The organism is Streptomyces sp. NPDC042102 (assembly GCF_055582305.1).
Window position 1 is genome coordinate 579,830 of record NZ_JBVJDL010000004.1, and the last position, 110,887, is coordinate 690,716.

Consider the following 110,887-nt stretch of genomic DNA (forward strand, 5'->3'; position numbering starts at 1 on the left):
CGCTTGGCCACGACCCGCCGGACCACCACGATCCGCTCGCGCCCCGCGTGGAAGAGGCGGACCTCGTCGCCCGCGCGCACCGGCTGGGCCGGCTTGGCGCGCTCGCCGTTGACCTTCACGTGTCCCGCCCGGCAGGCCGTCGCCGCGACCGAGCGGGTCTTGGTCAGGCGTACCGACCAGATCCAGCTGTCCACGCGCGCGCTCGCACCCGCCGTTCCCTCATCAGCCATGCCCCGACTCTAGCGAGCACGTCGCGCGTCACCGGAAATCGTTTTTGGCGGATACGACAATCAGCGTGGCAACTGCCATGTAGTTCACGCCCAGAGAGTTGCAGATGCGGCCGATACCCGCCTACCTTGGCGCGCATGCAGTCCTACACCATCGGTCAGGCGGCGCGTCTGCTCGGCGTCAGCCCCGACACCGCGCGCCGCTGGGCCGACGCCGGCCGCGTCGCGACCCACCGCGACGACAGCGGCCGCCGGCTCATCGACGGCCGTGACCTGGCCGCCTTCTCCGTCGAGGTGGGCCAGGGCGCCCACACCGAGGACGACGAGCCGTACACCTCGGCGCGCAACGCCTTCCCCGGGATCGTCACCGCCGTCAAGCTCGGCGACGTGGCCGCGCAGGTCGAGATCCAGGCCGGTCCGCACCGGCTGGTCTCGCTGCTGACCCGCGAGGCCGTGGAGGAGCTCGGCCTGGAGGTCGGCATGCAGGCCACCGCCCGCGTGAAGTCCACCAGCGTGCACATCGACCGTACGTAGCCCGCCCCGCGGGCGGGTCACCCGGCCACCCGGCCACCCGGCCACCCGGCCGAAGAGTCATCCGGCCGCCCGGGCCGCTCCCGTGCGGCCGTACGCCGCCCCCGCCACGACTCGCTCGCCGTGCACCGCGGCACCCGCTGCCCGTGTGGCCACCGCCGCCCACACGTCGTCCCCACCCGCTCCGCCCGTCACCGGCGCGGGTCTCCACCCTGACCCGAGGAGCACCACCGTGTCCGTCACCGTCTCCCGCCGCCGCGTCGCGGCCGCCGTCGCCACCGCCGCCCTGCTCGTCCCGCTGTCCGCCTGCGGCAGCGACGACAGCGAGCAGGACGCCGCCGCACCGTCCACCGGCAGCTCCGCCTCCGCCTCCGGCGAGGTCAAGGCGGCCAACCTCACCGTCCTGGCCGCCTCCTCCGTCACCGACGTCTTCAAGGCCGCCGGCGCCGCGTACGAGAAGGCGCACCCGGGCACCAAGGTCACCTTCTCCTTCGCCGGCTCCCAGGAGCTCGCCGCGCAGGTCAAGCAGGGCGCCCCGGCCGACGCGCTGGTCACCGCCGACACCAAGACGATGGACGGCCTCAAGGCCGAGACCAACGACCCGAAGATCATCGCCAAGAACCGCCTGGTCATCGCCGCCGGCAAGGGCAACCCGCACAAGATCGGCGCGCTCAAGGACCTGGCCGACACCAAGCTGAAGGTCGTCCTGGCCGCCCCCGAGGTGCCGGTGGGCCGCTACAGCAAGGAGATCCTGGACAAGCAGGGCGTCACGGTGAAGCCCGTGTCCCAGGAGCCGAACGTGCGCGCCGTCCTGTCCAAGGTCGAGCTCGGCGAGGCCGACGCCGGTCTCGTCTACAAGACGGACTCCGCCAAGTCCAAGGACAAGGTCGAGACCGTGGAGATCCCCGACGACCAGAACGCCGTGGCCTCCTACCCGGCCGCCTCGCTGAAGGGCTCCAAGAACGCCGACGCCGCCGCCGCGTTCGTGGCCTGGCTGAGCACGCCGGAGGCGCAGAAGATCCTCCAGGAGGCCGGGTTCCAGCAGCCGTAACCGCTGAGCTCCCGGTCGCCGGGAAGGAGGGACTGCCTGCACCGGGGGGACAGGCAGTCCCTCCGTGTCGTCGCCGCGCCCTCCGCCCCGGGCCACCGGCGGCCGCCACCGCCCTCCCCCTCGTCCCCTGGAACCTCCATGAGCAGACTCCGTACCCGCACCCCCGTCGCGCTCGCGCTGCCCGCGCTGCTCGCGATCGCGTTCCTGCTGCTGCCGCTGATCGGGATCCTCGTCCGCACCGAGTGGGGTGAGCTGGGCGCACATCTCACCACGCCCGGTGTGGTCGAGGCGCTCAAGCTCTCCCTGCTGGTGTCCTGCTGGGCGCTGGCGCTGTCGCTGCTGCTGGGTGTGCCGCTCGCGTGGCTGCTGGCGCGGGTGGACTTCAAGGGCAAGGCGCTCGTGCGCTCACTGGTGCTGCTGCCCATGGTGCTGCCGCCCACCGTCGGCGGTGTCGCGCTGCTGCTCGCCTTCGGGCGGCGCGGGCTGCTCGGGCCGTGGCTGGAGGGGACGTTCGGCATCACGCTGCCGTTCCACACCTCCGGCGCCGTCGTCGCGGCGACGTTCGTCGCGATGCCGTTCCTGGTCATCAGCCTGGAGGGGGCGCTCGGCGGCCTGAGGCCGAGCTACGAGGAGACCGCCGCGTCGCTGGGCGCCTCGCCGCTACGGGTGTTCCTCACCGTCACCCTGCCCATGGTCGCGCCCGGTCTGATCGCGGGCGCGGCGCTCACCTGGGCGCGCGCGCTCGGGGAGTTCGGCGCGACCATCACCTTCGCGGGGAACCTGCCCGGCACCACCCAGACCCTGCCGCTCCAGGTGTACCTGCTGCTCCAGGACCAGCCGGAGGCGGCCACCTCGCTGTCGCTGCTGCTGCTGGCCATCGCCATGGGCGTGCTCATCGCGCTGCGCGGCCGCTGGACCGGTACGCCCGCCGCCGCCCGTCCGCGCACGCCCGCGCCGGTGGCGGAGGAACCGGCGGCCGAGCCGGAGGCGGAATCGGCGCCGGAGGCGGTGCCGGCGACGAGGACCACGGCCGGAACCTGGTCGTTGCACGCCGAGGTGACCGGTTTCAACCGGCTCACCCTGGACGCCGAACCGCGGACGACCATCGCGGTGGTCGGCGAGAACGGGGCCGGCAAGACCACGCTGCTGCGGGCGCTGCTGGGCCTGACCCCCCGCGCGCACGCCGAACTGCGGCTCGGTGACACGGAGGTGACGGCGCTGCCGCCGCACCGGCGCGGCGTGGCGTGGGTCCCGCAGGACGGTGCGCTCTTCCCGCACCTCACCGCGCTCGCCAACACGGCGTACGGGCTGCGCGCCCGTGGTGTGGCCCGTGCCGAGGCCCGCCGGGAGGCGCAGGAGTGGCTGGACCGGCTGGGCGTCGGCCATCTCGCGCTGCGCAGGCCCGCGCAGTTGTCGGGCGGTCAGGCCCAGCGGGTCGCCCTGGCCCGCGCGCTGGCCGCCCGGCCCCGGCTGCTGCTCCTGGACGAGCCGCTGGCCTCGCTCGACCAGACCACGCGGGCGCACGTGCGGCACATGCTGCGACGGCACCTGTCCGGCTTCGGCGGGGTCTGCCTGATCGTCACGCACGACCCGGTCGAAGCGGTGTCGCTGGCCGACCGGGTGCTCGTGCTCGCCGACGGCCGCGCGCTGCAGGACGCCGCGCCCGCCGAGGTGGCGCGCCATCCGCGCTCGCCGTGGGTGGCGCGGATGTTGGGCCGCAACGCCTGGACCGGGACGGTGGGACCGGACGGTCTCGCGCTCGACGGCGGCGGCCGCCTCGTCGTGGCCGACCCCTTGCCGGCCGGCACCGCCGAGGGCGGCCGGGCGCTGGCGATCATCGCTCCCGAGGCGGTCTCCCTGCACCGCCGGCGCCCGGAGGGCAGCCCGCGCAACGTCTGGCCGGGCACCGTCCGTGAGATCACGGTCGTGGGCAGCCGGCTGCGGGTGCTGACGGCCTCGTCCGAGGCCCCCGACCTGGTCGCGGAGATCACGCCAGGCGCGGCGGCGGACCTCGGCCTCGCCGACGGCGTCACCGTGTGGACGAGCGTGAAGGCGACCGAGGTCACCCTGGTCACCCTCTGACCACGGGCCTCGTACGCGAAACGCGGGGGCGTGCGAGCCGGCGGAGGACGGTCGTCAGGTCGGGGCCGCCGCCCCGGGCAGGGCGGCCGCGGCCGCGGCCGGCGGCTTCGTGTCCGTCACCGCGAATTCGCACCACACGCATTTGCCGCCGCCCCTCGGCTCCACTCCCCACGCGTCCGCCAGTTGGTCCACCAGCAGCAGGCCTCGGCCCGACACCGCCCAGTCGCCCGGGTCCCTGCGGCGCGGCAGCGCGCTGGAGGTGTCCTCGACCTCCACGCGGATCCGGTCCTCGGCCGTCAGCCGCAGCGTCACGTGGCCGTCGCCGTCGGTGTGGACCAGGGCGTTGGTCATCAGCTCGTCCGCCGCCAGTTCGATGGCGTCCGCCCGGTCGCCCGCGCCCCACGCCGCCGCCGCGGCCCGGATCAGGTGCCGCGCCACCGCCGGACCCTCCTGGTCGCCCGGGACCAGGTGCTGGCGCAGCGGGCCGCCGCCGCGCGGGGCCGGCGTACCGCGGCGGCGCAGGACGAGCAGCGCCATGTCGTCGCCGCCGCCGGCGTCACCGACCAGGTCGCAGAGCACGTCGGCGAGTTCCTCGACCTCCGTCGGCCCGTGCCGGGCGGCTTCCATGAACGCGCGCATGCCCTCCTCCGTGTCGCCGCCCGGGCGTTCGATCAGGCCGTCCGTGCACAGCAGCAGCGTGTCGCCGGGGTGCAGTTCCAAGGTGGTGACCGGATAGCCCGAGCCCGTGCCGGTCCGCACGCGCGCCGGCAGGCCGAGCGGCAGCCCGCCCGCGACGGCCACCCGGTGGCAGGTGCCGTCACCGCGCCGGACCACGGGGTCGAGATGGCCGGCGCGGACCAGCTGCACGGTCCCGGTGTTCAGGTCCACCTGTGCGTACGTACAGGTCGCGAAGCGTTCCGTCTCCAGGTCCCGCAGGAAGGTGGAGGCCCGGGCCATCGCGGCGCCCGGTGTGTGTCCCTCGGTGGCGTACGCCCGCATCACGATGCGCAGCTGGCCCATCACGGCGGCCGCGTCCGTGTCGTGGCCCTCCACGTCGCCGATCATCACGCCGACCCGGCCCTCGCCGAGCGGGACCACGTCGTACCAGTCGCCGCCGATGTCCCGTCCCATCCGGGCCGCCCGGTAGCGCACGGCGATCTTCACGCCCGGGATCTCGGGAATGCGGCGCGGCAGCATGGCCCGCTGCAGCCCCTCGGCGAGGTCGTGCTCCTGCTCGAACAGGATGGCCCGCTGCAGGCTCTGCGCGATACCGCTGCTCAGCGCCACCAGGACGTTGCTCTCCTCGGCGGTGAAGTCGCCCTCGCGCGTGTAGAGCAGCCCGATGGCCCCGATCACCCGCCCCTGGGCGATCAGCGGCAGGTAGACGCCGCTGCGCACGGAGAGCGGCTCGATGTACGGCCACAGCAGCGGGTAGCGGTGTTCGAACTCCTCGCGGGAGGTGAGGAAGACCGGCTGCATGTAGCGCACGGCCTGGCTCATCGGGAACTCGGCGTCGATCCGCGTGTATTCGATCTCCGGTACGTACGTACCGAGCTGTCCCTCGGCCACCAGGTGCACCCGGGCGCCGTCGACGATGCCCAGCATCACGCTGACCGCGCCCAGATGGCCCAGCGCCTCGGGGTCCTTGAGGATGTCGGTGACGTCGTTGACGGTGCGGGCGTGGGCCAGGATCGCGGTGGTCCGCTCGACGACGCCCGTCATCCGGCGCCGGCCCTCGTCGGCCTCGCTGCGGGCGCCCGGTTCGCGCGGGTCGAGGGCCGCGTCGCGGACGATCCCGATGACCCGGTACGGGCGGCCGGTGCGGTCGCGCCGGATGTGGCCCTGGATGTGGGTCCAGCGGGCGGAGCCGTCGCGACGGCGGATGCGGAAGTAGGCGCCGTACTCGCTGCGGCCGTCCTTGAGGGCCTGGGCGACGCGGGCGTCGAGCCGGGCCTCCTCGCCGGGCGGGATCCGGGTGCGCAGCCCCTCGGGCGTGCCGGCGTACTCGTCGGGGCGCAGGTCGAAGACCTCGAGAGCGGTGGGATCCAGATGCATCTGCCCGCTGTCGAGGTCCCAGTCGAAGGTGCCCATGCGGTTGAGCGCGAGGCTCAGGTCCGGCCGGGCGGGCCACTCGACCTCCTGGGAGTCCGACCTGTCGGCCATGAGCCAAGCGTCTCACCGATCCGTGCGGTGCCGCGCGCGGGAAGGGGGACGGAGGGAGACAATCCGGAGCATGGAAAATCCTGAGGTCGTGGTGGAGCGCGAGATCGCGGCGCCGGCGGAGCGGGTGTGGCGGGCGATCACGGATCTGGAGGGAATGCCGGGCGTGCTGAGCGGGGTCGACGCGGTCCAGGTGCTGACCCCGGGCCCGTTCGGGGTGGGCACGCGCTGGCGCGAGACGCGCCGGATGTTCGGCAAACAGGCCACCGAGGAGATGTACGTGACGGCGTGCGACGACCGGGTACGGTACGTGGCCGAGGCCGACAACGCCGGCATGCACTACGTCTCCGAGTTCCGGCTCTCGGAACGCGCCCCGGGCCGTACGACCGTCCGGATGACGTTCTCGGCGCGGCCGGCCACCACCGGGCGGCGGCCGGGCCTCTTCATGAGGCTGCTGAACCGGCTGGGGACGAAGGCGGTGGCCAAGGCCGTCGCGAAGGACCTGGCGGACGTGGCGGCGGCCGTGGAACGCGGCGGCCCGGTCTGAGGCGCGGGGCGGCGCTCTACGGGGCGCCGTAGAGGCCCTTCGAGGTGGGTGTCGGCGTGGTCAGCGGTTTGGACGTCGGTTTGGACGTCGGCGTGGTCGGCGGCTTGGACGTCGGTGTGGTCGGCGGCTTGGGCTTGGGCGTGATCGGCGGCTTGGACGTCGGTGTGGTCGGCGGCTTGGGCTTGGGCGTGATCGGCGGCTTGGACGTCGGTGTGGTCGGCGGCTTGGGCCTCGGCGTCTCCGGGACCGTTCTGCGCGGGGTGGGTACCTGGGGTGCGGAGTACGTCGGCACCGGCGTCCACGACGGCTCGGACTCCGACGGCGTGACCGACGGTGTGACCGGCTCCGAGGCCGTCTCGGTCACCGTCGGCGAGGGCGAGGGCGAGGGAGACGGCGACGGAGAGGGCGGCCGTTCCGGCGGGGCGCCCGGGGACCGGGTCAGGATCACGATCAGGGCGACGACGGCGACGAGCATCGCGACGCCGACGGCGATCCAGGGCCAGGACTGCCACCAGGGCACGCCCCCGTCCGGCTCGGGAGGCGGCGGGGGCGGCTCCTGCCCTCCTCCGTCACCGCCGCCGCCCCCGGGGGGTGGCGGAGGGGGCGGCGGGGGCTCGGGCGGGGGCGCTCCCAGCCGGTCGTGGGAGAGCGGGCCCGAGGGCGGTCCCGAGGCAGGTCCCGAGGGCGATCCCGAGGCAGGTCCCGAGGGCGGTCCCGTGGGGGGCTCGGACGCCGGTGGGCCGGACGGTTGCGTGGTCACGGGCGCTCCTTCTCCCGGTCGGGGGACACCAGCCGCGGACGAGCCGCCGGGCCACGTGTGCGGTCATGCCATCGGGGCACGGAGCGGGGTCTCGGGGGATCTCGGGGGATCTCGATCACTCCCGCGGACCATTCTGTGCGCCCCTGCGGTGGTGGCCGCAAGCGGAGGCTGCCTACCGTGGCTGCGTGAACCGGACGTCCGGGGATTCCGCGAGGGCATGGCGGGACGCCCTCGTAGCGGTACTGGCAGGCTTCGTCGTGATGACGGCGGTCGCCGCCGCCGGACTGGCCTGCGCCGGTGCGGCCGGGCTGCCCGGCGGGGCCTTCCCCGAAGTGGTCGCCGCCGTCGTGGTGATGGCGGCCGGCGGAGCGGTCGACGTCTCCGGCGGTGCCGGGCTGCTGGCGGGCGCCGAGGCCTCGCTCTCGGTGCTGCCGCTGTCCGTGAGCCTGGCCGGGGCGCTGGTGACGGGCCTGTGCTTCCTGCGTCCGCTGCACAACCGGGCCGTGACCACCGCCCGCGAACTCCTGGCCAGGGCCGCCCCGCTGGTGCTGTTCTGGCTCCTGGCGCTGGCCGGCTGCGCCCTGTTCGCGCACCACACCTTCGGCCTGCTGCCCGGTGGCTCCCCGATCGGCGAGATCGGAGAGCTCCTCGACTCCACTCCCACCGTGGGTTTCCGCGCGGACCTGCCCGCCACCCTCGGCTACGGGCTGCTGTGGATCGTGGGCCTGCTGCTGATCGCCCTGCTGGTCTCCCGGCGCGCCCCGTTGCCCGCACCGCTGGTCCGTTTCCACCAGGCGGTCCGCCCGGCCGCCTTCGCCACGGTCGCGCTGCTGCTCGCGTACGTCGCCCTGGGCGTCGTCGCCGGCCTGGTCGTGGCGGGCACCCAGGACCACCCCGCGCGGACCCTGGCCGTGCTGCTGCTCGGGCTGCCGAACCTGGTCTGGGTCGCCTTCACCCTCGGGTTCGGCGGGGCCTGGCAGGGCCGCGTCGAGGGCCCGTTCGGGCTGCCGGTGCCGCAGGTCCTGGACCAGGTGCTGCGCACCCCCGACCTGTCCACGGTCGACGTGGGCTCGCTCGCCGCACACGACGCCCGGGCCTGGTGGCTGGTGGCCGTCGCGGCGGTCCTGCTGCCGGCCGCGGGCTTCCTGATGGCCGTACGCTCCCCCGCGCACGTACGGCCGTGGCGGCACGCCCTCCATCTGGCCGTGGCCCTGGCCCTCGGGGTCCTGACGGTGTGTCTGCTGTGCCGAGTGCAGGCCCGGTTCGGCCTGTCCCTGCTGGGCATCGGCGACGTGGACGGCCTCGGCGGCTCGGTCGAACTGCGCCCCGTGCTGTGGCGCACGGTGGGGCTGGCCCTGCTGTGGGGCGCGCTCGCCGGGTTCCTGGGCGCCCTGGCGGCCCGGCCGGTACACCGCCGCGGAGAGGTGGAGGGCACCCCGCCGGCTCCCTCCGGTGCGCCGCCGCAGGGCCGTTGAACGGAACCGGGGTCCGAACGTCCGTATGATCACGGACGCGGACGGGTGCACCGACGGCCCGGCCGCGCAACCGTGGAAAGGCACCCGCTGTGACCCTGCACCCGGCCGTCGAACAGGCCGACGCGCTGCTCGAACTGAAGCGATACGACCAGGCCAGGGCCCTGCTGGCCCGCCGTCTGGCCGAGGACCCGGAGGACGTCCGCGCCTGGGTGAAGCTCGGCCGCTGCGAACTGGGCGCCGACAACCCGGAACAGGCCCTCGTCGCCCTCGACGAGGCGGTACGGATCGCCCCCGAGGACACCGGCGCGCTCCACATGCGGGCCCACGCGCTGCGCCGCGCCACGCACCTGGACCTCACGGAGCGCCGCCGGCAGGCCGAGGACTGCCTGCGCGAGGTCCTGCGCCTGGAGCCGGAGGCCGGTTACGCGCACGCGCTGCTCGGTGAGCTGCTGACGTTCGCCCCCGGCCGCGGCGAGGAGGCCATGGCGCACGCCCGCGAGGCGGTCCGGCTCGACCCGGAGAGCGTGGAGGCCTACACCGCGCTGTGGACCGCGTCCTCCGCCGTCTCCGACCAGGAGACCTTCTACTGGGCGCTGGAACAGGTCGCCCGCCTCGACCCGACCGACGGCCGGGCCGTGGCGCTGCTGTCCGGTCGCGAGGCCGAGCGGCCCGGCACCACGGCCGCCCGGGCCGCGGAGGTGTACGCCGACGCGCTCGCCGTCATCCCCGACAGCCCCGGGATGCGCCGTGGCCTGGACGCCGCCACCTACCGGCTGCTGCGCGGCGTCCGCTGGCTGGCGCTGGCCTGCCTGGCGGCCGCCGGCGTCATGATCAATGTGTTCCCGGAGGCCGGTCAGGCGGTGCGGGAGCTGCCGGTGCCGCTCGGCAACCGGCTGTGGGTGCTCGTCGTCATGGGCGCGATCTGGGGCTTCGGCGCCTGGCGCCGCTACCGGGGGCTGCGCGCCGGCGTCCAGTGGAACGTGTGGTCGCTGGTGCGGCGCAGCGGCTGGGCCCGGACCGTGGTCGGCCAGGCGGCCTGGGCGACGCTGTGCGCCCTGCTGATCTCGCAGGTGCCGTGGACCGAGCGGACGGGGCCGCAGGTCCTGTTCTGGGCGGGGCTGCTCCCGACGCTGGCCACGATCTGGTTCGACCGCGCCAAGCACCACTGACCGGCCGGGGCGGCCCGGTCACGCGGGCTCAGGACCGGAACACCGGCAGCGCCCAGTCGGGCGGCGGGGGCGGCGGGCCCTCGGGCGGAGGCGGGGGCGGGGACGGCGGCGGCCCGGTGGTGTCGGCCCGGTCGTCGGGGGCCTCGATCCGGCGCAGGGCCGCGATGAACTCCAGACAGCTGGACCAGCGGTCCTCCGGCGCCTTGGCCAGGGCCTTGGCCAGCACCTCGTCCACGGCGTGCGGGAGGTCGGGGCGGTGCGAGGTCAGCGGGGGCGGCGGGTCGTACTGCTGGGCCCACAGCAGGGCGATGTCGTCGTCCCGCCGGAAGGGCGGGCTGCCCGCGAGGGTCTCGTACACGACGCAGGCCAGGCTGTACACGTCGCAGCGGGCGTCGACCGGCTTGCCGGAGATCTGCTCGGGCGCCACGTAGTCCAGGGTGCCGACGAACTGGCCGACGGCGGTGAGCCCGGTCAGCGAGAGGGACTTCTTCGTGAGGCCGAAGTCGGTCAGGTAGACGTGCTCGCGCCGGTCGCTGTCGGTGCCCGCGTCGATCAGGATGTTGCCGGGCGTCACGTCGCGGTGGACCAGCCCGTGTTCGTGGGCCGCGTCGAGCGCGGAGGCGGCCTGGCCCGCGATGCCGACCGCCCTGGCCAGCGGCAGCGGGCCGGTACGGGCCAGCAGGCTGCGCAGGTCCTGCCCGGGCACGTACCGCATGGCGATGTAGAGCCGGCCCTCGGACTCGCCGGCGTCGTACACGGGCACGATGTGCGGGTGGTCGAGCGCGACCGCGACCTCGGACTCGTGGACGAAGCGGCGGCGGAAGGTGTCGTTGCGGGCCAGCTCGGGGGCGAGCAGCTTCAGTGCGACCGTACGGGGCAGGCGCAGGTCACGGGCCTTGTAGACGACGGCCATGCCGCCCCGCCCGATCTCGCTGATCACCTCGAAACCCGCGATCCGCCGGCCCGCGAGGTCCGAGGGACCGCCGCCGGGAAGTGAGGGCGCGGTCACCCGGACTCACCCGGCCGGACGATCCGTGTGGGTGCGTGCGGGGACGGCGAGGGGTCCCCGGGGGCGGGGGCCGTGTCCGGCGCCGGGGGCGGGGCGGGCCCGGCCGGTGCGGCGGACGCGGGATCACCCGGCGCCGTCGCCGCGGGCGTCGCCGTCGCGGGGGCCGCGGCGGTGCCGGCCGGGCCCGCGTCGGCGGACGACCCCGCACCGGCGGGCTCCGGGGCTCCGGGCACCGGGTCCCGTTCGTGTTCGGCGCTGCCCGGGCCGCCGGCGACCGCCGCCACCGCGTAGACGCTGAGCCGCTGCCCGTCGCCGTACATCCAGCGGCCGCCCGCCTCGTCGTAGAGCCATACGGACTCGCCGTCGACGACCACCCCGGCACGCAGGCCCCGGGTGCCCCGCCGGAAGGCCTCGCCGTCGGCGCGCCCGGCGGCGAGGTCGTCCGCGGCCCGCCGGTAGCGCGCCAGCGCCTCGGCGGACCGGGCGAGCAGCGGGCGCGGGTCCTCGGTGCGGGCCGGCGTCCCGGCGCCGCCGGGCGGCGGCTCCGGGACGGAGATCAGCAGCCGTCCGTCCACCCAGGCGGACCAGCCGTTGGCGCACAGGATCTCGGCCCATTCGCCGCGGCGCGCCAGCACCTGCACGGGCAGGAAGGCGTCCAGGGGCACGGTGGGCCGGGTGACGTCCGGGGCCTCCCAGGCGGGCAGGCCCTCGCGGGGGACGATGTGCGTGGGCCGGAATCCGGATCCGGGCGGGGATTCGAGGCCGGAGTCGGCGCCGGAGCCGATGCCGGCACCGGAGGCGGAACCGATGGCAGAGGCGGAACCGACACCGGAGCCGGAGCCGATACCGGTGGCGGAACCCACACCGGAGGCGGAGCCGATGCCGGGGCCGGAGTGGGCGCCCGAGCCGGTGCCCGCGGGGGCGCCGGAGGAGGAGTCGGTGCCGGGAGAGGTCATCGCCTCACTGCTTTCGCATGATGGCGGGCTCGTGGCGGCGCAGCAGCCGGGCCACCACCACGCCGAAGAGCACGGACAACAGGACCAGCATGCCGAGGTTGAACAGCCACACACCCGGCGCGTGCGCGAACAGCGGATCGGCGGTGATCTTGCCGGGCACGATGGCGGCGAGGTCGACGGTGCCCGCCATGGCGGCCAGCGCCCACCGGGCCGGCACCAGCCAGGCGAGCTGTTCGAGCGCCAGGACCCCGGCCAGCTTGAGGAAGGCTCCGCAGAAGACGACCTGGACGATGGCGAGGAGGACCAGCAGCGGCATGGTGACCTCCTCCTTGCGGACCAGGGCGGAGACCAGCAGGCCGAGCATCATCGCGGTGAAGGACAGCAGGGCGACGGCCAGCGTGATCTCGAGCAGTGGGGGCATCACCACGCCCTTGCCGCCCGGCGCGTTGAGGGGGATGCCGCCCAGCCCGACGAGGGTGAGGACGATCGCCTGGGCGACGGTGATCGCGCCGAGCACCACCACCTTCGACATCAGGTACGCCGACCGGGACAGCCCGACGGCGCGTTCGCGCTGGTAGATCACCCGTTCCTTGACGAGTTCGCGGACCGCGTTGGCCGCACCCGTCAGGACCCCGCCGACGCACAGGATCAGCAGGGCGCTCGTGGCCGTCTCGGCGGTGAGCTCGGGCCTGGCCAGCGCCCGGGCCATGGCTCCCATGACGAACGGCAGCGCGACCATGACGACGAGGAAGGTCCGGTCGGCACTGAGCGCGGCCGCGTACCGGCGGATCAGGGTACGCAGCTGGGCGCCCCAGCTCTGGGCCTTGGGCGGCGGCGCCACGAACGGCGCCGCGTCGGCGCCGCCCGCCGTCCCGTCCGGGCGGGCGGGCGCGCCGGCCGGGACCGGCCGCCGGGCGGCGTGGGCCGCGCTGTCGGCGTAGCGCCGCTGGAAGGGCGAGGCACGGTACTCCCCCGCCCAGTCCCGGTCCCGCTGGTTCTCGAAGGCCTCGAAGGCCTCCGGCCACTGGTCGAAGCCGAAGAAGCCGAGGGTCTTCTCCGGCGGTCCGTAGTACGCGATGCGCCCGCCCGGGGCCAGGACCAGCAGGCGGTCGCACACGTCCAGGCTCAGCACGCTGTGGGTGACGACGATGACGGTACGGCCGTCGTCGGCGAGGCCGCGCAGCATGTGCATCACCGAGCGGTCCATGCCGGGGTCCAGTCCGGACGTGGGCTCGTCGAGGAAGAGCAGCGAGGGCTTGGTGAGCAGTTCCAGCGCCACCGAGACGCGTTTGCGCTGGCCTCCGGAGAGGCTGTGGATGGGCTGGCCGGCCCGCTGCTCCAGGCCGAGTTCGCGGATCACCTCGTCGACGCGCGCCTCGCGCTCGGCCGCGGCGGTGTCCTGCGGGAAGCGCAGTTCCGCGGCGTACGACAGGGCACGGCGGACCGTGAGCTGGGAGTGCAGGATGTCGTCCTGCGGCACCAGGCCGATCCGGCTGCGCAGTTCGGCGTAGTCGCGGTAGAGGTCACGGCCGTCGTACAGGACGGTGCCGTGGTCGGCGGGGCGCAGGCCGGTGAGCGCGCCCAGCAGGGTGGACTTGCCGGCGCCGCTGGGGCCGACCACCGCGAGCAGGCACTTGGCGCCGACGGGGAAGGACACGTGGTCGAGCAGGGTCTTGCGGCCGTGGTCGACGGTGACGGCCAGGTCCTGTACGTCGAGGGAGACCTCACCGGTGTCGACGTATTCCTGCAACTGGTCGCCGACCAGGCAGAAGTCGCGGTGGCCGATGCCGACGATGTCGCCGTCTACGACCCTGGCGCGGGTCACGCGGGAGCCGTTCAGATAGGTGCCGTTGTGGCTGCCGAGGTCGGCGATCTCGTATCCGCCGTCGGCGAGGGCGAGCAGCTCGGCGTGCCGGCGGGAGACCACCAGGTCGTCGACGACGAGGTCGTTGTCGGCGGCGCGGCCGATCCGGATCGAGGTGCGGGCGGCGGTTCGGGCGGGCAGCGGGCGGACCGAGGTGGGGGCGCGGAAGGTGCCGGTGAGCGCGGGCGCGTGGACCACGGAGGGGCGTGCGCCGGCCCCGGTGTGCGCCGCGGGGGCGCTCGGCGGGGGCGGCGGGAACGACGGTGGGGGCGGGGGCGGCGGTGGTGGGGGCGCGGGGGCCGCCAGGACGGCGCGCGGGCCGTCGGTCACGCTCCCGAAGCGGAGCTCGCTGCCGGGCCCGACGTCCCACGCGTGGATGCGGTGGCCGTCGGCCCAGGTGCCGTTGGTGCTGTCCTCGTCCTCGACGGTCCAGTGGTCGCCGTCGGGACGCAGGATCGCGTGGTGCCAGGAGACGCGCGCGTCGTCGAGGCAGATCTCACAGAGGGGGTCGCGGCCGACGTGATAGGTCCGGCCCGGGGTCATCACGGTGGAGCCCCTGTCGGTTTCCATCACGAGCTCGGGCGCGGTCGGTACGCCGGGGCGCTGGACCATGAACAGATTTTCCCACGATCCGTCCGACCCGGCATAACCGCAGGTCAGAACGGTCTTATGGGGAATGACAACGGTCCCCGTTGCAGCCTTTGCCCCTCGCCGGAAGGTGCGCTTCACTTCACCCGTCGGAACGGAACCGAACACACGGGGGAACGCCATGAGCGCACACGACCACGGGCACGCCCGGGGCGACGGGCACGACCACGGCGGCGGGCACGACCACGGCCACGGCCACGCCGGGCACGCGCACGGGGTGGCCGCGAACGCCGACCGCCGCTGGCTGGCGATCGCGCTGGCGCTGATCGGCGCTTTCATGGCCGTCGAGGTCGTCATCGGCATCGTGGCCCAGTCGCTGGCGCTGATCTCCGATGCCGCGCACATGCTCACCGACGCCGTCTCGATCGTGCTGGCGCTGATCGCGATGCGGCTGGCCGCCCGGCCGGCGCGCGGCGGATTCACGTACGGCCTCAAGCGCGCGGAGATACTCTCCGCCCAGGCCAACGGGCTGACCCTGCTGCTGCTCGCGGTGTGGCTGGCGTACGAGGCGGTGCAGCGGCTGCTCGACCCGCCCCAGGTGGAGGGCGGGCTGGTGCTGGTGACGGCACTGGCGGGCATCGTCGTCAACGTGGCGGCCGCCTGGTGCATCTCCCGGGCGAACCGCAGCTCGCTCGCCGTCGAGGGCGCCTACCAGCACATCCTCAACGACCTGTTCGCGTTCATCGGCACCGCCGTGTCCGGCCTGATCGTGCTGACCACCGGCTTCGTGCAGGCCGACGCCATCGCCACGCTCGTCGTGGTGGCCCTGATGGTCAAGGCGGGGTACGGGCTGGTCCGCGAGTCCGGCCGGATCCTCCTGGAGGCCGCGCCGGCCCACGTGGATCCGGACGCGGTCGGGGACCGGCTGGTCGCCTTCGGGCCCGTGACCGAGGTGCACGACCTGCACATATGGACGATCACTTCCGGCCAGGCGGCGCTGTCGGCGCACGTGCTGGTGGAACCGGCGGGCGACTGCCACGCCGTACGCCGCGGCCTGGAGGAGCTGCTGCGCGACGCGTACGGGATCACCCACACCACCTTGCAGGTGGACCACGCGCAGGACGCCCTGCTCTCGGTCGGCCGGGCGGGTGACGCGGCGGACCCGCACTGCGCACAGGCGCACGGTCCGGTGCACCACGAGGGCCCGCACCACCACTGACCCGCCGCCCCGCCGTTGCGGGGCGGGCGTCCGGGGGCAGGGATGGAGGCATGACACAGAAGCGCAGCGCCGGCCTGCTCCTCTTCCGCCGCCGGCCCGCGACGGCCGACCGCGTCGAGGTGCTGCTCGGCCATCTGGGCGGGCCGTTCTGGGCGCACCGCGACGCCGGGGGCTGGGGCATCCCCAAGGGCGAGTACGAGGAGGACGAGGCCCCGCTCGACGCGGCGCGCCGCGAGTTCCTGGAGGAGATCGGGCTGCCGGCGCCGCAGGGCCCGTACCTGCCGCTCGGCGAGGTGCTCCAGAGCAACGGCAAACTGGTCACGATCTGGGCGGTCGAGGCCGATCTGGACCCGGCGCGGATGGTGCCGGGGACCTTCACCATGGAGTGGCCGCAGGGCTCGGGCCGGCAGCAGGAGTTCCCCGAACTGGACCGGGTGGCCTGGTTCGCTCCCCCGGTGGCGCGAACTCGCCTGATCTCCTCTCAAATCCCTTTTCTGGACCGGTTGTTGGGGTTGGTGAACGATTGACCCGACCTTGACTTGCCAGCGGGCCCGGATGCGTTCACATTACAATTCATGACGAACGTCGTGCTGGTGGGAACCCTGGACACCAAGGGATTGGAGTACGGCTGGCTGCGCGAGCGACTGCTGCGCGCCGGCGTCGAGGTCATACTGGTCGACACCGGGATCATGGGCGAACCCCGGGTGCCCGCCGACGTACCGCGCGAGGCGGTCGCACGGGCGGCGGGAACGGAACTGTCGGAACTGCGGGCGGCCGCCGACCGGGGCGCGGCCGTCACCACGATGGCGCAGGGCGCGGAGGAAACCCTCCTGCGGCTGCACGCCGAGGGCCGGGTGCACGGGGTCCTCGCGATCGGCGGCAGCGGCGGCACCTCCATCGCCACCCGGGCGATGCGGGCCCTGCCCCTGGGCGTGCCGAAGGTCATGGTCTCCTCCATGGCCTCCGGGGACGTGGCGAAGTACGTCGGGTCCTCGGACATCACGATGATGTACAGCGTGGTGGACATCGCCGGGATCAACACCATCTCGGCGCCGGTGCTGGCCAACGCCGCCGACGCGGTGGCGGGCATGGCCAAGGGCTTCTCCCGCGCCTCGCGGGAGATCCGCCCGGCCCAGCTGGGCACCGGCGCCCGTCCGCTGATCGCGGCGAGCATGGCGGGCGTGACCACGATCGGCGTGGACGCGGCCCGTGAACGGCTGACCGAACTCGGCTACGAGGTGCTGGTCTTCCACGTCAGCGGCACCGGCGGCCGCACCCTGGAGTCCCTCGCCGGCCAGCGCGTCTTCACGGGCGTCCTGGACCTGACGCTCAGCGAGATCGCCGACGAGCTGTGCGGCGGCGTCCTCAGCGCCGGCCCCGACCGGCTCACCGCCGCCGGCCGGGCCGGGATCCCGCAGGTGGTCAGCCTGGGCGCGCTCGACATGGTGAAGTTCGGGCCGCTGGAGACCCTGCCCGAGCAGGCCCGCTACCGCCGGGTGCGCGTCCACAACCCGTCGATCACGGTCATCCGTACGACGGAGACGGAGTGCGCGGAACTGGGCCGGGTCGTCGCGTCGAAACTCAAGGGGGCGACCGGCCCGACCGCCGTGTGCGTCCCGAAGCGTGGACTGTCCACGCTCGGCGCGCCCGGCGGGCCCTACCATGACCCCGCCGCGGACCGCGCGCTCTTCTCGGCCCTGCGCGAGGGCTTGCGCGGGAGCGGGGCACGGCTCTACGACTACGACACACACATCAACGACCCCGCGTTCGGGCGGGCGGCGGCCGACCGGCTGCACGCCATGATCGGCGCGGTGCGGGCCGCCGCGTAGATCGGTCCGCGGGGTCGGGAACCGGCCACGGTGCGATCCGTGTCCCTGGGTGTGGTCGACCACCGCAGGGGGCGGAGATGAAGGTGTGGACGGTCCCCGGTTACACGGAGACGCGGGAACTGGGATCGGGCGGCAGCGGCCGCGTGGTGCTCGCCGTGCACGAGGGGACCGGAACCCCGGTGGCGGTGAAGTACCTCAGCGACCGCCTCCGCCGCGATCCGGCGTTCGTCCGGGAGTTCCGGGCGGAGGCCGGGCTGCTGGGCGGGCTGCACTCGCCGTACGTGGTGGGGCTGTACGAGTACGTGGAGGCACCCGCCGGTGCCGCCATCGTCATGGAGCTGGTGGACGGCATCTCGCTGCGCGCGCTGCTGCACCGGTCCGGGCGGACGGACCCGGAGCCGGCGCTGGTCGTGCTCAAGGGCTCGCTGCTGGGCCTGGCCGCGGCGCACCGGGCGGGGGTCGTGCACCGCGACTACAAGCCGGAGAACGTGCTGGTCGCGGCCGACGGCTCGTCCAAGCTGGTCGACTTCGGCATCGCGGCGAACCGCGGCAGCACGCCGGGGGTGGCCGGCACGCCCGCCTACATGGCACCGGAGCAGTGGCAGGGCCGGCCGGCCTCCCCGGCGGCCGACGTGTACGCCGCGACCGCGACGTTCTTCGAGTGCCTGACCGGGCGCAAGCCCTTCACGGGGGAGAACTTCGCCGAGCTGGCCGTGCAGCACATCGAGGCGCCGGTCCCGGAGACCGAGGCACCGGAACCGGTACGTCCGCTGATCCGGCGGGGCCTGGCGAAGCAGCCTCAGGAGCGCCCGGAGAACGCCGAGGCGTTCGTGGCGGAGCTGGAGGGCGTGGCCGTCTCGGCGTACGGCCCTGACTGGGAGGAGCGCGGCCAGCGCAAACTGGCGGCGCTCGCCGCGCTGCTGCCGCTGCTGTTCCCGTCGGCGGGCGGGGCGGCGGCGGGGACGACGGCCGTGGCGAGCACCTCGGTCGGTGGCGGGGCGGGCTGGGCGCCCGGACGGCGCGGCTGGCTGGCGGCCGGGGTGGCGCTGATCCTGGGTGCGGCGCTGGTGCTGGCGCAGGCATCGGCGAGCGAGGCGCCGCGCGGGGCGCTGAGCGCCTTCGCGACGACCGCCCCGACCCCGCCGGGGCCGGGGTCACCGGCGCCGGGTCCCTCGCCGTCCGCGTCCGCCGGGCCGTCGCCGTCGCTCTCCCCGAGCGCGTCGCCGTCGGCGTCGGCGTCCCCGTCGGCCTCCGCCACGGCGACGGCCTCGCCGCCGTACACCGCCTCGCCGCACCCGGGTGGCACCGCCACGGCGACCGTCAGGCCGTCGCCGAAGCCGCCGACCGTCACGCCGACCACCACGACGCCCTCGCCGCCCGTGGTCGTCGGGTCGGTCACGGTGACGGTGCGCCAGACGGGTGTGACCACCGGGCAGGCGACGGTGTCGGTGGACGTCAAGGGCGGGCCGGTCCCCGTGGTCGTGGAGTGGTTCACCGGTGACACGCCGGGCTCGCTCGGGGCCGCGGAGGGCACCGAGACGTTCACCTACACCGGCGCCGGCGCGGCACCGGTCACCCGGACGCACACCTTCACCGGCAAGGGCTGCTACTGGGGCGTACGCGTCAGTGCCGGCGGCAAATCCTCCAGCGACCAGATCCTGACCAGGCGGTGCACGCTGACATGAGCGACGACGACTACAGCGCGACCGTCCTGGGCAGCCACTGGTTCAGCGGCCCGCCGCAGCCCTCGCAGACCGATGTCGCCCCCGACCGGGTCGAGGGGTCCGTGCTGCGCTTCGGGCCCGGGGTCACCGCGGCGATGGCGCCGCCGTTCCCGGTCCCGGTCCCGGCCGGGCCGGTACGCCCGCGCCGGCGGCGGGCGTACGGGCTGCGCCGCTACGCGCTCGCCGCCGTCGTGCTGATCGGCGTCCTGTGCTATCTGGGCTGGCAGCGCTACGGGCCCGCGGTCGCGGTGCGCGACGTGTCCGTCGGCACCGACGCGCAGGGGCCTGCCTGCGACTCCACGGCCGACGTGGTGGCCGTGGTGACCACGGACGGCCGTCCGGGGACGATCACCTACCGGTGGGTCCGCAGCGACGGCACCCGGTCGGAGGACCTGACGGAACGGGTGACGCGGGGCCAGCGCGAGGCCCGGCTGCACCTGCTGTGGACCTTCCAGGGCCGGGGCAGCTACGCGGCCCGGGCCCAGGTGGAGCTGCTGGAGCCGGTACGGCGCACGGCGGCCGTGCAGTTCACGTACCGCTGCTCCCCGTGACGGGGCCGGGCAGCCGGATGACGACGCGGCCGGCGTCGACCTCGACCCGGCTGCGCGGGGCGTGCGCGCGTACGGGCGTACGGGCGCGGGTCAGCAGCGGGCGTGTGCCGTGATGTCCGCCTCGAAGGCGCCGGTCATCGCCGGGGTCACGGTCGGCCGGCAGCGCGCCACCGCCGCCAGGTAGTCCTCGGTGCTCGCCCCGGGCGGGGCGCCCGCCGCCCCGGCCACCGCCTCCAGGTCCCGTTCGAAGGACACCTGCGCCGCGATCCGCGCCGCGTGCTCGATGTCGGCCGGGGTGAACAGCTCGCTGGCCGCGACCAGGGCCGCCACGTCGACGCCCGCGCGGCCGGCGGCGTAGCGGGACCAGATCGCGGCGCGCGCCCCGGCGTCCGGGGTGCCGATGGGGATCAGGTAGTCGAAACGGCCCGGCCGCAGGAACGCCGGGTCCAGGGAGCGGATGGAGTTGGTGGCGCACACCAGCAGCCGCTCGTCGCCGTCCCGGAACCCGGGGATGAGCTTGAGCAGCTCGTTCGTCACGCCGTGGATGCCGCCGGGCTGGGCGGGCTCGGTGCGGACGGGGGCGATCTCCTCGACCTCGTCGATGAAGACCAGGACCCGTTCCAGCTCGGCGATCCGGGCGAACGCGCTGCGCAGGGCCGCGGCCAGGTTGCCCTCGTCGGCCAGGCGCGAGGGCAGCAGCTCGACGAAGGGCCAGCCCAGCCGGGAGGCGATGGCGCGGGCGAAGGTGGTCTTGCCGGTGCCGGGCGGGCCGAAGAGGGTGATGGCTCGCGGCGGCCGGACCCCGTGCTGCGCGGCCCGTTCGGGCTCGGCCAGCGGCAGCACGACCCGCCGCTCGATGAGGTCCTTCTCCTTCTCCATCCCGGCCACCTCGGCCCACAGGCCGGCGGGGAGGAAGCGGCCGCCGAGGTCGTCCAGCAGCCCGGCCGCCGGCCCGTGCAGCGGCTCGGTCTTCTCGAAGTAGGCGACGGCGGGCTGTCGGGTGTAGCCGGCGTTGAGCAGGCCTTCGCCGAGCAGGTCCTCCTCCGGCAGGACGTACGCGATGCGCCCGACGCGGGCGGCGATCAGCCGGCGCTCCAGCTCCACGAGGAGGGCGCTGGCCAGGCCGCGGCCGCGCCAGCCGGAGGAGATCGCGATCCGCATCACCCAGGCCCGCTCCCCCGAGACGCAGGCGAGGGCCGCGCCGATCGGACGATCACGCTCCGTCCTGCACAACAGCCGGTCGGGAAACCGTCCGGGTCGTCCATAGACTGGTGGCTTCCGCCCGCGCCGCCCACCGAGGACCCGATCCCTTCCATGGCTTCCGACATATCCCATATATCCAACTCCCGTCGGCGGCTGGTGTGGCTCATACCGGTCCTCTGGACGCTCATATCCGGCCTCTGGGGGCTGTCCCGGCAGGACAGCGTGTGGCGGGACGAGGCCGCGACCTGGCAGGTGGCCACGCGGCCGGCGGCCGAGATCTGGCACATGCTGGGCCAGGTCGACGCCGTCCACGGGCTGTACTACCTGCTGATGCACGGGGTGTTCGAGGTGTTCGGGGCGGGTACGACGGCGCTCCGGCTGCCCTCGGTGCTCGCCATGGCGGTGGCGGCGGGCTGCGTCGGGGCGATCGGGTCGCGGCTGGCCGGCTTCTGGGCGGGCCTGGGCGGCGGGCTCGCCCTCGCCCTGCTGCCGGCCGTGCAGTTCTACCTGCAGGAGGGCCGGCCGTACGCGCTGGTGGCAGCCGGGGCGGGGGCCTCGACGCTGGTCCTGGTGACCCTGCTCGAGGGGCGCGGCGGGCGGGCGCGCTGGGCGGCGTACGCGGGCGCGGTGCTGGGGTGCGCGCTGCTGAACTGGCTGTCGCTGCTGATCCTGCCCGCGCACGCGGTGACCCTCGCGTGGGTACGGGCGGGGCGCGCGGTGTGGCTGCGCTGGGCGGTGGCGTCGGCCGCCGCCGTCGCCGGGGCGCTGCCGCTGATTCTGTTCAGCCGGACCCAGTCCGACCAGGTGTCGTGGATACCGCCGCTGACCTGGCACATGATGATCGGGCCGGCGATCCTGCTGGCGATCGGTGGCGTGGGGGCGTGGCTGGACCGGCCGCGGGCCGGCCGGCTGTCGGCGGCTGCGGTCGGCCTGCCGCTGCTGGCGGTGCCGCAGCTGGCGCTGGCCGGGCTGTCGCTGGCGCAGCCGCTGTTCCTGGACCGGTACGTACTGTTCAGCCTGCTCGGGCTCGCGCTGCTGATCGGTGCGGGGCTGGCCGCGGCGGTCCGGGCGGCGGCGCCGCGGTTCCCGCGGGCGGCGGCGCTGCTGGTGCCCGCGGTGGTGGCCGTGGCGGTGGTGGCGCTGCTGCCGCAGTCGCTGGCGAAGCGGGCTCCGGCCAGCCGGGTGGACGACGTGCTGGCGGCGGCCGGCATCGTGGAACGGCTGAAGGCGCCGGGTGACGCGGTGCTGTTCGTCCCGGCGGCGCGACGGGACACCGCGCTGGTCTCGCCGCGGGCCTTCACGGGGGTGACGGACATCGCGCTGGCCGTCGGCCCGGTGGAGTCGGGAACGCTCAAGGGCGAGGAGGCGGACCCGGCACGGATCCGCGACGCGATGCTCGCGCAGCGCCGGATCCTGCTGGTGACGGACGCGGTGAAGGTGGCCAGGCCGGTGTCGGCCGCCCGAGACCGGATGAAGACGGCCGTGCTGGCGGAGCACTTCACGGTGACCGAGGACCGCCAGGAACGGGGCCGTCGCGTGACGCTCTACACCCGCAAGGGCTGAGGAGCGCCACCGCCCGGGCGGCCCGCGCCCGGTCCCATGCCCGGCCCCGGTCCCGGTCCCGGTCCCTCGATTCACAGGGGATTCCCAGGAAAGCGGAACCCCGCGTCACAGGTTCGCGCGGCAGGGTCGGAACATGATCCACGGCGAGTTCGACCGACAGGCCCGGCGGGCCGGGCGCATCGCCCTGGCGATGGCCACCGTGTCCGCGCTGCTCACGCTGGACGTCTGCGAGGCGGCGGCCACTCCCCCGATGGGCGTCACCCGGCAGGCCGCGGCTGACGCGGTCTCGGCCCGGGTGGGCGCGCTGTTCGCGGGTGGCCTGGACGGCGGCCACTTCTGCACCGCCTCGGTGGTGCACAGCGGCGGCCGGGATCTGATCGCCACCGCGGCGCACTGCCTGAACGACCCCGGGGACACGGTGTTCGCGCCCGGCTACCGCGACGGCTCGGCGCCGTACGGGGTCTGGGAGCTGACCGCCGTGTACGAGGACCCGAGCTGGGACCGGGAGGAGAACCCGGACGCCGACATCGCGTTCGCCGCGCTCGCGCCGCTGGACGGGAAGCGGATCGAGGACGTGGTCGGCGGTTTCCCGGTCGCCGCCGACCAGCCAGGCGGTGTGCCGGTGACGGTCGTCGGCTATCCCAGTGCCGCCGACGCCCCCCTGACGTGCTCCAACGACACGTCGATGGAGAGCGGGACGCAGCGCCGGATCGGTTGCCCGGACCTGCCGGGCGGCACCAGCGGCAGCCCCTGGCTGGTGAAGGGGGCACTGGCCGGGGTGCTCGGCGGCTTCGAGGGCGGCGGCACGGACCCCGACATCTCCTACAGCGCGGTCATGGGTGACATGGCGCAGGATCTCTACCGTCGGGCCGCCGCCGGCCACCCGGTCACGGGGACTCCGGAGGCCTGACAGCGGGCCCGGCGGGCACGGTGGTGAGGGAGGTCAGCGCGGTGAGTGCCGCGTGGAGGGGGTGGAGGGGGGTGTCGCCCGGGGGGTACGCGGGCCAGCGCGCGCCGATGTGGCCGTCGGGCCGCACGAGGAGCGCGCCGCCGGGGCCGAGTCCGGCGGGCCCCGCGCACGGCGCGGGCAGGGCCTCGATCCGCAGCGGCCACGGCGCCCCGGCCGCCGGCGCCCAGCGGGCGGGGTCCGGGGTGAACAGGGTGAACCACGCGCCGAGGGCGTCGAGCGTGGAACGGTCGGGTGCGAGCCAGAGGTGGGGCATGCGGTGGCCCGGCTCGGCGCGGGGGACGTAGTCCGTGCCCCCGTCCGTGCCCCCGTCGCCCGCCCCGGACATGGACCCCGCCCCGGACGCGGACTCCGCTGCGGACGCCTTCGGGGCGGCGCCGTCGGTGAGGACGGCGGCGGAGCGGTAGGTGACGCCGAGGACGAGGCCGAGCTGCGCGAAGTACCGCTCCGCCCAGGGAAGCTCGAACCGCCCGGACGGCGTGTCGTCCGACCGGAGCTGGTCGCGGCGCCGGGCCAGAGCCCCGAGCATCAGCTCGGCGTTGGCCACCGCCTGGCGCAGCGTGCGGTGGGCGACGGGTTCCCGTTCCGTGGCGTAGGTGGCGAGCAGCTCCGGTCCGGCCCACCCCCGCAGGACGCCCGCCAGCTTCCAGCACAGGTTGTGCACGTCGGCGACGCCGGTGTTCATGCCGAGGCCGCCGATCGGGGGGATCGCGTGGGCGGCATCGCCGGCCAGCAGGATCCGGCCGTGCCGGAAGCGGTCGGCGACGAAGGCGTTCATCGCCCAGTGCTGGACGCGCAGCACCTTCGGCCGTACGCCGTCGTCGGGGCCGAGGGCACGCGTGACGAGAGCGGTCCAGTCCGCGTCCCCCGCGCCCTCGGGCGTGGGACCGAACCAGAACCAGCCGCCCTCGGGGTGGACGGGGCCGAACGAGCCCAGCGGGGTGAAGTAGACCCCGGCGGGCTGCCGGGCTCCCCACTGGCCGAGGTCGGCGTCGAAGACGACGGTGGTGAAGTCCCCCAGCCGCCCGGGGCCGGCGGTGCCGATGGCCAGGTGCTGGCGGACGGTGGAGTTCGCGCCGTCGGCGGCGATGACGTAGCGGGCGCGCACCCGGGTCCGCGCATCGGTGGCGCGGTCGACGAGCACCGCGACGACGCCCCCGCCGTCCGCCTCCTCGGCGAGCTCCACGAGCTCCGTCCCGAACCGCACCGGTGCCCGCGCCGCCGCGAGCAGGGTGGGCTCCAGCCGGTCCTGCGAGGTGAGCACACCGGTGACCGGACTCTCGGGCACCGGCGCGGCGACCCCGACCATCGCCTCGGTGGCGAAGTCCTCGCCGCGCAGGGTGTCGCGGAAGCGGATCCGGCCGTACGCGGGGGCGAACGCGTTCGCCGCGACGGTGCCGGCGAGACCCAGCTGGCGGAAGACCTCCATCGAGCGCACGTTGACCAGCCGGGACCGGGGGAAGGGGGACAGCTCGGTGTGCTTCTCGACCAGCAGGGCCCGAACGCCCCAGCGTTCCAGCAGCGCGCGGGCGGTCAGCCCGACGGGCCCGCCCCCGACGATCAGTACCGGTACCTCTTCGTCCGCTACGGGCATACCGCGCTCCCGGTGGCCTGATCCGTCATGCCGATCAATCTCGCGCAGGCGGTGCCCGCCCGCAACGCCCCCGCCCCGGGGTACGCCCGATCGGCTCAGTCGGCGGGCTGCGAGGCCGCCGGGACCTGCGGGAGGTCCGCGACGTCCGGGGCCTGCGGGGCCTCGAACCAGGTCGGCTCGTCCCGCGCGGCCCGGTGGATGCGCTCCAGGGCGAAGGGGTGCAGCGGCGGCAGGTCCTCGACGTCGAACCAGGCGACGTCCAGCGATTCGGCGTCGTTGACCCTCGCCTCGCCGCCGACGGCCCGGCAGCGGAAGGTGGTGTCGCTGAACTGCACCTCGTCCCCGTTGGGATAGGTGAACGGCTCCAGCATCTGGACCAGCACCACCCGCTCGGGCACGCAGTGCACGGCCGTCTCCTCGAAGACCTCGCGCACCGCCGTCTGGGCGGGCTGCTCGCCGGGCTCGGGGATGCCACCGATCACGGACCACGCGCCGGTGTCCGCGCGCCGGCCGAGCAGCACCCGGCCCCGGTCGTCGAAGACGATGGCGGTCACTCCGGGCAGCACCAGGAGCTGGTGCCCGGCCGTGGCTCGGATCCTGAGGATGAAATCGGGCGTGGTCATGCCCCCGACCTTAAGGCCCCGCCGCGGCCCCGGACGCCGTCCGGGGCCCGCACGCGGGGGTTCAGGCGCGGGTGCGGATCCGGCGGGCCAGCACCCAGCCGAGCCCCCCGGCCGCCACCGCGAGCAGGAGGTACTCCGGCAGCGGGCCGAGGCGGGTGGCGGGGGTCTCGGTGGAGCGCAGCGGGATCTCGGCGACCAGGGCGTCGGGGGTGAACATCCTGGTCTGCTGGACGATCCGGCCGTCGGGGCGGATCACGGCGCTGACGCCGCTGGTGACCGGGACGAGGACGGTCCGGCTGTGCTCGACCGCGCGGATCCGGTCCATGGCCAGCTGCTGGTAGGTCATCTGGCTCAGGCCGAACGTGGCGTTGTTGCTCGGTACGGCGATCACCTGGGCGCCGGCCCGGACGGTGGAGCGCACCGCGTCGTCGAAGGCGGCCTCGAAGCAGGTGACCATCCCGACCCGGCTGCCCGCCATGGCGAAGACACCGGGCTCCTTGCCGGGGCCGAAGTCGCGGCGCACCCGGTCCACGTCCGCGCTGAAGATCCGTACGACGGAACGCATCGGGATGCGCTCGCCGAAGGGCTGGATCTTGCGCTTGTCGTAGGTGGCGGTGGGGCCGGCGACGGGGTCCCACAGCAGCATGGAGTTGCGCAGCGGACCGGTCGGCGGCTCCAGCACGGACCCGATCGCGACGGGGACGCCGATGTCCTTGACCGCGCCGTCGATGACGCCGTACGCGTCCGGCTGGGTGTAGGGGTCGAGGTCGGAGGAGTTCTCCGGCCAGACGACGAAGTCGGGCTTGGGCACCCTGCCGGCCCGGACGTCCTCGGCCAGCTGCCTGGTGCGGTTGGCGTGGTTGTCCAGGACGGCCCGGCGCTGGGCGTTGAAGTCGAAGCCGAGCCGCGGCACGTTGCCCTGGATGACGGCGGCGACGGCGGTGCCGTCCTCGGCCGCGTCCGAGACCAGGGGGCGCGCGGCGAGGGCCGCGCCGACCGGTGCGGTCACGCTGAGCGCGGCCACGACGACGCCGGCCGTGACGCGGTCCGGCCGGGTGCGGGCGAGGCGCACGGCGTCGTAGAGCCCGAAGCCGCACAGCGCGAGCGCGAACCCGAGCAGGGGGGTGCCGCCGGCGGCCGCGAGCGGGGTGAAGAGTCCGTCGGCCTGCCCGAAGGCGAGCTTGCCCCAGGGGAAGCCGCCGAACGGGACGCGGGCGCGCAGGGCCTCCCCGGCGATCCAGACGGCCGCCGCCCACACCGGCCACGCGGGGAGCCTGCTGACGAGCGCGACGCCGAGTCCGGTGAGGCCGATGAACAGGGCCTCGACGCCGGCCAGGGCCAGCCACGGCACCGGGCCGACCTCCTCGCCGGTCCACACCAGCAGCGGCAGCATGAAACCGAGGCCGGCCAGCAGGCCGAGGCCGAACCCGGCGCGCGCCCGGCGCCCGTACAGGCAGCCGGCGAGCAGGGCGAGGGCGAACGGCGCGAGCCACCACAGGGGGCGGGGCGGGAAGCTGAGGTAGAGGAGCACACCGGCGAGCGGTGCGAGGAGGGCGCGCAGCAGGCCGGCCGGAACGGCCCGGAGCCTGCGAAGGGCCCGGAGCGCGCGGTGTTCGCCGGGGGAGGCCGGCTCAGCGCTGGGGGTGCTCTCGTCCACGCGGGTGACGCTGCTGCTCATCTGCGGAGTGTACGTCTCCGGCCCGTGGACTCAGCCCGCGAGTGCGCGCAGATGCGTACGGATGACCCGGACGGCGTTCTCGGCGTCGTCGACCGTGACGGTGAACAGCTTGCCGTCGCCGAGCAGCAGCTCCACGCCCTCGCCGCGGCGGACGATGACGGCGGTGCCCTTCTCGGGGCGCCAGCGGTAGCCCCAGCCGCCCCACTGCTGCGGGGTGATCCGGGGGACGAACTCGGCGGCCGCCACGTCGGCGAGCTTGATGGTGCGCCGGGGCAGCCCGATGTGCCCGCAGCGCACGTCCATGGTCTCGGCGTCGATGGTCACGGCGACGTGGACGAAGGCCAGGGTGCCGTAGAGGACGAGCAGCCCGGCGGCCAGGCAGCCGAAGACCGACATCACGAGGGGAACGATCCCGGCATTCCAGGTGGAGGCGACGGCGAGCTGGATGCCGAGCGCGACGAACGCCGCACCCGCGGCGGCGAGCAGCCACTGCACGCGGTTGGAAGCACGGCCGGTCCAGAGCGGACCCGGGGGGTGATCCGTCATGCTCAGCAGCGTACTCACGTTCCGCACGCACGCCACCGTCCCTGCCCCCGCCGGGGCCTCGCGGGGCCCCGGCGGTCGGGCGGGGCTCACCGGTGCAGGACCGCGGCCTCGGCCGGCTCCGGGGTCAGGGCGAGCCGGTGGCCGGTGAAGGCGGCGCGCAGGCGGCGGTCGTGGGTCACCAGGACGAGGGTGCCGGTGTAGTGGGCCAGGGCAGCCTCCAGGTCTTCCACCACGGCCGGGGCGAGGTGATTGGTCGGCTCGTCCAGCAGGAGCAGGTCGAGCGGGGTGTCGACGAGCCGCGCCAGTTCCAGCTTGCGGCGCTGGCCGGCCGAGAGGGCGCGGACGGGCCGGGTCAGGTCGGCCCGGGTCAGCAGGCCGAGCGCGGTGACCCGGTCGGCGTACTCCGGGCCGAAGGCCTCGGGTACACAGCGCCGCTCGTGCGCCCAGGGGTCGTCCTGGCGCAGGAACCCGATGCGCGGCGGTACCCGGAACGCCCCGTGGGTGGCCTCCGTCTCCCCCGCCAGGAGGCGGAGCAGCGTGGTCTTGCCGGCCCCGTTGGGCCCGGTGACCAGGAGCCGTTCGCCGGGGCCGAGCCGGAACGACACCGGCGCCAGGCGGCCGGGGAGGGCCAGTGCGTCCACGTCGACGGCGACGCCGCCGTCGGCGCCCGTGCCCGCGATCGGGATCGCGCTCGCGTTCACACCCGCGCTGAAGCGGCCGGTGAAGCGCAGCGGCTGCGGGGGCGGCGGGACCGGGTTCTCGCGCAGTCGCTCCAGCCGTTCGCGGGCGTTGCGGATCCGGCCCATCGCGCCGTGGGCGCGGGAGCGGGCCCGGAAGGCACCGGCCCCGCTGAAGCCGCGCGGCAGCTTGCGCGGGATCCCGGCCAGGCTGACGGTGTTCGTCTCGGCGAGCCGTTCGGCGTGCCGGGTCTGCGTGCACCACTCCTCGTACTCCCGCTCCCAGCGGGCGCGTTCGGCGGCGCGGGCGGTCAGGAAGCCGGCGTAGCCGTTGCCGTAGCGGTGCAGGGTGCGGCGGTCGTGGTCCACCTCCAGGATCGTGGTCGTGACGCGGTCGAGGAAGAGCCGGTCGTGGGTGACGGCGACGAGCGTGCCGCGGTGGGCGCGCAGGTGGTCCTCCAGCCAGCCGACGGCCTCGTCGTCGAGATCGTTGGTCGGCTCGTCGAGCAGCAGCAGTTCCGGTTCGGCGGCGAGGGTCGCGGCGAGGGCGAGCCGGGAGCGCTGGCCGCCGGACAGGGTGCCCAGCCGGCGGTCCGGGTCGAGCGCGGCGCGCTCGCCGAGGCGGCGCAGCGTGGTCGCGACCCGGCGCTCGGCGCCGTGGCCGCCGCGGGTGTCGTAGGCGGTCAGCAAGGCGTCGTACGCGGCGAGTCCGTCCGGGCCCGCCCGGTCCAGCCGGGCCTCGGCGGTACGGATCGCGCGTTCGAGGGCGCGGAGGTCGGCGAGCGCGAGGTCGATCGCGTCGCCGACGCGGGCGGTGGCGGGCAGGTCGAGGGTCTGGGCCAGGTGGCCGATCCCGCCGGGGGCGAGCACGGTGACCTGTCCGTGGTCGGCGCGTTCCCGGCCGGCCAGCAGGCGGAGCAGGGTGGACTTGCCGGAGCCGTTGTCACCGACGACACCGACCCGTTCGCCGGGCCGGACCGTGCAGCTGACGCGGTCGAGGACGACGTGGGTGTCGTAGCGCTTGGTGACCTCGGACAGGACGATCTGGGTGGCGGCGAGTGGAGTGCGCAAGCGCGGTTCCCTTCGTGGGCGGCAGAGGAGGATCCAAGCGAGACGATACGTCCCGTCTCGCTTCGTGGGTAAAAGATAACCGCATGAGGGACGTCGCGCAAGACGGTTCGTCTCGTCAGTCGACCTGCACCTGATGGTCGGCCCGGACGCAGCTCTCGGGGAGCAGCTCGGCGACGGGCACCGTCCGCATCCACTCCCCCGCACCGACCCGCGACGCCAGGGCGTGGCCGTCGGGGGTCACCGGACCGGTACGCCCGCCAGCAGCTGGCCCTCGGCGTAGCGCAGGGCGGCGGCCGGGATCTGCGACGCGCGGCCGCTGAGCAGGACGGTGAGGCCACCGGTGGGCGGCAGCCCGGGCTCCGGGCTCGCGCCGATGCGGCGCAGCGCCTGGAGGGCGACCGGCTCGGCGGACCCGTGGAACACCAGGTCGGCTCCCCCGGTCCGCGGCGCGAGCGCGGCGCGGATGGGCTCTTCGACGAGCTCGTAGTGGGTGCAGCCGAGCACCACGTCGGTGACGTCGGGCGGGGTCAGCTCGGCGGCCGCGGCGACGGCCCGGGCGATCGCCTCGTCGTCGGCGTACTGGACGGCATCGGCGAGCCCGGGGCAGGGCACCTCGGTGACGCGGGCCCCGGCGGCGAACTCGCGGATCAGTCCGCGCTGGTACGGGCTCCCGGTGGTGCCCGGGGTGGCCCAGATCGCCACCCGGCCGCCGGCGGCCGCCGCCGGCTTGATCGCCGGTACGGTCCCGATGACCGGGATGCCGGGCTCCAGCGCGGCGCGGAGGGCGGGCAGGGCGTGCACGGAGGCGGTGTTGCAGGCGACGATCAGCGCGTCCGGCGCCTGCGCGGCGGCCGCCCGGGCGACGGCCAGCGCACGCTCGGTGAGGTCGTCGGGCGTACGGGGGCCCCAGGGCATCCCGTCGGGGTCGGAGGAGAGCACCAGCTCGGCGTCCGGCCGCAGCCGCCGCATCGCGGCGGCCGCCGGGAGGAGGCCGATCCCGGAGTCCATGAGGGCGATCTTCACCTGGTCACCTTAGTCGACGCCCCCCGATTCCCCGTGCCGGACCCCGCCATCCGCCCGCCGGACCCCGGGACGGACCCGGACCCGGGCCGTGGCGCCACGCGGACGCACCGGGCGGGGGCCGGGTGCGGGACAGGGGGCCGCCGAGTGGGCAGACTGCCGCCATGGGGCTCCTCACCGCGGCCGCCGTCGCGGCCGTCGCCGTCTGGCTCTGGCTCACGTTCGGGCAGGGCATGTTCTGGCGGACCGACGTGACGCTGCCCGCGCGGACCGCGCCCGCCCGGTGGCCGCGGGTGGCCGTCGTCGTACCCGCCCGGGACGAGGCGGCCGTCCTCCCTCGCAGCCTGCCGTCGCTGCTCGCGCAGGACTACCCCGGCGAGGCCGAGGTGTACCTGGTCGACGACGGCAGTACGGACGGCACCGGCGAGCTCGCCCTGCGGCTGGCCCGGGAGCAGCCCGGCCTGCCGCTGACCGTCCTGCACCCCGGCGACCCGGCGCCCGGCTGGACGGGCAAGCTGTGGGCACTGCGGCACGGGATCGCGTACGCCCGTACCGCGCACCCCGCCGGCGAACCCGAGTACCTGCTGCTCACCGACGCCGATATCGCCCACGAACCGGACAGTCTGCGCGAATTGGTCGCGGCGGCGGCCTCCGGCGGCCTCGACCTCGTCTCCCAGATGGCCCGGCTGCGCGTCGCGAGCTTCTGGGAGCGGCTCGTCGTACCGGCGTTCGTGTACTTCTTCGCCCAGCTCTATCCGTTCCGCCGGATCAACCGGCCTTCCGGCCGGACCGCCGCCGCGGCCGGCGGCTGCGTCCTGCTGCGGACCGCGACCGCCGTCCGCGCGGGCGTGCCCGAGTCGATCCGGCAGGCCGTCATCGACGACGTCTCGCTCGCCCGGGCCGTCCGCGGGTGCGGCGGCCGGATCTGGCTGGGGCTGGCCGAACGCGTGGACAGCGTCCGCCCGTACCCGGGCCTGAAGGACCTGTGGCGGATGGTCTCGCGCAGCGCGTACGCGCAGCTGCGCCACCACCCGCTGCTGCTGGCCGGCACCGTCGCGGGCCTCACGCTGGTCTACCTCGTCCCCCCGGTCGCGCTGTTCGCGGGACTGGCCGCCCACCGGCCCGCCGCCGCGTGGGCGGGCGGGGCCGCCTGGCTGCTGATGGCGGGGACGTACCTGCCGATGCTGCGCCACTACCGACAGCCCGCCGCGCTCGCTCCGCTTCTGCCCCTGACCGCGTTCCTGTACCTGCTCATGACCGTCGACTCGGCCGTCCGGCACTACCGGGGACACGGGGCCGCGTGGAAGGGCCGTACCTATGCCCGCCCGAGCGACGCCTGAATCCTGCAGGAGGGCCTCTGACGCTTCATCAGACGAGCATCACCCGAGGTCACAGCGGTGTGACAGTGCGTCAGGGACGGTTCGGCACATGAGTACGAGTCATCCCAAGCGGGGGCGGAAGTGATGAATCGTGCACGTGAACGTGAAGTGAAAGGTGTGGTTCTGACCTGCGAATATGCAGGTCAGGACGGTGTTGACGACTCCTTGCTATGGACCCGGTGAAGTCGTGGGCTTAACTTATGACCCATGACCTCCCCCCGCTCCACTTATGGCGGCGGTTACTACTCCGCGCCCTCCTTCCCGGACACCCCCATCTACGACTCCCTGGTCGCAGAACGGGGTACCCCGCAGATCGCTCCGATCCGCGTGCCGGCCGCCTACGAACCCGCGCACAGCGGCTACTCGAGCGGTGGCTACCTGCCCGCACTCCCCGCCGCGCTGCCGGCCCTGCCGTCGGGTCCGTCCCCGGCCCCGCAGGGCGCTCCGGCCTACGGCTACCCGTACCAGCAGCAGGCCCAGAGCCACGCGCCGCTGCAGCACGCGCCCGCGCCGTACATCCCGCAGCAGGCGCAGCAGCCGCGCCCGGTGGCGGTGAACACCGGCTACGAGGCCATGCGCCCGGCCGCGCCGCGCCCGATGGCGGCCCCGGCCCCGGTCCCGTCCGGGATGACCTCGACCGCGCCGACCGGCATCCCCACGGGCATCCCCGCCTACCAGGACCAGTACGGCCGCCAGTACCCGGGCCGGGGGTACTGACCCTGGGCGCTGATCGGCACGCGTAGGAGGTCGGTGGGGGCGCCTGGCAGGATGCCCCCATGGCGAACTTGCATGTAGAGGCGCTCCACGTCCATCCCGTCAAGTCGGTGGCGGGCATCGCCCCCGACGAGGTGGCCGTGGAGCCCTGGGGTCTGTCCGGGGACCGGCGGTGGGCGCTGGTCGATCCCTCGGGCACGGCCCTGACCCAGCGCCAGCAGCCCCGCATGGCCCTGGCCTCGGCCCGCCCGCTCGGGGACGGCGCGCTCGCGCTGTCCGCGCCCGGTATGCCCGATCTGGTGGTCGAGGTGCCCGGGCCGGGCCCGCTGGAACCCCTCGACCTGTTCGGGAAGAAGGTCGAGACGGTGCTCGCGGCCACGGCCGCCCACGACTGGTTCAGCCGGTACCTGGGGGTCCCGGCCCGTCTCGTGCACCTGGACGACCCGGCCGTACGCCGGCCCATCGACCCGCACTACGCGCTGCCCGGCGAGACCGTCAGCCTGGCCGACGGCTACCCGCTGATGGTGGCCACCCTCGCCTCGCTGGACGCGCTCAACGCGCTGATCGCCCAGGGGGACCACCCGGAGGAGGGCCCGCTGCCGATGAATCGTTTCCGTCCCAATGTGGTCGTCTCCGGCGGCACCGCCTGGGACGAGGACCACTGGGAGCGGATCGCCATCGGCGACGTCGTCTTCCGCGGGCCCAAGAACTGCGGGCGGTGTGTCATCACCACCACCGACCAGGCCACCGCCGTGCGCGGCAGGGAGCCGCTCAAGACGCTCGGGCGGCACCGCCGCATCGGGAAGAAGCTGGTGTTCGGGCGGATGCTGATCCCGGTGGGCACGGGCACGGTCCGGGTCGGCGACGAGGTACGGATCCTGGCCGCGGGCCGGGAGTGAGTCCCGCCGAGTGAATCCCGCCCCGTGAATCCCGCCGGGTGAATTCCCGGGCCTTTCGCGGAACTCCGGCCCGGAGCGGGAACCGGCGGACCCGGCGGGACCGTTGAGTTCGTCGGGGCGCCGTACACCCACCTTTCCGGCTGACCACCGGATCGGGTGACCGGGGGCCCCGCACGGCCCCGTATGCGCGTGGACGGGGCATGGGGAGGCTGGGACGGCAGGAAGACGTCAGGCAAGGGGGTGCCCGACCGTGCGGACGGCAATGGGAGTGTGGCGTTGGCGGCGCAATCCGCTGCGCCGGGCGTGTGACCGGTTGGAGGCCTGGGTGGCCTTCGCCGCGCTGGTGTGCGTGCTGGTGGTCGCCCCGGCCGTCGGCTGCGCGGCCGGCCTGCGGGTGGACGCCACGCTGCAGCGGGCCGTGCGCGAGCAGCGGACGGAGCGGTATCTGGTGCCGGCGGTCGTGGTCCGGCCGGCGGCGGACCGGGAGGACACGGCGTCCGCCGGCCCCGCCGGGCAGGGGAAGGGGCAGGGGCAGGGGCCCGAGCGGACACGGGTCGTGGCCGCGTGGACCGCGCCGGACGGCAGCGCGCACCAGGGCACGGTGCCGGCGGCGGAGGAACCGCCGCGTCCCGGCGACCGGTTCCGGATATGGACGGACACCGCGGGCCGCCTCGTCGGCCGCCCGCTCGACGCCTCGACCGCCGTGTTCTACGCGGTCGTCGCGGGTGCGGCGGCCGCGCTGGGCACGGCGGCCCTGGCGGACACGGTGCGGCGCCTGTTCGTACGACGGCTCATGCATCGGCGGTACATACGGCTGGACCGGGCGTGGGCGGCGGCCGGACCCGACTGGGGCCGTGCGGGCGCAGGCAGCTGACCTGGCGTCTCATCCGCCCCCGGCGCGCTACGGTGGGGCGGGCGACCCAGTCGCTTCGGCAACACGAGTACCAGGGTGGGGGCACGGCAGCACATGGCTCAGGGCACGGTGCAGGTGACGCACGGCGGGGCCTCGCGGTGGCGCCGCCGCTCGGGCGAATATCCGACGCTGACCGCCGCGCTGGCCGCCGCCGGGGACGGGGACGTGCTGTCCATCGCCCCGGGCACGTACCGCGAGAACCTGGTGCTGCGTCATGCCGTCACCCTGCGCGGGCCGCAGGGCGCGGCCGGCGCGGTGCGGATCGCCCCGCCCGACGGGGTCGCCCTCACCGTGTACGCCTCGGCCGTCGTCCAGGACCTGCAGCTGGAGGGGCAGGACGGGGCGGCGCCCACGCTGCTCGTCGAGGACGGCGCGCCCGAGCTGACCGATCTGCGGGTGAGCACCCGCTCGGCGGCCGGGATCGAGGTGCGCGGCGCCACGGCCCGGCCGGTGGTGCGCCGGTGCACCGTCGAGAACCCGGCCGGGGTCGGGATCGCCGTGGCCGACGGCGGCGGCGGGGTGTTCGAGGAGTGCGAGGTGACCGCGGCCGGCCAGACCGGCATCGTGGTGCGCGACGGCGCCCACCCGCGGCTGGAGCGCTGCCGGATCCACCACACCACCGGCGCGGGCATCGCGGTGACCGGCGAGGGCTCGGGGCTGGAGGCGCTGGGCTGCGAGGTGTACGAGATCCGGGGGGCGGGTGTGCAGGTCGCCCAGCGCGCGGCGGCCCGGCTCACCGACTGCTCCGTGCACCGCACGACCGCCGACGGGGTCACCCTCGACACGGACGCGGTGCTGGCGCTGACCGGCTGCGACATCCACGACATCCCCGAGAACGCGGTCGACATGCGCGCGCGTTCGGTGCTCACGCTCAGCCGTACCTCGGTGCGCCGGTTCGGGCGCAACGGGCTGTCGGTGTGGGACCCGGGCACCCGGGTGGACGCCGAGTCCTGCGAGATCCACGACAGCACGGGCGACTACCCGGCCGTGTGGATCAGCGACGGCGCCACCGCCTCCCTCACCGACTGCCGGGTGCACGACGTACCCGACGCGCTGTTCGTCCTGGACCGGGGCTCGCGCGCCGACGTCGTCGACAGCGACCTCTCCCAGGTGCGCAGCATCGCCGTCTCCGTCAGCGACGGCGCGAGCGCGCTGCTCGACGACTGCCGGATCCGCGAGGCGGCCACCGGTGCCTGGTTCCGCGACCACGGCAGCGGCGGCACCCTCGCCAACTGCGTCATCGACGCGGTGCAGACCGGGGTGATCGTCACCAAGGGGGCCGATCCCACACTGGACCGGTGCACGGTCACCGCCGCCGCCGAGGCCGGGTTCTACGTGTCGGCGGGTGGCCGGGGCAGCTTCCGTTCCTGCCGGGTCTCGGGCAGTTCCGGCTTCGGCTTCCACGTCATCGACGGCTCCCGCACCACCCTGACCCGCTGCCACACCGAGCGCTGTGCGCGCGGGGGCTACGAGTTCGCCGAAGAGGGCCCGCTCGCCGAGGGGTGCACCAGCGACGAGTCCGTGCAGCGGCCCGGAGTCCTGGGTTCGCCGGGGACGGCGTCGGCGGCCGGCGCGCGGGCCGTGGTCACCGCCGCGCAGCCGGCGCCCGTACGCGAGGCGGAGCCCGCCGCCGTGCCCGCGCCCGTGCCCGCGGCGCGCTCCGCGGACGGGTCCGGCCCCGGGGGCGGGCGCGGTTCGGGCGAGGTGCTCGGTCAGCTCGACGCGCTGGTGGGCCTGGAGAGCGTCAAGCGTGAGGTCCGGGCGCTCACCGACATGATCGAGGTGGGCCGGCGGCGGCAGCAGGCCGGGCTCAAGGCCGCCTCGGTGCGCCGGCACCTGGTCTTCACCGGCTCCCCCGGCACCGGCAAGACCACGGTCGCCCGGCTCTACGGCGAGATCCTGGCCTCGCTCGGGGTGCTGGACCGCGGCCACCTGGTGGAGGTCTCCCGGGTGGACCTGGTGGGCGAGCACATCGGGTCCACGGCGATCCGTACGCAGGAGGCCTTCGAGCGGGCGCGCGGCGGGGTGCTGTTCATCGACGAGGCGTACGCGCTGGCGCCGGAGGACTCCGGCCGGGACTTCGGGCGCGAGGCCATCGACACGCTGGTGAAGCTGATGGAGGACCACCGGGACGCGGTGGTGGTCATCGTCGCCGGGTACACGGCGGAGATGGAGCGCTTCCTGAGGGTCAACCCGGGGGTGGCCTCCCGGTTCTCGCGGACCATCACCTTCGGGGACTACGGCCCCGAGGAGTTGCTGCGGATCGTCGGTCAGCAGGCGGAGGAGCACGAGTACCGGCTGGGCGAAGGCACCCCGGAGGCGCTGCTGGCGTACTTCACGCAGCTGCCCAAGGGCCCGGCGTTCGGCAACGGCCGCACGGCCCGGCAGACCTTCGAGGCGATGGTCGAGCGGCACGCCGGACGGGTGGCGCAGCTGTCGGAGCCGAGCACGGACGAGCTCACCCTGCTGTTCCCGGAGGATCTGCCGGGGCCGACGGCTCCCTGCTGACCCCCGGGCCCCGGTCGCCGGCCGGGTCGTGCCCCGGCTGCAGGCGCGGCGGGGGTACGTCGGTGCGCGCCGCCAGCCGGACCAGCAGCGCGTCGCGTTCGGCGGCGAACGCCGGGTCGGCCTGGTAGTCGCTGTGGCCGAGGATCGGCGCGGGCAGCGGATGGCTCGGGGTGCGCCCGTACGCGAGGGGATCGGCGAGCGGCCCCCGGTCCACCGCCGGGCCGCCGTCGGTGCCGGCCAGGACGGGCCCGCCGATGGGGTCGGTGGCCCGCCACAGGTTGCGCCAGCAGTCGACGTCGCGGTGCAGGGCGCGGAGCGGGCCGGGCCCGAAGTAGGCGGGGAACCAGCGCCCGTAGAGCCGGGTGAGCGGGGAGCCGTACGTCAGCAGCGCGACCCGGTGGCGGACCGCGGGCGGCAGCTGCCAGACGGCGGCGGCCGCCAGCACGCTGCCCTGGGAGTGCCCGGAGAGGACCAGGCGGCCGCCGGTGCGCCCGGTCCAGGTGGTCATCCGCCACGTGAGGTCGGGCACGGCGCGCTCGGCGTAACAGGGCGGCGCGAAGGGGTGGGCGGCGCGCGGCCAGAAGGTGCCGACGTCCCACAGGATCCCGATGGTGCGGCGGGCGGAGGCGTCCCGGTAGGCGCGCCGCCCCCAGGTGACGAAGAGCAGGAAGCCGAAGCCGGTCAGCCACGATCCGGCGTCCTCGGCGGCGCGGGCGGCCGCCCCGACGGCCGCGGGGGCGCTGTGCGCGGCGACGCCCGGCACCTCGCCGGTCAGCCAGGCCCCGGCGACGGCGCCCGCGCCGAGCAGCAGGGTGAGCACGGACACGGCGGCCACGAACCAGGGCGCGGAGTCGGTGAGCGAGGCGGCCGCCCGCGCCCCGGCGATCCGGCGGCTGCGGGCCCGGTCGTAGGCCTGCCCGGGGTACTCGGCGGCCACGGTGGCGGCGATCCGGCGCCGGACCCGGGCCCCGCGCACGGCGAACCGGGCGGCCAGCAGGGCCAGGACGGCCAGCAGCGGCGGCAGGACGGCGGCCTGCCAGGACAGCAGCACGGGCGGTCCGGGCAGGGGTGCGCCCGCGCGGCCGGGGGTGGCGCCGCCGTCGAGCCAGTCGGCGACCCGCTGGGCGACTCCGCCGGACATCAGCCCGCCGAGGGCCACGGCGAGCATGGCGACGGCCGGACCGCCCAGGCCCGCGAGGGCGGCCGCGCCCGTCGCGGCCCGCCGGTGCAGGCGGGCCGCGACGGCCGCCAGGGCCAGGACGCAGCCGCCCTGGCCGAGGACCAGCAGCCCGAAGAAGAGGTCGCCGGGCAGCCGGCCGGCGGAGACCCAGCCGGGCCGGGGCCAGGAGGCGTAGAGCAGGACGGCGGCCAGCAGGGCGAGGGCGCAGCCGGGCAGCAGGGTGACGGCGGCGCGGTCGAGCCGGTGGTCGGGACGGGCCTCCGTACGGCCGCGCCGGACCACGACCCACAGCACGGCGGCGGCGCCGGCGGCCAGCAGCACCTCGGCGGCCCGGCCGGCGGCGGCGAGGAGGGGGCTGCCGGCGCCGTGGTCGTAGCGGGCCACCGGTACGGCGACGGCGGCGGCGACGGTGAGCAGGCCGGCGGCGGTGTGCGCGGCGCGCAGCCGGGCGACGAGCCGGCGTCCGTACCAGAAGCCGGGGCGGCCGAGCGCGGGGGTCGCGCCGTCGTCGCCGTCCTGGTCGCCGGTGCCCGGCGGCGGGGGCTGGGACTCGTACGCGCTCCACGTGCGGTTCGACAGGTACCACAGCAGCCCGGTCAGCACGGCCGGGAGCAGGGCGGCGAGGGCGAGCCGGCGGCCGGGCCCGGCCCCGGCGCCGCCGGCGGTGGCGAGGGGGCCGAGCCAGGAGCGGGAGGCGGCGCAGCGCGCCGAGCCCGCGCACTGCCAGGCGACGAGGTCCAGGCAGACCTCGCAGGCGGCGGCGATCAGCAGCACGGTCAGGCTGAGGGCGACGAGGCGGACGAGGACCCCGTACGCGCGGACGGCGCGCGGTGGGCCGGCGGCGGCCGGGCGCGCCCAGTGGGCGAGGTTGGCGACCATGAAGGGCAGGAGCAGCAGCCACAGGGCGCGGGCCCCGTTGCCGGAGGTGAGCCGGGACCAGCAGTACGCCTCCGGGACCGGCCGGCCGGTGTACCGCCCGGCGTGCGCCTCGGCGTCGGCGTCGTCGGTGCGGCGGAAGACGGCGGCGGTGGCGTCGCCGGTGACGCGCACGGTGCGGGGATCTCCGAGGAGTTCCTCGGGGGCGGCCCCGGCCACGCCGTGGACCAGGAGTTCGAGGGCCAGGGGCGTGGGGGTGCGCTGCACGTACGGCCTCCGCTCGCGAGGGGGCAGGGCCCCGCACCAGGATGGCGCGCGGCGGGCCGGGTGCCCAGTACCCGGTCCGGCGAAGACTTCTGACGAGTCGACAGTTATGGTGGCGGCGTCCACCACCGTGCCGTATCCGATCCGAAGGGGGTACCCGTCATGGCCCGCGCACTTCGCCCCGTCGGCCTCGACTTCGCCGAGACCGCCCCGCTGCGCCTGGTGTTCGAGGCGGAGGCGGGCGCGGCGCCCGAGGCGGTCTACCGCGCACTGGCCGAGGACGTGCCGGGCTGGCCGCGCTGGTTCCGGGCGGTGACGCTGGCGCGCCCGACGCACGGCGGCGCGGGCCGGGAGGTCCGGCTGATGGGCGGGGTCCGCTTCCAGGAGACGATCATGGCGGCGGATCCGGAGTGGCGCTACGCGTACCGGGCGGACGAGACGAACGCGCCCGGTCTGCGGGCGCTGCTGGAGGAGTGGCGGCTGACCCCGGCGGGCTCCGGCACCCGGGTGCGCTGGACGTTCGCGGCCGACGGCCCGGCGCCGTTCCGGCTGGCGCTCACCGCCGCCCGGCCGGGCCTGGGTCACGCGTTCCGCACGGCGGTCCGCACCCTGGACACCCGCCTGACGGCCGGGCGCGGCTGACGGCCGGGCGCGGCTGACGGTCGCCCGGCGCCGGACCGCGTGGAGCGGCCGGCGGGCGGCGGGCGGCGGGTCACGGCGTGGGGCGGGTCACGGCGTGGGTTCGCGCCAGACGCCCGTCGTCAGCATGGTCTCGATCGTCTTCGCGTACGGCGCGATGTCCAGGCCCTGCTCGGCCAGCCACGCGTCGGAGTAGTACTTGTCGAGGTACCGGTCGCCCGGGTCGCACAGCAGGGTGACGACGCTGCCCCTGCGGCCCTCCGCCGCCATCTCCGAGACGATCTTCAGCGCGCTCCACAGCCCGGTGCCCGTCGAACCGCCCGCCTTGCGGCCGATGGCCTGCTCCAGCGCCCGGCAGGCGGCGACGCTCGCCGCGTCCGGGACCCGCATCATCCGGTCGATCGCGCCCGGCACGAAGCTCGGCTCCATGCGCGGGCGGCCGATGCCCTCGATGCGCGAGCCGCAGTCGCCCGTGACGTCCGGGTCTCCTTGCGTCCAGCCGTCGAAGAACACCGAGTTCTCCGGGTCCGGCACGCAGATCCGGGTGTCGTGCTGCATGTAGTGCACGTAGCGGGCGATGGTCGCGGACGTGCCGCCGGTCCCGGCCGTCGCGACGATCCACGTCGGCTCCGGGTACCGCTCCAGGCGCAGCTGATGGAACATCGATTCCGCGATGTTGTTGTTGCCGCGCCAGTCGGTGGCCCGCTCGGCGTAGGTGAACTGGTCCATGTAGTGGCCGCCGGTGCGCTCCGCGAGGGCCGCCGACTCCTCGTACATCTTCATCGGGTCGTCGACGAAGTGGCACGTGCCGCCGTGGAATTCGATCAGCCGGCACTTCTCGGGGCTGGTGGTGCGCGGCATCACCGCGACGAACGGGACGCCGATCAGCTTGGCGAAGTACGCCTCCGACACGGCGGTCGAGCCGGAGGAGGCCTCGATGACGGGGCGGCCCGGCCGCACCCAGCCGTTGCACAGGGCGTAGAGGAACAGCGAGCGCGCCAGGCGGTGCTTGAGGGAGCCCGTGGGGTGCGTGGACTCGTCCTTGAGGTACAGGTCGATGCCCCACTCCTCCGGGAGGGGGAAGCGCAGCAGGTGGGTGTCGGCCGAGCGGTTGGCATCCGCCTGGACCTTGCGGACGGCCTCCTTCAGCCAGTCGCGGTAGTCCGCGTCACTGCGGTCCACATCGACGGTGACGGCCGTGGTCCTGGTCGTACTCATGTGCGGTGCTCCTCGGTTTGTTCGAACCCCCTCGCTTTCGCAATGTACCCCTCCCACCTGGGCAAACAGTCACTTTGGGGATCCATATGGATCCCTTTCGGTTGCGCCGCGCGGCACCCTGGGTGACTCTGGTGAGGTCGTCACTGAGGGTGCAGCACCCGTAACACTCATGTCGGGGAGTCGCAGCCGTGATCAGTCATTCCCGCAGGCACTGCGTCGTCGAACTGCATGCCATGCCCTCGCGGATCGGCCAGGTCCGCCGGATCCTTTCGGCCCAATTGCGCTACTGGCAGCTCGACCCGCTCATAGACCCGGCTGCGCTCGGCGTGACGGAGCTGCTCAGCAACGTCCACCGCCACGCGCAGCCCGACAAGGCCTGCACGGTCGAGATCGAACTGCTGCTGGGGCGGCTCACCGTCTCCGTCCACGACAACGATCCCCGGCTGCCCGTCCTGAAGGACTCCGACCCGCTGGAGACCTGCGGCCGTGGTCTGGCCCTGGTCGAGGCGGTCAGCGAGGCCTGGGGAGCCCGCCACCGGGCCGACAGCCCGGGCAAGGTGGTCTGGTTCTCGCTGCGCGCGGCACCGGCGCCCGCCGTCCCCGCGTACCCGGTGCGCCTCGACGCGACACCGGTACGGGAGAACGCCCCGCCCGTGGGTGTAGCGGCGGCCGTCGCCGCCCCCGCCCCCGGGACCGTCACCGTCCGGGTCTGAAGGCCCGCCCGGGGCCTCTCAGGCCGGCGCGCCCAGGGTGCCCAGCGGGTCGTCGAGCACCGGCTGCCAGGCCAGTTCGGCCGCGCCCACCAGGCTGTTGTGGTCCAGGGTGCACGGCAGGATCGGTACTCCCCCGCTGCGCCCCCACAGGCTCCGGTCGGCCACCACCGCGCGCAGCCGCTCCGGGTCCGCGTGCAGCAGCTCGCGGTGCAGGCCGCCCAGGATGATCCGGTCCGGGTTGAGGATGTTCACCAGGCCCGCGAGCCCGAGGCCGAGCCGGTCGATGAGCTCCTCCGCGGCCGCCCGCACCCCCGGGTCGGCGTACTCGGTGCGCAGCAGGTCGCGCGCCTGCTGGAGCAGCGAGACCTCCGGGCCCGGCGTACGTCCGGCGGCGGTCAGGAAGGCCAGCGGGTCGGCCTCGACGTCCAGGCAGCCGCGGCTGCCGCAGTGGCAGGCCCGTCCCTCGGGGTTCACGGTGAGGTGGCCGACCTCCAGGGCCAGACCCGAACTCCCGCTGTGCAGGCGGCCGTCGAGGACCAGCGCGCCGCCGACGCCGCGGTGGCCGGTGGCCACGCACAGCAGGTGCTGGGCGCTGCGCCCGGCGCCGTGCCGGTGCTCGGCCAGCGCCGCGAGGTTGACGTCGTTGCCGGTCAGGGCCGGTCCGTCGATCCCGGCGTCCTTCACGCACCGCGCGAAGACGGCCCGTACCGGCGATCCGGGCGGCCAGGCCACGTGCAGCGGGTTGAGCGCGGTGCCCTCGGGCTCGGCGACGGCCGAGGGGACGGCCAGTCCCGCGCCGATGCAGCGGCGGCCGCTGGCGGCGAGCAGGGCGGCACCGGCCTCGACGACCGCGCCCAGCACCTGCGCCGGGTCGGCGGAGACCGTCACCTGGCCGGGTGCGGTGGCCACGATCCTGCCGCCGAGTCCGACGAGCGCGGCCCGGAAGCCGTCGGGGTGGACCTGGGCGGCGAGGGCGACCGGCCCGTCCTCGGCTACGGACAGCCGGTGCGAGGGACGGCCCTGGGTACCGCCCGCGCCGCCGGGGCTGGAGTCGACGCGGATCAGGCCCAGCGCCTCCAGTTCGGCGGCGACGGCTCCGGCGGTGGCCCGGGTGACGCCCAGCTCGGCCGTGAGCACCGCCCGCGTCGGGGCGCGGCCCGTGTGGACGAGCTCCAGCGCCGGCCCGAGTGCGCCGCGACCCCGCTCCAGCTTGCTGCGCGTGGACCCGGTGGTGCCGTTGCCGTTCCCATTCATGACAGCGATCCTCGCATGATCGGAGCACCGTCAGCGGCCGGGGCCCGCTCCCGCTCCGGGGCCCGGCCCGGACGGCCCCAGGCCGCCGACCCGCAGGGTGATGTTGAGCCGCCCCGCCAGCCCCAGGTCCGGCGGGGCGGTGCCGGGCAGCACCTTGGGAACCCCGTGGTAGGCCCGCCGGGCGGGGCCGCCGAAGACGAACAGGTCGCCGCTGCGCAACTCCACGTCCCGGTACGGGCGCCCGCGCGAGGAGGTGTTGCCGAAGCGGAACAGGCAGGTGTCGCCGAGGCTGAGCGAGACCACCGGTGCCCCGGAGCGCTCCTCGGCGTCGCGGTGCATGCCCATGCGGGCGTCGCCGTCGTAGAAGTTGATCAGCGCGATGTCGTACGCGGGCCCGCCCGCCGCCACCGGGCCGTCCACGCCCGAGTCGTCCATGCCCGGGTCGTCCCTGCCCGGGTCGTCCGCCGCCGGCCCGAACGCTGCCGTGACGGCCGCCCGGCCCAGCTCGGCGAGCCACCCGGGCATCGCCTTCACCGGGGCGCCGTCGCCGTCCACGGCGGTGCGCGCGTAGCCGTACGGGTACCAGTGCAGTCCCAGGCACACCTGCCGGGCGGTCATCGTCCCGCCGCCGGGGGTGCGGACGGTGCGCAGTCCCGCGGGCGGCCGCGCCCACTCCCGGCAGGCCTCGACCAGCTCCCGCTGGCGGGCCGGCCCGAGCCAGTCGGGAACGTGCACGGCGCCGGAGACGATCTCCATCCGCTCGCGCGGGAACAGTTCCTCGCTCATACGTCCCCATGATGACGGGTCGGATGCCAGACTCGCCGTATGGAGATCAGCGAGTACGTGAAGACGCTGGAGCGGGAAGGCCAGTTGCTGGCGGACACCGCCGAACGGGCCGGCACAGAGGCCTGGGTGCCCACCTGTCCCGACTGGCACGTGGCCGATCTGCTCCGGCACACCGGATCGGTGCACCGCTGGGCGACCGGCTTCGTCGCGGAGGGCCTGCTGGAGGGCGGGTCCTGGACGCAGGCGCCGGAGCACACCGGCGCCGAGCTGCTGGCCTGGTTCCGCGAGGGGCACGCCGCCCTGGTGGCCGCGCTGACCGAGGCGCCGGCCGATCTGCAGTGCTGGACGTTCCTGCCGACCGCGCCCACACCGCTCGGCTTCTGGGCCCGGCGGCAGGCCCACGAGACGACGGTGCACCGGATGGACGCGGAGTCGGCGCTGGGCGGCGCCTTCTCGCCGCTGGAGGCGTCGTTCGCCGAGGACGGTATCGACGAGCTGCTCACCGGCTTCCACGCCCGTCCGCGCAGCCGGGTGCGGACGCCGGAAGCCAAGGTGCTGCGGGTGCGGGCCGCCGACACCGGCGCGGTGTGGACGGTCCACCTGTCGCAGGAGCCGCCCCGTACCGTACGCGACGACGCGGGCGAGGCCGACTGCGAGGCGATCGGCGAGGCGACCTGGCTCTACACGGCCCTGTGGAACCGGACGCCGCTGGCCGGGCCCGGGGTGAGCGGGGACCTGGCCGTGGCCCGGCTGTGGAGCGAGAATGCCGGGATCTGAACCGGGATCGGAGGACGCCGGTGTGACCGTGGGTGCGCGCGGGCACACTGCGCGCATGGGCAGAGACGGGCGGCGCACGCAGGCGGACAAGGACGCGATCACGATCGAGATCGGATACGCGATCTTCAGCGGCGTGTTCGCCGCCGCCCTGACGTACGGCGCGGTGGCCGGGCCCGCCCTCCTGTTCGACCTGCCGCACCGGGTGGAGACGGCCCTGATGACGGCCGGCGGGATCCTGGCGACCACCGTCTTCGTCCTGCGCGCCACGCACCTGCTGTGGCGCTTCGCGCGCCGGCCGGAGAACGACGGGCGCTAGTACCGCGACCGGAAAGGGCACGGCACCAGGGCCGCGACCGGACGGGTTGGCCGGGGCACGGCACTGGTGCCCCGATCGGAAAGGCTCACCGGGGCACGGCGCCAGGAGGGGCTTGCGGGTCAGCGGCGCCGGGTGAGCAGCTCCGCCAGGTGATCGGCGAAGTCGGTGAGCCGGTCCCGCCCCGGTCCCCGGCGGGCGCGGCGGAAGCCGTGGTGGCGACCCCAGAAGGCGGCCTGGACCGCATGGAGCTGGGCCCAGCGCCTGACCCGTTCGCGGTCGAGCTCCGCGGCCTCGGCGAACACGTCCAGGACGCGGTGGACGGCCCCGCGCAGGTCGTCGGCCTCCAGGAGCGCGAGCGCCCGGGACTTGAGCAGGGTGCCGCCGTCGTAGGCGGGGTCCCCCGCGTACCCCTTGGGGTCGACGGCCAGCCACGGCTCGCGGTCGGCGCGCAGGATGTTGCGGGCATGGAGGTCGCCGTGGACCAGGATGTCCGGCTGGACCCGGCCCAGCTCGCGGACGGTGGCCACGGCGGCGTCCACCACGCGGGCCGGCAGGGCGTGCGCCAGCTCCCGGGCGTCCCCGCGCAGGCCCTCCTCCCAGGCGCTGGCCTGCTCGGACAGCCGGGGCAGATGGGCCGGTGCCGGAACGGCCAGCCGGCGGCCCAGCCGGGCCGCGACCGTCACCAGCTCGTCGCCGTCCGCCAGCTCCGCGAGCGTCTCGGCCCGGACGCGCTCCAGCAGCATCGCGAACCGCTCGTCGTCACGCTCGTGCAGCACCACGGCCCCGCGCCCGCCCCACGCCGCGAACGCGTCCGGCTCGTGGACGTTGCCGGGGTGCGGAAAGGACACCTTGAGCACGGCGGCCCCCCCGTCGTGCCGGCGCACCGGGACGACGGCGCCGACGCCCCCGTGCATGACCCGCCCGTCCGGGACGCACCCCCACCGCGCCAGCAGCTCCTCCACGATCCCCGGCAGCTCGGCGAGCCACGCCGACCCGGCGTCCCCCTCGCGCGCGAGCGTGGTCCGCGCGAACTCCTCCGGCACAGCGATCATCCGGGCACCCTACGCGTCGGCGCGTGGCGACGGCATCAGGCCCACCGCGTGGGCGAGTTGGGCGGCGGCGTGGGTGAAGAAGGCCTCGCGGTCCTCGACGACCCGGTTGAACTGGCCGAAGGCCTCGAAGGAGATGAGGCCGGTCAGCTGGGCCCAGGCGGCGACCAGGGCCGCGGTCACCTCGGGCGGCAGGCCCTCGGCGAAGTCGGCGGTCATGCGCGCGGCTTCGGGACGCAGGGCCGCCGGCAGCGGGGGCAGGGCGAGGCCGCGGCCCGCGTGGGCGGCGCGGGCGATGGAGATGAAGGCGTTGCCGACGCGGGAGGCGGGGCCGACGGTGGCCTGGGGGGCGGAGTAGCCGGGGACGGGGGAACCGTAGATGAGGGCGTACTCGTGGGGGTGGGCGAGGGCCCAGTCGCGGACGGCCCGGCAGACGGCGATCCAGCTGTCGTGCGGCGGGGCGGTCGCGGTGCGGGCGCGGGCCGCCTCGGCGGCGGCGCCGACGCTGTCGTACGCGTCGATGATCAACGCGGTCAGCAGGTCGTCGCGGCTGGGGAAGTAGCGGTAGAGGGCGGAGGAGACCATGCCGAGCTCGCGGGCGACGGCGCGGAGCGAGAGTTTCGCCGCGCCCTCCGCCGCGAGCCGGCGGCGCGCCTCGTCCTTGATGGCGGCAGTGACCTCGATACGGGCCCGTTCCCTGGCCCCACGCACGGTGCTCATACCGGTCAGTATGCCATGCGTTCAGAGCACTGCACAGAAATCGGAGCATTGATTCAATTCGAGAGCAGTGCTCTTGATTCGGCGCACCGATCCGTGCACACTGATCTCAAGCGAGAGCGGTGCTCTCGAAGCGCCAGAGCGACAGCCGGCGCACGACCGACGGAGGACCACCATGAGCACGCACTACGTCCAGGCGAGCCCCCTCGCGGTGAAGTTCAACGGGCTCATCGGCAAGCTGGCGCGCCTCGGCATCAGCCTGGGCGGCACCGCCGAGCTGTCGGTACGCGGCCGCACGTCCGGCCGGATGCAGCGCGTCCCGGTCAACCCGCACACCCACGACGGCGCGCAGTACCTGGTCTCCGCCCGCGGCCATTCCCAGTGGGTCCGCAACATGCGCGCCGCGGGCGGCGGCGAGCTGCGCGTGGGCCGCAGGGTGCGCGCGTTCACCGTCACCGAGCTGTCCGACCCGGCCGAGAAGGCCGCCGTCCTGCGGACGTACCTGGAGCGGTGGGGCTGGGAGGTCAACCGGTTCTTCCAGGGGGTGACCGCCACGTCCTCGGAGGAGGAGCTGCGTGCGGCCGCGGCCGACCATCCGGTCTTCCGGATCTCCCTCACGGGCTGACCCTTACGGGCTGACCGAATGCCCTGCCCCGCGCCGCCCGCGCGCCGCCCGCGCATCGGCTACGCCGGCCCCTGCTCCGGACCCGGGCCCCGCCCCGCACCCCGCTCCGGCTCCTGCGACGCCCGCGCCTGCCGGCGGTCCAGGGCGTGCAGCGCCCGGCGCGCGACCGGGGACGTCCGCACCATGTCGGCCAGGTTCGCCGAACCGCGGGTGATCCGGGCGAACGCCCGCCACGCCGGCCGGAAGCCGGTGATCGTCGCGTGCAGCAGGCCCGGCCGGGACTCGAACACGGTCAGCATCCGCTTGCCGACGCCCATCTCCACACCCAGCCCGGCCTTGATGGCGAAGGCGTAGTTCAGCGCCTGCCGGCGCGCGTCCACCGCGTCCTGCGCCTCGGCGATCTTCACCGCCCACTCCCCCGCCAGCCGCCCGGAGCGCAGCGCGAAGGAGATGCCCTCCCTGGTCCACGGCTCCAGCAGTCCGGCCGCGTCGCCCGCCACCAGCACCCGCCCGCGCGAGAGCGGCGAGTCCGGCTTGCGACAACGCGTCAGGTGGCCGGAGGAGACGGCCGGCTCGAAGCCCGCCAGTCCCAGCCGGGCGATGAAGTCCTCCAGGTAGCGCTTGGTCGCCGCGCCCTCGCCCTTGGTGGCGATGACACCGACGGTCAGCGTGTCGCCCTTGGGGAACACCCAGCCGTAACTGCCCGGCAGCGGACCCCAGTCGATCAGGACGCGGCCCTTCCAGTCCTCGGCGACCGTCGGCGGGACCGGGATCTCCGCCTCCAGGCCCAGGTCCACCTGGTCCATCTCCACACCGACGTGCGCGCCGATCCGGCTCGCGCTGCCGTCCGCGCCGACCACCGACCGGGCCAGCACGACCTCGCCGTCCCCGAGCACCACGGCGACGGTACGCCGGTCGGGCACCGCCGGCCCGTGCTGCTCGACGCGCGCCACCGCCGTACCCGTACGGACCGTGGCGCCGGCCTTCTCGGCCTCGGCGACCAGCGCGGCGTCGAACTCCGGCCGGTTGATGAGCCCGAAGAGCATGCCCTTGGAGCGCCGGGTCCGGGTCAGCCTGCCGTTCAGCGAGAAGGTGACGGCGTGGATCCGGTCCTTGAAGGGCAGCACGAAGCCCGGCGGCAGGGCGTCGCGCGAAGGGCCGATGATGCCGCCGCCGCAGGTCTTGTAGCGCGGCAGCTCGGCCTTCTCCAGCAGCAGCACCCGCCGCCCGGAACCCGCCGCCGCGTACGCGGCCGATGCCCCGGCGGGCCCGGCGCCGACCACGACCACGTCCCACACCTCACCGGACCCGCCGCTCCCGCCGGCCGAGCCCTGCGCCCCCTCGGCGGCCTGCCCCGCCGCGCCCTGTACGTCGTCGCTGCTCACGTGTGCTGCTGCTCCTGATCGCCCGGTTGCTCCGCTGCCCGCCAAATCCTACGGCGAACGGCCGGGAAGGCCGCCTCGTCCCACTGTGCGAGGATCGGAACCGACTTCGCCGTACCCGGCCTACGCAGAACAACGTCGCACCCAAGAGGAGCGTGCCCATGCCGTCCCATCCGATCGCCGAGACCGTCGCCTCGTTGATGCCCCGCGCCCAGCAGGAGCTTGCCGAGCTGGTGGCCTTCCAGTCGGTCGCGGACTGGGCCCAGTTCCCGCGCAGCGAGAGCGAGAAGGCCGCGAACTGGGTGGCGGCCGCGCTGCGCGCCGAGGACTTCCAGGACGTCGCCCTGCTGGACACCCCCGACGGCACCCAGTCGGTGTACGGCTTCCTGCCCGGCCCCGAGGGCGCGCCGACCGTGCTGCTGTACGCGCACTACGACGTGCAGCCGCCGCTGGACGACGCCGCCTGGATCTCCCCGGCGTTCGAGCTGACCGAGCGCGACGGCCGCTGGTACGGGCGCGGTGCGGCCGACTGCAAGGGCGGCTTCATCATGCACCTGCTGGCGCTGCGCGCGCTGAAGGCCAACGGTGGTGTGCCGGTGAGCGTGAAGGTCATCGTCGAGGGTTCCGAGGAACAGGGCACGGGCGGCCTCCAGCAGTACGCCGAGGCCAACCCCGGGCTGCTGACCGCCGACACCATCGTCATCGGCGACGCGGGCAACTTCCGTACCGGCCTGCCGACGGTGACCGCGACCCTGCGCGGCATGACCCTGCTCAAGGTCAAGATCGACACGCTGGCCGGAAACCTGCACTCGGGCATGTTCGGCGGCGCCGCGCCCGACGCGCTGGCGGCCCTGATCAAGGTGCTGGACTCGCTGCGCGCGGCGGACGGTTCCACCACGGTGGACGGGCTGGCCTCGGACGGCGTCTGGGACGGCCTGCAGTACCCGGAGGCGGACTTCCGTGCCGACGCGAAGGTGCTCGACGGCGTCGAACTGATCGGTGAGGGCACGGTCGCCGACCGGCTGTGGGCCCGTCCGGCCGTGACCGTGCTGGGCATCGACTGCCCGCCGGTCATCGGTGCGACGCCGTCGGTGCACGCGAGCGCGGGTGCGCTGATCAGCCTGCGCATTCCGCCGGGCGTGGACACGGCCGAGGCCATCAAGCTGCTGCAGGCGCACCTGGTCGCGCACACACCGTGGAAGGCGCGCCTGGAGCTGGAAGTCGTCGGCCAGGGCCAGCCGTTCCAGGCGGACACCGACAGCCCGGCGTACGCGTCGATGGCGGCGGCGATGAAGGTGGCCTACCCGGGTCAGGAGATGCAGATCGCGGGCATGGGCGGATCGATTCCGCTGTGCAACGCGCTGACCTCGCTCTACCCGGAGGCGGAGATGCTGCTGATCGGGCTGAGCGAGCCGGCGGCGCAGATCCACGCGGTCAACGAGAGCGTGTCGCCGGAGGAGCTGGAGCGGCTGTCGGTGGTCGAGGCGCTGTTCCTGGTGAACTACGCGGAGTCCAAGCGGCCGTAGGCACCACCACCGCCGGCCACCGGGCCGTCAGGCCACCCCGGCCGCACCGGCCACCGTCCGCCCAGGGCCTCACACGGCCCTGGGCGGACGTGTGTCCCTGGACGGACGCGGGGTCCGGCGGGCCCATGGCCCCGCACCCCGCACGCCCCGTCAGCCGACCGGGACGCCCGCCTCCAGGTTGAGGACCGTCGCGCGTTCGCGGGCGCGCAGGGCCCAGCGCAGCCGTTCGTAGCGGACCGGCGGGAGCAGCCCCGCCGCCTCCGCCTCCGTGACGAACCGCCAGGCGCGCAGCTCCGGGCCGGGCAGCCGCAGCCGCCCGACGGCCGCCGCGTCCAGCCGCCCGCCGTCGAAGAGCAGCCGCAGCCCTCCGAACCCCGGCGGGCAGGGCGGCTCCCAGTCCATCACCAGCAGCCCCGGTACGCCGTCCAGGGCGATGCCGAGCTCCTCCTCGACCTCGCGGACCCCGGCCCGGGCGGGCGCCTCCCCCGCCTCGACGACCCCGCCGGGGAACTCCCAGCCCGGCTTGTACGTCGGATCCACCAGCAGCACCCGGTCGCGGTCGTCGAAGAGCAGGACCCCGGCCGCGAGGGTCTCCCGGGTCGGCTCGGGAGTCTGGACGATGTCGCAGGTCCCGGCGGCGCCCGTGCGCACGGCCCGCGCGATCTGTTCGGCGGTCTGCCGGGGTGTCAGGTGCGCGGTGTCCACCCGCAGGGCGTCCCCCGCGAGCCAGCCGTCGAGCGCCGCCCGCCAGGCCCGCAGCACGCCGTCGGCCCGGTGGTCCGGGGCCCCGGGCTCCTCGCGGGCATCCGCGAGACGGGAGCGAAGGATCGTTTCCCCCGGGTCCAGGACCACGTGGCGTACCGGGATCCGGCGCGCCGCGAGCGCGCCGAAGATCTCGTCGCGGTAGTCCTGCCGCAGCAGGGTCATGGGCACGACGAGGGTGCCGCCCAGTTCCGCGAGCACCGCGGCGGCCCCGTCCACCACCAGCCGCCGCCAGCTGGGCAGGTCCTGGTGGTCGGTCACCTCGTCGAGGCGTTTGCGCGGCAGGAGTTGCCGCAGCGCGTCGCCGACGGTCTCCGGGTCGTACAGGGTGCTGTCCGGCAGGAGTCCGGTCAGTTCGCGGGCCGTGCTGGTCTTCCCGGCGCCGGAAGCACCGTTGATCCAGACAATCACGTCGATCCCTCTCCCCATGACTCGCCATGCCTCGTCCGAAGCCCCCAGTGGCCTGCCCGCACCACCCTGCCACGGAAACCCGGTTATCGGCCGAGGTGCTTATCCTCAAGGTCGGAGCCCCGTCCCGAAGCGTCCCCCGGTCCAGCCGTTCCGCAGTCCAGCACTTCCGCAGTCCAATCGTTCCGCAGTCCAGCCGTTCCGCAGTTCCGCAATCCCGCCCCCGATCGCCCCGTCCGTCTCCGCCGGAGGTCCACGAACCGTGCAGCACACCCGCCGCCCGTCCGAACCGCGTTACGGCCAGCGACCGACGATGAAGGACGTGGCCTCCCGGGCCGGGGTGGGCCTGAAGACGGTGTCCCGGGTCGTCAACGGTGAGCCGGGGGTCACCCCGGACACCGAGAAGCGGGTCCAGGAGGCCATCGACGCCCTGGGATTCCGCCGCAACGACAGCGCACGCGTGCTGCGCAAGGGCCGCACCGCCACCGTGGGCCTGGTCCTGGAGGACCTCGCGGACCCCTTCTACGGTCCGCTGAACCGGTCGGTGGAGGAGGTGGCCCGTGCCCACGGCGCGCTGCTGATCAACGGCTCCAGTGCCGAGGACCCCGACCGGGAGCGGGAGTTGGCGCTGGCGCTGTGCGCGCGCCGGGTGGACGGGCTGATCGTGATTCCGGCCGGGGACGACCACCGGTACCTGGAGCCGGAGATGCGCGCCGGGGTGGCCACGGTGTTCGTCGACCGTCCGGCGGGCCGCATCGACGCGGACGTGGTGCTCTCGGACAGCTTCGGCGGCGCCCGCGACGGCGTGGCGCACCTGATCGCGCACGGCCACCGCCGGATCGGCTTCCTCGGTGACCATCCCCGCATCCACACCGCGACCGAGCGGCTGCGCGGCTACCGCGCGGCGATGGCGGCGGCGGGACTGCCGGTGGCGGACGCCTGGACGGCTCTGGGTTCCACCGATCCGGGCCGGGTGACGGCGGCGGCCACCGCGATGCTGGCCGGGCCGGAGCCGGTGACCGCTCTGTTCGCCGGCAACAACCGGGTCACGGTGACCGTGGTCCGGGTGCTGGCCGCCGCGGCCCGGCCGGTGGCGCTGGTCGGCTTCGACGACTTCGAACTGGCCGACCTGCTGCGCCCGGGCGTCACCGTGGTCGCCCAGGACGCGGCCGCCCTGGGCCGGGTCGCCACCGACCGGCTGTTCCGGCGGCTGGCGGGCGCCGACCTGGCCACCGAGCGGATCGAGCTGCCGACCCGGCTGATCGCACGCGGTTCGGGCGAGATCCCGGCCGCCGGCTGATCCCCCACCGGACCGGGTCCCGCAGGACGGGCGCTCGCGTTCTCGGCGGACGGATGCCTGCCGGCCGCGGCCTGCCGCGAGGCACGCCGCGCCTGTGGCCGGCCGACGTCCTGTGAACGACCGCGCGGCCCGTCGCGGTCGTTCGCGGGCGGACGGACGTTACGCGGTGGCCGTCAGCGTGGCCGAGCGGCGCGGGATGGCGAAGGCGTCGATCTCGGCGCGGGACAGGCCGGTGAGGGTGGTGACCTCGTCGGCGCCGACGGCGCCGCAGTTCAGGCCGCGCACGAGGTAGCCGGCCAGGGCCTTGGCGGTCGCGGGCTCGTCCATGACGTCGCCCTCGATCTTGGCCACGTACGCCTTCAGCCGGCCGGCGGCGGCCTCGAGGCCCTCGCGGTAGAAGGCGAAGACGGCGGCGTAGCGGGTGGGGAGGTGGCCCGGGTGCATGTCCCAGCCCTGGTAGTAGGCGCGGGCCAGGGCCCGGCGGGTCAGGCCGTAGTGCAGCTTCCACGCCTCGTGGACGTGCTCGGTGGTGCCGATCGGCAGGACGTTGGTCGAGCCGTCGGAGACGCGTACGCCGGTGCCGGCGGCCGCGACCTGCATGACGGCCTTGGCGTGGTCGGCGGCCGGGTGGTCGCTGGACTGGTAGGCGGCGGACACGCCGACGCAGGCGCTGTAGTCGAAGGTGCCGTAGTGCAGGCCGGTGGCGCGGCCCTTGGCGGCGTCGATCATGCGGGCGACGGCGGCGGTGCCGTCGGCGGCCAGGATGGCCTGGCTGGTCTCGACCTGGATCTCGAAGCCGAGCCGGCCCGGGCGCAGGCCGCGGGTGGTCTCGAACGCCTCCAGCAGCTGGACGAAGGCGGTGACCTGCTCGGGGTAGGTGACCTTGGGCAGGGTCAGGACCAGGCCCTCGGGCAGGCCGCCGTGGGCGAGGAGGCCGGAGAGGAAGATGTCGGTGGTGCGGATGCCGCGGTCGCGGACGTTGGACTCCATGCACTTCATGCGGATGCCCATGTACGGCGCGTTGGTGCCGTTGGCGAAGGCCTCGGAGACGAGGCGGGCGGCGCGGGCCGCGGCCTGGTCCTCCTCCTCGTCGGAGCGGACGCCGAAGCCGTCCTCGAAGTCGATGCGCAGGTCCTCGATGGGCTCGGCGGCCAGCTTGGCGCGCACGCGCTCGTAGACCGGGCCGGCCAGCTCATCGGAGATGCCGAGGACCTTGCCGAGGGTGGCGGCGTCGGGGGCGTGCTCGTCGAGGGCGGCGAGGGCCTGGTCGCCCCAGGAACGGATGGTGCCGGGGGTGAAGACGTCACCGGGGACGTAGACCGTGTGGATCGGCTGGCGGGTGCCGGGGTCGCCCGGGTACCGGCGCGCGAGCTCCGCGTCCACCGGTGCGAGGGAAGCGCTGATGCCCTCGCTGACCGCACCTGCGAGGCTCGTCGCGACCTTCTCCTGCTGACCCATCCTGCACTCTCCTCTTTTCCGCTTCACGGAAGCATTGATCCGCATAGCAGAATTTAGTCAGGGGGTTCCGCTCAGTCAATGGTTGCAGGAAACGCCGAGGGGCCGCGTGGTGAGTGTCACCACGCGGCCCCGCGTCACAGCGTCTGCGCAGGTCAGCCCTTGCGCGCCTGGATCTCCTGGGTCAGCTGCGGGACGACCTGGAACAGGTCGCCGACCACGCCGTAGTCGACCAGGTCGAAGATCGGGGCCTCGGAGTCCTTGTTGATGGCCACGATGGTCTTCGAGGTCTGCATGCCGGCCCGGTGCTGGATCGCGCCGGAGATGCCGGAGGCGATGTACAGCTGCGGGGAGACGGACTTGCCGGTCTGGCCGACCTGGTTGGAGTGCGGGTACCAGCCGGCGTCGACCGCGGCGCGGGAGGCGCCGACGGCGGCACCGAGCGAGTCGGCCAGGGCCTCGATGATCGCGAAGTTCTCGGCACCGTTGACGCCACGGCCGCCGGAGACCACGATCGCGGCCTCGGTCAGCTCGGGGCGGCCGGTCGACTCGCGCGGGGTGCGGGCGACGACCTTGGTGCCGGTGGCCAGGGCGCCGAAGGTGACGGCGAGCGCCTCGACGGCACCGGCGGCCGGGGCGGCCTCCACCGGGGCCGAGTTCGGCTTGACGGTGATGACCGGCGTGCCCTTGGAGACACGGGACTTGGTGGTGAAGGAGGCGGCGAACGCGGACTGCGTCGCGACCGGGCCCTCGTCGCCGGCCTCGAGGTCGACGGCGTCGGTGATGATGCCGGAGCCGATACGGACCGCCAGGCGGGCCGCGATCTCCTTGCCCTCGGCGGAGGACGGGACGAGCACGGCGGCCGGGGAGACGGCGTCGTAGGCGGCCTGGAGCGCGTCCACCTTCGGTACGACGAGGTAGTCGGCGAACTCGGGGGCGTCGGCGGTGAGGACCTTGACCGCACCGTGCTCGGCGAGCACGGCGGCGGTGTCGGCGGCACCGGCGCCCAGGGCGACGGCGACGGGCTCGCCGATGCGGCGGGCCAGCGTCAGCAGTTCGAGGGTGGGCTTGCGGACGGCACCGTCCACGTGGTCGACGTAGACGAGAACTTCAGCCATGGGACTTCTCCAGCGATTGCGAAGTGTGAGGGGGCGGTTGAGGTGACCGAAGCCCTTAGATGAACTTCTGGCCGGCCAGGCTGCTGCCTAGATGAATTTCTGCTCCGCAAGGAAGGCGGCCAGCTGCTTGCCGCCCTCGCCCTCGTCCTTGACGATCGTGCCGGCGGTGCGGGCCGGGCGCTGCGCCGCGGAGTCGACCGCGGTCCAGGAGCCCTCGAGGCCGACCTCGTCCGCCTCGATCTCCAGCTCCTCCAGGTCCCAGGACTCCACCGGCTTCTTCTTGGCGGCCATGATGCCCTTGAAGGAGGGGTAGCGGGCCTCGCCGGACTGGTCGGTCACGGAGACGACCGCCGGGAGGGAGGCCTGGAGCTGCTCGCTCGCGGAGTCGCCGTCGCGGCGGCCGCTGACGGTGCCGTCCTCGACCTTGACCTCGGAGAGCAGGGTGACCTGCGGGACGCCCAGACGCTCGGCCAGGATCGCCGGGAGCACGCCCATGACACCGTCGGTCGAAGCCATACCGGCGATGACCAGGTCGTACCCGGCCTTCTCGATGGCCTTGGCGAGCACCAGCGAGGTGCCCATGACGTCGGTGCCGTGCAGGTCGTCGTCCTCGACGTGGATGGCCTTGTCGGCACCCATCGACAGCGCCTTGCGCAGCGCGTCCTTGGCGTCCTCGGGACCGACCGTCAGAACGGTGATCTCCGCGTCGTCCGCGTCCTCGGCGATCTGCAGCGCCTGCTCGACGGCGTACTCGTCGAGCTCCGACAGCAGGCCGTCGACGTCATCGCGGTCGACGGTCAGGTCATCGGCGAAGTGCCGGTCGCCGGTGGCGTCGGGCACGTACTTCACACAGACAACGATCCTCAAGCTCACGCCGGCTCTCCTACTGCATCGTCTTTTCTGGCTGCTGCCCTGTGCAGGCAGCATAGGCGCCTTACTGGGCGGTTCCCGCTCGGGGCGGCCCGCGCTCCGAACGAAATGTTACTCGTCAGTACAGCGTGCCTCCCACCGGGAGGCAAGGTCGCTGCACTGTGACCTTGCCAACGCCACCCGAACCCGCCCCAGCAGGGACGATTCAGTCCCGCAGCGCGTTGAAGCGACCCTGGTGGTACAGCAGGGGGCGGCCTTCCCCGCGACCTTCCCCCAGCGAGTGTCCCGCAACGGCCTCCGCGATGATCACCCGGTGCTCCCCGGCCGGTACCCGGGCCACCACCCGGCACACCAGCCACGCCAGCACCCCGTCCAGCACCGGCACGCCCTGCGGACCGGCGCTCCAGAGCGTCGGGTCCCCGAAGCGGTCGGCGCCGCTGCGGGCGAACAGCCCGGCCAGGTCCCGCTGGTCCTCGGCGAGTATGTGGACGCCGACGTGGTCGGAGCCGGATATCGCCGGCCAGCTGGAGGAGCCGGTGCTGATGGAGAACGACAGCAGGGGCGGGTCGGCGGAGACCGAGTTGAGCGAGGTGGCGGTGAAACCGACGGGACGGCCGCCGTCCACGGCCGTGATCACGGCGACACCGGCGGCATGCTGACGGAACACGGAGCGCAGCAGCTCGGGCGATCCCGTCCGGGCGGCTGCCGTGGGGGCCGAGGGGGCCGTCATGAGCAGGTCAGTTCCTTCCACTGCGCGTTCCGTGCGTCAGCCTGTCGAGCGCGGCGGCGCGCAGTCAAGCGGGTACGGACAGATGTCAGACGCGTCACGCTCGGTGCGGGCGCGTGTACCGGCGTACGGGCCGGACCCGCCGGGCGGCGCGCCGCGCGCGGGCCGGCGCTCGTACTGCTGCTCATCCGGTCTCTCGTACGGCCGCGCCCAGGGCCGCGATCACATCGGCCTTGCGCGGCATCCCGGCGGCGCGGCGCACGACGGCTCCCGTCGCGTCCAGGACCAGCACGGTGGGCGTCCGGACGATCCCGAGCGCGCGGACGAGGGAGAGGTGCTCCTCGGCGTCGATCTCGATGTGCGCGACGCCCGGAACCAGCGCGCCGACCTCGGTGAGGATCCGGCGGGTGGCCCGGCAGGGCTGGCAGAAGGCGCTGGAGAACTGCACGAGGGTGGCCCGCTCGCCGAGCGGAGCACCGAGCTCCGCCACGCCCAGCCGGGCCCGGTCCCTGTCCCCCTGCACGTGTGCTCCGTCCCCGGCGGAGGCCCGCCGTCCGTCCCGCTCGTGTTCCGTTCGCACGGTGGTCCGAGCGCTCCGGGGGCGCCCGGCATTCCCGTCATGATTCCCTGCGTGACAAGAATCTCGCCGGGCACGGGCGTCTGGGCTGGCCAGCGGCCCGTGTTTGGGGCACGATCCCCATGGCCACGTTACCTACGTTGGCGTAACTTCCGGCCGGGAGCACCTCCCCAGGCAGAAAGCGGGGTCTCCCCATGGCTGAGCTCGTCTACCCCCCGGTGATCGGTGCCGCGCACTCGCTGTTCCGTGCGCTGGACATCCGGATCGACATGAAGGGCACCGAGAACATCCCGCGCAAGGGCGGGGCCGTGCTGGTCTCCAACCACATCGGCTATCTCGACTTCATCTTCACGGGGCTGACCGCGCGGCCGTCGAAGCGTCTGGTGCGCTTCATGGCCAAGGACTCGGTCTTCCGCCACAAGGTGTCCGGTCCGCTGATGCGCGCGATGAAGCACATCCCGGTGGACCGCAAGCAGGGTGAGGCGGCGTACCAGCAGGCGCTGGACGCACTGCGCTCGGGCGAGATCATCGGTGTGTTCCCGGAGGCGACGATCTCGCAGTCGTTCACGCTGAAGAGCTTCAAGTCGGGTGCGGCGCGGATGGCGCAGGAGGCGGGCGTCCCGCTGATCCCGATGGCGCTGTGGGGCACGCAGCGGCTGTGGACCAAGGGCCGGCCGAAGGACCTCCGGCGCAGCCACATCCCGGTGACGATGCGGGTGGGCGAGCCGATCGAGGCGCCGGGCGACCAGTACGCGGGTGCCATCACGCGGCGGCTGCGCGAGCGGGTGGAGGAACTGCTGGAGGCGGCGCAGAAGGCGTACCCGGCCAAGCCCAAGGGTACGCAGGACTCGTGGTGGCTGCCGGCCCACCTCGGCGGGACGGCGCCGACCCCGGCACAGGTGCGCGAGGCCGGCGCGTCCTGAGGACTGCTCCCCGGTCAGTTGGGGTTCGAGGCGTGGGTGAGGGTCTCCCACGCCTCGAAGTGGTTCTCGGTGCCGGCGGGCCGCCGTGACTCGGTGAGCTGCCGGGTCTTGTTCATGGTGATGCCGAGGCGGCCCGCGAGGGCGTTGTAGCCGACCTCGGTGGCCGGCCCGATCCCCTTGGTGAGCCTGCCGCCGCACAGCCAGGACGGCACGGCCTCGCCGAGCTCGTAGCCGGCGTGGAAGCCGAGCGCGTGCCGGAACCGGTCCTTGAACTCGGGGTAGAGGTCACGGCCCTGGATGCGTGAGGTCTCGGCGACGTGCATGGTCGCGGCGATGGCCATGCCGGTGTGGCCGAAGTCCCGGCAGGTCTCCTGGGCGAGGCCGTCGACGAACGTGGTCTGGTCGTGCCAGTAGTCGATCAGCTCGCTCCGGGTGTCGATGGTGGAACGCGGCGGGTACTTCGGCTGTGCGCCGTCGGACTTCAGGTAGAAGTACGCGGGGACCCGGCCGAGGTAGACGGCCATGGCCTTGTCGTAGCTCGCCCCGTCGTCGAGGTGGACCGCGATGCCGATCGCGGCGTCCATCATGATCAGTTCCCAGTTGCCGTTGTTGTTCGGCTTGCCGCCGATGACCTCGGGCAGGTAGACGGTGCGCAGCATGGTCGCGAACTGCCCCTGCTGGGGCCAGCCGCCGGGGTAGGTGTGCTTGATGATCTCGGCGGCGCGCGGCCAGGTGGAGCCCGCCCAGCCGCTCTGCAGCGGGGCGTTGGAGTTGGTGTGGTCCTTGATCGTGCCCGACCAGGCGTCCATCAGCTCGATGGACTTCCTGGCGTACCGGGCGTCCCCGGTGATGTACCAGGCCAGCGCGTGGCTGTAGGCGGCGATGGCGTCCTCGCGCTCGTCGGTGCAGCCGATGTTCGGGTTCGAGTACGAGCCGCACTCGACCACCGCGCGGGGCTTGGGCGTCCGGGAGAGCGAGCCGTACTTGCTCGCGAGCATCTGGTCGTACGCCGCTTTCCAGGGCTGCTCGCCGGCCTGCACCTTGGCGCGTACGAAGTCCAGCTGGGCGCGGCTGTTGAGGACGCCGGGATGGGTGAACCGGGCGGGGGCCGCGGGAGCGGCGGCCGCGGCGGGCGTGGGGGCGGCGGATGCGGCAGCGGGGGCGGCGGCCGTGGGCGTTAAGCCCAGGGCGAGCGCCGCGAGCCCGGCGCAGAGCCCGGCGGGGAGTCCGAAACGCATGGGGGGCCTTCCGGTCGGAGGGGTTCCGGAGGCCCGAAGATACTCATGCCCATGCCAAGCTGACAACGATGTCCGACAAGAAAGTTTCCTATTGACCCGCTCGACCCGCGCGCCGGCGGCTGCGGTGCGCCGCGACGCGGACCCGGGTGGCGCAGGCGGTGGAGCAGTACCGGCGGGGGCTGCCGGGACCGGTGCCGAGGAAATAGCGGCCGCAGCCCGCGGCGGGACAGGCGCCCCAGACGACGCGGCCGTGCGCGGTGAGCAGCTGGGCGAGCGCGAGCGCCCCGGAGGCGAGGAACCACTCCCCCCAGCCCGCCCCGGCGCCGCGGTCGACGTGCAGGTGCCAGGGGTGGCCGTCGTGCCGGGTCAGCCGGGGCCGCGCGCCGCACTCGGCGAACAGGGCGTTGACGGCCTCGGCCGCGCGGTCCGCGTCCGGTTCCGCGAGGAGGGCGCCCATCCGGCGCGCGGCGGCCCGCAGTTCGGCCGCTCCAGCCTCGGTGAAGGCGGGCTCCTGGAGGTCCCGCGAGGCTTCACCGTGCCGGGCGAGCAGGGCGGCGAGCCCTGCGCGGGGCAGTCCGGGGTCCTGGCGGACCGCCTCCGCGATGTCGAACAGGCGCCGGGCGGGGTCGAATCCGTTCACACCTCACTGTAACGTCTTGAGGCATGATGGCGTTACGGCGATATCTGGGCGCGGCACTGGCCGCGCGACTGGCCTCCGAGGGCATGGGCATCGCGCTGGTCCTGCTGGCGCTGGAGCGCACCGGCAGCGCGGCGCACGGCGCGTTCGTCCTGACGGCGTGGCTGGCGCCGCACGTGCTGGCCGCTCCGCTGGCGGGGGCGGCGGCCTCGCGGACGCGCCGGCCACGGCTGTTCCACGTGGCCGCGCTCGCCGGCTTCGCGCTGTGCATGGCGGCGCTGGCGCTGCTGGTGGGCCGGGCTCCGACCCCGGTGGTGCTGGTGGTGGCGATGGCCGGCGGTTCCTGCGGTCCGATGGTGACGGGCGGACTGTCCAGCCTGGTCGCGGGACTGGTCCCGGCGGGCCCGGGGCTCGACCGGGCGTACGCGTGGGACGCCGTCACGTACAACGCGGCCGGTGTGACCTCCCCCGCGGTCGTCAGCGCCTTCGCGGCCCTGGGGTCGGCGGGGACGGCGGTCCTGCTGCTGGCGGCCGGGTGCGCGCTGGCCGCGGTCCTGGCGGCCACCCTGCCGTACGCCGCGCAGCCGCCGGCGGCGGCCGGTGCCTCGCTGCGGGCCGGGATGGCGGCGGGGCTGGCGGCGCTGTGGCGGGTGCGGGAACTGCGGGCGATCACCTCGGCGACGACGCTGGCGTTCGTCGGGGTCGGGGGCTTGAGTACGAGCGCGGTGCTGTTCGCGGGCCGGCTGGGCAACCCCGACGGCGGCGGGGTGCTGCTGACGGCGTTCGCCGTCGGCGCCCTGGGCGGAGCGCTGACGCTGGGCCGGATCACGGCGGTGGCGCCGGGACGGATGGCACGCTGGGCGCTGACGGGGACGGGACTGGCGCTGGCCGGTGCCGCGTTCGCGCCGTCGGTGACGGTGGCCGCCGCGCTGTTCGCGGTGGCCGGGGTCTGCGACGGCCCGCTGCTGACATCGACCCTGCGGATCCGCTCGGAAGGGGCGCCTGCGGCGGTGCGCACGCAGGTCTTCACCCTCGGCGCGGGCCTGAAGGTGACGGCGGCCTCGGCGGGCGCCGCCCTGGTCGGCCTCGCGGCGGCCGCTCCCCCGTACGCCCTGCTGCTGGCCATCGCCGCGCTGCAACTGGCGGGGGCCGTCCTGCACCTGTCGATCCGCCCCGCGCGGGCGGTGGCCGGGCCGGAGCCGGCGCTGCCGCTCCCGGCCCGGCCGGACCCGGAGAAGGGCTACTCGGCGCCCTGAGCAGGGGGCCGGGTGGGCAGGGCCGCGAACGGGACGGCCGCGGTGGTCCAGGAGAAGGCCATACCGTACCGCTCCGCTTCCCTCTCGGCCTCCTTGTCGGTGATCTCGTCCCGCCGGACGAAGTCGAACGTCGTGATCGCCGTCCAGAATTCGGATCCCTCGGGATGCGCCCACCACAGGGCGGTGACGAACCGCGGCCGCCGCGTCACGTTGATGAGGTTGCTGTTGTGACGGACCCGGGCGTGATGAACGGTGTGCTCGTCGCATTCGGGGCAGTACATCTTGCCGGCGCTCTTCTCCCACGAATAGTGGGCCTCCTGGAATCTGACTTCGTCGATCCTGCCGCGGTCCTTCCGCATCAGCTGCACGTTGAGCCACGCCTCGATCGAGTCGAACCCGGCACGGGCGGGCACCTGGACCACCTTGACCACCCGGTACTCCTCATCGGGCTCCAGCCACGCCCCTGCCCCGTAGAAGGGACCGGTGGCGATCGTGGTCACCTGCGTACCGGCCACGTACCGGCCCACGTCGTTGATCTGCGCGAGGGTGACCTTCCTCCACTCGCCCAGGCCCGCCCCCTTCTCCGAATAGGCGGACGCCCGCCCTTGGACCAGGTACTGGTCGTTGGTGATGTACACGCCGACCTTTCCCGTGTTCTTCGCGGAGAAGGCCACCGGAAGGTGGACGACCGGACGGCTCGGATCCATGCGCGGGGTGCCGAAACTGGCGTCCACCTTGACGACCATGGGTGTGGACGTCGGCTGGTAGAGGGCCGAATAGCCCAGGTTGGTCGACGCCAGTGCGCCGGTGGCGATCACGCCCGCGGCGATTTTCCTGGGGTGCGGCATCCCTTGCCACACCCGGTCACGGCCGAGCAGCCAGAGCCCCCACAACGACCAGCCGAAGAGCGGGAAGAAGGCCAGCGCATAGCGCGTGTATTCGCGCTCCTCGAACCAGATGAACAACAGGAGGAAACAGCCGGCGAAGGTGATGAAGACACCCAGCAGGACCAGCACGCCGGAGAACCGGTGCTCCCTCTTCCCCCAGTAGTCCAGGGCCGCGAAGGCGGCACCGCCCTGCGCCAGCCCCGCGACGACGAACAGGAAACCCGTGAGCCGCCCGGCGAAGGTCAGGGCGCCCAGGGCGTCGGGCTTGCCGATCACGACGTGCATGACCATGGAGGCGGCCAGACCGGCCACCATCAGGCCCATCACGGTCAGTCTGCGGGCTCGGCGGTCGGGCCAGACGTCGCTGCCGCCGCCGAGCCAGCGTATGGACGTACGGTCGTCCAGGTCCGCGTCGCGGGGGTGGCCGAACCGGGTGAGCACCCGGCGCAGGTCGTCGGGCGACCAGGCGCTGCCCACCCGCTTGCCGCTCAGTGTGACCTCGCGCAGCCCCCGGCTGTCGGGCGGGTGCACCGCCACTTTGGGCCTGTCTCGCATGGGGCCAGGCTCGGTCGCGCCCGCGGCCGGCGCAACCTCGGGTACGCCGTCCGGGCCGCCCGTCGAACGGGCGGCCCGGAGGGCGGATTGCGCCGACTATCGGGTCAGCGGGCCATCTCTTCCTTGAGGGCCTGGAGGAAGCCGTCCACGTCCTCCACCTGGGTGTCGAAGCCGCACATCCAGCGGACGTGGCCCTCGGCCTCGTTCCAGAAGTAGAAGCGGTAGCGCTTCTGCAGGCGCAGCGTGACCTCGTGCGGGAGCTTGGCGAAGACCGCGTTCGCCTGGACCGGGTAGAGGATCTCCACCCCGTCGACGTGCCGGACGCCTTCCGCCAGCCGCTGCGCCATCGCGTTGGAGTGCCGGGCGTTGCGCAGCCACAGGTCCTTGGCGAGCAGGGCCTCCAGCTGGACGGAGACGAACCGCATCTTCGACGCGAGCTGCATCGACATCTTGCGGACGTGCTTCATCTGCCGGACCGCGTCCGGGTTGAGGACCACCACGGCCTCACCGAAGAGCATGCCGTTCTTCGTGCCGCCGTACGACAGCACGTCGACGCCCACGGTGTTGGTGAACGTGCGCATCGGCACGTCCAGCGAGGCCGCGGCGTTGGCTATCCGGGCGCCGTCGAGGTGCACCTTCATGCCCAGCCCGTGCGCGTGCTCGCAGATCGCCCGGATCTCGTCCGGGGTGTAGACCGTGCCCAGTTCGGTGTTCTGGGTGATCGACACGACCTGCGGCATCGCCCGGTGCTCGTCCTCGAAGCCCCAGGCCTGCCGGTCGATCAGCTCGGGGGTGAGCTTGCCGTCCGGCGTGGCGACGGTGAGCAGCTTCAGGCCCGCCATCCGCTCGGGCGCACCGCCCTCGTCGACGTTGATGTGGGCGCTCTCGGCGCAGATCACCGCGCCCCAGCGGTCCGTCATCGCCTGCAGGGCGGTGACGTTCGCGCCGGTGCCGTTGAAGACCGGGAAGGCCTCGGAGTACGGGCCGAAGTGGCTGCGGATGACCTTCTGCAGGTGCTCGGTGTACTCGTCCTCGCCGTAGGCGACCTGGTGGCCGCCGTTGGCGAGGGCGATGGCCTCGAGGATCTCCGGATGCGCACCCGCGTAGTTGTCGCTCGCGAAGCCGCGCACGGCAGGATCGTGGTGCCGGCGGGCGTCGGTCTTTACGGTTGCGGGGTGAGCCACAGACGCTGTCCGTTCACTTCGGAGGCGGGCCGCTCCCAGACGCCGGCGATGGCCTCGGCCAGTTCCGTGACGTCGGTGAAGCCCGCGAACTTCGCATTGGGGCGCTCGGCGCGCATGGCGTCGTGCACCAGTGCCTTGATGACCAGGATCGCAGCCGCCGCGCGCGGGCCCTCATCGCCCCCCGCCTTGCGGAAGGAGTCGGCCATGGCCAGCGTCCAGGCCTCGGCCGCCGCCTTGCCGGCGTTGTACGCGGCGTTGTTGGCGACCGGCTTGTGCGCGCCGACCTGGCTGACCAGGACGTAGCGGCCCTTGTCGCTGCGCAGCAGGCCGTCGTGGAAGGCCATGGAGGTGTGCTGGACCGTGCGGATCAGGAGGTTCTCAAGGAAGTCCCAGTCCGCGAGGTCGGTCTCGGTGAACGAGGCGCTGCCGCGCCAGCCGCCGACCAGGTGGACCAGGCCGTCGATCCGGCCGAACTCCTTCTCGGTCCGGTCGGCCCACGCCTTGGCGGCCTCCAGGTCGAGCAGGTCCACGGTGTCACCGGTGACGGTGGCCCCGCCGTGGGCGTAGCGGGCCGCGTCCACGGCCTCGGCCAGACGGGTGGGGTCGGCGTCCGACGCGACGACCGTGGCACCCGCCTCGGCCAGGCGGAGCAGGGTGGCGCGGCCGGCGGGCCCGCCGGCCCCGGCCACCGCCACCACCGCTCCGTGGAGCTTTCCGTTGCCGTTCCCGGAGCCGTTCATGCTGGAAGCCTCCTGTGCGCGAGCGCTCACGCGGCGACCCGCTCGGCGTCGAGGGCGGTGATGCCCTTCGTCGAGGCGATCACGCCCTTGAGCTTCTTGGCGAGGGCCTCATAGAACATGCTGAGCGGAAACTCGTCGGGAAGCACGTCGTCCACGAGCTTGCGCGGCGGCTGCGTCAGGTCCAGGGCGTCGGGGCCCTTGGCCCACTTGGATCCCGGGTGCGGGGCCAGGTAGGTGGAGACGAGCTCGTACGCCTTGAACCAGTGGACGAGCTTGGGGCGGTCGATGCCGGCCCGGTACAGCTCCTCGATCTCGGCGCACAGCTCGTTGGTGACCTGCGGGGCACGCATCCAGTCGATCTTCAGCTTGTTGTCCGTCCAGCGCACGACGTCGTGCTTGTGGAGGTAGGCGAAGAGCAGCTGGCCGCCGAGGCCGTCGTAGTTGCGGTTGCGGTCGCCCGAGACCGGGAAGCGGAACATCCGGTCGAACAGGACGGCGTACTGCACGTCGCGGCCGTGCTCGTTGCCCTCGGACTCCAGCTTCACGGCCTCCTTGAAGGCGGTGAGGTCGCAGCGCAGCTCCTCCAGGCCGTACATCCAGAACGGCTGGCGCTGCTTGATCATGAAGGGGTCGAACGGCAGGTCGCCGTGGCTGTGGGTGCGGTCGTGGACCATGTCCCACAGGACGAAGGCCTTCTCGCAGCGCTCCTGGTCCTCGACCATGCGCGCGATGTCCTCGGGCAGCTCGATGCCCAGGATGTCGACGGCGGCCTCGGTGACCTTGCGGTAGCGGGCGGCCTCGCGGTCGCAGAAGATGCCGCCCCAGGTGAAGCGCTCGGGGGCCTCGCGGACGGCGATGGTCTCCGGGAAGAGCACCGCGGAGTGGGTGTCGTAGCCCGGGGTGAAGTCCTCGAAGGTGATGCCGAGGAAGAGCGGGTTGTCGTACCGGGTGCGCTCCAGCTCGGCGAGCCACTCGGGCCACACCATCTTGAGCGCGACGGCCTCCAGGTTGCGGTCCGGGTTGCCGTTCTGCGTGTACATGGGGAACACGACGAGGTGCTGGAGCCCGTCGGCGCGCTCGGCGGCGGGGTGGAAGGCCAGCAGGGAGTCGAGGAAGTCCGGCTCCTGGAAGCCGTCCGCGGCCCACTTGCGCAGGTCGCCGACCAGGGCCCGGTGGTACACGGTCGCGTGCGGCAGCAGCGGGGAGAGCGTCTCGACGGCCGCGACGACGCGCTCGACGGCGGCCTCGGCGGCCGCCCGGCTCGGAGCGGCGTCCGCGTCGAAGTCGATGGAACCGTCCTTGGACTGCCAGGGGCGGATCTCTTCCACGGCGGCCTTGAGCTCGGGCCACGCCGGGTGGTCCACCACCCGCGCACCGGCGGTTATCGCGCCACCGCCCACGCCCGGCACAAGAGTTTCCGTCATGTCACTTCCTCCACAGGAGAACCTCACGTCGTGACAGCGTATGCGCGCAAGGCTCTCCCGCTCAAGAGGGAACTCGGGAAATTATTCGGCGTCACCCCCTTCTCCACCGAAAGTCTTCCCGTCGTTTGCCGTGGAGGCGATGGCTCCGCCCAGTCTTTCCATGGCCTGCGCCGCCGCGGGCAGCACCGGGGACAGGGCCAGGAAGCCGTGGAACATCCCCGGGTGCAGATCGAGGACCGAAGGCACTCCATTGGCCTGAAGCAGCCGGTGGTAGGCCACCCCGTCATCGGCCAGCGGGTCGCAGCCGGCGACCACCACGTGGGCGGGCGGCAGCCCGGCGAGGAGCGCGGGGGCGGCGTTCAGCGGGGAGGCGAGCGGGTCGGCGCCGTCCGCCCCCGGGCCCAGGTACTGCTCCCAGAACCACCTCAGGTGCGTCGCGGTCAGGTAGAAGCCCTCCGCGTTGCGCCGGTGGGAGCCGCCGGTCCGGGCGGCGTCGAGCGTGGGGTAGATCAGCACCTGGAGTGCGACGCGGGCCACCCGCGGCCCGCCGCGGCCCGCGCCCGCGGCGTGCAGCAGGGCGGCGGCGGCCAGGTTGCCGCCCGCGCTGTCGCCCGCGACGACCAGGGCGCCGGGATGGCCGCCGAGGTCACCGAGGTGCGCGCCGGCCCAGCACAGGGCGGCGTGGGCGTCCAGGACGGCCGCCGGGAAGCGGTGCTCGGGGGCCCGGCGGTAGTCGACGGACACGACCACGGCGCCGGCCGTACGGCACAGGGTGCGGACGGTGGCGTCGTAGGTGTCGAGGTCGCACAGGACGAAGCCGCCGCCGTGCGTGAAGACCACGGTGGGGCGCGGCCCGGGCCACCGCAGCGGGTCGGGCCGGTAGATCCGTACGGGGACCGGGGGCGCCCCGGGCGGGCCGGGGACCGTACGGTCGGCCACGGAGCCCACCTCGGGCGGCGGCGCGGCGGACGGGGGCACGGCGGCCAGGATCCGGCGGGCCTCGCCGGCGTCGGTGACGGCGCCGCCGAGATCGGGGAAGAGGGCGGAGAGGGCGCGGACGAAGGGCCGCGCCCGCGGGTCGAGCCGGCCGGCGGCCGCGGGCACCGCTTCCGGCGGTGGGGCTGGGGACACGGGAGGTCCTTTCCTGGACGCGAGCGGGGCGAGGGCGGCGGGGCGAGGGGGGTGGGGCGCGCGGCGGGGGGCGCGGGGCGGGCGCTCAGGCGGTGCGGAAGTGCGGGATGACCTTCTCGCCCCACTGGCGCAGCGTCTCCAGGCAGGCCTCCTGCGGCACGGTCCCCATCTGGATCAGGCACATGATCTCGTCGGCCCCGGCCGCCCTCAGCCGCTCCACGTACGCGATGGCGTCGTCGGCCGTGCCGTAGGCGTGGTCGGCGTTGAAGGTGGCCGTCGAGGTGGGCTTCACGGGGATGTCCAGCTCGTGCAGCCGGGCCACCACCTGCTCGGCCGCCCTGCGCATCTCGGCCGTCTCGTCGGCGCCGTCGACCACCGCCTCGTCCGGCACGCCCGCGCCGCCGTACCAGTGGCCGATGGACTGGGCGAAGAAGCGCTGGCCGCGGGTGCCGATCCGGCGTGCCTCCGCGCGGTCGTCGAGCACGATGGTGGGGCAGAGCACCGAGAAGTGGTCGTTGACGGCGGTGGAGACGAAGCGGCCCCCGTCCCGCCCGGCGACCGCCGCGTCGTAGACCGCGCGCATCGAGGCGATCGACTCGGGTCCGGCGAAGCCCATCACCAGGGCGCCGACGCCCAGTTCGGCGGCCCGGACCAGGGTCTCGGCCCGGCTGCACGCGAGGAAGAGCGGCGGGTGCGGGGTCTGCCGCGGGCGCGGCAGGATGGGGTGCGGGTCGATGTCGATGAGCTCGCCGTGGTATTCGAGCTCGTCGCGCTGCCACGCCGCCCCGATGATCCGCAGGGCCTCCTCGACCTCCTGCGCGGTGCGGTCGCGGTCGACCCCGCACAGCGAGGTCTCCTGCTCGGTGCCGCCGCGGCCGGCACCGAGGTCGACGCGGCCGCCGGAGAGCAGGTCGAGCATGGCGGCGCGCTCGGCGACCCGGACCGGGTGGTTGAAGTTGAAGGGCATGCACACCACGCCGTGGCCGATGCGTATGGTGTGCGTCCTGGCCGCGACCCACGTCAGGAAGATCTCAGGTGCGGACATGTGCGCGTACCACTTGAGGGAGTGGTGCTCGACGGCCCAGATCCGGTCGAAGCCCATCCGTTCGGCGAGCACGGCCTGTTCGACGCAGTCGCGGATGACCTGGTGCTCGCGTGCGACGGTCGGGTCGGCCAGCTGGGCCTCGAAGATCACGGAGAATTTCACGGCGCCTCCAGGGTTGCGTCCCGTGTCCGGTCTTACTTCAATTCGTCATATGACTAGTCGTCAGAAGCCGAAGAAGCAAGACCTGCCACCGACCGCCTGGGCGGTGCTCGGCCTGCTCTCGTTCCCCGGCGAGCGGACCGGGTACGAACTGAAGAAGTGGGCCGACTCCTCGTTGCGCTTCTTCTACTGGTCGCCGGCGATCAGCCAGATCTACGCCGAGCTGCGCCGCCTGGAACAGCTCGGGTACGCCGCCTCCACCCGCTCGGGACCCGAGGAGATCCGTGCCAAGCGCCGGTACGCCATCACGGACGCCGGACGGGCGGCGCTGGCCGGCTGGGCCGCCGGCACCACCGACGCCGGACCGGTGGTGCTCAAGCACGGACTGCTGTTGCGGGTGTGGCTCGGGCACCTGGCCGAGCCGGAGCGGCTGCGCGCGATGGTGTCCGGGCACCAGGAGCGCACCCGGGGCGAGCTGGCGGCCGTACGGGAGGCCCTGGAGCACGCCGGTGACACGGCGGACTGGGCCTTCCCGGAACTGGCGCTGCGCTGGAGCGAGCGGCAGCACCTGGCGGAGCTGGAGCTGGCCGAGGCGCTGCTGGCGGACCTGGCGGTGCTGGAGGCCTCCCGCAGCGTCCCGGGGAGCGAGGGTGAGACGTCCGGTCAAGGCCCCGCGGACGCGCCCACCGGAGGGTGACACGCGGCGGGGCCCGCGAGCCCCCTCAGACCTGGCGGGAACCGGCCGTACGGCCCTGTCCGGGCCGTGCAAGGCCGGTCTCATCGTGGCCGCCGCCGACTACGCTGCCTCCTCACCGCACGGCTCCGGTCGGGACACCGGGCCGTCGCTGGCGAGCCGCCGTCGACGGAAGCGAGAGAACCTTGACTTTCCTCACCATCGGTCACCGCGGGGTCATGGGTGTCGAACCGGAGAACACCCTGCGCTCGTTCGTACGCGCGGAACGTTCCGGCATGGACGTCATCGCGCTGGATCTGCAGGTCAGCAAGGACGGCGCGCTCGTCGTCCTGCACGACGCCGAGGTGGACCGCACCACCGACGGGTCCGGTGCCGTCGCCGACCTCACCCTGGCCGAGCTGCGCGAACTCGACGCCGGGCTCGGTGAGCAGGTGCCGGTCCTGGAGGAGGCGCTGGACGCGGTGGGCACGCCGCTGCTGGCCTCGGTGGAGGACCCGGCCACCGCGCGGGCCCTGGCCGGCGTACTGCTGCGCCAGGACCTGACCACGCGGGTGGAGGTGTCGTCCTCCCACGACGCGCTGCTCGCCGAGATGGCCCGGCTGGTGCCCGGCGTACGGACCGTGCTGACCGCGGGGCACTACGGCGAGGACATCGTGGACCGGGCGCTGGCGGCGGGTGCGGAAACGGTCGCCCTGAACCTGCGGCGGCTCACGCTGGAGACCGTGGAGTCGGCGCACGCCGCCGGGCTGCGGGTGACGGCCTGGACGGTGGACACCCAGGAGCAGCTCCGGCTCGTGCGGGCCCTGGAGCTGGACGGGGCGACGACCGGCTTCCCGGAGATCCGTCTGACCGGCCGCTTCACGGCCTGACGCGCACGGGCCCGCGCGCGCCGCCGGCGCGGAGCGGCCCGGTCGGAGCCGCTCGGTCGGAGCGGCCCCGTCAGAGCGGCTTGGTCAGCAGCTCGAAGGCCAGGTCGGTGCGACGCGGGACGCCGAAGCGCTCGTCGCCGTACGGGAAGGGGCTCAGTTCGCCGGTGCGCCGGTAGCCGCGGCGCACGTAGTAGGCGATGAGCTCCTCGCGGACGTTGACCACGGTCATGCGCATCTCCGTCGCGTTCCACAGCGCGCGGGCGCGGCGTTCGGCCTCGGCCAGGATCTCCTTGCCGAGGCCGCCGCCCTGGAGCTGCGGGCGGACGGCGAACATGCCGAAGTACGCGTGGTCGCCGCGGTGTTCGAGCTGGCAGCAGGCCACCTGCTCGCCGCCGCGCTCGACGACCAGCAGGACGCTGTCGGGAGAGTCGATGATCGCCCGCACCGCGGCCTCGTCGGTGCGCTGTCCGTCGAGGTAGTCCGCCTCCGTGGTCCAGCCCGCCCTGCTGGCCTCGCCGCGGTACGCGGACTCCACGAGCTCCACCAGGGCCGGTATGTCGGCCGGTCCGGCGGGGCGGAAGGTCAGGGCGGCGGGGTCGGTGTCGGCGATCTCCATGGGCAGAGCGTAACCCCGCGGCCGCGTGCGGCCCGCGGTGGGCGGGCATCTCTTCGGTGACACCGTCGGTCGATCCGGGAGGTCGTCCCGTGCACGGTCCCACGTCGTCCCTCTCCTCCTGGCTGCTGGTGCTGCTGTGCGCGGTGAGCGGCGCGTACTGCCTGCGGCGGGTGCGCGCGGCGGACGGGGGCGTGGCCGCCGCGGAGGCCGTGATGGGGCTCGGCATGGCGGCCATGGCGGTGCCTGTGGGGGCCGGGCGTCCGCTGTCGCTGCTGCTGGCGGGGGTGTTCGGCGCGGCCGCGCTGCACGCGGTGTGGCTGCTGCGCCGGGGTCCGCACCACGCCCACCACCTGGTGGGGTCGCTGGCGATGCTCTACATGGCGGGGACCGCGCTGTCCGGGCAGGGGCACGGGCACGCGCAGGGGTTGCCCCTGGTGACCGGGGCACTGCTGCTGTACTACGCCGGGTACGTGCTGCTGGGCGGCGCCCGGCTGATCACGGCCGGCGGCCCGGCGGGCCGGGCGGCGGAGCCGGTCGCCGCGGAGCCGGTCCCCGCGGCCGCGGCCGGGGAGCTGACCCGGGCGTGCCGGCTGGCGATGGGGATCGGCATGCTGGCGATGCTGCTCGCGATGTAGATGTGGATGTAGATGTAGCCGCGGGCCCGGGGCCACGCGGTGCGGCCCGGCGGGACCGGCGGGACCGGGGCGCCAAACGTGTCCTGCGTCACCAAAGACACCGGACCGTACCCGCAGGTAGTGCCGCGCTCATAGGCTGGTTCCCATGATGGTCCCCGCCGTTCTCCTGATGCTCGGCGCCCTGACCGCGATGGTCGCGCCCCGGCTGCTGGCCCGTGCCGACTGGCCCGAACGCGAGCCCGTGGTGGCGCTGTGGGTGTGGCAGTGCGTGGTGGCCGCGGTGCTGCTGTGCTTCGCGCTGTCGATGGTGCTGAGCGCGGCCGCCGCCTGGCAGGTGGTCCGGGGCCGGCTCTTCGCCTCCGCCCCGCACGGGGTGGTCGAGGCGTACGCGCTGGGCGCGGGCGGCCCGTGGGCCGCCGGAACGGCGCTGCTGCTGGCCGGGGGCGCGGTGTGGAGCGGGGCGATGCTGACGCGCGAGGTGCTGCGGGCGCGGTCCCGGCGGCGGACGCGCCGGGCCGAGCTGCTGGAGCGGGCACCGCTGCTGCCCGGCGAGGAGCCCGGTGCCCAGCGGCTGGTGCTGCTGGAGGGGCAGCGCCCCGACGCGTGGTGGCTGCCGGGTGCGGCGCCGCAGCTGGTGGTGACGACGGGCGCGCTGGCGCGGCTCAAGGGGCGCCAGCTGGATGCCGTCCTGGCGCACGAGCAGGGGCACGCCGCGGCGCGGCACGACTGGCTGCTGCACTGCTCGCGGGCGCTGGCCGGCGGCTTCCCGCAGGTGCCGGTGTTCGCGGCGTTCGAGGCGGAGATGCACCGGCTGGTGGAACTGGCGGCCGACGACGTGGCCTCCCGCCGGTTCGGGCGGCTGACGATCGCACTGGCGCTCGTCGGACTCAACGAGGACCGCGGGGTGTTCGGCCCCTGCCCGGCGCACGAGGCCCATGTGCCGCAGCGGGTGCGGCGGCTGCTGTCGGCCGCGCCGCGGCTGCCCGCCGGGCGCCGGCTGCGGCTGACGGCGCTGGCCACGCTGGTTCCGGCGGTGCCGTTGATGGTGGCGTTCATGCCGGGCCTGCGGGCGCTGTAGGACACCCCCCGGTGCCCGCCCGCGGCGCGGCGCCCACGGCTCCGGCCACGGCCGGGCGGCGGCCGCCGGATGCGAGGATCGCGGGTATGCGCCACCACCCCCTGCGTCCGACCGGAACCGTCTGCGTGCTGCTCGCCGCCGCCCTGACGGTGCTCGTGGTCACGGGGTGGCGGCCGTTGCTCGGCTGGGACCTCCGGATCGCCGTCGCCCTGCACGCGCACGCGGTCGGCCATCCGGGGGCGGTCGCGGTGAACCAGGCGTTCAGCGACTGGGTGTGGGACCCGTGGACCATGCGGGCGCTGGCGGTCGTGGCCGCCGGCCGGCTGTGGTGGCGCGGGGAACGGGGGCTCGCGGTGCGGTGCGCGGCGGCCGTGGCGGTGGCGACGCTGCTGTCGCAGGGGCTGAAGGCCCTGGTCGAGCGGGAGCGGCCGCTGTGGCCGGACCCGGTGGACTCCGCGGACTACGCCGCCTACCCCTCGGGGCACGCGCTGACGGCGACGGTGGTGTGCGGGCTGCTGCTGTGGCTCGCCGTCCGGCCGGCCGCGGAACCGGCGGGGACGGCGTCGGCGCATACGGCGGGCACGGCGCGTACCGCGCGCACGGCACGGGCGGCACCGGCACGTAAGCGCCGCGGGTGGGCCGCGCGGGCCGCGTGGGCGGCGGCCGCGGTCTCGGTGCTCGGGGTCGGGTTCACCCGGGTGTACCTGGGGGTTCACTGGCCGTCCGACGTGGTGGCCGGCTGGCTGCTGGGGGTGGCGGTGGTGTGCTGCGCGCTCGCCGGGGCGCGCCGCCCGCAGCCGGGCCGGGTGCCCTCTTCTCGCGGCGGCGGGCAACCGCGATCCTGACACGGATTCGTGAGTCGGGTACCGCCGACGGGGCGGTACCGCCCTTGGGGAGGCCATCATGCCCATGCTCGTGATCGAGGGAAGCTTCCGGGTGCTGGGCGCCCGGCCGGACGGGGACTCGGTGCGGTTCGTACCGGCCGACCCCGCGCACTGGGACCTGGTGCCCGGTCCGCACCGGGTGCGCGCCAACAGGGCCGGGTCGGCGCAGTTACGGCTGGACGGCATCGATTCCCTGGAGACGCACTACATACCGGCGCACGGCAGCGAGCTGCACCAGCCGGCCCCGTTCGCCCAGGACGCGGCGGACGAGCTGATCCGCTGGCTGGGGTTCACCTCGGTACTGCGCGACGGGCACGGCACGATCAGCTCGGCGGAGCCGGCGGCGGTCACCGGGTACGTCCTGACCCGGGGCGCCGACGTCCACGGCCGCTGCGTGGCGTTCGCGGGGCGCGGGCCGGCCCCGGCGCACAGCGGCAGCCGGATCCATGTGGACGTCACGCTCCTGCGGCAGAGCGCCAACGTGCACCAGCTGCGGCGCGGGCTGGCGTACCCGACGTACTACACCAAGCTGTACGCCGACCTGCGCGAGGCGATGACGGCGGCGGTCGTGGAGGCCCGGACCGAGGGCCGCGGTCTGTGGCCGGCGGACCAGACGCAGACCGGGGCGAAGGTGGACGGGCTGGCGGCGCTGAGCGAGAGCGCGGTGCTGCTGCCCAAGCTGTTCCGGCGGCTGGCCGACTATCTGACCCTGGGCGCGGGCGATCCCTCGCTCGCGGGCTTCGGGGAGTTCCTCGACCAGCGCGGCGACCGGGTGCTGGTGCTCCCGCACGGGCGGTTCACCGGGCTGTCGTCGCTGGTGGAGACCGACGGGCAGAGCGTACGGATGACGGCGGCGCCGGAGGATCTGGTCTTCCAGGAGCGCTGAAGGAAAGGCCGGCCGCGCCGCGCACGCCTGCGAACGGTGTTGGGGCGATCCCCCGCGTCGCCCCAACACCGCTCCTGCGCTGAGTATATTGGCTGGGAGCCAGTCAACGCAGGAGTAAGCATGTCCCCGCGCAGCGCATCGGTCAATGAAGAATTGCGGAGACGCTCCCGCGAGCGGCTGCTCCAGGCGACGGTCGAACTGGTGGCGGAAAACGGCTACGAGGCAACGACCCTCGGCGACATCGCCGACCGGGCGGGCGCGGCACGCGGTCTGATCTCGTACTACTTCCCCGGCAAGCGCCAGCTGCTGCAATCGGCCGTGCACCGGCTGATGCACCAGACCCTCCAGGCGGCGCTGGAGCGCGAGCCCGTCTCGGACGACGGCCGTGAGCGGCTGGCCCGGGCCATCGACGCGATCCTGGGCCTTGCCCGCGACCAGCCGCTGCTGATGCGCACCCACATGGCGGGCATCCTGCAGGCCGAGGGGTTCGTGCAGTGCCCGGAACAGCAGCGGCTCGCGGAGCTGCTGCGGGACACCGTCACCCGGTACGGGACGCTCGACGTCGACAAGGACTACCCGATGCTGCGGGCTCTGCTGATGGGCGCCGTGTTCGCGGTGCTGCTGCCGGGGGCCGCGATGCCGGCGGCGCGGCTGCGGGCCGAGCTGTTCCAGCGCTACGGGCTGGACTGGGAGCTGGGGGTTCCGCCGGACGGGGGACCGTCCGGCGGAACCGTGTTCACGCAGTGACGCGGCGGGACCGGTGGGGCGTCGGCCCCACCGGCCGCGTCAGTGGTACTCGGGCTGCGTCTGGACGTTGAGCCGGTCCATCCACACCCACGAGGCCGGCGCGGTGCGCCAGTCGTCGATCCGGAGCACGTCGAATCCCTTGGCGATGTCGTTCGAGTAGATGTGCCCGTTGTAGTAGTACGCCGACCAGGAGCCGCCCAGGCTCAGGGCGTCGGTGCGCAGCGGACCGCGTTCGAAGTAGCCGATCTCCTTGGGCCGGGCCGAGTCGGTGAAGTCCCAGATCGAGACTCCGCCCTGGTACCAGGCCTGGACCATGATGTCGCGGCCGCCGCCGACCGGGATCAGCGAGCCGTTGTGGGCCACGCAGTTCTCGGTGTCGGCCTGGTGACGCGGGATCTTGAAGTAGCTGCGGAATTCGAGCTTGCGCTGGTCGCCGCGGCCGGTGATGTCGTAGATGCCGTCGGCGCCCCGGTCGGGGCCGGTGGCCTCGTTGCACGTGGCGCCGCCACCGCCGCCGAGCTCGTCGGTGAAGACCACCTTGTCGGCGCGTTCGTTGAAGGTCGCCGAGTGCCAGAAGGCGAAGTTCACGTTGTCCTGCACCCGGTCGATGACCCGTGGCTGCTCGGGCCTGCTGATGTCGAAGAGGATGCCGTCACCCATGCAGGCGCCGGCGGCCAGGTTCTTCGAGGGCAGCACGGTGATGTCGTGGCAGCCGGTGGTCTTGGAGACGCCCGGGTTGGTGGGCCCGCCCGGGTTGCCGCCGTCCGGGAAGAGGATGGGGAAGGCGACGACGGCGGCCTTCTGCGGCGCCTTCTTCGGGACCTTGATCACGGAGATGCCGTCGTGCGGGGGCTGGCAGTCGGGGAACGTCTCGTTGGGCGAGTAGGAGGAGACGTAGAGGTAGAGGTCGCGGTGGCCCGGCACCAGGGTGTGGGTGTGGGAGCCGCAGGCGGTCTCGACCGACTTGATGTATTTGGGGTTCTTCTTGTCGCGGATGTCGAAGATCTTGATGCCCTCCCACGAGGACTTCTCCGTCGCGGGCTGCGAGACGCTGTTGCAGGAGTCGTCGCTGCGCGAGGAGTCCGTGGAGAGGAAGAGCAGGTCGCCGGAGACCGAGATGTCGTTCTGGCCGCCGGGGCAGAGCACCGTGCTGACGGCCTTGGGGGTCTTCGGGTTGGCGATGTCGTAGATGGTGAAGCCGTCGTAGCTGCCGGCGTAGGCGTACCGGCCCTGGAAGGCCAGGTCGGAGTTGACGGCGTTCGGGTTGGCGCTGGGGATGTTCGCCAGGTGCTTGACGTTGGGGCTGTGGACGATCTGGTCCTGGCCCGGGATGCCGCCCGCGACGCGGGCGTTCGGGGAGACCTGGAGATCGCCCGGGTCGGGTGTTGCGGCCGCCGGTCCGGCGGCCAGGAGCGTGGCGAGGAGTCCGGCCGCCGCGGCGGCCACCCCCAGACGCCTGCGCCGCACCCGGTGGGGGTGTAACGAGGTCACTGTGCCCTCCCTGGAATACGTCTGGAGTACGTACAGACCCGGGCAGTATCGTCCTTTCCATGGACATGGCAAAAGGGTTAATCCGGAGCACCGCCGTTCCCGCCGTCGTTCTCGCCCTCGTCTACGGGCTCACCGGCTGCCAGGACGGCGGCGCGGACGCCGCCGCGGCGGACCGGCCGGTGGTGATCGCCCCCGGTAAACCGGGCGACAAGGCACGCACCCTCTCCCCCGAGCAGGCGGCCAAGGCCCGTCCCGACGACACCCCGAACGCGGCCGACCATTCCTACGTACGGAACATGATCGAGCACCACCGGCAGGCCCTGACCATGAGCGCCCTGGCCCCCGAGCGGGCCGGCGCCGAGCCCGTCAAGCGGCTGGCCCAGCGGATCGCGGCCGCACAGGCACCCGAGATCGGCGCGATGGAGGGCTGGCGCACGAAGCACCCGGAGCCGGCCGGGGCGGGCGGCGCAGCGGCCCACGACCACCACGCGATGCCGGGCATGGCGAGCGAGCAGCAGCTGAAGGACCTCGGCGCGGCCCGGGGCGCGGACTTCGACCGGCTCTTCCTCCGCCTGATGATCACCCACCACGAAGGCGCCCTGAAGATGGCCGGCGAGGCCCTGACCGACGGCAACAACGTGGCGGTGGAGGAGATGGCCACCGAGGTCGTGGCCCAGCAGAGCGCCGAGATCCACCGGATGCGGGCGATGGGCTGACGCACCCGGCACCGGGTGCCATGCTGGAAGGCACCCTGCGGAAGGAGCTCCGCGATGCTTCGTGTGGCCGTCGTCGGCTCGGGCCCGAGCGGGGTCTACGCCGCGCAGACGCTCGTCCAGCAGCGCGAGGTGCCGGGCGTGCGGGTCGACGTCCTGGACCGGCTGCCGTGCCCGTACGGGCTGGTGCGGTACGGGGTGGCCCCCGACCACGAGAAGATCAAATCCCTCCAGGGCAATCTGCGCACCGTCCTGGAGGACGAGCGGGTCCGCTTCCTGGGGAACGTCGAGGTCGGCGGGGAGCGGCTGACCACCGCGCGGCTGCTGGAGCTCTACCACGCGGTCGTCTACTGCGTGGGCGCGGCGCGGGACCGGCACCTGGGTGTCCCCGGCGAGGAACTGGCCGGGGTGCACTCGGCGACCGCTTTCGTCTCCTGGTACAGCGCGCACCCGGACGCGGGGACCGACGGGTTCGGCCTGGCGTCGGTGCGGTCGGCGGTGGTGATCGGCGCGGGCAACGTAGCGGTGGACGTGACCCGGATCCTGGCCCGGGGCGCGGCGGAGCTCGCGCCGACCGACATGCCGCACGCCGCGCTCGGGGCGCTGGCGGACAGCGCGGTGCAGCGGGTGCACATGGTGGCCCGGCGGGGGCCCTCGCAGGGCAAGTTCACCACCAAGGAGCTGCGGGAGCTGGGCACCCTGCCGGGGGTGGCGACGGTGGTGGACCCGGCCGAGCTGGCGCTGGACCCGGCGTACGCCGATCCGGGCGCCGCCCTGCCGGCGGTGAACCGGCGCAACGTCGAGGTGCTGCGCGGCTGGGCCGCCGCGGAGCCGCCGGAACAGGAACGGGAACAGGCGACGGAGCGGGACGGCACGGCCGGGGGGCGGAGCATCGCGCTGCGGTTCTACCTGCGACCGGTGGAGCTGCTGGGCGACGACGCGGGGCGGGTGGCCGCCGTACGGTTCGAGCGGACCGTGCCGGACGGCCGGGGCGGGGTCACGGGCACCGGGACGTACCAGGACCTCGAGGCGCAGCTGGTGCTGCGGTCGGTGGGGTACCGGGGCGTGGCCCTGCCGGGGCTGCCGTTCGACACCGCCACCGGGACGGTGCCGCACGCGGCGGGCCGGGTGGTCCGCGACGGCCGGGCGTCGGTCGGCGAGTACGTGGCGGGCTGGATCAAGCGCGGCCCGACCGGGGTGATCGGCACCAACCGGCCCTGCGCCAAGGAGACGGCGTCCTCGCTGCTCCAGGACGCGCCGGCGCTGGCCCGGCGGGAGCTGCCCGGCGACCCGCTGGACGCGCTGCGGGCGGCCGGGCTGCGGCCGGTGCCGTGGCCGGGCTGGCTGGCGATCGAGGTGGCGGAGGCGGATCTGGGCCGCTCGCTCGGCCGCCGCTCGGTGAAGATCCCGGACTGGCCCGGACTGCTCGACGCGGCGCGGGCGGCCACGCCCTGAGCCCGGCCGCTTCCACGAGCCGGGCCCGGACCGTTACGCCCTGAGCCCGGCCGCCTCCGCGAGCCGGGCCGCCTCCGCGCCGGCGGCGGCCAGGACCCGGTCGAGCAGGCCCGGGAAGAGGGCGTCCAGATCGGTGCGGCGCAGCCCGTTCATCTTGGCCGTGCCCCGGTAGGTCTGGCGCACGACCCCGCTCTCCCGCAGCACCCGGAAGTGGTGCGTGGTGGTCGACTTGGTGACGGGCAGCTCGAAGTGGGAGCAGGACAGCTCGGCCTCCGTCCCGGCCAGGTCCCGCACAATCGCCAGCCGGATCGGGTCGGAGAGGGCGTGGAGCACCGCCTCCAGCCGGATGGCCTCGGTCGCGGGGTGGGCGAGGGCACGGCCCGGTTCACGTTCCGTCATGTCCATTGCTCCACTCGGTCGATGTCTGCTCCCCCATGGTACGAAGGTTCTCGTAGGACCCGGCGGAATCGGGCCGGATCAGGCCCGCTGGTACTGGACGGGCGTACGGATCTCCGCGCCCAGCTCGCGGGCCGCGCGCCGGGCCCAGTGCGGGTCGCGCAGCAGCTCGCGGCCCAGCAGGACGGCGTCCGCCTCCCCGTTGGCCAGGATCTTCTCGGCCTGCTCCGGCTCGGTGATCAGGCCGACGGCCGCCACCTGGAGCGTGCTCTCCGCCTTGACCCGGGCCGCGAAGGGGACCTGGTAGCCGGGGCCGACGGGGATGCGCGCGTGCGGGGCGTTGCCGCCGCTGGAGACGTCGAGGACGTCCACGCCGTGCTCCTCGAGGAGGGCGGCCAGGCGGACGGTGTCGTCGGCGGTCCAGCCGTCGGCCTCCAGCCAGTCGGTGGCGGAGATGCGGAAGAGCAGCGGGAGCTCCTCGGGCCACACGGCCCGCACGGCGTCGACGATCTCGAGCGCGAGGCGGGTGCGGTTCTCGAAGGAGCCGCCGTAGGCGTCGGTGCGCCGGTTGCTGTACGGGGAGAGGAACTCCCCGATCAGGTAGCCGTGGGCGCCGTGGATCTCGATGACCTCGTAGCCGGCGGCGAGCGCGCGCCGGGCGGCGTCCGCGAACTGTCCCACGACCGCGCGGATCTCCTCGGCCGTCAGCTCGTGCGGCACGGGGTAGCCCTCGTCGAAGGCGAGGGGGCTGGGAGCGCTCGGCAGCCAGCCGTGGTCCTCGGGGCCGACCGGGCCGCCACCGAGCCAGATGCGGCCGGTGGAGGCCTTGCGTCCGGCGTTGGCGATCTGGATGCCGGGCACGGTGCCCTGGTCCTTGAGGAACCGGGTGATCCGGCGCAGTTCCCCGACCTGGGTGTCGTTCCAGATGCCGAGGTCGAACGGCGAGATCCGGCCTTCCGGGGAGACCGCGGTGGCTTCCTGGAGGATGAGGCCGGTGCCGCCGGCGGCGCGGGCCGCGTAGTGGGCGAAGTGCCAGTCGGTGGCCACACCGGCCCGGGGTCCGGCCGGCTCGGCGCTGTACTGGCACATCGGGGCCATCCATACGCGGTTCGGAACGGTGACCGAGCGGAGGGTGAAGGGCTCGAACAGGGCGACGCTCATGGCGGGTCTCTCCATCGTCGGGCGGGACGTCCGGCTAAGTTCGAGAATCACCGTACTACGAAATCTCTCGTAGTACGAGAGTCTTCATACAAGACAGGTGTGCGACGGCGTGTGACGCGGGCCACTGTCGGTGCGCGGGTGCAGACTGGCGGACAGGAGACGGTTTCAGGACAACGACGTCCGGAGGTGTCGGTCATGACCGACGTGCTGCTGCTCGCGGGCACCCGCAAGGGCCTGTTCATCGGCCGCCGACGCGGCGGCGGCCCGTGGGAGTTCGAGGGACCCCATTTCAATGCCCAGGCCGTGTACGCGGCCGCCGTCGACCGGCGCGGGCCCGTGCCCCGGATCCTGGTCGGCGGGGACAGCGCGCACTGGGGACCCTCCGTCTTCAGCTCCGACGACCTCGGCCGGACCTGGCGCGAACCGGCCGCGCCCGCCGTGAAGTTCCCGCAGGACACCGGCGCCTCCCTGGAGCGGGTCTGGCAGCTGCATCCGGCCGGCCCCGAGGCCCCGGACGTGGTCTACGCGGGGACGGAGCCGGCGGCGCTGTTCCGCTCCGCCGACCGCGGCGAGTCCTTCGAGCTGGTGCGGCCGCTGTGGGAGCACCCGACCCGCAAGAGCTGGGAGCCGGGCGGGGGCGGCGAGGCGGTCCACACCGTGATCACGGATCCGGCCGACGCGGCCGCGGTGACGGTCGCGGTGTCGGCGGCCGGGGTGTTCCGCACCCGGGACGGCGGGGCGAGCTGGGCACCGTCCAACGACGGGGTCTCGGCCGTGTTCCTCCCCGATCCGCATCCCGAGTTCGGCCAGTGCGTGCACAAGATCGCGCAGGACGCCGGGGACACCGGCCGGCTCTACCTCCAGAACCACTGGGGCGTCTACCGCAGCGACGACGCGGGCGGGCGCTGGACCGACATCGGCGCCGGCCTGCCCTCGGACTTCGGCTTCACGGTCGCCGCCCACCCCCACCGGCCGGACACGGCGTACGTCTTCCCGCTCAACGCCGACTCCGACCGGGTCCCGGCCGGCCGCCGCTGCCGGGTCTTCCGCACCAGCGACGCGGGCGCCAGCTGGGAGCCGCTCACCGCCGGCCTGCCGGACACGGACCACTACGGGACGGTGCTGCGCGACGCGATGTGCACGGACGACACGAATCCGGCGGGCATCTACTTCGGCAACCGCAACGGCGAGCTGTACGCGAGCGCCGACGACGGTGACAGCTGGGAGCTGCTGATCTCGCACCTTCCCGATGTGCTCTGTGTGCGGGCGGCGGCGATCGGCCATTGACATCCTCTCCGCCTCAAAGGACGGAGATTCCCGTCTGCCGCGCCGTTGACCGGCGCGGCTCCGGGTGGGTTCCTGTTTCTTCGCGCTGTGCCGGGACGAGTCCCGGTCTTACCCGCGCTCCGCAGGCTGATACCGCCAGTCCGGCGGCTTTGGCGACGTTGACCGCCGCGTTGACGTCCCGATCGAGGACGGCCCCGCACGCCCCGCACTCCCATACACGGACATGGAGGGGCTTGGGGCCGTCCTTGACGCCGCACTGCGAGCACACCTGTGAGGTGGGCTCGAACCGGCCGATCCGTATGAAGGTGCGTCCGTACCGGGCTGCCTTGTACTCCAGCATCGTCACGAACGCCGACCATCCGGCGTCGTGGACGGACTTGGCCATCCGCGTACGGGCGAGTCCCTTGACCGCCAGGTCTTCAACGGCAACCGCTTGGTTCTCACGGATGATCTTCGTCGAGAGCTGGTGGTGGAACTCGCGCCGCGCGTCGGCCACCTTCGCGTGTGCGCGGGCGACCTTGAGCCGGGCCTTGATTCTGTTCCTGGACCCCTTCGCCTTCCGGCTGAGGTTCCGCTGTGCCTTCCTGAGCTTCTTCTCGGCCCGGCGCAGAAAGCGCGGGCTGTCGATCTTCGTGCCGTCCGAGAGGACCGCGAAGTGGGACAGGCCCAGGTCGATACCGACCTCGGGCGCCACCTCGGGCAGTGCCTCATCCGGGCCGGTCTCGACCACGAACGAGCAGAAGTACCGCCCTGCCGCGTCCTTGATCACGGTCACCGTGGACGGCGTTGACGGCAGGGAACGGGACCACTTCACGATCACGTCGCCGATCTTCGGCAGGCGCAGTTCACCGCCCGTGGTGATCTTCCACCCGGCGTTCGCGGTGAAGCGGATCGACTGCCGGTTGTCCCGGCGGGACTTGAACCGGGGCGCACCCATGCGCGGACGTTTGCCCTTGAGGCCGTCGAAGAAGTTCTTGTAGGCGGTGTCCAGGTCCCGGAGGGACTGCTGCAGGACCACGCTCGACACCTCGGCGAGCCATGCCCGCTCAGGGGTCTTCTTCGAGGCGGTGAGCTGCTTGGACAGCTCGCCAGACGGGACGAACGGCAGCCCGGCGGCGCGGGCGGTCTCGCGGACGCGCAGCGCGTCGTTGAAGACCACCCGGGCACACCCGAACGCCCTGGCCAGCGCGGAGCGCTGCGGACCGTTCGGGTAGACCCGGAAGCTGTACCGGAGCTGCATACCTTGATCATACATACTTGGCTCATGTCACCACGCTGGAACCCAAATCCCGATGTACGCACGGGCCGTCACGTCATCTACGATCTCCACGCCCACTTGGTTTTCGTCACCAAGTACCGGCGTGGAGCCATGACCGACGAAATCCTGACGCGCTGCGAAGAGATCATGCGAGAGGTCTGCACGGACTTCGGAGCCGAGCTGAAGCAGTTCAACGGCGAGACCGACCACGTGCACCTGCTCGTGCACTACCCGCCGAAGGTCCAGCTCTCCAAGCTGGTCAACAGCCTCAAGGGGGTCTCGGCCCGGCTGCTGCGCAAGGAGTACGACAGCCACATCCGGCGGTACCTGTGGAGCGGACACTTCTGGTCCGGCTCCTACTTCGCCGGGTCCTGCGGCGGTGCACCGCTGACCGTGGTCAAGCAGTACATCGAGAACCAGCAACAGCCGGTCTGAGACCGGCCGTCACCCCGAGGCGCAGCGAACTCCGGCGCCTTGCGCCTCCGGGCCAAGGATGCGCTTCACCCCCGCCCCAAAGGGCCGAGCACTGCGCAAGATCAGAGGTAGAGTGATCGGTCGTGGCAGCACGACCCTTGAACGAGATCGTCGAAGCGGGCTGGGCCCGCGCGCTGGAGCCCGTGGCGGGCCAGATCGCCGCCATGGGGGACTTCCTGCGCGCGGAGATCGCCGCCGGACGCACCTACGTACCCGCCGGCGCGAACGTCCTGCGCGCCTTCCAGCAGCCCTTCGACGAGGTGAAGGTCCTCATCGTGGGGCAGGACCCGTACCCGACGCCCGGGCACGCGGTGGGACTGTCCTTCTCGGTGGCCCCGCACGTCCAGCCGGTTCCGGCCAGCCTGGACAACATCTTCCTGGAGCTGCACCGGGACCTGGGCACCGGGCGGCCCGCGAACGGGGACCTGACCCCCTGGACCGGGCAGGGCGTGCTGCTGCTCAACCGTGCGCTGACGACCGCCCCGCGCCGGTCGAACGCGCACGCGGGCAAGGGCTGGGAGGCCGTCACCGACCAGGCGATCCGGGCGCTCGCCGCCCGGGGCAAGCCGCTGGTCTCCATCCTGTGGGGCCGGGCCGCACGCAATCTGCGGCCGCTGCTCGGCGAACTGCCGGTGGTGGAGTCCTCGCACCCCTCCCCCAAGTCGGCCGATTACGGGTTCTTCGGCTCCCGGCCGTTCAGCCGCGCGAACGACCTGCTGGTGCGCCAGGGTGCACAGCCTGTCGACTGGCGCTTGCCGTCCGTGAGTTGACGGTATCCAGTATTCGACGGATAAATGCGGACAGAAGGCACGCAGACGCCCCCTCCCCGAACACCAGGTTCCGATAAGCCAGTAGCATGCGGCGCCATGAGCACCCCCACTGGGCCCGAGAACGGCCTGCCCGTACGAATGCCGCGACCCCGCCAGACCGGACGGCACCGCCGGCCCGAGCCCGCGGTGGCGCCCGAGGGCGCGCCCGCGCTGGTGCTCGCCGTGCCGGGTGCGCCTTCCGCCGCCGCGCGGAGCCTCGCGGAGGAGATCCTCAGCATCGGCCGCTCGGAGCTGCCCGGGCTCGATGCCCGGATCGGCTACCTGGAGGGCGAGGTCACGCAGGACACGCTGACCGCGGAGTTCCCCGCCCTCTCCTCCGTCCTGACCTCGGTGGCGGCCGAGCGCGCGGCGCGCGCCGAGTTCGCCCGTGCCGCCGGCCACGAGGTGCCCCCGGCGACCGGCCCGGACGCCGTGGTGGTGCCGCTGCTGGCCGGCCCCGACGCGGATCTGCTGCGCCGGATCCGCCAGGCGCTGATGGACTCCTCGGCCGCCGTCGAGCTGGCCGAGGTGCTCGGCCCGCACCCGCTGCTGGCCGAGGGCCTGCACGTGCGGCTCTCCGAGGCGGGCCTGGCCCGCGCGGACCGCGCCCGGCTGTTCACCGTGGCGACCGCGGCCGACGGCATCATCCTGGCCACCACCGGCGGCGAGGACGCCGTCCAGGCCGCCGGGATCACCGGCATGCTGCTGGCCGCCCGGCTCGCGGTGCCCGTGATGGCGGCCGCGCTGGACCAGGAGGGCTCGGTGGCCTCGGTCGCCCAGCAGCTGCGGGACGCCGGGTCGGTCCAGCTGGCGCTGGCCCCGTACCTGATCGGCCCGGAGGCCGCCGAGGGCCTGCTGGACACGGCCTGCAAGGAGGCGGACTGCGCCACCGCCGAGGTGCTCGGCGCCTACCCGGCCATCGGCAAGCTCGCGGTCGCGCAGTACAGCGCGGCCCTCGGGATCCCGCAGACCGCACAGGCCCGCTGACCCGCCGCCCCGCGGGCACACGTACGGCGTGGGGGCCCGCCCCCGTCAGGTGACGGGGGCGGGCCCTCGCCGTACGCCGCCGGGTTCGGCGGGGCGGTCCGCACCCGGCCGGTTCAGCGCCGTACGCGGCCGGCCGGACCGAAGACCACGCAGGTGGCGGCGGGAATCGGGACCGAGCCCGCCCGCCGCGGCACCCCGGTCTCCGCGTCCACGTCGAACCAGGTGACGTCCCCGGAGCGCTCGTTGGCCAGGTACAGCCGGCCCCCGGCCGGCTCCAGGGCCAGGTCGCGCGGCCAGTGCCCGCCGCTCGCCACCGTGGCGGTGAGCCGCGGCCGCGCCGGGTCGCCGGCGAGCGAGAGCACGGCGATGGTGTCGCTGCCGCGCACCGCCGCCCAGACGAAGCGTCCGTCGGGTGCGACGACCACGGCCGAGGGATAGGCCCGCGTGCCCCCTGGAGCGCCTTCTGGGGCCACCGGAACCTCGTGGACCGGTTCCACATCACCCGAGGCCGCGTCCCAGCGGCAGACGGTCAGCAGCGGCCGCAGCTCGTTGAGGACGTAGACCAGCTCGCCGCCGGGGTGGAAGGCGAGGTGCCGGGGCCCGTTCCCGGGCGGCAGCTTCGCCTCCCCGTGCGGGCGCAGGACACCGTCGGCGCCGTCCAGCGCGCAGACCCGCACGGAGTCCGTGCCGAGGTCCACGCTGAGCACCCAGCGGCCGGTGGGGTCGGGCAGCACCTGGTGGGCGTGCGGTTCCCGCTGCCGGTCGGAGTCCGGCCCGGAGCCGGTGTGCCGCAGCACCGAGGCGGCCTGGCCCGGGCTGCCGTCGGGGCCGAGCGGGAGCGCGACGACGCTGCCCGACGTGTAGTGGGCGGCCACCAGCCAGGACGTCCCGACCGCGGCGAGGTGGGTGGGCCCGCGGCCGTGGGTGGACGCGGGCGCCGCGGCCGGGCGCAGCACTCCGTCCACGCCGGGGGCGAACGCGGCCACCGCGCCCGCCTCGCCCTCGCTGACGGCGTACACGTACCGCTCACCGACCGCCAGGTACGACGGATCGGCCACCGCGTCGCTGGCGCCGAGGACGCTCAGCGCCCCGGTCGCCGGGTCCACGGCCGCGGTGGTGACCCCGCGGCCGCCCGCCGATGTGAACGAGCCGACGTAGGCCCGGATTTCCCGCTCGTCCACCCTGCTGCTCCTCTTCCGTCGCCGTCGGCCGCACCGGTCCGGAAGCGACCGTAACAGAAGGTCTAGACCAGATCCCGCCCTTCGGCTCGTTCCCTCGCACCCTCGTGGTGCGCGAAGGCCGGGGTGTGCGGGCGGTCCTCGTAGGTGCGGTGGAAGACCGGGCACGCGGATCCGGAGATCGGCGGCACGATCCAGGACCAGTCGGCGCCCACCTCGCGGCCCTTGAGTTCCTCGCGGTCGATGTGGGTGAGGAAGCGGCGCGACTCGGTGTGGTGGTCGGCGATGGTGACCCCGGCGCGGTCGAAGGAGTGCAGCACCGCCCGGTTGAGCTCGACCAGCGCCCGGTCCTTCCACAGCGTGCGGTCGTTGGTGACGTCCAGGCCCAGCCGGCGGCCCACCACGGGCAGGAGGTTGTAGCGGTCGGTGTCGCCGAGGTTGCGGGCGCCGATCTCGGTACCCATGTACCAGCCGTTGAAGGGGGCGGCGGGGTAGTGGATGCCGCCGATCTCCAGGCACATGTTGGAGATCGCGGGGACGGCGTGCCAGCGCAGGCCCCAGTCCGACCAGTGGTCGTCCTCCGGGTGCTCGATGGGCACTTCCAGCACGGCGTCGGCGGGGAGGTCGAACCAGCGGGGCTTGTCGTCGCACCCCTGGACGACGAGCGGGAGGAGGTCGAAGGGGGTGCCGGGGCCGCCGGGCCACCCGAGGGCACGCAACGCCTCGGTCAGTTCCCGGTTGCGCGGGTCCCCGACCGTGACCGAGGGGTGGTCGCCGTAGCCGGCGTAGCGGATGAGCTGCTCGCTCCAGATGAGCGGGCCGGGGCGCTCCGGGGTGTCGGGGGCGAAGACCGTGATGGTGGGCCGGATCCGGCCGCCGTTGGTCGCCTCCCGGAGGTGGCCGACGCATTCGGCGGCTATCTCGTCGGCGCCGGTGAGCTCCCTGCGGTCGCGCACCCGCAGGGAGTTCCAGTACAGGCGGCCTATGCACCGGTTGCTGTTGCGCCACGCCACGCGGGCGCCGTGGGCGAGCTCCTCGGGGGTGTGCCGGTAGGTTCCGGTCTCCGCGAGCTCGGCCCGTACCGCGGCGAGCCGGGCGCGCGGATCACCGGCGTCCGGGTTCTCCCTGTGGAAGAGTCCGATGAACTCCTCCGCCGCTGCTACCGTCTGAGCGATCGTCGAGCGCTCGTGCAGTATTTCCATTCCGGGCGGTTACCCCCTGTCCTGCCAGATCCACCCTGTACATGCCGGATGAATGTGCGTCGAACACTCACCGTTTGTACATGCCGCAGGTCAGGAACCGGGGCCGCATCCGGCCGGAACACTCTGTCGGGTGATGCTGCGCCGAGGGGCTTGCGCCGGCGGGAAACGCCGTCGTCCGGGGCGGACCGCCGGACGGGGCGTCACTCGGGAGCCTCGCCGATCGGCCGGATCACGACCACCTGCTCCTGCGTCGTGCCGGCGGGCAGCGGGCACTGCGTGACCTTGGCGGCGATCTCGGTCACCCGGTCCAGGCCGGCGCAGTCCACCACCCAGTACCCCGCCAGCCAGGAGTCCCCGGACCCGTACGGGCCGTCGGTGACGGTGAGCGCGGAGCCGGGCAGTCCCCTGACGACCCGGGTCTGTGCGGGCTCGGTCAGCCCCTGCGCGTCGACGAGCTCCCCGGAGGCGGCGAGCTCCGCGTTGATCCCCTCCATGTGGGCGTACATCGCGGACAGGTCCGCCTCGCTCCAGGCCGGGGTCGTCGCGCCGCCCCGGCCCTTCATGGCGTCGTAGTCGGCCTGCGTTCCCTGGATCATCACCATGTACTTCATGGCTCCAGGGGACCCCGGGCGCGGCCCGGACCGGGCGGCGCACCACGGGATCCGGGCCCGAACCACCCGGGTGGCCGGTGCCCCCGGCGGCCGGTCAGGCGCCGACCGTGAGCGGGGCGCGGGGGTCGGTGCGCAGCGGGGCGGCCAGTGCGGTGAGGGCGTGTTCCAGGCCGTGCAGGTGGGCGAGCGCGGGTTCGGCCGGGGCCGGGTGCGCGGCCGGTGCGGTCAGGGCGGCCGGGGTACCGGCGGGCGCGGTCAGCGCCTCGACGGCGGCCTCCACGCGCCAGCAGGCGGCGGCCAGCCGGGCGTCGTGCGAGGCCTGCGGGTCGGCGGCGACGGCCACCAGGCCGCGTACCTCGCGCGCGCAGGTGTCGAGCAGGGCGAGCACCTGCCGGGCCCGCGCCTTGCGGGCGCGCAGCGGGCTCAGCGGGTGGACCAGCGGCGCCAGCGCCATCCGGACCCGGGCCAGCAGCAGCTCCAGCTCGGCCGCGTGGGGCGCCGGGTCGGCCCCGGGGTCGCCCGCGAGGCGGCGGTGGGTGGCGGCGGTGGAGGCCCGTACGCAGTGCAGCGCGCGCTGGATCCACGCGTCGTTGGCGGCGTGGGTGGTGACGGGCAGGATCAGGGCCACGGCGAGGGCCGCGCCCAGTGCGCCGACCGCGGTCTCCTCGAAGCGCAGGAGCAGCAGTCCGGGGTGCAGGACGCCGAGGAGCCCGTACAGCAGGCCGGCCATGACGGTGACGAAGAACATCATCCAGGAGTACGAGGGCGCGGCCGTGTAGAAGATGCCGAAGACGCAGACGGCGACCAGGGCCGCGGTGGGACCGGGCGCGCCGTGCAGCGGGACCGCGATGAGCAGCCCGGCGGCGATGCCGACGACCGTGCCGAGGACGCGGCGGAAGCCGCGGACGAGGGTCTCGCCGCGGGAGGCGGTGTTGACGAAGATCCACCAGGCCGTGCCGACGGCCCAGTACCAGCGGTCCTCGGAAAGGGCCTGGCCGATGGCGAGCGCGAAGGCGCATGCGGCGGTGGCCTGGAAGGCCTGCCGGGTGGTGGGCCGGGCCAGCCCGGTGCCGGGCAGCGGCGGGGGCGCGGGGGCGGGCGGCGTACGCCGTTCGACGGGCCACAGCAGGAAGCGGACCAGGCCCGCGGCGAGCAGGGCCAGGCCGACGGCGGTGTACAGCTCGGGCAGCTGGGACGGCAGGGCGTGCAGGAACTGGGTGACGAAGAACATCATGAACGCGAAGATCCCGAGCGCGTGTCCGCGCGGCCCCCAGCGGCGGGCGTAGACCCCGCAGAAGACGACGGCGAGGAAGCCGGCGTCGCGGGCGAGCGGGACCCCGTGCAGGGTGGTCGCCAGCGCCAGTACCGGGAACCCGGCGGCGGGCAGCAGGGCGGTGGTGGCGCGCTGGGCGCGCACGGAGGCGTCGGTGACGGTGAAGAGGGCGAGCAGGGCCGCCAGTCCCCCGGTGATGGAGGCGGTCAGCGAGAGCCCGCAGAGCTCGGCGACGGCGACGGCGAGCCCGACGCCGACGACGGCGCGGGCGGAATTCCTGAGCCGGAGCCGCCCCGGGTCAGGAGCCACGAACATCCTCTTCACGGCGGTGTGCCGCTCCCCTCGCAGTGGTGCGCGCCGGCTGCCGGCGGCCCGGGGGTGGTGGGCGGCGTGCAGACACGGCGAAGGCACCGCGGTCCGGAGCGGCCTCGTTGCCGTCCGGCGCTGCGCGGCGCCGCAAGTACATGGATACGACACAGATAAGCATCCGAGGACCCACTGGCTCAAGCCATCCCATGGAAAGTGGGCCATTGGTACAGCCGGACCGCCTTCGCGTCGGCCGTCGGGAGGCCAACGGACCACGCAGCCCTGAGGGCGGACGGGCCGGCGCCGGACGGTCGGGCGCGGGTCCGCCCGCCCACACGCCTAAGAATCAGAACAAATTGGTCAATTCGGGCTATTCGGCGGTGCGCCACCGGGGCTGGGAGGGACGCCGTCGTCATAGTCATCGTGGCGACCGACCGGTCGCCACGATGCCTTTCAAGAGGAGCCGGCTCATGCTGACAGCCACCAGGACTAGCCTCGCTCTCGCCGCCGGAAGCCTGGTGCTCGGCCTCGTCGGCGCCGGCGTCGCGGTCGCGGACGACGAGCCGCCCGCCGCCACGCAGGGCCAGGCGAAGGTCCTCGACGACGGGGACGGGTACGAGGACGAGGAGTACGGCGAGGGCGAGTACGGGGAGGAGGAGAAGGAGGAGGACGGCCTGGAGAACGGCCTCGAGGACGGGATGGACGGCTCGGACGAGTCGGGCACCCACCACGGCGACAAGGGCGAGAAGGAGGAAAAGGAGAACAAGGGAGACAAGGGGGACAAGGGCGACCACGGCAGCAAGGACGACGACTACGGGGACGACGAGGAGCCCACCGACCACCCCAAGCACCACCCCGCGTACGGCAAGGTGGTCTCGACCACCCCGCTGAAGATCCGCAGCAAGCCGACCACCGAGTCGCGCCCGATCGGCCAGGTCTACCCGCACGAGAAGCTCGAGCTGAAGTGCAAGAAGCACAGCGAGCCGGTCGACGGCAACAAGCTGTGGTACCGCCTGCACGGCGAGGACGGCTGGGTCGCCGCCCGCTACGTCAAGAACCTGACGCCCGTGAAGTGGTGCTACTGACGCGAACCACCCATGGACCCGGTCGCCGCCCTGCGGCGGATCGCGTTCCTCCTGGAACGCGCGCAGGAACCCGCGTACCGCGTACGGGCCTTCCGCACCGCCGCCGAGCAGGTCGCCGCGATGGCGGACGGCGAGGTCGCGCGGCGGGCCGCGGCCGGGACTCTGGAGGCGGTCAGGGGCATCGGCCCGAAGACCGCGGCGGTGATCACGGAGGCGCTGGCCGGCCGGACCCCCGCCTACCTGGAGCGGCTGGAGGAAGAGGCCTCCGTCCCGCTCTCCACGGACGGCCGGGGCGAGACGCTGCGGGCCGCCCTGCGCGGTGACTGCCATCTGCACTCCGACTGGTCGGACGGCGGCAGCACCATCGAGGACATGGCCCGCGCCGCTGCGGGGCTCGGCCACGAGTGGGCGGCGCTGACCGACCACTCGCCACGTCTGACGGTGGCCCGCGGCCTCTCCCCGGACCGGCTGCGCGAGCAGCTGGCCGTGGTCGAGGAGCTCAACACGGCCTGGGCGCCGTTCCGGCTGCTGACCGGCATCGAGTGCGACATCCTCGAGGACGGCTCGCTCGACCAGGAGCCCGCACTGCTGGAGCGGCTCGACGTGGTGGTCGTCTCGGTGCACTCCAAGCTGCGCATGGACCGGCGCGCGATGACGCGCCGCATGGTCGCGGCGGTGCGCAACCCGCACGCGGACGTCCTCGGGCACTGCACGGGCCGGCTGGTCACCGGCAGGGAACGGCCGGAGTCGGAGTTCGACGCGGCCGAGGTCTTCGCCGCGTGCGCCGAGTCCGGCACGGCGGTGGAGATCAACAGCCGGCCCGAGCGGCTGGATCCACCGCGCCGGCTGCTGCGCCAGGCCGTCGATGCGGGCGCGCTCTTCGCCATCGACACCGACGCGCACGCGCCCGGGCAGCTGTCCTGGCAGATCTTCGGGTGTGCCCGGGCCGAGGAATGCGGAGTTCCGGCCGACCGTGTGGTCACCACCTGGCCGGTGGACCGCCTGCTGGCCTGGACGCACGGCTGAGCGGGCGGGGACCACTGGGCCATTGGTACAGTCGCGCACATGGCGGTGGACGAGCTCGACACCCGGATCCTGCGCCTGCTGATCGAGCAGCCGCGCACCAGCGTGCGCGAGTACGCCCGGCTGCTGGGCATCGCGCGCGGCACGCTGCAGGCCCGCCTCGACCGGCTGGAGCGCACCGGGGTGATCACCGGCACCGGTCCGGTGCTGTCCCCGGCGGCCCTCGGTCACCCGGTGCTGGCCTTCGTGCACATCGAGGTCACCCAGGGGCACCTCGACGAGGTCGGCGACGCGCTGGCCGCCGTACCGGAGATCATCGAGGCCTTCTCGATCACGGGCGGCGGAGATCTGCTGACCCGGGTGGCGGCCCGGGACAACGCGCACCTGGAGGACGTCATCCAGCGGCTGATCAGGCTGCCCGGCGTGGTGCGCACCCGGACCGAGGTGGCGTTGCGCGAGCGCGTGCCGCACCGGTTGCTGCCGCTGGTGGAAGCGGTGGGCAAAGCCGCTCGCAAACCCTGACAAGATAGTGAGGGAACGCACACAAGCAGCAGAACGGGCATAAACGGATGATCTCCGTCATATTCGATCTCGACGGCACCCTCGTGGACAGCGAACCGAACTACTACGAGTCGGGGCGCCGCACCCTTGAGCGCCATGGCGTTCCCGACTTCACCTGGGAGCAGCACAGCGCGTTCATCGGCATCGGCACCCGGGAGACGCTGGGGATCCTGCGGGAGCGGTACGGCATCCCGGCACCGTTGGCGCAGCTGCTCGCCGAGCAGAACGCGGCGTACCTGGAGCTGGCGCGCACCGGGACCGCGGCCTACCCGCAGATGCGCACGTTCGCGGAGCGGCTGCACGGCGAGGGCATCCCGATGGCGGTGGCCTCCGGCTCCTCGCGCGAGGCCATCGACGCGGTGCTGGCCGGAACGGGCCTGGACGCGCTGCTGACCACGGCGGTCTCCGCCGAGGAGGTGGCCCGGGGCAAGCCGGCCCCGGACGTCTTCCTGGAGGCGGCGCGCAGGCTGGGCGCGGACCCGGCGGACTGCGTGGTCGTGGAGGACGCGGCGCCGGGCGTCCGGGCCGCGCACGCGGCCGGGATGGAGTGCCTGGCGGTCCCGTACGCGGCGGCGACCTCCGACGACCCGGCGTTCTCGACGGCCGGACTGCTCTTCCGCGGCGGACCGCGGGAATTCAGCGCGGAGACCGCCTACGAGTGGCTGAGCGAGCACCGCGCGGCCTGACGGCGGGCGGGCGGCGGGCCGCGGCGACCTCGCGGGCGGCGGGCGGCGGCACCGGGGAAGATCCCGCCCGTCGCGCGAGTTGGTAGAACCGTGAACGATTTCGTGTGGAACGTGGACGTGGTCGTCGTCGGCGCGGGGCAGGCGGGCCTGTCCGCCGCCTACCACCTGCGGCGGACGGGGCTGGTGCCGGGCCGGGACTTCGTGGTGGTGGACCATGCGCCGGCGCCGGGCGGGGCCTGGCAGTTCCGCTGGCCGACGCTCACGTACGGCGCGGTGCACGGGATGCACGCGCTGCCGGGCATGGAGCTGACCGGGGCCGACCCGGCACTGCCGTCCGCCGAGGTGATCGGGGCGTACTTCACGGCGTACGAGGAGGCCTTCGGCCTCGGGGTGCTGCGCCCGGTGGACGTGAGCGCGGTCCGCGAGGGCGAGGGGGGCCGGCTGCTGGTCGAGTCCTCCGCCGGGGCCTTCGGCGCGCGGGCGCTGATCAATGCCACCGGCACCTGGGACCGGCCGTTCTGGCCGCGCTACCCGGGGCAGGAGACCTTCCGCGGCCGTCAGCTGCACACGGCGACTTACCGGGGGCCCGCGGAGTTCGCGGGCGCCCGGGTGATCGTGGTGGGCGGCGGCACCTCGGGGGTGCAGCACCTGCTGGAGATCGCCGAGGTGGCGGAGCGGACCACCTGGGTGACGCGGCGGCCCCCGGTGTTCCGGGAGGGCCCGTTCGGCGAGGCCGAGGGCAGGGCCGCGGTGGCGCTGGTCGACGAACGGGTGCGCCGGGGGCTGCCGCCGCGGAGCGTGGTGAGTGTGACCGGGCTGGCGCTGACCGACGCGGTCCGGGCCGGCCGGGAGTCGGGGGTACTGGCGCCCCGGCCGGTGTTCGAGCGGATCACGCCGGACGGCGCGGTGTGGGCCGACGGGTCGGCCGTGGCGGCGGACGTCATCCTGTGGGCCACCGGCTTCCGGGCCGCCATCGACCACCTGGCCCCGCTGCGGCTGCGCGAGCCCGGCGGCGGCATCCGGGTCGAGGGCACCCGGGCGGTGCGCGACGAGCGGGTGCACCTGGTGGGGTACGGGCCGTCGGCCAGCACGATCGGGGCCAACCGCGCGGGCGGCGCGGCGGTCCGCGAGATCCGCCGCCTGCTCTCCCGCGCACCGTCGGCGGTCCCCGCGGCCGCGGCGGTCGGTGCCGGTCACGGCACTAGGTCCGGCGGGCGGCGGCGCGCAGGGCGTTGAACTCGGCCACGTGGCGCCGGTGCTCCTCGTACGTGGCCGAGAAGCGGGTGTCCCCGGGTTTGACGGTGACGAAGAACAGCCAGTCCCCCGGGGTGGGCGCGACCGCCGCCGCCATGGCCGAGAGACCCGGGTTGGCGATCGGGGTCGGCGGCAGGCCCTGGCGGGCGTAGGTGTTGAAGGGGCTGTCGATGCGGGTGTCGCTCAGTGTGGTGTCCACGGTGTGACGGTTCAGCGCGTAGTTGATCGTGGAGTCCATCTGCAGCGGCATCGACCGCGCGAGCCGGTTGTGCACCACCCGCGCGACCTTGCCCATGTCGGCGGGGGTCTCGGCCTCCGCCTGGATGATGCTGGCCAGCGTGGCCGTCTGGTAGGGCGTCATGCCGTGCGTGCGGCCGCCGTCGGCGACCGGCTTGGTGGCGAGCTTCTGGTGGGCGGTGCGCACCATGTACGCCAGGAGCTGGTCCGGGGTGGTCGTCGAGGTCACCGGGTACGTCGCCGGGAACAGGAAGCCCTCCGGGTTGCCCTTCGCCTCCGCGGGCAGCGCGGGCCCGGCCGCGGCGGCCGCCGCCTTCGTGGTGCCGGACGGCACCTTGAGCTCGCGGTCCACGGCGGCGTAGACCTGGGAGGCGCGCCAGCCCTCGGGGATCAGCAGCAGGCGCGGCTTCTCCGGCCCGGGCCCGGCGCCACGCAGCAGCGGGACCAGGGCCGCCGCCCCGATCGCGAGCAGCGTGCCGAGGAGGATCGCCAGCCGGCCGCGGCGGGTGAGCCGGGTCCGGCGCCGTGGCGGCCGGTTCTCATGACGCATGCCGGCACCCTAACCCGGCGAACGCCGCATCCCGGGCATCATGCCCGTACGACCGTCATACGGTCACACTTTCACCGGCGCGAGTTCGGCGTCCCGGCGCACCAGGGCGGCGTACCGGCCGTCGGCCGCCAGCAGCTCCTCGTGGGTGCCGCGCTCGGCGATCCGGCCGGCGTCGAGGACGACGATCTGGTCGGCGTCGCGGACGGTGGACAGGCGGTGCGCGATGGTGATGGTGGTGCGGCCCTCGGAGAGGGCGTCGATGGCCTGCTGCACGGCGTGCTCGGTGCGGGTGTCCAGGGCGCTGGTGGCCTCGTCCAGGATCAGCACCGGCGGGTCGCGCAGGATGGTGCGGGCGATGGCCAGCCGCTGTTTCTCGCCGCCGGAGAAGCGGTAGCCGCGCTCGCCGACCAGCGTGTCGTACCCGTCGGGCAGCGAGGCGATGTGGTCGTGGATCTGGGCCGCGCGGGCCGCCTCGGCGATCTCCTCGTCGGTGGCGTCCGGCTTGGCGAAGCGGAGGTTGTCGGCGACGGAGGCGTGGAAGAGGTAGGTCTCCTGGGAGACCACGCCGATGGAGCGCGCGAGGGTGTCGAAGTCGAGGTCGCGCACGTCCACCCCGTCGAGGGTGACGCGGCCGCCGGTGACGTCGTAGAGCCGCGGCACCAGGTAGCTGAGGGTGCTCTTGCCGGAGCCGGTCGGGCCGACCACGGCGAGCGATCCGCCGGCCGGCACGGTGATGTCGATCCCCGTGAGGGCGTGGCCGCCCGCGGTGTCGTACGCGAAGTCCACGTCCTCGAGCCGGACCTCGCCCCTGGCCCGCTCCAGGCTCACCGGGTCCGCGGGCTCGGCGATCTCCACCGGCAGGTCGAGGTACTCGAAGATACGGGCGAACAGCGCGAGCGAGGTCTGGATCTCCACCCCGGTCGAGAGCAGGCTCACCGCGGGCCGCAGCAGGCCCTGCTGGAGGGTGACGAAGGCGACGAGCGTGCCGACGGACAGCGAGGGGGCGCCCGCCTGGAGCGCGAGGCCCGCGGCCCAGTAGATCAGGGCCGGCATGGCGGCCATGACGATGCCTATCGTGGACATCTTCCAGCGCCCGGCCATGCTGGAGCGCACCTCGAGGCCGACGAGCTTCTCCGACTCCTCGGCGAAGGACCGCGTCAGCGAGTCGGCGCGGCCCATGGTGCGGCCCAGCAGGATGCCGCTGACCGACAGCGACTCGGTGACCGTCGCCGCCATCGCGGCCATCTGCTTCTGCCGCTGCGTGGTGATCCGCTTGCGCTCGTTGCCCACCCGCCGGCTGATCCACACGAAGACCGGGAGCAGGAACAGCGAGACGAGGGTCAGGCGCCAGTCTAGGGCGAGCATCGCGACGATGGAGGCGAGCACCGCGGTGACGTTGGAGACCAGCGAGGTCGCGGTCGAGGTGACGGTGGCCTGCATTCCGCCGATGTCGTTGGCGATGCGGGACTGGACCTCACCGGTGCGGGTGCGCGTGAAGAAGGCCAGCGGCATCCGCTGGAGCTGGGCGTAGACGCCGGTCCGCAGGTCGTGCATCACGCGCTGGCCGACGGTGGTGGAGATCAGGGTCTGGAGCACGCCGAAGACGCTGGTGACGACGGCGGTCGCGATCATGCCGAGCGCGAGCAGGCTGAGCAGCCCCGTGCGGCCCTCGGGGATGGCGGTGTCGAGGATCTCCTTGAGCAGGAACGGCGACGCGACGCCGACCAGCGAGGAGGCGCCGACCAGGACGCCGACCACGGCGAGCCGGCCGCGGTAGGGGCGGAAGAGGCGCATGATGCGCCGGAGCTCGCGCGGCTGGTCGGCGGGGGCCGGGCGGCTGGGGTCGAGGGGACGCTGCGAGGGGGTCCAGTCGGGTTGATCGGGGCGCATGGGCTCCTTCTCGGGGTGGGAACTGCTGACTCTGGGAGCGTAGCTCATTGTTACCTATACTCACAATGAACTTCGTCCTGATAGTGTTCCCGCCATGAGCACCGCTTCCGACACCGACGGCACCGAAATCACCGGGAGTGCCGAATCCGGAGAGAGTCCCGGGTCCGGCGCGAGTGCCGAATCCGGCGAGAGCACCGACAGCGGCGAGAGCGGCGGGACCACCGACGCCGCCGAGCAGCTCCTGCGGCTCACGCGCCGGCTCCACCGGGTCCAGAAGCGCCATCTGGAACCCCTGGGCATCACCCCCGCCCAGTCCCGGCTGCTGCGCGCGGTCGCCGGCCACGGCCCCGGGGAGCCTCCCCGGATGGCCGATCTCGCGGCCCGGCTGGAGGTCGTGCCCCGCGCCGTGACCACGCTGGTGGACGGCCTGGAAGCGGCCGGCTGCGTACGCCGCGTGCCCGACCCGGCCAACCGCCGCGTCACCCGGATCGAGCTCACCGACACCGGCCGCGCCACGCTGGGCCGGCTGCGCAACGCGCGCAAGCGGGCCGCGGAGGAGATCCTGGCCCCACTGACCGCCGATCAGCGCGAGGTGCTCGGCGGGCTGCTGGGCGCCCTGTCACCGGGACCGGGGCGCCGCTGCTGACGACCTAGCCCAGGGGGCGCGCATGCCGCTGCTGGAACCGAAGCCGGGAGCCCTGCGGCCACGATCCGTGCGCGGCCCCGCCCCCGACCGGGTGCCCGAACGGCTGGCCGGCGGCACCCCCGCGGCGCTGCGCGCCGAGCTCAGCGAGCTGCTGGGCGCCGAGAAGGTCCTGGGCGACGTCTCCGACCTGGTCCGCTACGCCTCCGACGCCTCCCCCTACCGGTTCGTGCCCCAGGTCGTGGTGGTCGCCGAGGACATCGACGACGTCTCCGCCGTCCTGTCCTACGCCCACGGCCGGGGGCGCGAGGTGGTCTTCCGCGCGGCGGGCACCTCCCTCAACGGCCAGGCGCAGGGCGAGGACGTCCTGGTCGACGTACGCCGGCACTGGGCCGGGATCGAGGTGCTGGAGGAGGGCCGCCGGGCCCGGATCCGCCCCGGTACGACCGTGCAGCGCGCCAACGCCGCGCTCGCCCGGTACGGCCGGGTACTGGGCCCCGACCCGGCCAGCGCCATCGCCTGCACCCTGGGCGGGGTGGTCGCCAACAACGCCTCGGGCATGACCGCGGGAACGACCAGGAACGCCTACCGCACCCTGTCCTCCCTGACCTTCGTGCTGCCCGGCGGCACGGTCGTGGACACCGCCGACCCGCTGGCCGACGAGGAACTGGCGCGCGCCGAACCGGCGCTGTGCCGCGGGCTGCTGGACATCAAGCGGGAGATCGAGGCCGATCCGGAGCTGGTGGCCCGGATCCGCGCCAAGTACACGATCAAGAACACGACCGGCTACCGGCTCGACGCCTACCTCGACGGCACCACCCCGGTGGAGATCCTGCGCGGGCTGATGGTCGGCTCCGAGGGCACCCTCGGCTTCATCTCCGAGGTGGTCTTCGACACCCTGCCGCTGGATCGCGAACTCACCAGCGCCCTGCTCTTCTTCCCCTCCCTGCCCGCGGCGGCCGCCGCCGTACCGCGTTTCAGCGACGCGGGCGCCGTCGCCGTGGAGCTGATGGACGGCAACACCCTGCGCGCGGCGGTCAGCGTCGAGGGCGTACCGGCCGACTGGGCCCGCCTGCCCAAGGACACCACCGCGCTGCTGGTGGAGTTCCGGGCACCGGACGCGGCGGGCCGGGCCGCCGACGAGCGGCGCGCGGCCGCGGCGCTGGCCGGACTGGAGCTGGTCGCTCCGGTCGCCTCCGTCACCAACACCTTCACCGGCGACGCGCGCACCATCGCCGGCTACTGGAAGGCCCGCAGGGCCTTCGTCACCGCCGTGGGCGGCGCCCGCGCCCCCGGGACGACGCTGATCACCGAGGACTTCGCGGTACCGCCGGCCCGGCTGGCCGAGGCCTGCGAGGCGCTGCTGGCCCTCCAGGCCGCGCACGGTTTCGACGCGGCCGTCGCCGGCCACGCCGCGCACGGCAACCTGCACTTCCTGCTCGCCTTCGACGCCGCCGAGCCGGCCGACGTCGAGCGGTACGCGGCCTTCATGGACGCCTTCTGCCGGCTGACCGTGGAGCGCTTCGACGGCTCGCTGAAGGCCGAGCACTCGACCGGACGCAACATCGCCCCGTTCCTGGAGCTGGAGTGGGGACCCCGGGCCACCGAACTGATGTGGCGCACCAAACGGGTCGTCGACCCCGACGGGGTGCTCGCGCCGCGGATCCTGCTCGACCGCGACCCGCGGGCACACCTGCGCGGGCTGAAGACCATTCCCCGGGTCGAGGCGATCGGCGACCCGTGCATCGAGTGCGGCTTCTGCGAACCCACCTGCCCGAGCAAGGACCTGACGACCACGCCGCGCCAGCGGATCGTGCTGCGCCGCGAGATGCTGCGCCAGCCGCCCGGCTCCCCCGTCCTCGACGGACTGCTGGAGGCGTACGGCTACGACGCGGTGGACACCTGCGCGGCCGACTCCACCTGCAAGCTCGCCTGCCCGGTCGGCATCGACACCGGCGCGCTGATGAAGGAGTTCCGGGGCCTTCGGCACGGGCCGCGCGAGGAGCGGGCCGCGGAGCTGGCGGCCCGGCACTTCGGGGCCGTGGAGGGCACGGCGCGGCTGGCCGTGGCCGCCGCCCGGAAGATCACCGACCTGGTCGGGGACGCACCGCTGGCCGCCGCGACCGCCGCCGCGCGCCGGGCCGTGGCTGCGGACCTGCTCCCCCGGTGGCTGCCGTCGCTGCCGGGCGCGGCGGCCCGTACGCTGCCCGCCACCCGGCGGACGGGGGCGGCGGCCGTGTACTACCCGGCGTGCGTCAACCGGGTCTTCGGCAGTCCGTCCCCGTCGCCTGAGGGCGTGCTGCCGCTGCCCGAGGCGGTGGTCGCGGTGTCGGCGCGGGCGGGCCGCCCGGTGTGGATCCCCCGGGACGTGCGGGGCACCTGCTGCGCGACGATCTGGCAGTCCAAGGGGTACGCCGCCGGTACCGGGGTGATGGCCAACCGGATCGTGGAGGCCGCCTGGGGCTGGACGGCGGGCGGGCGGCTGCCGCTGGTCGTCGACGCCTCCTCCTGCACGCTGGGGATCGCCCGCGAGGTGGTGCCGTACCTGACCGACGACAACCGGGCGCTGCACGCGGAACTGACGGTCGTGGACAGCGTGGTCTGGGCCGCCGAGGAGCTGCTGCCGCACCTGGAGGTGCGGCGCACGACCGGCTCGGCGGTGCTCCATCCCACCTGTTCGATGCGCCATCTGGGTGACGAGGCGCAGCTGCGCGCGGTGGCCGGGGCCTGCGCCGCGGAGGTGGTGGTTCCGGACGATGTGGGGTGCTGCGCCTTCGCGGGCGACCGGGGCCTGCTGCATCCGGAACTGACCGCGTCGGCGACCGGGCGGGAAGCGCCGGAAGTGACGGCGCGGGCCTATGACGTGCATCTGTCGGCCAACCGGATGTGCGAGGTGGGCATGGAGGCGGCCACCGGCCGCCGCTACCACTCGGCCCTCGTGGAACTGGAGTGGGCCACCCGGCCGTGAGGGGCCGGAGATCTGTCCGGTCCCCCTCTTGACCGATGGAAAATCGATTGCCCGCGCCGGTCCGGGACGGCGAACCTTGCACGGTTGGGACCCATCACCGAGCCCTGGGGCGTCATGCAGATCAGCGATCTTCCGTATCCGGATCCGGGGGTGCCCGACGCTCGTTCCGGGCCCCGGTTCCTGCTCTGGCTCGGGCTGGGCCAGCTCGGCGGACAGCTCAAGAGCCTGGGCTGGGGGCTGCTGCACTTCTGCGGGGTGGCCGGACTGCCGTACGCGGTGGGTCTGGGCGTCGAGGCGGTCGTCGACCGTGACGGGAACCGGCTGCTGCTGGTGGGCGGGCTGCTGGTGCTGATCGGCGGGGCCATCGCGCTCGGCGACTCGATGCTGCACCGCGCGGCCGTCACCAACTGGATCACCGCCGCCGCGCGCGTGCAGCAGCTGCTGGCCCGCAAGACCGCCGAGCTGGGGTCCGCCCTGACCCGGCGGGTCGCGGCCGGTGAGGTGGTCGCGGTCTCCACCGGTGATGTGGAGAAGATCGGCTGGTTCGTCGAGGCCGTGTCCCGGTTCCTCGCGGCCGCCCTCTCCGTGGTCCTGATCTGTGTGGGCCTGCTGTTCTACGCGCCCGCGCTCGGCGTGGTCGTCGCGATCGGCGTGCCGGTGCTGGCCCTGGCCGTGCTGCCGCTGCTGCCCCGTGCCACCCAGCGCGCCGACGTCCAGCGGGAGAAGGCGGGCCGGGCCACCGAGCTGGCCGCCGACACGGTGGCGGGGCTGCGGGTGCTGCGCGGCATCGGCGGCGAGGAACTGTTCCTGGGCCGCTACCGCGAGGCCTCGCAGGAGGTCCGCGCGGCCGCCGTGCGCAGCGCGCGGATGTGGGCGCTGATCGCGGCGGTCCAGGTGGTGCTGCCGGGCGCGCTCATGATCACGGTGGTCTGGTACGGGTCCGTGCTCGTCCAGGACGGGCGGATCGCGGTCGGTGAACTGGTCGCGGTGTTCAGCGCGGTGGCCACGATGCTCTACCCGCTGCGGCACTTCGAGGAGATCGCCATGGCGTACTCCTTCTCGCGGCCGTCGGCCAAGCGGGCGGCGCGGGTGCTGTCGCTGACGCGTTCGGACCCGGCGGGAACGGACGGGAAGGCCGGGACGGACGGAACGGCTGTCGTCGCGGTCCGGGCCCAGGCCCGGGCTCCGGAGGCGGGCGGTGACCTGTACGACCCGGAGACCGGGCTGCTGGCACCGGCCGGTGTGCTCACCGCCGTGGTGTGCGGCGACCCGGACCTGGCGGGACGGCTCGCCGAGCGCCTCGGCGGGCACCCGGCGGACATCGCCGACAGCCCGTCGGTGCTGCTGGGCGGGGTCGCGCTGGACGAGCTGGCGCTGGACGACGCGCGCACGCTGGTCCTCGTCCAGGACAAGGACCCGGTGCTGCTCTCCGGCACCCTGCGCGAGCTGCTCGACGTACCGGCCTCCGGGCAGGTGGAGCCCGGCGCCGCGCTGGCCGCGGCCCAGTGCGGGGACGTGCTGGACGCGCTGCTGCAGTCCGCTCCCGACGGGACGGACGACGCGATGGACGCGCGGATCACCGAACGCGGCCGGTCGCTGTCCGGTGGCCAGCGCCAGCGACTCGCGCTCGCTCGGTCGCTGGTGACCGACCCGGAGGTGCTGGTGCTGGACGAGCCGACCTCGGCGGTCGACTCGCACACCGAGGCACGGATCGCCGAGGGCGTGGCGGCGCTGCGCGAGGGGCGCACCACCGTGGTGCTGGCCTCGTCGCCGCTGCTGCTGGACCGCGCCGACCGGGTCGTCCTGATCCACGAGGGCCGGGTCGCGGCGATCGGCACCCACCGCGAACTGCTGCACGCCGAGCCGCGCTACCGGGCCGTGGTGACCCGGGAGACGGACGAGGAGCAGGAGCGGGCGCGCCGGGAAGAGGCGCGGCTGGCCGCGCTCGAGGAAGAACTGCTCGAAGAAGAACTGACGGAGATCGAGGAGTCCGCATGATCGGCGTGGCGCCGCCGGAACACGATCCGGCGGCACCCGAAACGGCCGCCACCCTGCCCGTGGGCACGTCGGCGACCGTACGGGGCTATGTGCGCGGGCTGCTGCGGCGGCACCGGCGGGCGTTCGTGCTGCTGGTGACGGTCAACGCGGTCGCGGTGACCGCGTCCATGGTCGGCCCGTACCTGCTGGGCGGGGTCGTGGACGACCTCGCGGCGGGCGCCCGCGAGCTGCACCTCGGCCGGGTGGCACTGGCGTTCGCGGTGGCCCTCGCCGTCCAGACGGCGTTCGTCCGGCTGGTCCGGCTGCGCGGGGCGATGCTCGGCGAGCGGATGCTGGCCGATCTGCGCGAGGACTTCCTGGTGCGGTCGGTGGGACTGCCACCGGGCGTGCTGGAGCGGGCCGGTACCGGTGACCTGCTCTCCCGGATCACCACCGACATCGACCGGCTGGCCAACGCGATGCGCGAGGCCGTGCCGCAGCTGGCGATCGGCGTGGTGTGGGTGAGCCTGCTGTTCACCGCGCTGGCCGTGACCGCGCCGCCGCTGGCCCTGGCCGCGCTGGTGGCGCTGCCGGTCCTGATCATCGGCTGCCGCTGGTACTTCCGGCGGGCGCCCTCGGCCTACCGCTCGGAGGCGGCCGGGTACGCGGCGGTGGCGTCGGCGCTGACGGAGACGGTGGACGCGGGCCGCACGGTCGAGGCGCACCGCCTGGGGCGGCGCCGGATCGCGCTGTCGGAGCGGCGCATCAAGGAGTGGACGGCGTGGGAGCGATACACGCTGTTCCTGCGGTGCGTGCTGTTCCCCGTCGTCAACGTCACGTACGTGACCATCCTCGGCGCGGTCCTGATGATCGGCGGATACTGCGTGCTGCGGGGCTGGCTGTCGGTGGGGCAGCTGACCACGGGGGCGCTGCTCGCGCAGATGATGGTGGACCCGATCGGACTGATCCTGCGCTGGTACGACGAGCTGCAGATCGCCCAGGTGTCACTCGCCCGCCTGGTGGGCGTGCGCGACATCGAACCCGACGCGGGGGACGCCGCCGTCGCCCCGGACGGACGCGACGTCCGGGCGGACGAGGTCCGCTTCGGCTACCGCGAGGGCGTGGACGTCCTGCACCAGGTGTCGCTGTCGGTGCCGCCGGGCACCCGGATGGCCCTGGTCGGGCCGTCGGGCGCCGGCAAGTCCACGCTGGGCCGACTGCTGGCGGGCATCTACGCACCGCGGGCGGGCGAGGTCACGCTCGGCGGGGCACGGCTGTCGCGGATGCCGGCCGAGCGGGTGCGCACGCACGTGGCGCTGGTCAACCAGGAGCACCACGTGTTCGTGGGGTCCCTGCGGGACAACCTGCGGCTGGCCCGTACGGGCGCCGAGGACGCCGAACTGTGGGCGGCGCTGGGCGCGGTGGACGCGGACGGCTGGGCACGGGCCCTGAAGGACGGCCTGGACACCGAGGTCGGCTCGGGCGGTACGGCGCTGACGCCGGCCCAGGCCCAGCAGATCGCGCTGGCCCGGCTGGTGCTGGCCGATCCGCACACGCTCGTCCTGGACGAGGCGACCTCGCTGCTGGACCCGCGGGCGGCCCGGCACCTGGAGCGCTCACTGGCCCGGGTACTGGACGGCCGCACGGTCGTGGCGATCGCCCACCGCCTGCACACGGCGCACGACGCGGACGTCATCGCGGTGGTCGAGGCGGGCCGGATCAGCGAACTGGGCTCCCACGACCAGCTGGTCGCGGCAGACGGCGCGTACGCGGCCCTGTGGCGCTCCTGGCACGGCTGACCCACCCGGCCCCGGTACCCGCACCCCTGCCCGGGGGCACGGGTACCGGGGCGGGAGGACCGGCCCGGACGCCACCTCCCGGGCCTGTCCGGCGGATCAGGGCCTAGATCAGGTTGAGGGCGGCCGCGCCGCCGAAGCCGCCCAGGAGCATGAAGACCGGCATGAGGACCTTGAGCTCGACCCAGCTGCCCGCGCGGAAGCGCATCGCCTTCGGGGGCCCGAGCGGGTACCAGCGCTTGCCCGCTATCGGTATGGGCCACAGGATCGGGCAGCCCGAGACGGTCAGCGCGTCGCCGATGTCGTGGACCAGGGCGCCGAGCACGATGGGCAGGCCGAGCCAGAGGTATTCCTGGCCCGGGCCGTCGAACAGCCAGCCCGCCCCGTTGCCGGGCTGGTCCAGGACGCCCGCGAGGATCCAGGCGCTGGTCGCCCCGAGCAGCCAGACGAGCACGTCGCTGGACATCCGGGCGGCTCGCCACAGCAGGCCCTCCACCGCCAGCACCAGGTGGACGAAGAGCAGTGCGAGCACGCCCCAGCGGTCGGCGGTGACCGCGAGCACCGAGGCGCCGGCCCCGATCAGGACCGCCCACAGCCAGGTATGGGTCAGGGTCCGGTGACCGCCGGAGCGGCGGGCGTCGCGCGGGGAACGGGTCGCCTTGTAGACGGCGTACGAGATCTTGTCGACCACCTCGCACAGACCGCGCGAGAGCGGGCCGAAGGCGCGCGAGATCGTCGCCGACTTGTGGTCGAGATCGGGGGCCAGTGCCGCGCCCGCGCAGATCAGCGCGCCGACGACGAGGACCGGCCAGGGCATCGGATGGCCCACGGCCGCGGCCGCCGCACCCACCCCCAGCCAGGCCGCCGCGCCGGACAGTGAGTGCGCCGGACCCATCATGCTCGTTCCCGCTCCTGTCGTGTGGTGATCGTCGACGGCCCAGCGTACCTTTGACGATCTTCATTTCGATTCCGGTTCCCTGATCGGGCGGGAAGCCAGGCAAGATGGGGTCGTGACACTCATTGATCAGCTGCCGCCGAACGCCGACCCCGACGCCCTCTTCGAGGCCTTCTCCTCGTGGGCGGAGGACCAGGGCATCACCCTGTACCCGGCTCAGGAGGAGGCGCTGATCGAGGTGGTCTCCGGCGCCAACGTGATCCTTTCCACCCCGACCGGCTCCGGCAAGAGCCTGGTCGCGGCGGGCGCCCACTTCACCGCCCTGGCCCAGGACAAGGTCACCTTCTACACCGCGCCCATCAAGGCGCTGGTGTCGGAGAAGTTCTTCGACCTGTGCAAGCTCTTCGGCACCGAGAACGTCGGCATGCTCACCGGCGACGCCTCCGTGAACGCGGACGCCCCCGTGATCTGCTGCACCGCCGAGGTGCTCGCCTCCATCGCCCTGCGCGACGGCAAGGACGCCGACATCGGCCAGGTCGTGATGGACGAGTTCCACTTCTATGCCGAACCGGACCGCGGCTGGGCCTGGCAGATCCCGCTGCTGGAGCTGCCGCAGGCGCAGTTCATCCTGATGTCGGCGACGCTCGGCGACGTCTCCCGCTTCGAGGGGGACCTGACCCGCCGCACCGGGCTGCCGACGTCGGTGGTCCGCTCCGCGACCCGGCCCGTCCCGCTGTCCTACGAATACGTCACCACGCCGATCACCGACACCATCACCGAACTGCTGCAGACCAAGCAGGCGCCGGTCTACATCGTCCACTTCACCCAGGCCCAGGCCGTGGAGCGGGCGCAGTCGCTGATGAGCATCAACATGTGCTCGCGCGAGGAGAAGGACAAGATCGCCGAGCTGATCGGCAACTTCCGCTTCACCACGAAGTTCGGCAAGAACCTCTCCCGCTACGTACGCCACGGCATCGGCGTGCACCACGCGGGCATGCTGCCCAAGTACCGCCGCCTGGTGGAGAAGCTGGCCCAGGCCGGCCTGCTGAAGGTCATCTGCGGCACCGACACCCTCGGCGTCGGTGTGAACGTGCCCATCCGCACGGTCCTGTTCACCGCGCTCACCAAGTACGACGGCAACCGGGTGCGGACCCTGCGGGCGCGGGAGTTCCACCAGATCGCCGGCCGCGCCGGCCGGGCCGGCTTCGACACGGCGGGCTTCGTGGTCGCCCAGGCGCCCGAGCACGTCATCGAGAACGAAAAGGCGCTGGCCAAGGCCGGAGACGATCCCAAGAAGCGCCGCAAGGTCGTCCGCAAGAAGGCCCCCGAGGGCTTCGTCGCCTGGAGCGACACCACCTTCGAGAAGCTCATCGCCTCCGAGCCGGAGCAGCTGACCTCGCGCTTCAAGGTCACCAACATCATGCTGCTGTCGGTGATCGCGCGGCCGGGCAACGCCTTCGAGGCGATGCGACGGCTCCTGGAGGACAACCACGAACCGCGCAAGAACCAGCTGCGGCACATCCGCCGGGCCATCGCGATCTACCGGTCGCTGCTGGACGGCGGCGTCGTCGAGCAGCTGGACACCCCCGACGCGGAGGGCCGCACCATCCGGCTCACCGTCGACCTCCAGCAGGACTTCGCGCTGAACCAGCCGCTGTCCACCTTCGCGCTGGCCTCCTTCGACCTGCTGGACCCCGAGTCTCCTTCCTACGCCCTGGACATGGTCTCGGTGGTCGAGTCCACCCTGGACGACCCGCGGCAGATCCTGGCCGCCCAGCAGAACAAGGCGCGCGGCGAGGCCGTGAACGCCATGAAGGCGGACGGCGTCGAGTACGAGGAGCGGATGGAGCGCCTCCAGGACGTCACCTATCCCAAGCCGCTGGAGGAACTCCTGCTGCACGCCTACGGCGTGTACCGCAAGAGCCACCCGTGGGTCGGCGACCACCCCGTCTCGCCGAAGTCGATCATCCGCGACATGTACGAGCGGGCGCTGTCCTTCACCGAGTTCACCTCCTTCTACGAGCTGGCCCGCACCGAGGGCATCGTGCTGCGCTACCTGGCGAGCGCGTACAAGGCGCTGGACCACACCATCCCCGACGACCTGAAGTCCGAGGACCTCGAGGACCTCATCGCCTGGCTCGGCGAGATGGTCCGCCAGGTCGACTCCAGCCTGCTCGACGAGTGGGAGCAGCTGGCGAACCCGGAGGTGGAGACGGCGGAGCAGGCCCAAGAGAAGGCCGACCAGGTCAAGCCGGTGACGGCGAACGCCCGGGCCTTCCGCGTCCTGGTCCGCAACGCCATGTTCCGCCGGGTGGAGCTGGCGGCCCTCGACAACGTCGAGGAGCTGGGCGAGCTGGACGGCGAGTCCGGCTGGGACGCCGACGCCTGGGGCGAGGCCATGGACGCGTACTGGGACGAGTACGAGGACCTGGGCACCGGCCCCGACGCCCGCGGCCCGAAGCTGCTGATGATCGAGGAGGACCCGGCGCACGGGCTGTGGCGCGTCCGGCAGACCTTCGCCGATCCCAACGGCGACCATGACTGGGGCATCAGCGCCGAGGTCGACCTCGCGGCCTCCGACGAGGAGGGCCGGGCCGTGGTCCGGGTCACCTCGGTGGGTCAGCTCTGACACCCCGGCCGCCCACCGCCGAACCGCCGGAACCGACAGCAGTGGAGAACCCCTGATGACGAACCCCGCCGAGAGACTCGTGGATCTGCTCGACCTGGAGCAGATCGAGGTCAACATCTTCCGCGGGCTCAGCCCGCAGGAGTCCCTCCAGCGCGTCTTCGGCGGCCAGGTGGCCGGCCAGGCGCTCGTCGCCGCCGGCCGCACCACCGAGGGCGACCGGCCCGTCCACTCGCTGCACGCGTACTTCCTGCGCCCCGGGATCCCCGGGGTGCCGATCGTGTACCAGGTGGAGCGGGTACGCGACGGGCGGTCCTTCACCACGCGCCGGGTCACCGCGGTCCAGCAGGGGCGTACGATCTTCAATCTCACCGCCTCCTTCCATCGGCCGGAGGCGGGCAGCATCGAGCACCAGCTGCCTCCCCGGCTGGACTTCCCCCACCCCGACACGCTTCCGAAGGTCGCGGACGAGATCCGCGAGCACCTGGGCGCGCTGCCGGAGGCTCTGGAGCGGATGGCCCGGCGCCAGCCGTTCGACATCCGCTACGTGGACCGGCTGCGCTGGACGCCCGAGCAGCTCAAGGACGCCGATCCGCGCAGCGCGGTGTGGATGCGCGCCGTCGGCCCGCTGGGCGACGACCCGCTGGTGCACACCTGTGCCCTCACCTACGCCAGTGACATGACCCTCCTCGATGCCGTGCGCATCCCCGTGGAACCCCTCTGGGGCATGCGCGGTTTCGACATGGCGAGCCTGGACCACGCCATGTGGTTCCACCGTCCCTTCCGGGCCGACGAGTGGTTCCTCTACGACCAGGAGTCCCCCATCGCCCATGGCGGCCGGGGCCTGGCCCGCGGCCGGATCTACGATGTGGAGGGCCGGTTGCTGGTCTCGGTGGTCCAGGAAGGCCTGTTCCGTCCGTACTCCGCCGCCGCGACGGCCACGCCCGATACACCGACCCCGAAGAGCTGAGCCCCTCCATGCCGACCCCGGCCACCGACTGTCCCTGCGGCCTGCCCGCCCCCTACGCCGAGTGCTGCGGGCGTTTCCATTCCGGCGCGCAGGCGGCGCCCACCGCCGAGCTGCTGATGCGCTCCCGGTTCAGCGCGTTCGCCGTCGGCGACACGGCGTACCTGCTGCGCTCCTGGCATCCCTCGACGCGCCCCGCGCGGCTCGACCTGGATCCCGGACAGCGCTGGGAGCGGCTGGAGATCCTCGCCACCGAGCGCGGTGGGATGTTCGAGACGGAGGGGTCGGTGGAGTTCCGGGCGCACTACCGCGAGGGCCGGCACACCGGCTCGCTGCACGAGCACAGCAGCTTCTCCCGCGAGGGTGGCGCCTGGGTCTACGTCGGCCCCCTCTCCCCCGTCACCTTCGACTGAGCCGGGATCCGGTCCGGGGCCCGGGCCGGACCCCGGGCCGGGGCACGCGCGCCGGTCAGGGCGAATGCCAGGCCGGTCCGGTACCCGAGGATCTCCTCGGGCAGCTCGGCCCGCAGCAGGCCCAGGGCCACGGCCGCCGCGGCCGGGGCGTGCGGATGCCCGTACGGAGGGGGCGGGGCGAGACCGGCCAGGACGACGCGCTCCGCCGGATCCGGCACGGCCCGCTCCACCTCGCCCTCGGGCAGCACCGAGGCGAGCACGGCCGCCCGCTCCCAGGGGTCGGCGGTCCGTCTCAGGAGCAGTTCCACATGCCGCCCTCGCCAGGTCCGCGGGCGCAGATCCCCTCGGGCGGCCATCAGCTCCCGGTCCGCCGGGGGCGCGCCGCCCCGCAGCAGCCCCGGCTCGCTCCGGGCGAACTCCCGCAGCTCCGCCGTGAGGTACAGCCACACGACGGCCCGGTACCGGTTGATCCGGTAGCCGACGGGGACGACGTGGCCGCACCGGGCGAGCCGGGTGAACCGGCTCGGGCTGATCCCCAGCACCTCGGCCGCGGCCGTCGCCCCCACGGTCTCGACCCGGTCACGTAACGCCTGCGGGCATCCCGCGGCGGCCCGCACCCGGTCGAGCTCGGCGCGCGTGAAGCGCGCCCCTCCCCCAGGTGCCCGCGGGCCCGCCCGGACGATTCCCAGCTGCACCGCCCTGGCGAACTCCCCGCGCCCCAGACCCAGTTCCTCAGCGGCACGCGCTCCGCCCAGCAGCGTGCGTGCCTCGTCGACCTTCATGGCGGTCCCCCTCCACACCGAGTGACTACTCTGTGTGAAAACCGTAACCGACCGTCACGACATCCCGCCGGGCCTGTGGACAACCGGCGAACCGGCCCGACCGACCGACCGACAACCGGCGGACCTGACCACCGGCTCGGCCGAGAACCGGCCGGCGAACTCGTGGGACTACCCTCCGGTGATCCGGCGCTCCGCGACGCCCAGGTGCTCGCCCACCCTGTTCACCAGCAGCGTCATCTCGTAGGCGACCTGCCCGATGTCCGCCTCCGCCCCGCTCAGTACACACAGGCAACTGCCCGCGCCCGCCCCCATGACGAACAGCACGCCCTCGTCGTACTCGACCATGGTCTGGCGGACCTCGCCCGCCCGGAAGTGCCGGCCGGACCCCTTCGCCAGGCTCTGCAGACCGGCCGAGACGGCGGCCAGGTGCTCCGCGTCCTCTCTCGCCAGCCCGGCGCTCGCCCCCGTGACCAGGCCGTCATTGGAAAGCACCACCGCGTGCCTGACCTGCTGGACCCTGCGCGTCAAGTCGTCCAGCAGCCAGTCGAGCTGCTTGTCCAGTGCCATTTCCGCCCCTCCCCGTTGTCCCCCGTGGTCATCGTTCCGCCAGCCTTCCCCACCAGCGGCTTTCCGGCAAGCACGATGTCCCCATGGCACAGAAGATGACCCAAGAGGAATGGCGGGCCTTCGTTTCCGAAGGGACCCGCAC

101 protein-coding genes and 1 pseudogene (2 of these 102 cut by a window edge) are annotated in these 110,887 nt (G+C 73.9%); 53 read left to right on the forward strand and 49 right to left on the reverse strand.

Translation table 11 applies throughout. The annotated features are described in order from the left end of the window. Positions 1-230: the 5' portion of an RNA-binding S4 domain-containing protein gene (locus ACZ6KO_RS20690; RefSeq protein ID WP_469305443.1), read on the reverse strand. Its footprint begins 154 nt before the window's first position; only the first 230 of its 384 coding nucleotides appear in the window; the start codon lies at positions 228-230; its stop codon lies beyond the left edge, outside the window. A gap of 135 nt (positions 231-365) precedes the next feature. On the opposite strand from ACZ6KO_RS20690, the gene ACZ6KO_RS20695 reads away from it, so the two are divergent. From ACZ6KO_RS20695 to ACZ6KO_RS20705, 3 genes are all read left to right on the forward strand, one after another. Next, on the forward strand, positions 366-761 hold the full coding sequence (locus ACZ6KO_RS20695) for a TOBE domain-containing protein (RefSeq protein WP_401446388.1): 396 nt from the start codon (positions 366-368) through the stop codon (positions 759-761). A gap of 229 nt (positions 762-990) precedes the next feature. Next, positions 991-1,809 carry a molybdate ABC transporter substrate-binding protein gene (gene modA / locus ACZ6KO_RS20700; protein ID WP_469305444.1) on the forward strand — a complete coding sequence of 273 codons (819 nt, stop codon included), beginning with the start codon at positions 991-993 and terminating at the stop codon, positions 1,807-1,809. A gap of 138 nt (positions 1,810-1,947) precedes the next feature. After that, positions 1,948-3,891 (forward strand): ABC transporter permease, encoded by a 1,944-nt coding sequence (locus tag ACZ6KO_RS20705; protein ID WP_469305445.1) that lies wholly within the window; start codon positions 1,948-1,950, stop codon positions 3,889-3,891. A gap of 54 nt (positions 3,892-3,945) precedes the next feature. Here ACZ6KO_RS20705 and ACZ6KO_RS20710 read toward each other — a convergent pair whose 3' ends face one another. Next, positions 3,946-6,054 carry a SpoIIE family protein phosphatase gene (locus tag ACZ6KO_RS20710; protein ID WP_469305446.1) on the reverse strand — a complete coding sequence of 703 codons (2,109 nt, stop codon included), beginning with the start codon at positions 6,052-6,054 and terminating at the stop codon, positions 3,946-3,948. A gap of 70 nt (positions 6,055-6,124) precedes the next feature. On the opposite strand from ACZ6KO_RS20710, the gene ACZ6KO_RS20715 reads away from it, so the two are divergent. Continuing rightward, positions 6,125-6,598: an SRPBCC family protein gene (locus ACZ6KO_RS20715; protein ID WP_469305447.1), complete on the forward strand. Its 474-nt coding sequence runs from the start codon at positions 6,125-6,127 to the stop codon at positions 6,596-6,598. Positions 6,599-6,614: 16 nt separating this feature from the next. Here the strand turns inward: ACZ6KO_RS20715 and ACZ6KO_RS20720 are convergent, their stop codons facing one another. Continuing rightward, on the reverse strand, positions 6,615-7,118 hold the full coding sequence (locus tag ACZ6KO_RS20720) for a hypothetical protein (RefSeq protein ID WP_469305448.1): 504 nt from the start codon (positions 7,116-7,118) through the stop codon (positions 6,615-6,617). A gap of 425 nt (positions 7,119-7,543) precedes the next feature. Here ACZ6KO_RS20720 and ACZ6KO_RS20725 point away from each other — a divergent pair, with 425 nt between their 5' ends. Both ACZ6KO_RS20725 and ACZ6KO_RS20730 read left to right on the forward strand, forming a co-directional pair. Further along, complete coding sequence (locus ACZ6KO_RS20725; RefSeq protein WP_469305449.1) at positions 7,544-8,833, forward strand: streptophobe family protein; 1,290 nt, start codon at positions 7,544-7,546, stop codon at positions 8,831-8,833. Between the two features lie 89 nt (positions 8,834-8,922). Beyond that, positions 8,923-10,002 carry a tetratricopeptide repeat protein gene (locus ACZ6KO_RS20730; protein WP_469305450.1) on the forward strand — a complete coding sequence of 360 codons (1,080 nt, stop codon included), beginning with the start codon at positions 8,923-8,925 and terminating at the stop codon, positions 10,000-10,002. A gap of 28 nt (positions 10,003-10,030) precedes the next feature. Here the strand turns inward: ACZ6KO_RS20730 and ACZ6KO_RS20735 are convergent, their stop codons facing one another. Genes ACZ6KO_RS20735 through ACZ6KO_RS20745 form a run of 3 tightly spaced genes read right to left on the reverse strand, consistent with a single transcriptional unit; the run spans position 10,031 to position 14,443 of the window. Further along, positions 10,031-11,011 carry a serine/threonine-protein kinase gene (locus ACZ6KO_RS20735; RefSeq protein WP_469305451.1) on the reverse strand — a complete coding sequence of 327 codons (981 nt, stop codon included), beginning with the start codon at positions 11,009-11,011 and terminating at the stop codon, positions 10,031-10,033. Continuing rightward, positions 11,008-11,967: a hypothetical protein gene (locus tag ACZ6KO_RS20740; RefSeq protein WP_469305452.1), complete on the reverse strand. Its 960-nt coding sequence runs from the start codon at positions 11,965-11,967 to the stop codon at positions 11,008-11,010. The genes ACZ6KO_RS20735 and ACZ6KO_RS20740 overlap by 4 nt, the downstream gene beginning before the upstream one ends. Positions 11,968-11,971: 4 nt before the next feature. Beyond that, a complete protein-coding gene (locus ACZ6KO_RS20745) occupies positions 11,972-14,443 on the reverse strand; it encodes an FHA domain-containing protein (RefSeq protein ID WP_469305453.1) in 2,472 nt (823 codons plus the stop codon). A 157-nt stretch (positions 14,444-14,600) separates the two neighbouring features. Between ACZ6KO_RS20745 and ACZ6KO_RS20750 the strand changes: the two genes are divergently transcribed. The 5 genes from ACZ6KO_RS20750 to ACZ6KO_RS20770 all read left to right on the forward strand — a co-directional run bounded on the left by ACZ6KO_RS20750 (position 14,601) and on the right by ACZ6KO_RS20770 (position 19,742). Beyond that, positions 14,601-15,638, forward strand: coding sequence for a cation diffusion facilitator family transporter (locus tag ACZ6KO_RS20750; protein ID WP_469305454.1), 1,038 nt, complete (start codon positions 14,601-14,603; stop codon positions 15,636-15,638). Positions 15,639-15,688: 50 nt separating this feature from the next. Continuing rightward, on the forward strand, positions 15,689-16,165 hold the full coding sequence (locus ACZ6KO_RS20755; RefSeq protein WP_469305455.1) for an NUDIX hydrolase: 477 nt from the start codon (positions 15,689-15,691) through the stop codon (positions 16,163-16,165). A gap of 48 nt (positions 16,166-16,213) precedes the next feature. After that, positions 16,214-17,467, forward strand: coding sequence for a Tm-1-like ATP-binding domain-containing protein (locus ACZ6KO_RS20760; protein WP_469305456.1), 1,254 nt, complete (start codon positions 16,214-16,216; stop codon positions 17,465-17,467). 77 nt (positions 17,468-17,544) lie between these two features. Beyond that, a complete protein-coding gene (locus ACZ6KO_RS20765) occupies positions 17,545-19,152 on the forward strand; it encodes a serine/threonine-protein kinase (RefSeq protein WP_469305457.1) in 1,608 nt (535 codons plus the stop codon). Beyond that, positions 19,149-19,742: a hypothetical protein gene (locus ACZ6KO_RS20770; RefSeq protein ID WP_469305458.1), complete on the forward strand. Its 594-nt coding sequence runs from the start codon at positions 19,149-19,151 to the stop codon at positions 19,740-19,742. Before ACZ6KO_RS20765 ends, ACZ6KO_RS20770 begins: the two co-directional genes overlap by 4 nt. 90 nt (positions 19,743-19,832) lie before the next feature. Here ACZ6KO_RS20770 and ACZ6KO_RS20775 read toward each other — a convergent pair. Further along, positions 19,833-20,951: pseudogene (locus ACZ6KO_RS20775) on the reverse strand (ATP-binding protein); the annotation flags it as partial. Positions 20,952-21,056: 105 nt separating this feature from the next. Between ACZ6KO_RS20775 and ACZ6KO_RS20780 the strand changes: the two are divergent. Both ACZ6KO_RS20780 and ACZ6KO_RS20785 read left to right on the forward strand, forming a co-directional pair. Then, positions 21,057-22,508 carry a glycosyltransferase family 39 protein gene (locus ACZ6KO_RS20780; protein ID WP_469305459.1) on the forward strand — a complete coding sequence of 484 codons (1,452 nt, stop codon included), beginning with the start codon at positions 21,057-21,059 and terminating at the stop codon, positions 22,506-22,508. A gap of 133 nt (positions 22,509-22,641) precedes the next feature. Beyond that, a complete protein-coding gene (locus tag ACZ6KO_RS20785) occupies positions 22,642-23,418 on the forward strand; it encodes a trypsin-like serine peptidase (protein WP_469305460.1) in 777 nt (258 codons plus the stop codon). On the opposite strand, the gene ACZ6KO_RS20790 is transcribed toward ACZ6KO_RS20785, so the two are convergent. The 7 genes from ACZ6KO_RS20790 to ACZ6KO_RS20820 form a co-directional block, all read right to left on the reverse strand. Next, positions 23,396-25,069: an FAD-dependent monooxygenase gene (locus ACZ6KO_RS20790; RefSeq protein ID WP_469305461.1), complete on the reverse strand. Its 1,674-nt coding sequence runs from the start codon at positions 25,067-25,069 to the stop codon at positions 23,396-23,398. The genes ACZ6KO_RS20785 and ACZ6KO_RS20790 overlap by 23 nt on opposite strands. Before the next feature lie 95 nt (positions 25,070-25,164). Then, positions 25,165-25,692, reverse strand: coding sequence for an NUDIX hydrolase (locus ACZ6KO_RS20795; protein WP_469305462.1), 528 nt, complete (start codon positions 25,690-25,692; stop codon positions 25,165-25,167). 61 nt (positions 25,693-25,753) lie between these two features. Next, the gene (gene lnt / locus ACZ6KO_RS20800) at positions 25,754-27,370 is read right to left on the reverse strand and encodes an apolipoprotein N-acyltransferase (protein ID WP_469305463.1); all 1,617 of its coding nucleotides are present in this window, start codon (positions 27,368-27,370) and stop codon (positions 25,754-25,756) included. A 30-nt stretch (positions 27,371-27,400) separates the two neighbouring features. Next, positions 27,401-27,916, reverse strand: a complete 516-nt coding sequence (locus ACZ6KO_RS20805; protein ID WP_469305464.1) for a hypothetical protein — start codon at positions 27,914-27,916, stop codon at positions 27,401-27,403. Between the two features lie 86 nt (positions 27,917-28,002). Then, a complete protein-coding gene (locus ACZ6KO_RS20810) occupies positions 28,003-29,664 on the reverse strand; it encodes an ABC-F family ATP-binding cassette domain-containing protein (protein WP_469305465.1) in 1,662 nt (553 codons plus the stop codon). 115 nt (positions 29,665-29,779) lie between these two features. After that, positions 29,780-29,905: a hypothetical protein gene (locus tag ACZ6KO_RS20815; protein ID WP_469305466.1), complete on the reverse strand. Its 126-nt coding sequence runs from the start codon at positions 29,903-29,905 to the stop codon at positions 29,780-29,782. Beyond that, positions 29,902-30,687, reverse strand: a complete 786-nt coding sequence (locus tag ACZ6KO_RS20820; protein ID WP_401446324.1) for a glutamate racemase — start codon at positions 30,685-30,687, stop codon at positions 29,902-29,904. Before ACZ6KO_RS20820 ends, ACZ6KO_RS20815 begins: the two co-directional genes overlap by 4 nt. A 161-nt stretch (positions 30,688-30,848) precedes the next feature. Between ACZ6KO_RS20820 and ACZ6KO_RS20825 the strand changes: the two genes are divergently transcribed. The 5 genes from ACZ6KO_RS20825 to ACZ6KO_RS20845 all read left to right on the forward strand — a co-directional run bounded on the left by ACZ6KO_RS20825 (position 30,849) and on the right by ACZ6KO_RS20845 (position 37,097). Continuing rightward, positions 30,849-32,024 (forward strand): glycosyltransferase, encoded by a 1,176-nt coding sequence (locus tag ACZ6KO_RS20825; protein WP_469305467.1) that lies wholly within the window; start codon positions 30,849-30,851, stop codon positions 32,022-32,024. Between the two features lie 246 nt (positions 32,025-32,270). Beyond that, positions 32,271-32,780: a DUF6643 family protein gene (locus ACZ6KO_RS20830; RefSeq protein WP_469305468.1), complete on the forward strand. Its 510-nt coding sequence runs from the start codon at positions 32,271-32,273 to the stop codon at positions 32,778-32,780. 59 nt (positions 32,781-32,839) lie between these two features. After that, positions 32,840-33,676: an MOSC domain-containing protein gene (locus ACZ6KO_RS20835; protein WP_469305469.1), complete on the forward strand. Its 837-nt coding sequence runs from the start codon at positions 32,840-32,842 to the stop codon at positions 33,674-33,676. A gap of 262 nt (positions 33,677-33,938) precedes the next feature. Beyond that, positions 33,939-34,550: an Rv1733c family protein gene (locus ACZ6KO_RS20840; RefSeq protein WP_469305470.1), complete on the forward strand. Its 612-nt coding sequence runs from the start codon at positions 33,939-33,941 to the stop codon at positions 34,548-34,550. 93 nt (positions 34,551-34,643) lie between these two features. Next, the gene (locus ACZ6KO_RS20845; protein WP_469305471.1) at positions 34,644-37,097 is read left to right on the forward strand and encodes a right-handed parallel beta-helix repeat-containing protein; all 2,454 of its coding nucleotides are present in this window, start codon (positions 34,644-34,646) and stop codon (positions 37,095-37,097) included. Here the strand turns inward: ACZ6KO_RS20845 and ACZ6KO_RS20850 are convergent. Further along, entirely contained in the window at positions 37,048-39,447 is a 2,400-nt protein-coding gene (locus ACZ6KO_RS20850) for a hypothetical protein (protein ID WP_469305718.1), read from the reverse strand. The two genes, ACZ6KO_RS20845 and ACZ6KO_RS20850, sit on opposite strands and share 50 nt — an antisense overlap. A 132-nt stretch (positions 39,448-39,579) precedes the next feature. Between ACZ6KO_RS20850 and ACZ6KO_RS20855 the strand changes: the two genes are divergently transcribed. After that, the gene (locus ACZ6KO_RS20855) at positions 39,580-40,059 is read left to right on the forward strand and encodes an SRPBCC family protein (protein ID WP_469305472.1); all 480 of its coding nucleotides are present in this window, start codon (positions 39,580-39,582) and stop codon (positions 40,057-40,059) included. An 87-nt stretch (positions 40,060-40,146) separates the two neighbouring features. Here ACZ6KO_RS20855 and cds1 read toward each other — a convergent pair whose 3' ends face one another. Next, the gene (cds1, locus tag ACZ6KO_RS20860) at positions 40,147-41,274 is read right to left on the reverse strand and encodes an L-cysteine desulfhydrase Cds1 (protein ID WP_469305473.1); all 1,128 of its coding nucleotides are present in this window, start codon (positions 41,272-41,274) and stop codon (positions 40,147-40,149) included. 188 nt (positions 41,275-41,462) lie between these two features. Between cds1 and ACZ6KO_RS20865 the strand changes: the two genes are divergently transcribed. Continuing rightward, a complete protein-coding gene (locus tag ACZ6KO_RS20865) occupies positions 41,463-41,987 on the forward strand; it encodes an ATP-binding protein (protein ID WP_469305474.1) in 525 nt (174 codons plus the stop codon). Between the two features lie 18 nt (positions 41,988-42,005). Here the strand turns inward: ACZ6KO_RS20865 and ACZ6KO_RS20870 are convergent, their stop codons facing one another. After that, positions 42,006-43,241, reverse strand: a complete 1,236-nt coding sequence (locus ACZ6KO_RS20870) for an ROK family protein (protein WP_469305475.1) — start codon at positions 43,239-43,241, stop codon at positions 42,006-42,008. A 30-nt stretch (positions 43,242-43,271) separates the two neighbouring features. Then, a complete protein-coding gene (locus ACZ6KO_RS20875) occupies positions 43,272-44,027 on the reverse strand; it encodes an alpha-ketoglutarate-dependent dioxygenase AlkB family protein (RefSeq protein WP_469305476.1) in 756 nt (251 codons plus the stop codon). Between the two features lie 39 nt (positions 44,028-44,066). On the opposite strand from ACZ6KO_RS20875, the gene ACZ6KO_RS20880 reads away from it, so the two are divergent. Continuing rightward, entirely contained in the window at positions 44,067-44,804 is a 738-nt protein-coding gene (locus ACZ6KO_RS20880) for a maleylpyruvate isomerase family mycothiol-dependent enzyme (protein ID WP_469305477.1), read from the forward strand. A 55-nt stretch (positions 44,805-44,859) separates the two neighbouring features. Further along, positions 44,860-45,120, forward strand: a complete 261-nt coding sequence (locus ACZ6KO_RS20885) for a DUF6332 family protein (protein WP_469305478.1) — start codon at positions 44,860-44,862, stop codon at positions 45,118-45,120. 119 nt (positions 45,121-45,239) lie between these two features. On the opposite strand, the gene ACZ6KO_RS20890 is transcribed toward ACZ6KO_RS20885, so the two are convergent. Both ACZ6KO_RS20890 and ACZ6KO_RS20895 read right to left on the reverse strand, forming a co-directional pair. Next, positions 45,240-46,172, reverse strand: coding sequence for an aminoglycoside phosphotransferase family protein (locus ACZ6KO_RS20890; protein ID WP_469305479.1), 933 nt, complete (start codon positions 46,170-46,172; stop codon positions 45,240-45,242). Positions 46,173-46,181: 9 nt separating this feature from the next. After that, the gene (locus ACZ6KO_RS20895; RefSeq protein WP_469305480.1) at positions 46,182-46,889 is read right to left on the reverse strand and encodes a TetR/AcrR family transcriptional regulator; all 708 of its coding nucleotides are present in this window, start codon (positions 46,887-46,889) and stop codon (positions 46,182-46,184) included. 172 nt (positions 46,890-47,061) lie between these two features. Between ACZ6KO_RS20895 and ACZ6KO_RS20900 the strand changes: the two genes are divergently transcribed. After that, on the forward strand, positions 47,062-47,511 hold the full coding sequence (locus tag ACZ6KO_RS20900) for a nitroreductase family deazaflavin-dependent oxidoreductase (RefSeq protein ID WP_469305481.1): 450 nt from the start codon (positions 47,062-47,064) through the stop codon (positions 47,509-47,511). Positions 47,512-47,570: 59 nt separating this feature from the next. Here ACZ6KO_RS20900 and ACZ6KO_RS20905 read toward each other — a convergent pair whose 3' ends face one another. Then, positions 47,571-48,809 carry a geranylgeranyl reductase family protein gene (locus ACZ6KO_RS20905; protein WP_469305719.1) on the reverse strand — a complete coding sequence of 413 codons (1,239 nt, stop codon included), beginning with the start codon at positions 48,807-48,809 and terminating at the stop codon, positions 47,571-47,573. 245 nt (positions 48,810-49,054) lie between these two features. Between ACZ6KO_RS20905 and ACZ6KO_RS20910 the strand changes: the two genes are divergently transcribed. Continuing rightward, positions 49,055-50,419: a M20/M25/M40 family metallo-hydrolase gene (locus ACZ6KO_RS20910; protein ID WP_469305482.1), complete on the forward strand. Its 1,365-nt coding sequence runs from the start codon at positions 49,055-49,057 to the stop codon at positions 50,417-50,419. A 150-nt stretch (positions 50,420-50,569) separates the two neighbouring features. Here ACZ6KO_RS20910 and ACZ6KO_RS20915 read toward each other — a convergent pair whose 3' ends face one another. Then, positions 50,570-51,592 carry an NUDIX hydrolase gene (locus ACZ6KO_RS20915; protein ID WP_469305483.1) on the reverse strand — a complete coding sequence of 341 codons (1,023 nt, stop codon included), beginning with the start codon at positions 51,590-51,592 and terminating at the stop codon, positions 50,570-50,572. 310 nt (positions 51,593-51,902) lie between these two features. Here ACZ6KO_RS20915 and ACZ6KO_RS20920 point away from each other — a divergent pair, with 310 nt between their 5' ends. Next, the gene (locus ACZ6KO_RS20920; protein ID WP_469305484.1) at positions 51,903-52,889 is read left to right on the forward strand and encodes a LacI family DNA-binding transcriptional regulator; all 987 of its coding nucleotides are present in this window, start codon (positions 51,903-51,905) and stop codon (positions 52,887-52,889) included. A 159-nt stretch (positions 52,890-53,048) separates the two neighbouring features. On the opposite strand, the gene ACZ6KO_RS20925 is transcribed toward ACZ6KO_RS20920, so the two are convergent. From ACZ6KO_RS20925 to ACZ6KO_RS20945, 5 genes are all read right to left on the reverse strand, one after another. Continuing rightward, the gene (locus ACZ6KO_RS20925) at positions 53,049-54,347 is read right to left on the reverse strand and encodes a DUF6986 family protein (RefSeq protein ID WP_469305485.1); all 1,299 of its coding nucleotides are present in this window, start codon (positions 54,345-54,347) and stop codon (positions 53,049-53,051) included. A gap of 152 nt (positions 54,348-54,499) precedes the next feature. Beyond that, a complete protein-coding gene (locus ACZ6KO_RS20930; RefSeq protein WP_469305486.1) occupies positions 54,500-55,462 on the reverse strand; it encodes an electron transfer flavoprotein subunit alpha/FixB family protein in 963 nt (320 codons plus the stop codon). Positions 55,463-55,549: 87 nt separating this feature from the next. After that, positions 55,550-56,335 (reverse strand): electron transfer flavoprotein subunit beta/FixA family protein, encoded by a 786-nt coding sequence (locus ACZ6KO_RS20935; RefSeq protein WP_401446255.1) that lies wholly within the window; start codon positions 56,333-56,335, stop codon positions 55,550-55,552. Positions 56,336-56,537: 202 nt separating this feature from the next. Further along, positions 56,538-57,062, reverse strand: a complete 525-nt coding sequence (locus tag ACZ6KO_RS20940) for a flavin reductase family protein (protein ID WP_469305487.1) — start codon at positions 57,060-57,062, stop codon at positions 56,538-56,540. Positions 57,063-57,243: 181 nt separating this feature from the next. Further along, positions 57,244-57,582, reverse strand: coding sequence for a TlpA family protein disulfide reductase (locus tag ACZ6KO_RS20945; protein ID WP_469305488.1), 339 nt, complete (start codon positions 57,580-57,582; stop codon positions 57,244-57,246). 248 nt (positions 57,583-57,830) lie between these two features. Here ACZ6KO_RS20945 and ACZ6KO_RS20950 point away from each other — a divergent pair, with 248 nt between their 5' ends. After that, positions 57,831-58,559: a lysophospholipid acyltransferase family protein gene (locus tag ACZ6KO_RS20950; protein WP_469305489.1), complete on the forward strand. Its 729-nt coding sequence runs from the start codon at positions 57,831-57,833 to the stop codon at positions 58,557-58,559. Positions 58,560-58,573: 14 nt separating this feature from the next. Here the strand turns inward: ACZ6KO_RS20950 and ACZ6KO_RS20955 are convergent, their stop codons facing one another. Together ACZ6KO_RS20955 and ACZ6KO_RS20960 are read right to left on the reverse strand one after the other, a co-directional pair. Next, positions 58,574-59,797, reverse strand: a complete 1,224-nt coding sequence (locus ACZ6KO_RS20955; protein ID WP_469305490.1) for an alginate lyase family protein — start codon at positions 59,795-59,797, stop codon at positions 58,574-58,576. Between the two features lie 88 nt (positions 59,798-59,885). Continuing rightward, positions 59,886-60,437 (reverse strand): CGNR zinc finger domain-containing protein, encoded by a 552-nt coding sequence (locus tag ACZ6KO_RS20960; RefSeq protein ID WP_469305491.1) that lies wholly within the window; start codon positions 60,435-60,437, stop codon positions 59,886-59,888. Positions 60,438-60,460: 23 nt separating this feature from the next. Here ACZ6KO_RS20960 and ACZ6KO_RS20965 point away from each other — a divergent pair, with 23 nt between their 5' ends. Then, positions 60,461-61,690 carry an MFS transporter gene (locus ACZ6KO_RS20965; RefSeq protein WP_469305492.1) on the forward strand — a complete coding sequence of 410 codons (1,230 nt, stop codon included), beginning with the start codon at positions 60,461-60,463 and terminating at the stop codon, positions 61,688-61,690. Here the strand turns inward: ACZ6KO_RS20965 and ACZ6KO_RS20970 are convergent. The 6 genes from ACZ6KO_RS20970 to ACZ6KO_RS20995 all read right to left on the reverse strand — a co-directional run bounded on the left by ACZ6KO_RS20970 (position 61,675) and on the right by ACZ6KO_RS20995 (position 68,818). After that, positions 61,675-63,132, reverse strand: coding sequence for a hypothetical protein (locus ACZ6KO_RS20970; RefSeq protein ID WP_469305493.1), 1,458 nt, complete (start codon positions 63,130-63,132; stop codon positions 61,675-61,677). The genes ACZ6KO_RS20965 and ACZ6KO_RS20970 overlap by 16 nt on opposite strands. Before the next feature lie 104 nt (positions 63,133-63,236). Further along, the gene (locus ACZ6KO_RS20975) at positions 63,237-64,316 is read right to left on the reverse strand and encodes a threonine aldolase family protein (RefSeq protein WP_469305494.1); all 1,080 of its coding nucleotides are present in this window, start codon (positions 64,314-64,316) and stop codon (positions 63,237-63,239) included. After that, entirely contained in the window at positions 64,295-65,056 is a 762-nt protein-coding gene (locus ACZ6KO_RS20980) for an SDR family NAD(P)-dependent oxidoreductase (protein ID WP_469305495.1), read from the reverse strand. Before ACZ6KO_RS20980 ends, ACZ6KO_RS20975 begins: the two co-directional genes overlap by 22 nt. Positions 65,057-65,082: 26 nt before the next feature. After that, positions 65,083-66,480, reverse strand: coding sequence for a DUF6421 family protein (locus ACZ6KO_RS20985; RefSeq protein WP_469305496.1), 1,398 nt, complete (start codon positions 66,478-66,480; stop codon positions 65,083-65,085). Positions 66,481-66,561: 81 nt separating this feature from the next. Then, positions 66,562-67,611 (reverse strand): alpha/beta hydrolase, encoded by a 1,050-nt coding sequence (locus ACZ6KO_RS20990; RefSeq protein WP_469305497.1) that lies wholly within the window; start codon positions 67,609-67,611, stop codon positions 66,562-66,564. Positions 67,612-67,696: 85 nt separating this feature from the next. Continuing rightward, a complete protein-coding gene (locus ACZ6KO_RS20995; RefSeq protein WP_469305498.1) occupies positions 67,697-68,818 on the reverse strand; it encodes an LLM class flavin-dependent oxidoreductase in 1,122 nt (373 codons plus the stop codon). 49 nt (positions 68,819-68,867) lie between these two features. Between ACZ6KO_RS20995 and ACZ6KO_RS21000 the strand changes: the two genes are divergently transcribed. After that, positions 68,868-69,512: a PadR family transcriptional regulator gene (locus tag ACZ6KO_RS21000; protein WP_469305499.1), complete on the forward strand. Its 645-nt coding sequence runs from the start codon at positions 68,868-68,870 to the stop codon at positions 69,510-69,512. Between the two features lie 182 nt (positions 69,513-69,694). Further along, entirely contained in the window at positions 69,695-70,378 is a 684-nt protein-coding gene (locus ACZ6KO_RS21005) for a glycerophosphodiester phosphodiesterase (RefSeq protein ID WP_469305500.1), read from the forward strand. A 70-nt stretch (positions 70,379-70,448) separates the two neighbouring features. Here the strand turns inward: ACZ6KO_RS21005 and ACZ6KO_RS21010 are convergent, their stop codons facing one another. Further along, the gene (locus tag ACZ6KO_RS21010) at positions 70,449-70,994 is read right to left on the reverse strand and encodes a GNAT family N-acetyltransferase (RefSeq protein WP_469305501.1); all 546 of its coding nucleotides are present in this window, start codon (positions 70,992-70,994) and stop codon (positions 70,449-70,451) included. A gap of 89 nt (positions 70,995-71,083) precedes the next feature. Between ACZ6KO_RS21010 and ACZ6KO_RS21015 the strand changes: the two genes are divergently transcribed. From ACZ6KO_RS21015 to ACZ6KO_RS21035, 5 genes are all read left to right on the forward strand, one after another. Beyond that, a complete protein-coding gene (locus tag ACZ6KO_RS21015) occupies positions 71,084-71,629 on the forward strand; it encodes a DUF5134 domain-containing protein (RefSeq protein ID WP_469305502.1) in 546 nt (181 codons plus the stop codon). A gap of 145 nt (positions 71,630-71,774) precedes the next feature. Further along, positions 71,775-72,707, forward strand: coding sequence for a M56 family metallopeptidase (locus ACZ6KO_RS21020; RefSeq protein ID WP_469305503.1), 933 nt, complete (start codon positions 71,775-71,777; stop codon positions 72,705-72,707). 86 nt (positions 72,708-72,793) lie between these two features. Continuing rightward, the gene (locus ACZ6KO_RS21025) at positions 72,794-73,552 is read left to right on the forward strand and encodes a phosphatase PAP2 family protein (protein ID WP_469305504.1); all 759 of its coding nucleotides are present in this window, start codon (positions 72,794-72,796) and stop codon (positions 73,550-73,552) included. A 58-nt stretch (positions 73,553-73,610) separates the two neighbouring features. Next, positions 73,611-74,477 carry a nuclease gene (locus ACZ6KO_RS21030; protein ID WP_469305505.1) on the forward strand — a complete coding sequence of 289 codons (867 nt, stop codon included), beginning with the start codon at positions 73,611-73,613 and terminating at the stop codon, positions 74,475-74,477. 120 nt (positions 74,478-74,597) lie between these two features. Next, positions 74,598-75,224: a TetR/AcrR family transcriptional regulator gene (locus ACZ6KO_RS21035; RefSeq protein WP_469305506.1), complete on the forward strand. Its 627-nt coding sequence runs from the start codon at positions 74,598-74,600 to the stop codon at positions 75,222-75,224. Positions 75,225-75,263: 39 nt separating this feature from the next. Here the strand turns inward: ACZ6KO_RS21035 and ACZ6KO_RS21040 are convergent, their stop codons facing one another. Continuing rightward, entirely contained in the window at positions 75,264-76,715 is a 1,452-nt protein-coding gene (locus ACZ6KO_RS21040) for an LVIVD repeat-containing protein (RefSeq protein WP_469305507.1), read from the reverse strand. Positions 76,716-76,774: 59 nt separating this feature from the next. Here ACZ6KO_RS21040 and ACZ6KO_RS21045 point away from each other — a divergent pair, with 59 nt between their 5' ends. Both ACZ6KO_RS21045 and ACZ6KO_RS21050 read left to right on the forward strand, forming a co-directional pair. Continuing rightward, positions 76,775-77,431, forward strand: a complete 657-nt coding sequence (locus ACZ6KO_RS21045) for a DUF305 domain-containing protein (RefSeq protein WP_469305508.1) — start codon at positions 76,775-76,777, stop codon at positions 77,429-77,431. 54 nt (positions 77,432-77,485) lie between these two features. Continuing rightward, entirely contained in the window at positions 77,486-78,883 is a 1,398-nt protein-coding gene (locus ACZ6KO_RS21050; RefSeq protein ID WP_469305509.1) for an FAD-dependent oxidoreductase, read from the forward strand. Positions 78,884-78,916: 33 nt separating this feature from the next. Here ACZ6KO_RS21050 and ACZ6KO_RS21055 read toward each other — a convergent pair whose 3' ends face one another. Together ACZ6KO_RS21055 and ACZ6KO_RS21060 are read right to left on the reverse strand one after the other, a co-directional pair. After that, positions 78,917-79,282, reverse strand: a complete 366-nt coding sequence (locus ACZ6KO_RS21055; protein ID WP_469305510.1) for an ArsR/SmtB family transcription factor — start codon at positions 79,280-79,282, stop codon at positions 78,917-78,919. A 78-nt stretch (positions 79,283-79,360) separates the two neighbouring features. Then, complete coding sequence (locus ACZ6KO_RS21060; protein ID WP_469305511.1) at positions 79,361-80,440, reverse strand: NADH:flavin oxidoreductase/NADH oxidase; 1,080 nt, start codon at positions 80,438-80,440, stop codon at positions 79,361-79,363. A 195-nt stretch (positions 80,441-80,635) separates the two neighbouring features. Between ACZ6KO_RS21060 and ACZ6KO_RS21065 the strand changes: the two genes are divergently transcribed. Then, on the forward strand, positions 80,636-81,727 hold the full coding sequence (locus tag ACZ6KO_RS21065; protein ID WP_469305512.1) for a WD40/YVTN/BNR-like repeat-containing protein: 1,092 nt from the start codon (positions 80,636-80,638) through the stop codon (positions 81,725-81,727). A 13-nt stretch (positions 81,728-81,740) separates the two neighbouring features. Here the strand turns inward: ACZ6KO_RS21065 and ACZ6KO_RS21070 are convergent, their stop codons facing one another. Further along, positions 81,741-82,967, reverse strand: a complete 1,227-nt coding sequence (locus ACZ6KO_RS21070; RefSeq protein ID WP_469305513.1) for an RNA-guided endonuclease InsQ/TnpB family protein — start codon at positions 82,965-82,967, stop codon at positions 81,741-81,743. A 24-nt stretch (positions 82,968-82,991) separates the two neighbouring features. Here ACZ6KO_RS21070 and tnpA point away from each other — a divergent pair, with 24 nt between their 5' ends. The 3 genes from tnpA to ACZ6KO_RS21085 all read left to right on the forward strand — a co-directional run bounded on the left by tnpA (position 82,992) and on the right by ACZ6KO_RS21085 (position 85,255). Then, positions 82,992-83,420 carry an IS200/IS605 family transposase gene (gene tnpA / locus ACZ6KO_RS21075; RefSeq protein ID WP_469305514.1) on the forward strand — a complete coding sequence of 143 codons (429 nt, stop codon included), beginning with the start codon at positions 82,992-82,994 and terminating at the stop codon, positions 83,418-83,420. A 122-nt stretch (positions 83,421-83,542) separates the two neighbouring features. After that, positions 83,543-84,229 carry a uracil-DNA glycosylase gene (locus ACZ6KO_RS21080; RefSeq protein ID WP_401445978.1) on the forward strand — a complete coding sequence of 229 codons (687 nt, stop codon included), beginning with the start codon at positions 83,543-83,545 and terminating at the stop codon, positions 84,227-84,229. A 96-nt stretch (positions 84,230-84,325) separates the two neighbouring features. After that, positions 84,326-85,255: a sirohydrochlorin chelatase gene (locus tag ACZ6KO_RS21085; RefSeq protein ID WP_469305515.1), complete on the forward strand. Its 930-nt coding sequence runs from the start codon at positions 84,326-84,328 to the stop codon at positions 85,253-85,255. Between the two features lie 113 nt (positions 85,256-85,368). On the opposite strand, the gene ACZ6KO_RS21090 is transcribed toward ACZ6KO_RS21085, so the two are convergent. From ACZ6KO_RS21090 to ACZ6KO_RS21105, 4 genes are all read right to left on the reverse strand, one after another. After that, positions 85,369-86,436, reverse strand: a complete 1,068-nt coding sequence (locus tag ACZ6KO_RS21090) for a lactonase family protein (protein WP_469305516.1) — start codon at positions 86,434-86,436, stop codon at positions 85,369-85,371. A 62-nt stretch (positions 86,437-86,498) separates the two neighbouring features. Continuing rightward, positions 86,499-87,635, reverse strand: a complete 1,137-nt coding sequence (locus ACZ6KO_RS21095) for a nitric oxide synthase oxygenase (protein ID WP_469305517.1) — start codon at positions 87,633-87,635, stop codon at positions 86,499-86,501. Positions 87,636-87,835: 200 nt separating this feature from the next. Further along, positions 87,836-88,246 carry a YciI family protein gene (locus ACZ6KO_RS21100; protein WP_469305518.1) on the reverse strand — a complete coding sequence of 137 codons (411 nt, stop codon included), beginning with the start codon at positions 88,244-88,246 and terminating at the stop codon, positions 87,836-87,838. Positions 88,247-88,340: 94 nt separating this feature from the next. Next, positions 88,341-89,834 carry an FUSC family protein gene (locus ACZ6KO_RS21105; protein WP_469305720.1) on the reverse strand — a complete coding sequence of 498 codons (1,494 nt, stop codon included), beginning with the start codon at positions 89,832-89,834 and terminating at the stop codon, positions 88,341-88,343. Positions 89,835-90,295: 461 nt separating this feature from the next. On the opposite strand from ACZ6KO_RS21105, the gene ACZ6KO_RS21110 reads away from it, so the two are divergent. The 5 genes from ACZ6KO_RS21110 to ACZ6KO_RS21130 all read left to right on the forward strand — a co-directional run bounded on the left by ACZ6KO_RS21110 (position 90,296) and on the right by ACZ6KO_RS21130 (position 94,416). Then, positions 90,296-90,910 (forward strand): SH3 domain-containing protein, encoded by a 615-nt coding sequence (locus ACZ6KO_RS21110; protein WP_469305519.1) that lies wholly within the window; start codon positions 90,296-90,298, stop codon positions 90,908-90,910. Between the two features lie 12 nt (positions 90,911-90,922). Next, positions 90,923-91,936 carry a PHP domain-containing protein gene (locus tag ACZ6KO_RS21115; RefSeq protein WP_469305520.1) on the forward strand — a complete coding sequence of 338 codons (1,014 nt, stop codon included), beginning with the start codon at positions 90,923-90,925 and terminating at the stop codon, positions 91,934-91,936. A gap of 39 nt (positions 91,937-91,975) precedes the next feature. After that, entirely contained in the window at positions 91,976-92,455 is a 480-nt protein-coding gene (locus ACZ6KO_RS21120) for an Lrp/AsnC family transcriptional regulator (protein ID WP_401447141.1), read from the forward strand. 47 nt (positions 92,456-92,502) lie between these two features. Next, positions 92,503-93,180, forward strand: a complete 678-nt coding sequence (locus tag ACZ6KO_RS21125) for an HAD family hydrolase (protein WP_469305521.1) — start codon at positions 92,503-92,505, stop codon at positions 93,178-93,180. Positions 93,181-93,270: 90 nt separating this feature from the next. Then, positions 93,271-94,416, forward strand: coding sequence for an NAD(P)-binding domain-containing protein (locus ACZ6KO_RS21130; RefSeq protein WP_469305522.1), 1,146 nt, complete (start codon positions 93,271-93,273; stop codon positions 94,414-94,416). Here the strand turns inward: ACZ6KO_RS21130 and mltG are convergent. Then, entirely contained in the window at positions 94,382-95,221 is an 840-nt protein-coding gene (mltG, locus tag ACZ6KO_RS21135) for an endolytic transglycosylase MltG (protein WP_469305523.1), read from the reverse strand. The genes ACZ6KO_RS21130 and mltG overlap by 35 nt on opposite strands. A 63-nt stretch (positions 95,222-95,284) precedes the next feature. Further along, positions 95,285-97,111, reverse strand: coding sequence for an ABC transporter ATP-binding protein (locus tag ACZ6KO_RS21140; RefSeq protein ID WP_469305524.1), 1,827 nt, complete (start codon positions 97,109-97,111; stop codon positions 95,285-95,287). Between the two features lie 94 nt (positions 97,112-97,205). Here ACZ6KO_RS21140 and ACZ6KO_RS21145 point away from each other — a divergent pair, with 94 nt between their 5' ends. From ACZ6KO_RS21145 to ACZ6KO_RS21160, 4 genes are all read left to right on the forward strand, one after another. Beyond that, positions 97,206-97,757 carry a MarR family winged helix-turn-helix transcriptional regulator gene (locus tag ACZ6KO_RS21145; protein WP_469305525.1) on the forward strand — a complete coding sequence of 184 codons (552 nt, stop codon included), beginning with the start codon at positions 97,206-97,208 and terminating at the stop codon, positions 97,755-97,757. 22 nt (positions 97,758-97,779) lie between these two features. Then, positions 97,780-100,722, forward strand: a complete 2,943-nt coding sequence (locus ACZ6KO_RS21150; RefSeq protein WP_469305526.1) for an FAD-binding and (Fe-S)-binding domain-containing protein — start codon at positions 97,780-97,782, stop codon at positions 100,720-100,722. Between the two features lie 114 nt (positions 100,723-100,836). After that, a complete protein-coding gene (locus ACZ6KO_RS21155) occupies positions 100,837-102,720 on the forward strand; it encodes an ABC transporter transmembrane domain-containing protein (RefSeq protein ID WP_469305721.1) in 1,884 nt (627 codons plus the stop codon). Continuing rightward, positions 102,717-104,498, forward strand: a complete 1,782-nt coding sequence (locus ACZ6KO_RS21160; protein WP_469305527.1) for an ABC transporter ATP-binding protein — start codon at positions 102,717-102,719, stop codon at positions 104,496-104,498. The genes ACZ6KO_RS21155 and ACZ6KO_RS21160 overlap by 4 nt, the downstream gene beginning before the upstream one ends. Before the next feature lie 103 nt (positions 104,499-104,601). Here ACZ6KO_RS21160 and ACZ6KO_RS21165 read toward each other — a convergent pair whose 3' ends face one another. Next, positions 104,602-105,393 carry a metal-dependent hydrolase gene (locus tag ACZ6KO_RS21165; protein WP_469305528.1) on the reverse strand — a complete coding sequence of 264 codons (792 nt, stop codon included), beginning with the start codon at positions 105,391-105,393 and terminating at the stop codon, positions 104,602-104,604. Positions 105,394-105,505: 112 nt separating this feature from the next. Here ACZ6KO_RS21165 and ACZ6KO_RS21170 point away from each other — a divergent pair, with 112 nt between their 5' ends. From ACZ6KO_RS21170 to ACZ6KO_RS21180, 3 genes are read left to right on the forward strand one after another with little or no spacing between them, the layout of a single operon-like run. Beyond that, positions 105,506-108,019 carry a DEAD/DEAH box helicase gene (locus tag ACZ6KO_RS21170; protein ID WP_469305529.1) on the forward strand — a complete coding sequence of 838 codons (2,514 nt, stop codon included), beginning with the start codon at positions 105,506-105,508 and terminating at the stop codon, positions 108,017-108,019. Between the two features lie 55 nt (positions 108,020-108,074). Further along, the gene (locus ACZ6KO_RS21175) at positions 108,075-108,986 is read left to right on the forward strand and encodes an acyl-CoA thioesterase (protein ID WP_469305530.1); all 912 of its coding nucleotides are present in this window, start codon (positions 108,075-108,077) and stop codon (positions 108,984-108,986) included. A gap of 8 nt (positions 108,987-108,994) precedes the next feature. Further along, the gene (locus ACZ6KO_RS21180; protein ID WP_401445937.1) at positions 108,995-109,396 is read left to right on the forward strand and encodes a YchJ family protein; all 402 of its coding nucleotides are present in this window, start codon (positions 108,995-108,997) and stop codon (positions 109,394-109,396) included. On the opposite strand, the gene ACZ6KO_RS21185 is transcribed toward ACZ6KO_RS21180, so the two are convergent. Both ACZ6KO_RS21185 and ACZ6KO_RS21190 read right to left on the reverse strand, forming a co-directional pair. Then, positions 109,360-110,178, reverse strand: a complete 819-nt coding sequence (locus tag ACZ6KO_RS21185; protein WP_469305531.1) for a DUF6397 family protein — start codon at positions 110,176-110,178, stop codon at positions 109,360-109,362. The genes ACZ6KO_RS21180 and ACZ6KO_RS21185 overlap by 37 nt on opposite strands. Before the next feature lie 168 nt (positions 110,179-110,346). Beyond that, positions 110,347-110,745: a roadblock/LC7 domain-containing protein gene (locus tag ACZ6KO_RS21190; protein WP_401445932.1), complete on the reverse strand. Its 399-nt coding sequence runs from the start codon at positions 110,743-110,745 to the stop codon at positions 110,347-110,349. Positions 110,746-110,828: 83 nt separating this feature from the next. On the opposite strand from ACZ6KO_RS21190, the gene ACZ6KO_RS21195 reads away from it, so the two are divergent. Continuing rightward, a protein-coding gene (locus ACZ6KO_RS21195) for a PPOX class F420-dependent oxidoreductase (protein ID WP_469305532.1) crosses the window boundary here: on the forward strand, positions 110,829-110,887 show its 5' portion. The gene runs 370 nt beyond the window's last position; 59 of the gene's 429 nt are visible here — the first part of the coding sequence; it begins with the start codon at positions 110,829-110,831; the stop codon falls past the right edge of the window.

Coding starts and splice junctions, on each gene's coding strand:
- ACZ6KO_RS20695 (WP_401446388.1), top strand. CDS start 366: ATGCAGTCCTACACCATCGGTCAGGCGGCGCGTCTGCTCGGCGTCAGC.
- ACZ6KO_RS20705 (WP_469305445.1), top strand. CDS start 1,948: ATGAGCAGACTCCGTACCCGCACCCCCGTCGCGCTCGCGCTGCCCGCG.
- ACZ6KO_RS20710 (WP_469305446.1), bottom strand. CDS start 6,054: ATGGCCGACAGGTCGGACTCCCAGGAGGTCGAGTGGCCCGCCCGGCCG.
- ACZ6KO_RS20715 (WP_469305447.1), top strand. CDS start 6,125: ATGGAAAATCCTGAGGTCGTGGTGGAGCGCGAGATCGCGGCGCCGGCG.
- ACZ6KO_RS20740 (WP_469305452.1), bottom strand. CDS start 11,967: ATGACCTCTCCCGGCACCGACTCCTCCTCCGGCGCCCCCGCGGGCACC.
- ACZ6KO_RS20745 (WP_469305453.1), bottom strand. CDS start 14,443: ATGGTCCAGCGCCCCGGCGTACCGACCGCGCCCGAGCTCGTGATGGAA.
- ACZ6KO_RS20750 (WP_469305454.1), top strand. CDS start 14,601: ATGAGCGCACACGACCACGGGCACGCCCGGGGCGACGGGCACGACCAC.
- ACZ6KO_RS20755 (WP_469305455.1), top strand. CDS start 15,689: ATGACACAGAAGCGCAGCGCCGGCCTGCTCCTCTTCCGCCGCCGGCCC.
- ACZ6KO_RS20760 (WP_469305456.1), top strand. CDS start 16,214: ATGACGAACGTCGTGCTGGTGGGAACCCTGGACACCAAGGGATTGGAG.
- ACZ6KO_RS20765 (WP_469305457.1), top strand. CDS start 17,545: ATGAAGGTGTGGACGGTCCCCGGTTACACGGAGACGCGGGAACTGGGA.
- ACZ6KO_RS20770 (WP_469305458.1), top strand. CDS start 19,149: ATGAGCGACGACGACTACAGCGCGACCGTCCTGGGCAGCCACTGGTTC.
- ACZ6KO_RS20780 (WP_469305459.1), top strand. CDS start 21,057: ATGGCTTCCGACATATCCCATATATCCAACTCCCGTCGGCGGCTGGTG.
- ACZ6KO_RS20785 (WP_469305460.1), top strand. CDS start 22,642: ATGATCCACGGCGAGTTCGACCGACAGGCCCGGCGGGCCGGGCGCATC.
- ACZ6KO_RS20790 (WP_469305461.1), bottom strand. CDS start 25,069: ATGCCCGTAGCGGACGAAGAGGTACCGGTACTGATCGTCGGGGGCGGG.
- ACZ6KO_RS20795 (WP_469305462.1), bottom strand. CDS start 25,692: ATGACCACGCCCGATTTCATCCTCAGGATCCGAGCCACGGCCGGGCAC.
- lnt (WP_469305463.1), bottom strand. CDS start 27,370: ATGAGCAGCAGCGTCACCCGCGTGGACGAGAGCACCCCCAGCGCTGAG.
- ACZ6KO_RS20805 (WP_469305464.1), bottom strand. CDS start 27,916: ATGACGGATCACCCCCCGGGTCCGCTCTGGACCGGCCGTGCTTCCAAC.
- ACZ6KO_RS20825 (WP_469305467.1), top strand. CDS start 30,849: ATGGGGCTCCTCACCGCGGCCGCCGTCGCGGCCGTCGCCGTCTGGCTC.
- ACZ6KO_RS20830 (WP_469305468.1), top strand. CDS start 32,271: ATGACCTCCCCCCGCTCCACTTATGGCGGCGGTTACTACTCCGCGCCC.
- ACZ6KO_RS20835 (WP_469305469.1), top strand. CDS start 32,840: ATGGCGAACTTGCATGTAGAGGCGCTCCACGTCCATCCCGTCAAGTCG.
- ACZ6KO_RS20840 (WP_469305470.1), top strand. CDS start 33,939: ATGGGAGTGTGGCGTTGGCGGCGCAATCCGCTGCGCCGGGCGTGTGAC.
- ACZ6KO_RS20845 (WP_469305471.1), top strand. CDS start 34,644: ATGGCTCAGGGCACGGTGCAGGTGACGCACGGCGGGGCCTCGCGGTGG.
- ACZ6KO_RS20855 (WP_469305472.1), top strand. CDS start 39,580: ATGGCCCGCGCACTTCGCCCCGTCGGCCTCGACTTCGCCGAGACCGCC.
- cds1 (WP_469305473.1), bottom strand. CDS start 41,274: ATGAGTACGACCAGGACCACGGCCGTCACCGTCGATGTGGACCGCAGT.
- ACZ6KO_RS20870 (WP_469305475.1), bottom strand. CDS start 43,241: ATGAATGGGAACGGCAACGGCACCACCGGGTCCACGCGCAGCAAGCTG.
- ACZ6KO_RS20875 (WP_469305476.1), bottom strand. CDS start 44,027: ATGAGCGAGGAACTGTTCCCGCGCGAGCGGATGGAGATCGTCTCCGGC.
- ACZ6KO_RS20880 (WP_469305477.1), top strand. CDS start 44,067: ATGGAGATCAGCGAGTACGTGAAGACGCTGGAGCGGGAAGGCCAGTTG.
- ACZ6KO_RS20885 (WP_469305478.1), top strand. CDS start 44,860: ATGGGCAGAGACGGGCGGCGCACGCAGGCGGACAAGGACGCGATCACG.
- ACZ6KO_RS20890 (WP_469305479.1), bottom strand. CDS start 46,172: ATGATCGCTGTGCCGGAGGAGTTCGCGCGGACCACGCTCGCGCGCGAG.
- ACZ6KO_RS20895 (WP_469305480.1), bottom strand. CDS start 46,889: ATGAGCACCGTGCGTGGGGCCAGGGAACGGGCCCGTATCGAGGTCACT.
- ACZ6KO_RS20900 (WP_469305481.1), top strand. CDS start 47,062: ATGAGCACGCACTACGTCCAGGCGAGCCCCCTCGCGGTGAAGTTCAAC.
- ACZ6KO_RS20910 (WP_469305482.1), top strand. CDS start 49,055: ATGCCGTCCCATCCGATCGCCGAGACCGTCGCCTCGTTGATGCCCCGC.
- ACZ6KO_RS20920 (WP_469305484.1), top strand. CDS start 51,903: ATGAAGGACGTGGCCTCCCGGGCCGGGGTGGGCCTGAAGACGGTGTCC.
- ACZ6KO_RS20925 (WP_469305485.1), bottom strand. CDS start 54,347: ATGGGTCAGCAGGAGAAGGTCGCGACGAGCCTCGCAGGTGCGGTCAGC.
- ACZ6KO_RS20930 (WP_469305486.1), bottom strand. CDS start 55,462: ATGGCTGAAGTTCTCGTCTACGTCGACCACGTGGACGGTGCCGTCCGC.
- ACZ6KO_RS20940 (WP_469305487.1), bottom strand. CDS start 57,062: ATGACGGCCCCCTCGGCCCCCACGGCAGCCGCCCGGACGGGATCGCCC.
- ACZ6KO_RS20950 (WP_469305489.1), top strand. CDS start 57,831: ATGGCTGAGCTCGTCTACCCCCCGGTGATCGGTGCCGCGCACTCGCTG.
- ACZ6KO_RS20955 (WP_469305490.1), bottom strand. CDS start 59,797: ATGCGTTTCGGACTCCCCGCCGGGCTCTGCGCCGGGCTCGCGGCGCTC.
- ACZ6KO_RS20965 (WP_469305492.1), top strand. CDS start 60,461: ATGATGGCGTTACGGCGATATCTGGGCGCGGCACTGGCCGCGCGACTG.
- ACZ6KO_RS20970 (WP_469305493.1), bottom strand. CDS start 63,132: ATGCGAGACAGGCCCAAAGTGGCGGTGCACCCGCCCGACAGCCGGGGG.
- ACZ6KO_RS20980 (WP_469305495.1), bottom strand. CDS start 65,056: ATGAACGGCTCCGGGAACGGCAACGGAAAGCTCCACGGAGCGGTGGTG.
- ACZ6KO_RS20985 (WP_469305496.1), bottom strand. CDS start 66,480: ATGACGGAAACTCTTGTGCCGGGCGTGGGCGGTGGCGCGATAACCGCC.
- ACZ6KO_RS21000 (WP_469305499.1), top strand. CDS start 68,868: ATGACTAGTCGTCAGAAGCCGAAGAAGCAAGACCTGCCACCGACCGCC.
- ACZ6KO_RS21010 (WP_469305501.1), bottom strand. CDS start 70,994: ATGGAGATCGCCGACACCGACCCCGCCGCCCTGACCTTCCGCCCCGCC.
- ACZ6KO_RS21020 (WP_469305503.1), top strand. CDS start 71,775: ATGATGGTCCCCGCCGTTCTCCTGATGCTCGGCGCCCTGACCGCGATG.
- ACZ6KO_RS21025 (WP_469305504.1), top strand. CDS start 72,794: ATGCGCCACCACCCCCTGCGTCCGACCGGAACCGTCTGCGTGCTGCTC.
- ACZ6KO_RS21030 (WP_469305505.1), top strand. CDS start 73,611: ATGCCCATGCTCGTGATCGAGGGAAGCTTCCGGGTGCTGGGCGCCCGG.
- ACZ6KO_RS21035 (WP_469305506.1), top strand. CDS start 74,598: ATGTCCCCGCGCAGCGCATCGGTCAATGAAGAATTGCGGAGACGCTCC.
- ACZ6KO_RS21045 (WP_469305508.1), top strand. CDS start 76,775: ATGGACATGGCAAAAGGGTTAATCCGGAGCACCGCCGTTCCCGCCGTC.
- ACZ6KO_RS21050 (WP_469305509.1), top strand. CDS start 77,486: ATGCTTCGTGTGGCCGTCGTCGGCTCGGGCCCGAGCGGGGTCTACGCC.
- ACZ6KO_RS21055 (WP_469305510.1), bottom strand. CDS start 79,282: ATGACGGAACGTGAACCGGGCCGTGCCCTCGCCCACCCCGCGACCGAG.
- ACZ6KO_RS21060 (WP_469305511.1), bottom strand. CDS start 80,440: ATGAGCGTCGCCCTGTTCGAGCCCTTCACCCTCCGCTCGGTCACCGTT.
- ACZ6KO_RS21065 (WP_469305512.1), top strand. CDS start 80,636: ATGACCGACGTGCTGCTGCTCGCGGGCACCCGCAAGGGCCTGTTCATC.
- ACZ6KO_RS21070 (WP_469305513.1), bottom strand. CDS start 82,967: ATGCAGCTCCGGTACAGCTTCCGGGTCTACCCGAACGGTCCGCAGCGC.
- tnpA (WP_469305514.1), top strand. CDS start 82,992: ATGTCACCACGCTGGAACCCAAATCCCGATGTACGCACGGGCCGTCAC.
- ACZ6KO_RS21085 (WP_469305515.1), top strand. CDS start 84,326: ATGAGCACCCCCACTGGGCCCGAGAACGGCCTGCCCGTACGAATGCCG.
- ACZ6KO_RS21095 (WP_469305517.1), bottom strand. CDS start 87,635: ATGGAAATACTGCACGAGCGCTCGACGATCGCTCAGACGGTAGCAGCG.
- ACZ6KO_RS21100 (WP_469305518.1), bottom strand. CDS start 88,246: ATGAAGTACATGGTGATGATCCAGGGAACGCAGGCCGACTACGACGCC.
- ACZ6KO_RS21105 (WP_469305720.1), bottom strand. CDS start 89,834: ATGTTCGTGGCTCCTGACCCGGGGCGGCTCCGGCTCAGGAATTCCGCC.
- ACZ6KO_RS21110 (WP_469305519.1), top strand. CDS start 90,296: ATGCTGACAGCCACCAGGACTAGCCTCGCTCTCGCCGCCGGAAGCCTG.
- ACZ6KO_RS21115 (WP_469305520.1), top strand. CDS start 90,923: ATGGACCCGGTCGCCGCCCTGCGGCGGATCGCGTTCCTCCTGGAACGC.
- ACZ6KO_RS21120 (WP_401447141.1), top strand. CDS start 91,976: ATGGCGGTGGACGAGCTCGACACCCGGATCCTGCGCCTGCTGATCGAG.
- ACZ6KO_RS21125 (WP_469305521.1), top strand. CDS start 92,503: ATGATCTCCGTCATATTCGATCTCGACGGCACCCTCGTGGACAGCGAA.
- mltG (WP_469305523.1), bottom strand. CDS start 95,221: ATGCGTCATGAGAACCGGCCGCCACGGCGCCGGACCCGGCTCACCCGC.
- ACZ6KO_RS21140 (WP_469305524.1), bottom strand. CDS start 97,111: ATGCGCCCCGATCAACCCGACTGGACCCCCTCGCAGCGTCCCCTCGAC.
- ACZ6KO_RS21145 (WP_469305525.1), top strand. CDS start 97,206: ATGAGCACCGCTTCCGACACCGACGGCACCGAAATCACCGGGAGTGCC.
- ACZ6KO_RS21150 (WP_469305526.1), top strand. CDS start 97,780: ATGCCGCTGCTGGAACCGAAGCCGGGAGCCCTGCGGCCACGATCCGTG.
- ACZ6KO_RS21155 (WP_469305721.1), top strand. CDS start 100,837: ATGCAGATCAGCGATCTTCCGTATCCGGATCCGGGGGTGCCCGACGCT.
- ACZ6KO_RS21160 (WP_469305527.1), top strand. CDS start 102,717: ATGATCGGCGTGGCGCCGCCGGAACACGATCCGGCGGCACCCGAAACG.
- ACZ6KO_RS21165 (WP_469305528.1), bottom strand. CDS start 105,393: ATGATGGGTCCGGCGCACTCACTGTCCGGCGCGGCGGCCTGGCTGGGG.
- ACZ6KO_RS21175 (WP_469305530.1), top strand. CDS start 108,075: ATGACGAACCCCGCCGAGAGACTCGTGGATCTGCTCGACCTGGAGCAG.
- ACZ6KO_RS21180 (WP_401445937.1), top strand. CDS start 108,995: ATGCCGACCCCGGCCACCGACTGTCCCTGCGGCCTGCCCGCCCCCTAC.
- ACZ6KO_RS21185 (WP_469305531.1), bottom strand. CDS start 110,178: ATGAAGGTCGACGAGGCACGCACGCTGCTGGGCGGAGCGCGTGCCGCT.
- ACZ6KO_RS21190 (WP_401445932.1), bottom strand. CDS start 110,745: ATGGCACTGGACAAGCAGCTCGACTGGCTGCTGGACGACTTGACGCGC.